Annotated in this window: 105 protein-coding genes, 1 tRNA gene, 3 pseudogenes and 2 riboswitches (1 of these 111 cut by a window edge); of the genes and pseudogenes, 66 read left to right on the top strand and 43 right to left on the bottom strand. The window is 62.2% G+C overall.

The window, feature by feature from the left end:
* Positions 1-23 precede the first annotated feature (23 nt).
* Both ACZ9EJ_RS19425 and ACZ9EJ_RS19420 read right to left on the bottom strand, forming a co-directional pair.
* The gene (locus ACZ9EJ_RS19425; RefSeq protein WP_007765628.1) at positions 24-260 is read right to left on the bottom strand and encodes an Lrp/AsnC ligand binding domain-containing protein; all 237 of its coding nucleotides are present in this window, start codon (positions 258-260) and stop codon (positions 24-26) included.
* A gap of 53 nt (positions 261-313) precedes the next feature.
* On the bottom strand, positions 314-1252 hold the full coding sequence (locus ACZ9EJ_RS19420) for a LysR family transcriptional regulator (RefSeq protein WP_046634758.1): 939 nt from the start codon (positions 1250-1252) through the stop codon (positions 314-316).
* A 98-nt stretch (positions 1253-1350) separates the two neighbouring features.
* On the opposite strand from ACZ9EJ_RS19420, the gene ACZ9EJ_RS19415 reads away from it, so the two are divergent.
* From ACZ9EJ_RS19415 to ACZ9EJ_RS19405, 3 genes are read left to right on the top strand one after another with little or no spacing between them, the layout of a single operon-like run.
* Entirely contained in the window at positions 1351-2634 is a 1284-nt protein-coding gene (locus ACZ9EJ_RS19415) for an NAD(P)/FAD-dependent oxidoreductase (protein ID WP_046641837.1), read from the top strand.
* A 56-nt stretch (positions 2635-2690) separates the two neighbouring features.
* Positions 2691-4232, top strand: a complete 1542-nt coding sequence (gene amaB, locus ACZ9EJ_RS19410) for an L-piperidine-6-carboxylate dehydrogenase (protein ID WP_046634754.1) — start codon at positions 2691-2693, stop codon at positions 4230-4232.
* A gap of 3 nt (positions 4233-4235) precedes the next feature.
* Entirely contained in the window at positions 4236-5234 is a 999-nt protein-coding gene (locus tag ACZ9EJ_RS19405) for a P1 family peptidase (protein ID WP_046641836.1), read from the top strand.
* On the opposite strand, the gene cobD is transcribed toward ACZ9EJ_RS19405, so the two are convergent.
* On the bottom strand, positions 5227-6249 hold the full coding sequence (cobD, locus tag ACZ9EJ_RS19400) for a threonine-phosphate decarboxylase CobD (RefSeq protein ID WP_251090771.1): 1023 nt from the start codon (positions 6247-6249) through the stop codon (positions 5227-5229). The two genes, ACZ9EJ_RS19405 and cobD, sit on opposite strands and share 8 nt — an antisense overlap.
* A 4-nt stretch (positions 6250-6253) precedes the next feature.
* Here cobD and cbiB point away from each other — a divergent pair, with 4 nt between their 5' ends.
* Positions 6254-7219 (top strand): adenosylcobinamide-phosphate synthase CbiB, encoded by a 966-nt coding sequence (gene cbiB / locus ACZ9EJ_RS19395; RefSeq protein ID WP_046641834.1) that lies wholly within the window; start codon positions 6254-6256, stop codon positions 7217-7219.
* Here the strand turns inward: cbiB and ACZ9EJ_RS19390 are convergent.
* Genes ACZ9EJ_RS19390 through ACZ9EJ_RS19375 form a run of 4 tightly spaced genes read right to left on the bottom strand, consistent with a single transcriptional unit; the run spans position 7203 to position 10241 of the window.
* On the bottom strand, positions 7203-8672 hold the full coding sequence (locus ACZ9EJ_RS19390; RefSeq protein ID WP_046641833.1) for a cobyric acid synthase: 1470 nt from the start codon (positions 8670-8672) through the stop codon (positions 7203-7205). The genes cbiB and ACZ9EJ_RS19390 overlap by 17 nt on opposite strands.
* Before the next feature lie 3 nt (positions 8673-8675).
* Positions 8676-9290, bottom strand: a complete 615-nt coding sequence (gene cobO / locus ACZ9EJ_RS19385) for a cob(I)yrinic acid a,c-diamide adenosyltransferase (protein WP_046641832.1) — start codon at positions 9288-9290, stop codon at positions 8676-8678.
* Positions 9287-10051 carry a CbtA family protein gene (locus tag ACZ9EJ_RS19380; RefSeq protein ID WP_046641831.1) on the bottom strand — a complete coding sequence of 255 codons (765 nt, stop codon included), beginning with the start codon at positions 10049-10051 and terminating at the stop codon, positions 9287-9289. The genes cobO and ACZ9EJ_RS19380 overlap by 4 nt, the downstream gene beginning before the upstream one ends.
* A 13-nt stretch (positions 10052-10064) precedes the next feature.
* Complete coding sequence (locus ACZ9EJ_RS19375; RefSeq protein WP_046634740.1) at positions 10065-10241, bottom strand: CbtB domain-containing protein; 177 nt, start codon at positions 10239-10241, stop codon at positions 10065-10067.
* Between the two features lie 37 nt (positions 10242-10278).
* A riboswitch (cobalamin riboswitch) is annotated at positions 10279-10492 on the bottom strand.
* Positions 10493-10551: 59 nt separating this feature from the next.
* A riboswitch (cobalamin riboswitch) is annotated at positions 10552-10760 on the top strand.
* 105 nt (positions 10761-10865) lie between these two features.
* On the opposite strand from ACZ9EJ_RS19375, the gene ACZ9EJ_RS19370 reads away from it, so the two are divergent.
* From ACZ9EJ_RS19370 to ACZ9EJ_RS19340, 7 genes are read left to right on the top strand one after another with little or no spacing between them, the layout of a single operon-like run.
* Complete coding sequence (locus tag ACZ9EJ_RS19370) at positions 10866-11276, top strand: DUF1636 family protein (protein WP_046641830.1); 411 nt, start codon at positions 10866-10868, stop codon at positions 11274-11276.
* A complete protein-coding gene (gene cobW / locus ACZ9EJ_RS19365; RefSeq protein WP_046641829.1) occupies positions 11273-12310 on the top strand; it encodes a cobalamin biosynthesis protein CobW in 1038 nt (345 codons plus the stop codon). The genes ACZ9EJ_RS19370 and cobW overlap by 4 nt, the downstream gene beginning before the upstream one ends.
* A gap of 16 nt (positions 12311-12326) precedes the next feature.
* Positions 12327-15836, top strand: coding sequence for a cobaltochelatase subunit CobN (gene cobN, locus ACZ9EJ_RS19360; RefSeq protein ID WP_251090769.1), 3510 nt, complete (start codon positions 12327-12329; stop codon positions 15834-15836).
* Positions 15833-17146: a precorrin-3B synthase gene (cobG, locus tag ACZ9EJ_RS19355; RefSeq protein WP_046641827.1), complete on the top strand. Its 1314-nt coding sequence runs from the start codon at positions 15833-15835 to the stop codon at positions 17144-17146. The genes cobN and cobG overlap by 4 nt, the downstream gene beginning before the upstream one ends.
* Complete coding sequence (locus ACZ9EJ_RS19350) at positions 17143-17772, top strand: precorrin-8X methylmutase (RefSeq protein ID WP_046641826.1); 630 nt, start codon at positions 17143-17145, stop codon at positions 17770-17772. Before cobG ends, ACZ9EJ_RS19350 begins: the two co-directional genes overlap by 4 nt.
* Positions 17769-18509 carry a precorrin-2 C(20)-methyltransferase gene (locus ACZ9EJ_RS19345; RefSeq protein WP_046634729.1) on the top strand — a complete coding sequence of 247 codons (741 nt, stop codon included), beginning with the start codon at positions 17769-17771 and terminating at the stop codon, positions 18507-18509. The genes ACZ9EJ_RS19350 and ACZ9EJ_RS19345 overlap by 4 nt, the downstream gene beginning before the upstream one ends.
* Entirely contained in the window at positions 18506-19273 is a 768-nt protein-coding gene (locus ACZ9EJ_RS19340) for a precorrin-3B C(17)-methyltransferase (protein WP_046641825.1), read from the top strand. The genes ACZ9EJ_RS19345 and ACZ9EJ_RS19340 overlap by 4 nt, the downstream gene beginning before the upstream one ends.
* On the opposite strand, the gene ACZ9EJ_RS19335 is transcribed toward ACZ9EJ_RS19340, so the two are convergent.
* Positions 19249-20004: a cobalt-precorrin-6A reductase gene (locus tag ACZ9EJ_RS19335; RefSeq protein WP_052764680.1), complete on the bottom strand. Its 756-nt coding sequence runs from the start codon at positions 20002-20004 to the stop codon at positions 19249-19251. The genes ACZ9EJ_RS19340 and ACZ9EJ_RS19335 overlap by 25 nt on opposite strands.
* Before the next feature lies 1 nt (position 20005).
* Here ACZ9EJ_RS19335 and cbiE point away from each other — a divergent pair, with 1 nt between their 5' ends.
* The 3 genes from cbiE to cobM are packed head-to-tail and all read left to right on the top strand — an operon-like array spanning position 20006 to position 22424.
* Entirely contained in the window at positions 20006-21259 is a 1254-nt protein-coding gene (gene cbiE / locus ACZ9EJ_RS19330; protein ID WP_080955821.1) for a precorrin-6y C5,15-methyltransferase (decarboxylating) subunit CbiE, read from the top strand.
* Positions 21256-21642 carry a cobalamin biosynthesis protein gene (locus ACZ9EJ_RS19325; RefSeq protein ID WP_046641855.1) on the top strand — a complete coding sequence of 129 codons (387 nt, stop codon included), beginning with the start codon at positions 21256-21258 and terminating at the stop codon, positions 21640-21642. The genes cbiE and ACZ9EJ_RS19325 overlap by 4 nt, the downstream gene beginning before the upstream one ends.
* A complete protein-coding gene (gene cobM / locus ACZ9EJ_RS19320) occupies positions 21639-22424 on the top strand; it encodes a precorrin-4 C(11)-methyltransferase (RefSeq protein ID WP_046641823.1) in 786 nt (261 codons plus the stop codon). The genes ACZ9EJ_RS19325 and cobM overlap by 4 nt, the downstream gene beginning before the upstream one ends.
* Here cobM and ACZ9EJ_RS19315 read toward each other — a convergent pair.
* Positions 22397-23509 carry a cobalt-precorrin-5B (C(1))-methyltransferase gene (locus tag ACZ9EJ_RS19315; RefSeq protein ID WP_046641822.1) on the bottom strand — a complete coding sequence of 371 codons (1113 nt, stop codon included), beginning with the start codon at positions 23507-23509 and terminating at the stop codon, positions 22397-22399. The genes cobM and ACZ9EJ_RS19315 overlap by 28 nt on opposite strands.
* A gap of 53 nt (positions 23510-23562) precedes the next feature.
* On the opposite strand from ACZ9EJ_RS19315, the gene cobA reads away from it, so the two are divergent.
* Positions 23563-24342 carry a uroporphyrinogen-III C-methyltransferase gene (cobA, locus tag ACZ9EJ_RS19310; RefSeq protein WP_046641821.1) on the top strand — a complete coding sequence of 260 codons (780 nt, stop codon included), beginning with the start codon at positions 23563-23565 and terminating at the stop codon, positions 24340-24342.
* Positions 24339-25652: a cobyrinate a,c-diamide synthase gene (locus ACZ9EJ_RS19305; RefSeq protein WP_046641820.1), complete on the top strand. Its 1314-nt coding sequence runs from the start codon at positions 24339-24341 to the stop codon at positions 25650-25652. Before cobA ends, ACZ9EJ_RS19305 begins: the two co-directional genes overlap by 4 nt.
* Here the strand turns inward: ACZ9EJ_RS19305 and ACZ9EJ_RS19300 are convergent.
* A complete protein-coding gene (locus tag ACZ9EJ_RS19300; RefSeq protein WP_046641819.1) occupies positions 25649-26041 on the bottom strand; it encodes an ACT domain-containing protein in 393 nt (130 codons plus the stop codon). The genes ACZ9EJ_RS19305 and ACZ9EJ_RS19300 overlap by 4 nt on opposite strands.
* A gap of 207 nt (positions 26042-26248) precedes the next feature.
* On the opposite strand from ACZ9EJ_RS19300, the gene kynU reads away from it, so the two are divergent.
* The 6 genes from kynU to ACZ9EJ_RS19270 all read left to right on the top strand — a co-directional run bounded on the left by kynU (position 26249) and on the right by ACZ9EJ_RS19270 (position 32846).
* Positions 26249-27442, top strand: a complete 1194-nt coding sequence (kynU, locus tag ACZ9EJ_RS19295) for a kynureninase (protein ID WP_046641818.1) — start codon at positions 26249-26251, stop codon at positions 27440-27442.
* Positions 27443-27446: 4 nt separating this feature from the next.
* A complete protein-coding gene (locus ACZ9EJ_RS19290; RefSeq protein ID WP_080955820.1) occupies positions 27447-27962 on the top strand; it encodes a MarR family winged helix-turn-helix transcriptional regulator in 516 nt (171 codons plus the stop codon).
* Between the two features lie 142 nt (positions 27963-28104).
* Complete coding sequence (locus ACZ9EJ_RS19285; RefSeq protein WP_046634711.1) at positions 28105-29253, top strand: ABC transporter substrate-binding protein; 1149 nt, start codon at positions 28105-28107, stop codon at positions 29251-29253.
* A 75-nt stretch (positions 29254-29328) separates the two neighbouring features.
* A complete protein-coding gene (locus ACZ9EJ_RS19280) occupies positions 29329-30363 on the top strand; it encodes a branched-chain amino acid ABC transporter permease (RefSeq protein WP_046641817.1) in 1035 nt (344 codons plus the stop codon).
* A gap of 3 nt (positions 30364-30366) precedes the next feature.
* On the top strand, positions 30367-32136 hold the full coding sequence (locus tag ACZ9EJ_RS19275) for a branched-chain amino acid ABC transporter ATP-binding protein/permease (RefSeq protein WP_046641815.1): 1770 nt from the start codon (positions 30367-30369) through the stop codon (positions 32134-32136).
* Positions 32133-32846 (top strand): ABC transporter ATP-binding protein, encoded by a 714-nt coding sequence (locus ACZ9EJ_RS19270; protein WP_046641814.1) that lies wholly within the window; start codon positions 32133-32135, stop codon positions 32844-32846. Before ACZ9EJ_RS19275 ends, ACZ9EJ_RS19270 begins: the two co-directional genes overlap by 4 nt.
* Before the next feature lie 27 nt (positions 32847-32873).
* Here ACZ9EJ_RS19270 and ACZ9EJ_RS19265 read toward each other — a convergent pair whose 3' ends face one another.
* Positions 32874-34526: a sulfatase-like hydrolase/transferase gene (locus ACZ9EJ_RS19265; protein ID WP_046641813.1), complete on the bottom strand. Its 1653-nt coding sequence runs from the start codon at positions 34524-34526 to the stop codon at positions 32874-32876.
* A 27-nt stretch (positions 34527-34553) separates the two neighbouring features.
* On the opposite strand from ACZ9EJ_RS19265, the gene ACZ9EJ_RS19260 reads away from it, so the two are divergent.
* Positions 34554-35480, top strand: a complete 927-nt coding sequence (locus tag ACZ9EJ_RS19260; protein ID WP_046641812.1) for a lysylphosphatidylglycerol synthase transmembrane domain-containing protein — start codon at positions 34554-34556, stop codon at positions 35478-35480.
* A gap of 4 nt (positions 35481-35484) precedes the next feature.
* Here ACZ9EJ_RS19260 and ACZ9EJ_RS19255 read toward each other — a convergent pair whose 3' ends face one another.
* Both ACZ9EJ_RS19255 and ACZ9EJ_RS19250 read right to left on the bottom strand, forming a co-directional pair.
* Complete coding sequence (locus ACZ9EJ_RS19255; RefSeq protein WP_046641853.1) at positions 35485-36234, bottom strand: FkbM family methyltransferase; 750 nt, start codon at positions 36232-36234, stop codon at positions 35485-35487.
* The gene (locus ACZ9EJ_RS19250) at positions 36221-37018 is read right to left on the bottom strand and encodes a CDP-alcohol phosphatidyltransferase family protein (RefSeq protein WP_052764678.1); all 798 of its coding nucleotides are present in this window, start codon (positions 37016-37018) and stop codon (positions 36221-36223) included. Before ACZ9EJ_RS19250 ends, ACZ9EJ_RS19255 begins: the two co-directional genes overlap by 14 nt.
* 219 nt (positions 37019-37237) lie before the next feature.
* On the opposite strand from ACZ9EJ_RS19250, the gene ACZ9EJ_RS19245 reads away from it, so the two are divergent.
* The 4 genes from ACZ9EJ_RS19245 to ACZ9EJ_RS19230 are packed head-to-tail and all read left to right on the top strand — an operon-like array spanning position 37238 to position 40472.
* Positions 37238-38239 carry a zinc-dependent alcohol dehydrogenase gene (locus ACZ9EJ_RS19245; RefSeq protein ID WP_251090765.1) on the top strand — a complete coding sequence of 334 codons (1002 nt, stop codon included), beginning with the start codon at positions 37238-37240 and terminating at the stop codon, positions 38237-38239.
* Between the two features lie 12 nt (positions 38240-38251).
* Positions 38252-38650 carry a 6-pyruvoyl trahydropterin synthase family protein gene (locus ACZ9EJ_RS19240; protein ID WP_046641810.1) on the top strand — a complete coding sequence of 133 codons (399 nt, stop codon included), beginning with the start codon at positions 38252-38254 and terminating at the stop codon, positions 38648-38650.
* Positions 38647-39690 carry a glycosyltransferase family 4 protein gene (locus ACZ9EJ_RS19235; protein ID WP_046641809.1) on the top strand — a complete coding sequence of 348 codons (1044 nt, stop codon included), beginning with the start codon at positions 38647-38649 and terminating at the stop codon, positions 39688-39690. Before ACZ9EJ_RS19240 ends, ACZ9EJ_RS19235 begins: the two co-directional genes overlap by 4 nt.
* Complete coding sequence (locus tag ACZ9EJ_RS19230) at positions 39687-40472, top strand: class I SAM-dependent methyltransferase (RefSeq protein WP_046641808.1); 786 nt, start codon at positions 39687-39689, stop codon at positions 40470-40472. Before ACZ9EJ_RS19235 ends, ACZ9EJ_RS19230 begins: the two co-directional genes overlap by 4 nt.
* On the opposite strand, the gene ACZ9EJ_RS19225 is transcribed toward ACZ9EJ_RS19230, so the two are convergent.
* The gene (locus ACZ9EJ_RS19225) at positions 40431-41258 is read right to left on the bottom strand and encodes a RibD family protein (RefSeq protein WP_046641851.1); all 828 of its coding nucleotides are present in this window, start codon (positions 41256-41258) and stop codon (positions 40431-40433) included. The two genes, ACZ9EJ_RS19230 and ACZ9EJ_RS19225, sit on opposite strands and share 42 nt — an antisense overlap.
* 327 nt (positions 41259-41585) lie before the next feature.
* Between ACZ9EJ_RS19225 and ACZ9EJ_RS19220 the strand changes: the two genes are divergently transcribed.
* Entirely contained in the window at positions 41586-42407 is an 822-nt protein-coding gene (locus tag ACZ9EJ_RS19220; RefSeq protein ID WP_046641807.1) for an SHOCT domain-containing protein, read from the top strand.
* Positions 42408-42429: 22 nt separating this feature from the next.
* Here ACZ9EJ_RS19220 and ACZ9EJ_RS19215 read toward each other — a convergent pair.
* Positions 42430-42519: transfer RNA gene (locus tag ACZ9EJ_RS19215), tRNA-Ser, on the bottom strand.
* Positions 42520-42841: 322 nt separating this feature from the next.
* On the opposite strand from ACZ9EJ_RS19215, the gene rplU reads away from it, so the two are divergent.
* The 4 genes from rplU to ACZ9EJ_RS19195 all read left to right on the top strand — a co-directional run bounded on the left by rplU (position 42842) and on the right by ACZ9EJ_RS19195 (position 44807).
* Positions 42842-43153 (top strand): 50S ribosomal protein L21, encoded by a 312-nt coding sequence (gene rplU / locus ACZ9EJ_RS19210; RefSeq protein WP_007757413.1) that lies wholly within the window; start codon positions 42842-42844, stop codon positions 43151-43153.
* Positions 43154-43185: 32 nt separating this feature from the next.
* Complete coding sequence (rpmA, locus tag ACZ9EJ_RS19205; RefSeq protein ID WP_046606682.1) at positions 43186-43455, top strand: 50S ribosomal protein L27; 270 nt, start codon at positions 43186-43188, stop codon at positions 43453-43455.
* A gap of 132 nt (positions 43456-43587) precedes the next feature.
* A complete protein-coding gene (locus ACZ9EJ_RS19200; protein WP_046641806.1) occupies positions 43588-44223 on the top strand; it encodes a GNAT family N-acetyltransferase in 636 nt (211 codons plus the stop codon).
* On the top strand, positions 44220-44807 hold the full coding sequence (locus tag ACZ9EJ_RS19195) for a GNAT family N-acetyltransferase (RefSeq protein ID WP_046641805.1): 588 nt from the start codon (positions 44220-44222) through the stop codon (positions 44805-44807). Before ACZ9EJ_RS19200 ends, ACZ9EJ_RS19195 begins: the two co-directional genes overlap by 4 nt.
* Before the next feature lie 45 nt (positions 44808-44852).
* On the opposite strand, the gene ACZ9EJ_RS19190 is transcribed toward ACZ9EJ_RS19195, so the two are convergent.
* Complete coding sequence (locus tag ACZ9EJ_RS19190; RefSeq protein ID WP_046641804.1) at positions 44853-45716, bottom strand: endonuclease/exonuclease/phosphatase family protein; 864 nt, start codon at positions 45714-45716, stop codon at positions 44853-44855.
* Between the two features lie 114 nt (positions 45717-45830).
* Between ACZ9EJ_RS19190 and obgE the strand changes: the two genes are divergently transcribed.
* From obgE to ACZ9EJ_RS19140, 10 genes are all read left to right on the top strand, one after another.
* Complete coding sequence (obgE, locus tag ACZ9EJ_RS19185; RefSeq protein ID WP_046634686.1) at positions 45831-46892, top strand: GTPase ObgE; 1062 nt, start codon at positions 45831-45833, stop codon at positions 46890-46892.
* Positions 46889-48067 (top strand): glutamate 5-kinase, encoded by a 1179-nt coding sequence (gene proB / locus ACZ9EJ_RS19180; protein WP_046634684.1) that lies wholly within the window; start codon positions 46889-46891, stop codon positions 48065-48067. Before obgE ends, proB begins: the two co-directional genes overlap by 4 nt.
* Positions 48060-49343 (top strand): glutamate-5-semialdehyde dehydrogenase, encoded by a 1284-nt coding sequence (locus tag ACZ9EJ_RS19175; RefSeq protein WP_046641803.1) that lies wholly within the window; start codon positions 48060-48062, stop codon positions 49341-49343. The genes proB and ACZ9EJ_RS19175 overlap by 8 nt, the downstream gene beginning before the upstream one ends.
* A 42-nt stretch (positions 49344-49385) precedes the next feature.
* Positions 49386-49982: a nicotinate-nucleotide adenylyltransferase gene (locus ACZ9EJ_RS19170; RefSeq protein WP_285230013.1), complete on the top strand. Its 597-nt coding sequence runs from the start codon at positions 49386-49388 to the stop codon at positions 49980-49982.
* A gap of 150 nt (positions 49983-50132) precedes the next feature.
* Positions 50133-50564 carry a ribosome silencing factor gene (gene rsfS, locus ACZ9EJ_RS19165; RefSeq protein ID WP_037086221.1) on the top strand — a complete coding sequence of 144 codons (432 nt, stop codon included), beginning with the start codon at positions 50133-50135 and terminating at the stop codon, positions 50562-50564.
* 107 nt (positions 50565-50671) lie between these two features.
* The gene (rlmH, locus tag ACZ9EJ_RS19160; protein ID WP_046641850.1) at positions 50672-51154 is read left to right on the top strand and encodes a 23S rRNA (pseudouridine(1915)-N(3))-methyltransferase RlmH; all 483 of its coding nucleotides are present in this window, start codon (positions 50672-50674) and stop codon (positions 51152-51154) included.
* 91 nt (positions 51155-51245) lie between these two features.
* Positions 51246-52661, top strand: a complete 1416-nt coding sequence (locus ACZ9EJ_RS19155) for a murein hydrolase activator EnvC family protein (RefSeq protein WP_052764677.1) — start codon at positions 51246-51248, stop codon at positions 52659-52661.
* A complete protein-coding gene (locus ACZ9EJ_RS19150; protein WP_046641802.1) occupies positions 52651-53985 on the top strand; it encodes a S41 family peptidase in 1335 nt (444 codons plus the stop codon). The genes ACZ9EJ_RS19155 and ACZ9EJ_RS19150 overlap by 11 nt, the downstream gene beginning before the upstream one ends.
* Before the next feature lie 86 nt (positions 53986-54071).
* A complete protein-coding gene (locus ACZ9EJ_RS19145) occupies positions 54072-55271 on the top strand; it encodes a divergent polysaccharide deacetylase family protein (RefSeq protein ID WP_046641801.1) in 1200 nt (399 codons plus the stop codon).
* Between the two features lie 16 nt (positions 55272-55287).
* Positions 55288-55833: an RNA pyrophosphohydrolase gene (locus tag ACZ9EJ_RS19140; RefSeq protein ID WP_046641800.1), complete on the top strand. Its 546-nt coding sequence runs from the start codon at positions 55288-55290 to the stop codon at positions 55831-55833.
* Positions 55834-55949: 116 nt separating this feature from the next.
* On the opposite strand, the gene bfr is transcribed toward ACZ9EJ_RS19140, so the two are convergent.
* From bfr to ACZ9EJ_RS19115, 5 genes and pseudogenes are all read right to left on the bottom strand, one after another.
* Positions 55950-56435 carry a bacterioferritin gene (gene bfr / locus ACZ9EJ_RS19135; RefSeq protein WP_113283845.1) on the bottom strand — a complete coding sequence of 162 codons (486 nt, stop codon included), beginning with the start codon at positions 56433-56435 and terminating at the stop codon, positions 55950-55952.
* Positions 56401-56804 (bottom strand): annotated as a pseudogene (locus ACZ9EJ_RS19130) ((2Fe-2S)-binding protein). The gene bfr and the pseudogene ACZ9EJ_RS19130 overlap by 35 nt, the downstream one beginning before the upstream one ends.
* Positions 56805-56861: 57 nt before the next feature.
* A pseudogene (locus tag ACZ9EJ_RS19125) lies at positions 56862-60315 on the bottom strand (error-prone DNA polymerase).
* Positions 60312-61733 (bottom strand): Y-family DNA polymerase, encoded by a 1422-nt coding sequence (locus tag ACZ9EJ_RS19120; RefSeq protein WP_046642617.1) that lies wholly within the window; start codon positions 61731-61733, stop codon positions 60312-60314. The pseudogene ACZ9EJ_RS19125 and the gene ACZ9EJ_RS19120 overlap by 4 nt, the downstream one beginning before the upstream one ends.
* Before the next feature lie 40 nt (positions 61734-61773).
* Complete coding sequence (locus tag ACZ9EJ_RS19115; RefSeq protein ID WP_046642616.1) at positions 61774-62712, bottom strand: ImuA family protein; 939 nt, start codon at positions 62710-62712, stop codon at positions 61774-61776.
* Between the two features lie 171 nt (positions 62713-62883).
* Here ACZ9EJ_RS19115 and ACZ9EJ_RS19110 point away from each other — a divergent pair, with 171 nt between their 5' ends.
* Positions 62884-63321, top strand: coding sequence for a metallopeptidase family protein (locus tag ACZ9EJ_RS19110; RefSeq protein WP_007764405.1), 438 nt, complete (start codon positions 62884-62886; stop codon positions 63319-63321).
* Positions 63322-63336: 15 nt separating this feature from the next.
* Here ACZ9EJ_RS19110 and ACZ9EJ_RS19105 read toward each other — a convergent pair whose 3' ends face one another.
* Both ACZ9EJ_RS19105 and ACZ9EJ_RS19100 read right to left on the bottom strand, forming a co-directional pair.
* Positions 63337-63543: a DUF1737 domain-containing protein gene (locus ACZ9EJ_RS19105; RefSeq protein ID WP_046634666.1), complete on the bottom strand. Its 207-nt coding sequence runs from the start codon at positions 63541-63543 to the stop codon at positions 63337-63339.
* Positions 63540-64442 (bottom strand): HpcH/HpaI aldolase/citrate lyase family protein, encoded by a 903-nt coding sequence (locus ACZ9EJ_RS19100; RefSeq protein ID WP_046642620.1) that lies wholly within the window; start codon positions 64440-64442, stop codon positions 63540-63542. Before ACZ9EJ_RS19100 ends, ACZ9EJ_RS19105 begins: the two co-directional genes overlap by 4 nt.
* A 108-nt stretch (positions 64443-64550) precedes the next feature.
* On the opposite strand from ACZ9EJ_RS19100, the gene ACZ9EJ_RS19095 reads away from it, so the two are divergent.
* The 5 genes from ACZ9EJ_RS19095 (at position 64551) to lpxE (ending at position 68081) form a co-directional block, all read left to right on the top strand.
* Positions 64551-64778, top strand: a complete 228-nt coding sequence (locus ACZ9EJ_RS19095) for a hypothetical protein (protein ID WP_037086236.1) — start codon at positions 64551-64553, stop codon at positions 64776-64778.
* A gap of 136 nt (positions 64779-64914) precedes the next feature.
* A complete protein-coding gene (leuD, locus tag ACZ9EJ_RS19090) occupies positions 64915-65520 on the top strand; it encodes a 3-isopropylmalate dehydratase small subunit (protein ID WP_046642615.1) in 606 nt (201 codons plus the stop codon).
* 16 nt (positions 65521-65536) lie between these two features.
* Entirely contained in the window at positions 65537-65926 is a 390-nt protein-coding gene (locus ACZ9EJ_RS19085) for a RidA family protein (RefSeq protein WP_046634662.1), read from the top strand.
* A gap of 109 nt (positions 65927-66035) precedes the next feature.
* On the top strand, positions 66036-67145 hold the full coding sequence (leuB, locus tag ACZ9EJ_RS19080) for a 3-isopropylmalate dehydrogenase (RefSeq protein ID WP_046642614.1): 1110 nt from the start codon (positions 66036-66038) through the stop codon (positions 67143-67145).
* A gap of 135 nt (positions 67146-67280) precedes the next feature.
* Positions 67281-68081: a lipid A 1-phosphatase LpxE gene (gene lpxE, locus ACZ9EJ_RS19075; protein ID WP_046642613.1), complete on the top strand. Its 801-nt coding sequence runs from the start codon at positions 67281-67283 to the stop codon at positions 68079-68081.
* Between the two features lie 163 nt (positions 68082-68244).
* On the opposite strand, the gene ACZ9EJ_RS19070 is transcribed toward lpxE, so the two are convergent.
* Positions 68245-69942: an MFS transporter gene (locus ACZ9EJ_RS19070; protein WP_046634658.1), complete on the bottom strand. Its 1698-nt coding sequence runs from the start codon at positions 69940-69942 to the stop codon at positions 68245-68247.
* Between the two features lie 116 nt (positions 69943-70058).
* On the opposite strand from ACZ9EJ_RS19070, the gene ACZ9EJ_RS19065 reads away from it, so the two are divergent.
* From ACZ9EJ_RS19065 to ACZ9EJ_RS19055, 3 genes are all read left to right on the top strand, one after another.
* Positions 70059-70337 carry a hypothetical protein gene (locus tag ACZ9EJ_RS19065; RefSeq protein ID WP_255743098.1) on the top strand — a complete coding sequence of 93 codons (279 nt, stop codon included), beginning with the start codon at positions 70059-70061 and terminating at the stop codon, positions 70335-70337.
* Between the two features lie 108 nt (positions 70338-70445).
* Positions 70446-71480 (top strand): aspartate-semialdehyde dehydrogenase, encoded by a 1035-nt coding sequence (locus tag ACZ9EJ_RS19060; protein WP_037086245.1) that lies wholly within the window; start codon positions 70446-70448, stop codon positions 71478-71480.
* A 203-nt stretch (positions 71481-71683) separates the two neighbouring features.
* The gene (locus tag ACZ9EJ_RS19055) at positions 71684-72496 is read left to right on the top strand and encodes a lytic murein transglycosylase (RefSeq protein WP_080954227.1); all 813 of its coding nucleotides are present in this window, start codon (positions 71684-71686) and stop codon (positions 72494-72496) included.
* Between the two features lie 33 nt (positions 72497-72529).
* On the opposite strand, the gene ACZ9EJ_RS19050 is transcribed toward ACZ9EJ_RS19055, so the two are convergent.
* Both ACZ9EJ_RS19050 and pdxY read right to left on the bottom strand, forming a co-directional pair.
* On the bottom strand, positions 72530-73204 hold the full coding sequence (locus ACZ9EJ_RS19050; RefSeq protein ID WP_046642578.1) for a carbonic anhydrase: 675 nt from the start codon (positions 73202-73204) through the stop codon (positions 72530-72532).
* A gap of 70 nt (positions 73205-73274) precedes the next feature.
* On the bottom strand, positions 73275-74147 hold the full coding sequence (gene pdxY / locus ACZ9EJ_RS19045; protein WP_046642577.1) for a pyridoxal kinase PdxY: 873 nt from the start codon (positions 74145-74147) through the stop codon (positions 73275-73277).
* Positions 74148-74320: 173 nt separating this feature from the next.
* On the opposite strand from pdxY, the gene ACZ9EJ_RS19040 reads away from it, so the two are divergent.
* Both ACZ9EJ_RS19040 and ACZ9EJ_RS19035 read left to right on the top strand, forming a co-directional pair.
* Positions 74321-79087 carry an NAD-glutamate dehydrogenase gene (locus tag ACZ9EJ_RS19040; RefSeq protein WP_046642575.1) on the top strand — a complete coding sequence of 1589 codons (4767 nt, stop codon included), beginning with the start codon at positions 74321-74323 and terminating at the stop codon, positions 79085-79087.
* Between the two features lie 34 nt (positions 79088-79121).
* Positions 79122-80504 carry an MFS transporter gene (locus ACZ9EJ_RS19035; protein ID WP_046642574.1) on the top strand — a complete coding sequence of 461 codons (1383 nt, stop codon included), beginning with the start codon at positions 79122-79124 and terminating at the stop codon, positions 80502-80504.
* Positions 80505-80706: 202 nt separating this feature from the next.
* On the opposite strand, the gene purH is transcribed toward ACZ9EJ_RS19035, so the two are convergent.
* The 4 genes from purH to htpX all read right to left on the bottom strand — a co-directional run bounded on the left by purH (position 80707) and on the right by htpX (position 86576).
* On the bottom strand, positions 80707-82323 hold the full coding sequence (purH, locus tag ACZ9EJ_RS19030) for a bifunctional phosphoribosylaminoimidazolecarboxamide formyltransferase/IMP cyclohydrolase (protein ID WP_046642601.1): 1617 nt from the start codon (positions 82321-82323) through the stop codon (positions 80707-80709).
* Positions 82324-82409: 86 nt separating this feature from the next.
* Positions 82410-84092 (bottom strand): heparinase II/III family protein, encoded by a 1683-nt coding sequence (locus ACZ9EJ_RS19025; protein ID WP_046642600.1) that lies wholly within the window; start codon positions 84090-84092, stop codon positions 82410-82412.
* 100 nt (positions 84093-84192) lie between these two features.
* Positions 84193-85611: an RsmB/NOP family class I SAM-dependent RNA methyltransferase gene (locus tag ACZ9EJ_RS19020; protein ID WP_251091243.1), complete on the bottom strand. Its 1419-nt coding sequence runs from the start codon at positions 85609-85611 to the stop codon at positions 84193-84195.
* Positions 85602-86576, bottom strand: a complete 975-nt coding sequence (htpX, locus tag ACZ9EJ_RS19015) for a zinc metalloprotease HtpX (RefSeq protein WP_046634787.1) — start codon at positions 86574-86576, stop codon at positions 85602-85604. Before htpX ends, ACZ9EJ_RS19020 begins: the two co-directional genes overlap by 10 nt.
* Positions 86577-86697: 121 nt before the next feature.
* Between htpX and ACZ9EJ_RS19010 the strand changes: the two genes are divergently transcribed.
* Both ACZ9EJ_RS19010 and ACZ9EJ_RS19005 read left to right on the top strand, forming a co-directional pair.
* Positions 86698-86916, top strand: coding sequence for a DUF1674 domain-containing protein (locus ACZ9EJ_RS19010; protein WP_046634644.1), 219 nt, complete (start codon positions 86698-86700; stop codon positions 86914-86916).
* A 49-nt stretch (positions 86917-86965) separates the two neighbouring features.
* Positions 86966-87412, top strand: coding sequence for a thermonuclease family protein (locus ACZ9EJ_RS19005; protein WP_046642598.1), 447 nt, complete (start codon positions 86966-86968; stop codon positions 87410-87412).
* Positions 87413-87626: 214 nt separating this feature from the next.
* On the opposite strand, the gene acs is transcribed toward ACZ9EJ_RS19005, so the two are convergent.
* The gene (acs, locus tag ACZ9EJ_RS19000) at positions 87627-89579 is read right to left on the bottom strand and encodes an acetate--CoA ligase (RefSeq protein ID WP_046642597.1); all 1953 of its coding nucleotides are present in this window, start codon (positions 89577-89579) and stop codon (positions 87627-87629) included.
* Between the two features lie 240 nt (positions 89580-89819).
* Between acs and ACZ9EJ_RS18995 the strand changes: the two genes are divergently transcribed.
* Positions 89820-90530 (top strand): DUF1013 domain-containing protein, encoded by a 711-nt coding sequence (locus ACZ9EJ_RS18995; protein ID WP_046634639.1) that lies wholly within the window; start codon positions 89820-89822, stop codon positions 90528-90530.
* Positions 90531-90586: 56 nt separating this feature from the next.
* On the opposite strand, the gene ACZ9EJ_RS18990 is transcribed toward ACZ9EJ_RS18995, so the two are convergent.
* The gene (locus ACZ9EJ_RS18990) at positions 90587-92518 is read right to left on the bottom strand and encodes a propionyl-CoA synthetase (protein WP_251091234.1); all 1932 of its coding nucleotides are present in this window, start codon (positions 92516-92518) and stop codon (positions 90587-90589) included.
* A gap of 105 nt (positions 92519-92623) precedes the next feature.
* Positions 92624-93283 (bottom strand): YggS family pyridoxal phosphate-dependent enzyme, encoded by a 660-nt coding sequence (locus tag ACZ9EJ_RS18985; RefSeq protein ID WP_046641921.1) that lies wholly within the window; start codon positions 93281-93283, stop codon positions 92624-92626.
* A 196-nt stretch (positions 93284-93479) separates the two neighbouring features.
* Here ACZ9EJ_RS18985 and leuS point away from each other — a divergent pair, with 196 nt between their 5' ends.
* Genes leuS through holA form a run of 3 tightly spaced genes read left to right on the top strand, consistent with a single transcriptional unit; the run spans position 93480 to position 97688 of the window.
* Entirely contained in the window at positions 93480-96110 is a 2631-nt protein-coding gene (gene leuS / locus ACZ9EJ_RS18980; protein WP_046641965.1) for a leucine--tRNA ligase, read from the top strand.
* Between the two features lie 40 nt (positions 96111-96150).
* Positions 96151-96669, top strand: a complete 519-nt coding sequence (locus ACZ9EJ_RS18975) for a lipoprotein (RefSeq protein ID WP_046641922.1) — start codon at positions 96151-96153, stop codon at positions 96667-96669.
* On the top strand, positions 96657-97688 hold the full coding sequence (holA, locus tag ACZ9EJ_RS18970) for a DNA polymerase III subunit delta (protein WP_046641923.1): 1032 nt from the start codon (positions 96657-96659) through the stop codon (positions 97686-97688). Before ACZ9EJ_RS18975 ends, holA begins: the two co-directional genes overlap by 13 nt.
* Positions 97689-97698: 10 nt before the next feature.
* On the opposite strand, the gene ACZ9EJ_RS18965 is transcribed toward holA, so the two are convergent.
* The 8 genes and pseudogenes from ACZ9EJ_RS18965 to hemE form a co-directional block, all read right to left on the bottom strand.
* Positions 97699-98580, bottom strand: a complete 882-nt coding sequence (locus tag ACZ9EJ_RS18965; protein WP_046641924.1) for a ParB/RepB/Spo0J family partition protein — start codon at positions 98578-98580, stop codon at positions 97699-97701.
* A 27-nt stretch (positions 98581-98607) separates the two neighbouring features.
* Positions 98608-99399 carry a ParA family protein gene (locus ACZ9EJ_RS18960; protein ID WP_046636085.1) on the bottom strand — a complete coding sequence of 264 codons (792 nt, stop codon included), beginning with the start codon at positions 99397-99399 and terminating at the stop codon, positions 98608-98610.
* 15 nt (positions 99400-99414) lie between these two features.
* Positions 99415-100032 (bottom strand): 16S rRNA (guanine(527)-N(7))-methyltransferase RsmG, encoded by a 618-nt coding sequence (rsmG, locus tag ACZ9EJ_RS18955; RefSeq protein WP_251091236.1) that lies wholly within the window; start codon positions 100030-100032, stop codon positions 99415-99417.
* Positions 100033-101915, bottom strand: a pseudogene (gene mnmG / locus ACZ9EJ_RS18950) (tRNA uridine-5-carboxymethylaminomethyl(34) synthesis enzyme MnmG).
* Positions 101916-101961: 46 nt separating this feature from the next.
* On the bottom strand, positions 101962-103266 hold the full coding sequence (gene mnmE, locus ACZ9EJ_RS18945; RefSeq protein WP_046641927.1) for a tRNA uridine-5-carboxymethylaminomethyl(34) synthesis GTPase MnmE: 1305 nt from the start codon (positions 103264-103266) through the stop codon (positions 101962-101964).
* A gap of 87 nt (positions 103267-103353) precedes the next feature.
* Positions 103354-104619 (bottom strand): transcription termination factor Rho, encoded by a 1266-nt coding sequence (rho, locus tag ACZ9EJ_RS18940; RefSeq protein ID WP_105404823.1) that lies wholly within the window; start codon positions 104617-104619, stop codon positions 103354-103356.
* A 193-nt stretch (positions 104620-104812) separates the two neighbouring features.
* On the bottom strand, positions 104813-105358 hold the full coding sequence (gene hemJ, locus ACZ9EJ_RS18935) for a protoporphyrinogen oxidase HemJ (protein WP_046641928.1): 546 nt from the start codon (positions 105356-105358) through the stop codon (positions 104813-104815).
* Positions 105355-106389, bottom strand: a complete 1035-nt coding sequence (hemE, locus tag ACZ9EJ_RS18930; RefSeq protein ID WP_046641929.1) for a uroporphyrinogen decarboxylase — start codon at positions 106387-106389, stop codon at positions 105355-105357. The genes hemJ and hemE overlap by 4 nt, the downstream gene beginning before the upstream one ends.
* Positions 106390-106793: 404 nt before the next feature.
* Between hemE and ACZ9EJ_RS18925 the strand changes: the two genes are divergently transcribed.
* From ACZ9EJ_RS18925 to dnaQ, 5 genes are read left to right on the top strand one after another with little or no spacing between them, the layout of a single operon-like run.
* Positions 106794-107615, top strand: a complete 822-nt coding sequence (locus ACZ9EJ_RS18925; RefSeq protein WP_046636096.1) for a pyruvate, water dikinase regulatory protein — start codon at positions 106794-106796, stop codon at positions 107613-107615.
* A 32-nt stretch (positions 107616-107647) separates the two neighbouring features.
* Positions 107648-108241: a Maf-like protein gene (locus tag ACZ9EJ_RS18920; RefSeq protein ID WP_046641930.1), complete on the top strand. Its 594-nt coding sequence runs from the start codon at positions 107648-107650 to the stop codon at positions 108239-108241.
* Positions 108234-109094 (top strand): shikimate dehydrogenase, encoded by an 861-nt coding sequence (locus ACZ9EJ_RS18915; RefSeq protein WP_046641931.1) that lies wholly within the window; start codon positions 108234-108236, stop codon positions 109092-109094. Before ACZ9EJ_RS18920 ends, ACZ9EJ_RS18915 begins: the two co-directional genes overlap by 8 nt.
* Positions 109091-109702: a dephospho-CoA kinase gene (coaE, locus tag ACZ9EJ_RS18910; RefSeq protein ID WP_046641932.1), complete on the top strand. Its 612-nt coding sequence runs from the start codon at positions 109091-109093 to the stop codon at positions 109700-109702. Before ACZ9EJ_RS18915 ends, coaE begins: the two co-directional genes overlap by 4 nt.
* On the top strand, positions 109695-110399 hold the full coding sequence (dnaQ, locus tag ACZ9EJ_RS18905; RefSeq protein WP_046641933.1) for a DNA polymerase III subunit epsilon: 705 nt from the start codon (positions 109695-109697) through the stop codon (positions 110397-110399). The genes coaE and dnaQ overlap by 8 nt, the downstream gene beginning before the upstream one ends.
* Positions 110400-110452: 53 nt before the next feature.
* On the opposite strand, the gene secB is transcribed toward dnaQ, so the two are convergent.
* Together secB and ACZ9EJ_RS18895 are read right to left on the bottom strand one after the other, a co-directional pair.
* Complete coding sequence (gene secB, locus ACZ9EJ_RS18900; protein ID WP_046636107.1) at positions 110453-110929, bottom strand: protein-export chaperone SecB; 477 nt, start codon at positions 110927-110929, stop codon at positions 110453-110455.
* A gap of 84 nt (positions 110930-111013) precedes the next feature.
* On the bottom strand, positions 111014-111529 hold the full coding sequence (locus ACZ9EJ_RS18895; protein WP_046641966.1) for an FxsA family protein: 516 nt from the start codon (positions 111527-111529) through the stop codon (positions 111014-111016).
* Between the two features lie 126 nt (positions 111530-111655).
* Between ACZ9EJ_RS18895 and ACZ9EJ_RS18890 the strand changes: the two genes are divergently transcribed.
* On the top strand, positions 111656-112354 hold the full coding sequence (locus tag ACZ9EJ_RS18890) for a Tim44/TimA family putative adaptor protein (RefSeq protein ID WP_046641967.1): 699 nt from the start codon (positions 111656-111658) through the stop codon (positions 112352-112354).
* Positions 112351-112914, top strand: partial view of a murein transglycosylase A gene (gene mltA, locus ACZ9EJ_RS18885; RefSeq protein ID WP_046641934.1) — the 5' portion only. The gene runs 555 nt beyond the window's last position; 564 of the gene's 1119 nt are visible here — the first part of the coding sequence; its start codon is at positions 112351-112353; its stop codon lies beyond the right edge, outside the window. Before ACZ9EJ_RS18890 ends, mltA begins: the two co-directional genes overlap by 4 nt.

Genomic DNA, 112914 nt, shown 5'->3' with positions numbered 1-112914 from the left:
CTGTGGCGGCTTTTTTATTGCGCTCAGAACGCAGTGAAGGTCATCGTCGTCAGCGAACGTTCGATGCCCGGGATCGACGCGATCTTCTCGTTCACGAAGCGGCCGATCTCGTCGTTGTCCTTGATATAGACCTTCAGTAGCAGGTCCCAGTCGCCGCTGGTCGAATAGAGTTCGGAAGCAAGCTCGGTCTTGTAGATGGCGTCGGCAACCTCGTAGGTCTTGCCGGGCTTGCAGCGGAGCTGGACGAAAATAGGTTTCATGGACGTCTTCCCGTCGGTCGGATCGCCTTGGCGATCATGATGGACATGTCCGACTATTGGCCGATGCCGCCGCCGTTCGCAAGCATATCCTGGCGATTCTCGTCGCGATGAATTTCGTCGGCAATCCAGTCCCGGAAGGCGGCAAGCGGTGGGTAGGTGGCCCGGTCGGGCGGATAGGCGAGATGATATTGGCCAGTCTCCATCCTCTCGGCGTCCACGGCCGGCACCAGCAGGCCCTGCTCCAGCTCCCGGCCGATCAGGAACCGCGGCAGCAGCGCGGCACCGAGGCCGGCGGTCGCCGCCTCGACCATGGTGATGAACTGATCGAAGAGCATGCCATGCAATGCATCGAAGACGATCCGATTCTTCGAGAACCACAATTCCCAGGCATCCGGCCGCGTATTGAGATGCAGCAGCGGCGCCCGAAGCACATCGGCCGGGGACTGAAGATCATGCCGCAGTTTGAATTCCGGACTGCAGGCCGGCACGACTTCCTCATCCATGAGAAAGGTAAGCGCCGCACCCGGCCAGCGGGCAGCGCCGAAATGAATGGCGGCATCCAGCGTGTCGAACCGGAAATCGAACGGTTCGAGCCGGGTGATCAGGTTCACGACCATGCCCGGATAGGCATCGAGAAAACGTCCGATTCGCGGCGTCAGCCAGCGCGTGCCGAAAAACGGCAGGATGGCGAGGTTGAGCGTGCCGCCGGAGGGATTGGCCCTGAGATTGAGCGAAGCATGCGAAATACGCCTGAGCGCTTCGCGCACCTCGCGGGCATAACCGTCGCCGGCAAGTGTCAGCCGGATCGTCTGCCGCTCGCGCAGGAACAAAGCCACCCCGAGCTGTTTTTCCAGCGCCGAGATCTGCCGGCTGACGGCGCTCTGGGTGAGGCCGAGCTCGTTTGCCGCTGCCGTGACGCTGCCGGTGCGGGCAGCCGCCTCGAAGGCGGAGAGCAGCGAGAATGACGGGAGAAAGCGCCGGGGCGGCAGCATGTCATTCCTCCAGCGAATGATCTGTTGAGAACATGTCGATATTCATCGATAACTGCTCCCTGTAAAGAGTTGGCGATCAACGCTCCCGGACAATCATCATGCTGAACGATCCCCGCTCTCACGGCCTCTGGGAAAAGACCGCCCCCGCCCCGCCGCTCACCGCGCGGCTGGAGGAGGCGATATCGGCCGATGTGGTGATTGTCGGCGGCGGTTACACAGGCCTTTCGGCAGCCCTGCATCTCGCAGAGGCAGGAACCAATGTCGTGCTGCTGGAAGCGGCGGAGATCGGTTTCGGCGGGGCCGGCCGCAATGTCGGCCTCATCAATGCCGGCATGTGGGTGATGCCCGACGATTTCCCGAAGGAACTCGGTCCCATCTACGGCGAACGCCTGCTCGATCTGCTCGGCAACGGCCCCGCCCTCGTCCGCGAACTGATCGAGAAACACGCCATCGCCTGCGAACTCGAAAAGAACGGCACGCTGCATTGCGCTGTCGGTCCCGAGGGGCTGAAAGAGCTGGAGGAACGCGCCAGGCAATGGCAGGCGCGGGGCGCGCCAGTGACGTTGCTCGATGCCGCCGAGACGGAAAGGCGTGTCGGTTCCGGTGCCTATGCCGGATCACTGCTCGACATGCGCGCCGGCACGCTGCAGCCACTCGCCTATGCCCGCGGCCTCGCCCACGCGGCGGTGAAGGCCGGTGCCAGGCTCCATACCGGCAGCGCGGTGACCGGCACCGATGAAGTCAACGGCCGGAACGTTGTCAGGACCGCCTCCGGCGAAGTGACCGCCGACTGGGTCATCGTCGCGACCGACGCCTACAGCACCGGCCCCTGGGAACAGGTGCGACGGGAACAGGTCTATCTGCCCTATTTCAACCTTGCCACCACGCCGCTCAGCGACAACCTGCGCCGCTCCATCCTTGCCGGGCGCGAGGGCTGCTGGGACACCAAGGACATCCTCTCCTCCTTCCGCATGGACCAGGCCGGCCGGCTTGTCTTCGGTTCGGTCGGCGCGTTGCGCGGCACCGGAACGGGGATCCACAAGAACTGGGCGCGGCGCTCGCTGAAGCGGCTTTTCCCACAGCTCGGAGATGTGGAATTCGAGGCCGAATGGTATGGCCAGATCGGCATGACCGACAATGCCCTGCCGCGTTTCCACAAATTCGGCAGCAACGTCCTCGGTTTTTCCGGTTACAATGGTCGCGGCATCGCGCCGGGCACGACATTCGGCAAACTGCTGGCACGCCATATCCTCGGCGAGGTTTCGGAAACCGACCTGCCGCTGCCGCTGACCGAGGTTCAGGAACCCGGCTTCCGCGCCATCAAGGAAGCCTATTATGAAGCGGGCGCCCAAGTCGCCCATTTCACCGGCGAACGGTTCTGATTGCGAAACCGCCACCGACTTGTAGATTGACGAAAATTACACATCCGGAGACTGACATGACGCTCGCCACTCTCGATCTCGCCGCTGAAGTGAAAACCATTCTGGGCGATCTCGGCGTAAAGGCCGAAAGTTATACGGGCGGCACGCTCGCCGTCCGTTCGCCCATCACAGGCAAAGAGATCGGCAAACTGCCGGAAGAAACCGCCGCAGGCGCCGCAAAGGCGATCGACGCTGCCCACGCGGCCTTCCTCGAATGGCGGCTGGTTCCGGCTCCGAAGCGCGGCGAACTGATTCGCCTGCTCGGCGAGGAACTGCGCGCAGCCAAGACCGCGCTCGGCCGGCTCGTCTCCATCGAAGTCGGCAAGGTCACCTCCGAAGGCCTCGGCGAAGTGCAGGAAATGATCGACATCTGCGATTTCGCCGTCGGCCTTTCCCGCCAGCTCTACGGCCTGACGATCGCCACCGAACGCTCCGAACACCGGATGATGGAAACCTGGCATCCGCTCGGCGCGATCGGCATCATTTCCGCCTTCAACTTCCCGGTCGCCGTCTGGTCCTGGAATGCGGCGCTCGCCATCGTCTGCGGCAATTCCACCGTCTGGAAGCCGTCGGAAAAGACGCCGCTCACCGCGCTTGCCACCCAGGCGATCTTCGAAAAGGCGCTCGCCCGTTTCGTCGCCGACGGCGGAAAGGCCCCGAAGAACCTCTCGACCCTGTTGATCGGCGGCCGCGATATCGGCGAAGTCCTGGTCGACCACGACAAGATCCCGCTGGTTTCCGCAACGGGCTCCACCGCGATGGGCCGCGCCGTCGGCCCGCGGCTTGCGTCGCGCTTTGCCCGCTCGCTGCTGGAACTCGGCGGCAACAACGCCGCGATCGTCGCCCCGACCGCCGATCTCGACCTGACGCTCCGCGGTGTCGCCTTCGCCGCCATGGGCACGGCCGGCCAGCGCTGCACCTCGCTTCGCCGCCTCTTCGTGCATGACAGCGTCTATGAAACGCTGGTGCCGCGCCTTGCCAAGGCCTACCAGTCCGTGACGATCGGCAGCCCGCTTGAAAACGGCAATCTCGTCGGCCCGCTGATCGACAAGACCGCCTATGACAAGATGCGAGATGCGCTGGAAGCCGCCAAGGCCGAAGGCGGCAAGGTGACCGGCGGCGAACGCGTTCACCAGGACGAAGCGGCCGACGCCTATTATGTCCGCCCGGCGATCGTCGAAATGCCGGCCCAGACGGGTCCGGTCAAGGACGAGACCTTTGCGCCGATCCTCTATGTGATGAAATATTCGAGCTTCGACGAGGCGCTGGCCCTCCACAACGACGTGCCGCAGGGGCTGTCCTCCTCGATCTTCACCAACGACATGCGCGAGGCGGAAACCTTCGTCTCCGCCCGCGGTTCGGATTGCGGCATCGCCAACGTCAATATCGGCCCATCGGGCGCCGAAATCGGCGGGGCGTTCGGCGGCGAGAAGGAAACCGGCGGCGGCCGCGAATCGGGCTCCGACGCATGGCGCGTCTATATGCGCCGCGCCACCAACACGCTGAACTATGGCCGCACCCTGCCGCTCGCGCAGGGCGTCAAGTTCGACATCGAATAACCGATGGCCGATACGCTCAATCTGTTGACCGATATCGAAGGCGTGGCCGTCGGCCATGCCACCGATCTTGCCTTGGGTTCGGGCGTCACGGCTATTGTCTTCGACGAACCGGCAATCGCCTCCGGCTCCGTGCTCGGCGGTGCGCCGGGCGGGCGGGATACCGCGCTCCTCGATCCGTCGATGACCGTGCAGACGGTCGATGCCTTCGTGCTGTCCGGCGGCTCCGCCTTTGGCCTCGATGCGGCTGGCGGCGTGCAATCGGGCCTGCGCGAAATCGGCCGCGGTTTCCAGGTCGGCAGCGTCCGCGTCCCGATCGTGCCGCAGGCGATCCTGATGGACCTGCTGAACGGCGGCAACAAGGACTGGGGTCTTCACTCGCCTTATCGCGAAATGGGTTATGAGTCGTTCAGGGCTGCCGCGAAGGGTGAGTTCGCGCTCGGAACCGTCGGAGCCGGAACGGGTGCCACGACGGCAACGTTCAAAGGCGGCATCGGCTCGGTAAGCGCCCGGACTTCGACAGGCCATACAGTCGCGGCACTGGTTGCCGCCAACGCACTGGGCTCGGCGACAATCGGCGAAGGCCCGCATTTCTGGGCGGCTCCCTTTGAAGAAGACAAGGAGTTCGGCGGGCTTGGGCTGCCTCCGACCTTCGACAATCGTATGCGCCTCAAGGGCCGCAACGTGACCTCGACGACGATTGGCGTGATCGTCACCGATGCCGTGCTCACCAAGGCGCAGGCGCACCGGCTTTCCATCCTTGCCCATGACGGCCTCGCCCGGGCGATCCTGCCTGCTCACCTGCCGTTCGACGGCGACACCATCTTTTCGGCGGCAACCGGTGCGAAACCTTTAAGCGACCCGTCGGATTTCATGGAACTCTGCCACCTGGCTACGCTGGTGACCGCGCGCGCCGTGGCCCGCGGCGTCTACGAGGCGGCGGCTTTGCCCGTTGCGAATGCCCAGATCGCCTGGCGCGACAAATTCACTTCGCCGGCTAAATAGCCCTTAGTGCTTCTTCGAGCCGCGGCCAGTCGCTGTCGCCGGGAAGGCCGATCCTGAGATCATCGGGCCGCTCCTCGAACCGGCGCACCAGAATGCCCTTTTCCCCGAGGTGCCGGAAAATCGCCTGCGCGCGCGGATCGCGGATGAAGCGGAACAGCGACGTTCCGCCCATGACGGGTATTCCGGCAGCACCGAGCAGAGCATCCAGCCGCGCCGCATCCTCTTTCAGCCTCAGCCGCATCGCCTGCTGCCACCTGACATCGCCGAGTGCTTCGTTCGCCACGTGTAATGCCGGACCGGACACTGCCCAAGGGCCGAGCCGGTTCTCGATGCGCGCGATCGTTTCCGGGTGCGACATCACGAAGCCGAGCCGCAAGCCGGCCATGCCGTAGAACTTGCCGAAGGACCGCAGCACCGCCAGCCCGCCGGCATCCACCGCGTCAGTGATGCTCGACGCTTCCGAGACGTCCATGAACGCTTCGTCCACGACCAGCAGCCCGCCTTTTGCGCGCGTGATTGCTGCGAGCGCCAAAAGGTCGGCGCGCGGGACGATACGGCCGGTGGGGTTGTTGGGATTGACGATGACGGCGAGGTCGGCTTCCGCCAACCGATCCAGATCGGCGGTTTCCATGACCTCGAAACCAGCCAACCGCGCCGCTCGGGCATGCTCCGCATAGGTGGGCGAAAGAACCGCAGCTTGGCCTTTCCTTGCGATCAGATCGGCGACCATCGGCAGCAGGATCTGAGTCCCCGGTCCCGCCGCGACATGTGCCGCCGACGGCACGCCGTAGGCAGCAGCGGCAAGGGCCTTCAGCCTTTCCGCCGATGCGACCTCAGGCAGTCGCGTGAAAGCATTGCCGGGAAGCGGCGAATGCGGATAGGAATGCGGGCTGATACCGGTGGAGAGATCGACCCAAGGCTCCGGCGCATGTGGAAACAGCGCCCGGGCACGGGAAAGATTGCCGCCGTGCTGTATCGGATCGCCAATCTCATCGCCAATTTCAGGGCCTGCCACCTTCATGTTCCTTCTCGCATTTTTCGCCCTGATCGTGGAGCGCATTTTCGGGTATCCGGACTGGCTGTTCCGGCGCATCGGTCATCCGGTCACCTGGATCGGCGCACTGATATCCCGGCTCGACCGCGATCTGAACCGCGAAAGCGACGACTTTTCGACGCGCAAGCGAAAGGGCGTGTTCGCGCTTTTGGCGCTTCTCGGCATCACCGTCCTGCTCGGCCTGGTGATCGAATACGACCTGAGAATGATCCCCCTCGGGCCGATCCTGCTGGTCCTGATCGCTGCGAGCCTGCCGGCGCAGAAGAGCCTTGAAACCCATGTCGAGGCCGTCGCGACGGCGCTGCGGGACGGAGGTTTGGAAGCCGGACGGAAGGCCGTGTCGAAAATCGTCGGGCGCGACCCGGAAAAGCTCGATGAAGCCGCCGTCTGCCGGGCGGCGATTGAGAGCCTGGCCGAGAATTTTTCGGACGGCGTCGTAGCGCCGGCCTTCTGGATGGGGATCGGCGGTCTTGCGGGTGGCGTCGGCTACAAGGCGGCCAATACCGCCGACAGCATGATCGGCCACAAATCGCCGCGCTACGAAGCCTTCGGCTGGGCGGCCGCGCGTTTCGACGACCTCATCAACCTGCCCGCCTCGCGCCTGAGCGCCCTTCTTTTCGTGGTCGCAGCAGGTTTCATCGATCGCGCCTCGCCGGGCAACGCGATCCGGGCCATCAGGCGGGATGCCCGCCATCACCGGTCGCCGAATGCCGGCTGGCCGGAAGCGGCGATGGCCGGCGCGCTCGGCATCGCACTCGCCGGGCCGCGCAGCTATGGCGGACAGATGATCGAGGCCCGGTTCATGGGCGAGGGCGGGCGTTCCGAGCTCACCTACGACGACATTCGCCGCGCGCTGAAACTCGCCCGGATCGCCGACGCGTTGTTGATCGGCCTTTTCGGCCTTCTGGCGTGGATCATCTGGCAAGTTTGAGCAGCCCATCGAGATCGAGATGCTTTTCCATATGGGCCGCCAGCCGGTCGAGCACCGCGTCCACGCCTGCCTCGTAATCAAGGCTGGATGCCGAGCTGCCAAGCCGCGTCAGCCATGCCGACCGCTGCCGGTCGTCCGAGAATAATCCGTGGAGATAGGTGCCCCAGACCCGGCCATCCGCCGATATCGCACCTTCCGGGTTTCCGCCGATTGTCGCAAAAGACCGCGTGCAATCGGCACCGGTGGTTCGCCCGATATGCATTTCATAACCGGACAGGGAGATTCCGTCGAAACTCGCGCCCGCAACGGCCTCCAGCCGTTTATCGCCCGCAAGAACCGTCTCGACATCCAGCAAGCCCAGCCCTTCGATTGCGCCGGGCGGTCCTTCCGTCCCTTCCGGATCGGCGATCGTTTTGCCGAGCATCTGGTAACCGCCACAGAGACCGAGCACTCGACCGCCACGACGGACATGTGCTGCAATATCCACGTCGAAACCCGCCGCCTTCATCGCCCGTAGGTCGGATATCGTCGCCTTCGAACCGACCAGCAGCACAAGATCACAATCGCCAGGGATGGCCTGTCCCGGCCGGACCCGGATCAGATCGACATCCGGCTCCGCTTCCAGCGGATCAAGATCATCGAAATTGGAGATATGCGGCAGGATCGGCACCGCGATCCTGATCTTCGCACCCGCCTTCCGCACCGAAGGCGCATTGAGGCCCAGCGCATCTTCCGCCGGCAGCCGGGCCGCATCGGCAAAATGCGGCAACAGCCCGACCGACTGCCAGCCGGTGAGTTCCCCGATCATCCGCATGCCGTCGGCGAACAATGCCGGATCGCCGCGAAACCGGTTGACGATAAAGCCCCGGATCATCGCCGCATCCTCGGGATCGAGCACCAGCCTGGTCCCGGCAAGGCTGGCGATCACCCCGCCGCGGTCGATATCGCCGATCAGGACCACCGGCACGTCGGCGGCCCGCGCAAAGCCCATATTGGCAATGTCATTCTGGCGCAGATTGATCTCGGAAGCGCTGCCGGCACCTTCGATCAGAACCAGATCGGCCTGATTGCGAAGAAGCCCAAAACTTTCCAGAACCCGCGGCATCAGCGTCCGTTTGAGCATCTGATACTCGGCAGCCTTGGCATTGCCTTCGACCCTGCCCTGCACCACCACCTGCGCGCCGACCTCGCTCTGCGGCTTCAGGAGCACGGGGTTCATATGGACGCTGAGCGGCACCCCGGCGGCGCGGGCCTGCAGCGCCTGCGCCCGGCCGATCTCGCCGCCATCCGCGGTGACCGCCGCATTGTTCGACATGTTCTGCGGCTTGAACGGCATGATCTTCAGGCCACGCAGCGTGAAAGCGCGGGCAAGCCCGGCCACGACCAGCGACTTGCCCACATCCGAGCCCGTTCCCTGAAACATCAGCGCCCGAGCTGGCTTGATCCCGGCCATCGCTTAAAACTCGATGCCGGCCTGGGCCTTCACGCCCGCCTTGAAGTGATGTTTGACCAGCGTCATCTCGGTGACCATGTCGGCGGCCTCGATCAGCGCCTGCTTGGCGTTTCGGCCGGTAACGACCACATGCAGGTCCGGCCGCCGCGCCTGGAGCGTCGCGACGATCTTGTCGAGATCGAGATAGTCATAACGAAGCGCGATGTTGAGTTCGTCGAGGATGACCAGTCCGATCGTCTCGTCCGCCATCAGCTCGAGCGCCTTTTCCCAGGCCTTCTCCGCCGCAGCAACGTCACGCTTCAGGTCCTGGGTTTCCCAGGTGAAACCTTCGCCCATCGTGTGCCAGACGACGCGGTCACCGAAGACGGCAAGCGCCGGCTGCTCCCCGGTCGACCAGGCGCCCTTGATGAACTGCACGACGCCGACGCGGCGGTTGTTGCCGAGCATGCGCAGCGCCAGGCCGAAGGCGGCGGTGGATTTGCCCTTGCCCGAGCCGGTATGGACGATGAGAAGACCCTTTTCCTGGGTCTTCTCGGCCACTTCCGCATCCTGAACCGCCTTGCGGTTCGCCATCTTGGCGCGATGGCGCTCGACGGACGCCTCGTCGATCTCCTTCACCGGGAAGCGAGCTTCGCCGGAGATCCGGCAGAAGCTTCCTCGCCGGCCCGGAATCTTTCGCGGACCACACCGGTAAGCGCGCCGAGCACGGCCCAGAACACCAGGTTGGTGGCATAGACGGCGTTGACGAAGCGGGCATGAAGATCCATCGGGACCGCCGTTTCATGGCTTGGCGGGAGCGGCGCGCCGACGAGATGCGGAGCGATCAGCAGCACGATAGCAAGTGCCGCGAACACGGCCGAGCGGGTATAGACGAGAAGGCCGAGGCCGATTGCCGTGCAGACAGCCGTCGAGAGCCACCAGATCTGGCGCGGTCCGAGCTCGGCAGCCGGCATGCCGGGCAGTTCCGGCGGCAGGCCGAGGCCGGGCGCGAGGATGACGGCGAGGAAGCCGGCAATGCCGAACATCAGGCCGCCGCGCCAGCCCTTGAAGCCCCCAAAGGCTTCCGAAGCGGCAACGAGGACAAGGGCGAAGCCGATAGCCGACAGCATGTCGGCGGCAGCAGTATAGATGAAACGTTCGAAGCCATCGGCAGGAGCCCAGGCTTCTTCGCTGTGGTGATGCTCGGCAGCAGGTGCCGCGGTGCCGGCAGCGGCAGGTGCCGCGTCATGGCTGTGGCCTGTCTCGGGCGCGGCATTTTCATACACTTCCGCCTGCAGGATCAGCGGCACGGTGGAGAAGCTCTGCATCACGGTGAGCAGCAATCCGGACAAAAGCCCGGCGATCACCGCCGTGAAGACGATGTTACGAAACAGCGACATTTGGGAGAACTCCTCAGTGGCAGGGGAAGGCGAGCGAGTGGCGCGTGTCATGCGCGGCATTGTGGACGACTTCCAGATGCGAGAAGCCGACAAAACCGACGATGAACAGGCCGAGCAGGGCCGTCATGCTGAGGGGAATGATCTTCGAAGCGGAAATGCCGACTGCGGTTGCAGCAGAATTCGTAACCATGGTCTCGTCCTTTCGCCCTCCACCCGAGGGCCGTTCACGTTCTTTGCCGCCTCTGGCAGGTCTCCTGGCTCGCGGATCGGACGCCTTTACCCGCCTTCCCGGATTTCTCCAGTGGCTTGACGGCCGAACGGCCGTTTTGGGCAAAGACTTTCCGCTTACAGTTGCGGGGGCAGCCGCGGGTTGGACGACAGAATTCGTCGCACCGCATTCCCTCTAAAACCCTTCCGGGCACCATAGGCTGGGCCACTATAGACGAATTCGGCGTCACGGCAATCGCCTTTGCGACGCATTGACATGGGTGTGCGACCGGGCTTAGGTGAAGGGAGATGGTCCCTTTCCGGCAACGGGGAGGGCTAAGAGAGAATGCGGTGCGATCCTTTCCTAAGGATCAATGCCGCGGCTGCCCCCGCAACTGTAGGCGGCGAGCCGTTTGCCGAGAGGCCACTGGAGAAATCCGGGAAGGCAGGCAAATGGCGGCGACCCGCGAGCCAGGAGACCTGCCGTCCGATAATTTTGCTTCACCGGGCGGGGTGCTCCGGGCGAAGTTTCTCGATCACCGCAGACGGTTTTGGCCTTCTGCTCCGCGCCCCGATTTTTCGACCCCGGCGGGAACGCGGCTGACCGATGAGTGACCACCGACCAGATGATCCGGCTATCGCCAGCCCGGCAGATGTGACGATTTTCGTCTGCACGAATTGCCGTGACGCCTCCGACGGCGAAATCCGGCCGGGTATCGCGCTGATCGCGGCACTGCGTGAAGCGGCCGCCGGCAAGCCGCTCGCCGTCAAGCCCGTCACCTGCCTTGCCAATTGCGAAAAGAGCCCGAGCGCCGCCTTCAACCACAAGAGCGGCTGGTCCTATGTCTTCGGGCATCTGTCGCTCGACAATGTCGAGGACATCGTTACCGGCGCGATGATGCTGGCCGAGGACGAGCGCGGTTTCCTTCCCCTTCGCGGCCGTCCCACCTGCCTGCGCGGCAAGGGCATGACGGCCCGTATTCCACCCTTTCATCATCACGAGGACATGCCATCATGAGCGTTTCGTTCGACCGCGTTCCCTGCACCGTCGTCACCGGGTTTCTGGGAGCCGGCAAGACCACGCTGATCCGAAACCTGATCGAGAACCTCAAGGGCAAGCGCTTGGCGATCATCGTCAACGAATTTGGCGATGTCGGCATCGATGGCGACGTGCTGAAAGGCTGCGGCATCGAAAGCTGCCCGGAAGACAACATCATCGAACTTGCCAACGGCTGCATCTGCTGCACGGTCGCCGACGATTTCGTGCCGGCAATCGACCGTATCCTGGCCATGGAGCCGCGCGTCGACCATATCCTCGTCGAAACCTCCGGCCTCGCCTTGCCGAAGCCGCTCGTCCAGGCCTTCCAGTGGCCGGACGTCAAGGCACGGGTGACGGTCGACGCGGTGATTGCCGTCGTGGATGGGCTGGCGCTCGCCGAAGGCCGCGTTGCCGACGACCACGAAGCGCTGGAAGCCCAGCGTCAGGCGGACGGCTCGATCGACCACGACGATCCGGTCGAGGAAGTGTTCGAGGACCAGGTGGCCTGCGCCGACATGATCGTGCTCACCAAGAGCGACCTTCTCGATGCCGCCGGCCTCGCGACCGCCAGGGACCGCGTCGCAGCACATCTACCGCGTGCCGTGAAAATCGTCTCGGCCGCCAATGGCGCCATCGACCCGGCCGTGCTGATCGGTCTCGGCCTTGCTGTTGAGGACGATATCGAAAACCGCAAGACCCACCATGATGACGAACTCGACCACGATCACGACGATTTCGACAGTTTCGTCGTCGATCTGGCCGCAGTGACCGATGCTGAAAGCCTGGCCACCCGCATCTCCGCGACGGCCGAAGCCGAAAACGTGCTGCGCATAAAAGGCTTCGTGGAAGTCGCGAACAAGCCGATGCGCCTGCAGGTTCAGGCGGTAGGATCGCGCGTGAACCATTATTTCGACCGCGCCTGGGCACCCGGCGAAGCGCGGGTAAGCCGCCTTGTCGTGATCGGCGAAAAAGGTATCGACCGCGCAGCGATCGAAAGGATGCTGGCCGCATAAGAGGCCCGAGGGAAGGATGCACATACTCGCCACCACATCGTCGTCTCTCGACGACCTGATCGAACCGGTCGACCTCAACCAGTCACCGGCCGACGTGGTGGTGCTGTCCTTTTCCGGCAGCGACCTGAACGGCATTGCGGCCGTGTGGAATAAGCCTGCAAGCGGCGGGAGCGATACCCCCCTCTGGCCTGCCGGCCATCTCCCCCTCAAGGGGGGAGATTGGCAAGATGCACCCGCCTTCCTCAAAAGCCAACGCCGGAGTGACGCGAGGCCTAGCCACGATTCGATCTCCCCCCCTGAGGGGGAGATGGCCGGCAGGCCAGAGGGGGGTGGCCCCTCCGACCACAACTCGGACAAGCTTAGTCCCCCCATTCCTCCAACTCTCCGCCTCACCAACCTCTCCGATCTCCGCCACCCCATGTCGGTGGACCTGTGGATCGAGAAGACGGCGGCGCATGCCAAAGTCATCCTCGTACGCATCCTCGGCGGCTATGACCGCTGGTCCTACGGCGTAGAGGAGCTTTCCCGATTGGCGCGCTCCAGGAAGATCATGCTGGCCCTGCTTCCGGGCGAATGCAGCATCCGCGACGAACGTCTCGCCGGGGCCTCGACGGTTTCGGAAAACCAGCTCGCCGGCATCCTGGCCTGCTTCCGCGAAGGGGGGCCGGACAATATGCGGCTCCTCGCAAAATTGCTGACGACCCTGGCCGAAGGTAGAACGGAACCTCTGCCTCCGGCAGCACCGATGCCGAAGGCCGGATACTACAAGCCGGGAAAGGGCATCGTCGCGGCCGATGACCTGCTGGCCAGCCTCGCATCGGATGCACCGCGCCTGCCGATCCTGTTCTACCGCTCCATGCTGCTGGCCAATGATGCCGCACCGATCGACGCACTGTTCGAAGCGCTAGCTAACCGTGGTTTCGCGCCGGTACCCATCTTTGTCTCCGGCCTGAAGGATGCCGACGCTGTCGCCTTCGTCGGACAGGCGATCTCGGACCTGAGAGCCGCGGCAATCCTTTCCACCACCGCCTTTGCCAGCGGCACGGACGAGAACGGCGAAACGATCTTCGACCGCACCGGCGTGCCGGTATTCCAGATCGTCATCGCCACCACACGGCGCGAAGGCTGGGCGGAAAACCGGCGCGGCCTCAACCCCGCCGACCTCGCCATGCACGTCGTCCTGCCGGAGCTCGACGGGCGCATCCTGGCCGGCGCGATCTCCTTCAAGGCGGGGGACAATTCCGCCAACCTCGTCAACCAGCCGGAACCGGACCGCGTTGAACAGGTCGCCGATCGGATCGCCGCTTTCCTGCGGCTGAAGGCGGCACCTCGTGCCGAGCGCAAGATCGTCATCCTGATGCCGGATTACCCGAGCGCGCCGGGACGCACCGGTTATGCCGTCGGCCTGGACGTGCCGCAGAGCGTACTCGGGATGCTGAACGAGCTATCAGTAGCCGGCTACAATGTTTCGGATATTCCAGAGACCCCGCGTGACCTTCTCGATGATCTGAGTGCAAAATCCGCTACCCATGTGCTCGCAGCCTACAGCTCCGTGCCTACGGCGGAGGCGGCTTGGGGCGCCCCTGAAACCGATGAAGACCTGGAAGACGGCGCTTTCCGTTTTCGCGCCGCAAGCTTCGGCAATGTCACTGTCGCACTCGCGCCCGATCGCGGCCGCAATGCCGACCGCCGAGCCGACTACCACAGCCCCGACCTGCCCCCGCGCCACGCCCTGATCGCCTTCGGCCAATGGATGCGCGAAACGCTGGACGCGCATGCGATCGTCCATGTCGGTGCGCACGGCACGCTCGAATGGCTGCCGGGAAAGACCGTGGCTTTGTCGAAGGACTGCTTCCCCGAGATCGTCACCGGCGGCCTGCCGGTCATCTATCCGTTCATCGTCTCCAATCCGGGCGAGGCGGCGGTCGCCAAAAGGCGGATTGCCGCCGTCACCATCGGCCATTTGCCGCCAGTTCTGGCCGGTGCCGGCCTTTCCGACGAACAGAAAAAGCTGGAACTGCTGGTCGACGAATATGCGCAGGCCGACGGGCTCGATCGCCGTCGCCGCGACCGGCTGGCCAAGCTGATCGTCGAGACCGCCCGCGATACCGGCCTGGCCGGAGAGGCCGGCGTTTCGAACGATGACGATCCGGATACCGCTCTCAGCCGCATCGACGCCTTTCTCTGTGATCTCAAGGACTTTTCGATCAAGGACGGTCAGCACATCTTCGGGCAGGTCGCGCCCGGCGACGACGACTTGCTTCGCGTTCAAAGCGCCGAAACCGAACGCCAGGCTTTGCTCGACGCGCTGGACGGAAGACACATCCATCCGGGTCCGTCCGGGGCGCCTGCGCGCGGCCGCCGCGACGTGATGCCGACCGGCCGCAACCTCTTCGCCAGCGACCCCCGTACCCTACCGACGCCGACTGCTTTCGAACTCGGCAAGCGCGCGGCCGACGAAATCCTGCGGCGTTATCTGCAGGACCACGGCGACTGGCCAAAAAGCCTCGTTTTCGATCTTTGGGGCAGCGCATCCCTGCGCAGCGGCGGCGAGGAAGTCGCCCAGGTCCTGGCGCTGATGGGCGCAAGACCTGTTCAGGATATGGCGACGGGCCGGATCACCGGTATCGAAGTCCTGCCGCCGGCAACGCTCGGCCGTCCGCGTGTCGACGTGAGCTTGAGGATTTCCGGCCTGTTCCGCGACATGTTTCCGGCTCTCATCGCCCTGCTCGATGCCGCGATGCGCGCCATCGCCGCCCGCGAGGAAGCGCCGGGCGACAACCCTCTTGCAGAAGAGGCCGTCAACCTCGGACACGTACCGCCCCGCATCTTCGGCTCCGCGCCCGGCACCTACGGGTCCGGCATCGAGGAAAAGCTTGCGGATGGCACCTGGGTGGAACGCGAGGAGCTCGGCCGCCTCTATCTCGATGCCACCAGCCATGCCTTTGGCGGCGCGGAAGGCGACGCCAGCCATGTGCCCGGCCAGTTCGCAAACCGCATCGGAACCGCCGATCTTCTCGTCCATACCGGCGACGATCCCGGCCGCGACCTGCTGGACGGCTCGGCCGATGTCGCCTTCATCGGAGGCTTTGCTGCGGCCGTCGCGGCACTCGGCGGCAAGGCGGATATCATCGCGCTCGACACGACCGATCCGCAAAAGCCCCGCGCCCGCTCGATCTCCGAAGCGGTGACCCGCGTGGTGCGCGCCCGCGCCGTCAATCCGCGTTTCATCGCCGGCCAGATGCGCCACGGCCCGCGCGGCGCCGCCGAACTGGTGGAGACGGTCGATCGGCTGATCGGCTTTGCCGAGACCACCCATGCCATTCCCCAGTCGCTGATCGAGGCGACCTACGACGCCTATCTCGGCGACGACAAGGTCCTCGACTTCCTGCTGGAACAGAACCCCGAAGGCGCCCGTTTCATGGCCGAGCGGTTCCGCTCGGCGCTTCGCCGCGGTCTCTGGCATCCCCGCCGCAACGCGGTCGATGCCGAGCTCGAAATGCTCACGCGGGAGAAGGTCGCATGACGGCACTCTCCCTCGACCGAAACACGCTGGACATGCGCCGAGGCGCCTGCCCCGCTTTGTCGGCCCCGATGATGACCGGCGACGGGCTTCTCGCCCGCGTGGCGCTGACCGAGGCGATCACGCCGGCACAACTCGCCGAACTCTGCCGGCTGGCACGGCGCCACGGCAACGGCATTCTCGATATCTCCGCGCGCGGCAACCTGCAAATCCGGGGATTGAGCGAGGCCTCGGCCCCACTTCTCGACGCCGAGGTCCGGGCCCTGAACCTGCCGCTTCGCGATGGCCTGGCCGTCGAAACCCCGCCTTTGGCCGGGATCGACAAGACCGAGATCGCCGACCCGCGACCGATAGCCGAGGCGATCCGCCGAGGTGCACGGGAGATTGTCGGCCTCGCGCCAAAGATGTCGGTGGTGGTTGACGGTGGCGGACAGCTCCGGCTTTCCGACCTACTGGCCGATATCCGGCTCGTTGCCGTTTCCAACGAGGAAGGCATGCGCTGGAAGCTGCTTCTGGGCGGCACCGAGGCAACCGGCCGCATTTTCAATGTTTTACGTGAAACAGATGCGATCTCCGCGACGCTGGAACTGCTTCGCAAACTCGCAGGGATGGGGATCAGGGCGCGAGGGCGCGACCTCGCGGCCGGACTGCCGAAGAACGACACCGTCATCCACCCTACCTCACCGTTCAACACGTTCCGCCTCGTCAACGATCTTGTCGCGGCGGGCATCGGCCCGGCCTTTGGCCAGGCGAATGCCGATAACCTGATCGTCTTTTGCGCCGAAGCCGAGCGGCTGGGAATACAATTCCTGAAACCCGCTCTCGACCATTCGCTCCTGTTTTTCGCCGCTCAAACCGCCTGCGAAGCGCTGACCGCCTTTGCCGGCGGCAACGGCTTCGTCACCTCGCCGAGCGATCCGCGTTCGGCCATAGCCGCCTGCTCCGGAAGCCCGGCCTGCAATTCCGCGGCCATCGCCACCCATGAACTCGCCGCCAAAGCAGCACGGGATTGCGGCGACCTGCTGGACGGTTCGTTCAAGCTGCACGTGACCGGCTGCCCCAAGGGCTGCGCCCATCCCGAACCCTCCGCGCTTGCACTTTGCGGAACCACCGCCGGCATTTCGCTGATCACGCAAGGAAAAGCGGCCGAAGAGCCCTTTGCCTCGGTCGCTTTTGCCGATACCAACAACTCCCTTCGCCGCATCGCCGATCTCGTCCGTAACGAGCGGCAGGCCGGTGAAAATTCCGCAGCCTGCCTCGCCCGTCTGGGACCGCGCCGGCTTGCTGCGGCCGTTATGTCAGGACGACCATGAACAGTTACGATTACATCCGCGAAGGCGACGCGATCTACGAAAAATCCTTCGCGATCATCCGCGAGGAAGCCGACCTCTCGCCCTTTTCGTCGGAGCAGGCGGACATCGCGGTGCGCATGATCCACGCCTGCGGGCTGGTCGAGGCGGCGCAGTATTTCCGGTTTTCCAAGGATTTCGTTGCCCAGGCACGCGGCGCGCTTCATGCCGGCAAGCCGATCTATTGCGACGCCGAAATGGTGGCGCACGGTATTACCCGCGCCCGCCTGCCGGCCCATAACCAGGTGATCTGCACGCTGCGCGACAGCCGCACGATCGAGCTTGCAAAGACCATCGGCAACACCCGCTCGGCCGCCGCCCTGGATCTCTGGGACGAGATGGGGGGCGCAGTCGTTGCGATCGGCAATGCCCCGACCGCGCTGTTCCGCCTGCTCGAAATGCTGGATGCCGGCGCGCCGCGTCCTGCCGCGATCATCGGCATGCCGGTCGGTTTCGTCGGCGCTGCGGAATCCAAGGAAGCGCTGATGGAAGCGACGCTCGGCATTCCCTATGCGATCGTGCGCGGCCGCATGGGCGGCTCGGCGATGACGGCTGCCTGCGTCAACGCGCTGGCGAGGGCCGGACTTTGAACGCCGCACTCCTCAAGGGCAAGCTCACGGGCGTCGGCACGGGACCCGGCGATCCCGAACTGCTGACGCTGAAGGCGGTACGCGCCATCAACGAAGCGGATGTGATCGCCTTCTTCTGCAAGAAAGGCTCGAGCGGCAACGGCCGCGCCATCGTCGAGGCGCATATCCGGCCGGGCACGCTCGAACTGCCGCTGGTCTATCCGGTCACGGTCGAGACCCATAAGGACGAGGCCGATTATCGCGGCCCGATCGCCGATTTCTTCGATCGCTCTGCGGAAGATATCGCCACGCTCCTCGATGCCGGCAAGAATGTCGCCGTGCTGAGCGAGGGCGATCCGCTTTTCTACGGATCCTACATGCATCTGCATGTGCGGCTGGCCAATCGCTACCAGGCGGAAGTCGTGGCAGGCGTCACCGCCATGTCCGGCTGCTGGTCTATGACCGGGATGCCGCTCGTCCAAGGCGACGATATTTTGAGCGTGCTGCCCGGCACACTGTCCGAAGAAAAGCTCGCGGAACGGCTCGGAAACACCGACGGCGCAGTGATCATGAAAGTCGGCCGCAACCTGCCGAAGATCCGGCGAGCGCTGGCCTCGGTCGGCAAGCTATCCGGCGCGCTCTACGTGGAGCGTGGCACCATGGCCAACGGGACCGCTCAAAAACTGGAAGAGCGCGACGAGAGCCCGGCGCCCTATTTCTCCATCGTCCTCGTGCCCGGCTGGAAGGCCCGGCCATGAAAACGGGTTCGCTGACCGTCGTTGGCCTCGGCCCCGGCAATCCGGACCAGATGACGCCGGAGGCTCTCTCGGCAGTTACGGCCGCAGAGGATTTTTTCGGCTATTTTCCGTATATCGACCGGCTGAACCTCCGGCCCGACCAACGCCGCCACGCCTCCGATAATCGCGAGGAACTGGCTCGCGCACGCGCCGCGCTCGAAATGGCGGCGGGCGGAGGCAAGATCTGTGTCGTCTCGGGCGGTGATCCCGGCGTGTTCGCCATGGCAGCCGCGGTTTGCGAGGCAATCGACGAAGGCCCAGCCGTTTGGCGCGAGATCGATTTTTCGGTCGTGCCGGGCATCACCGCGATGCTGGCCGTGGCGGCCAAGGCCGGCGCGCCGCTCGGCCATGATTTCTGCGCCATCTCGCTTTCGAACAATCTCAAGCCCTGGGATGTGATCGAGAAACGTCTGATCGCCGCAGCAACGGCCGGCTTCGTCATGGCCTTCTACAATCCAGTCAGCAAGGCCCGCCCGCATCAACTCGGCGAGGCCTTCGATATTCTGCGCGCCCATCTGCCCGGCACCGTGCCGGTGATCTTCGGCAGAGCGGCCGGCCGGCCGGATGAAGTCATCCGCATCGTGCCGCTTGCGGAAGCGACAGGCGATATGGCCGACATGGCGACCTGCGTGATCGTCGGCACCGCGGAAACGCGGGTGATCGAGCGGGAGAACCAGCGGCCGATCGTCTATTCCCCGCGTTATTTCAAAGGCGCTGGCGCATGATCGAGCCAGGCGAGCATTTCACCGACAGTTTCGACGGATGGTACATCCGGCAGGACCGGACGGCGGATCAGGATGACGTCGATACCGAGATCGCGCGCCGCGGCGATCTTCCCGTAGCTTGCCGGCCCGCCGCTATTCTTGGCAACGATCACCTCGATGCCATGGTCTTGCAGAAGCCTGGCTTCGTCCGCCTGCCCGAAGGGTCCGCGCGCCGTCAGATAGACCGCGTTCGGGACGGCAAGCGGCGGTTCGACCGGATCGACGCTGCGGACCAGATAGGTGTGGTGGGGCGCAGCCTCGAAGGGCAGAAGCTCCTGCCGTCCGAGCGTCAGAAACGCTTTTCGCGGGACCACTCCCAGGGCGTGGACCGCATCGGCAACGCTCTCAACTTCGATCCAGCGATCACCGGGCTGCCGCAGCCAGGGCGACCGACGCAGGGCGACAAGCGTTACACCGGACATCTCGGCAGCTTTGGCAGCGTTGCGGGAGATTTGGGCTGCGTAAGGATGCGTCGCATCGATGAGGATCGAGACACCTTTTTGCCGGAGGTAAGCGGCAAGCCCCTCGGCGCCGCCGAAACCGCCGACACGCACCGGCACGGGCTGCTCGGCCGGCGCGCGGGTGCGGCCGGCAAGCGACAGCTCGACGGTAAACCGTGGATCGCCGGCAAGCTGTCCGGCCAGCGCACGAGCTTCCGCCGTGCCGCCGAGAATGAGGATGGAGCGTTGCACGATGCCTCCTGAATCAGAGCGGAAACCTTTAAACCAAAGCCGCTGGCTGTCCATCGTCGGCATCGGCGAGGATGGGGTCGCGGGCCTCGGCGAAAATGCCCGCGCGGCAATCGCTTCTGCTGCCGTGGTCTTCGGCGGCAGGCGGCATCTGGAACTGGCAGCCTCCGTGATCTCCGGCGAAGCCCGGCCGTGGCCAACACCGTTTGACGCGGCGATGCGCGATGTCGTGGCGCTGCGTGGCCAGAAGGTCTGCGTGCTGGCATCCGGCGACCCCTTCTTCTTCGGCGTCGGCGTCACGCTATCCCGCCATGTCGCGCCTGAAGAATATACCGCCTACCCCGCCCCCTCGGCCTTTTCGCTGGCCGCCTCACGGCTTGGCTGGCCGCTTCAGGACATCGAAACGGTGTCCTTGCATGGTCGGCCACTCGAACTCATTCGGCCATCGCTTCATCCGGGTCGGCGGATCATCGCGCTCACATCCGATGAGAACGGGCCGGCGGCGCTGGCGGAGCTATTGTCCCGCACCGGTTTCGGGCCGTCTCGGATAACCGTCCTGGAATCTCTGGGCGGCGCGGCGGAACGTATCCGCTCGCAGCGAGCAGATGAGTTCGCGCTCCCGGATATCGATGTGCTGAATGTCGTCGCCATCGACGTTAAGGCCGAAGCCGGAGCCTTTATCCTTCCGCGCACTGTCGGGTTGGACGATACGTTGTTCGAACATGACGGGCAGATCACCAAGCGCGAAATCCGGGCGCTGACGCTCTCGGCACTGGCTCCGCACCGCGGCGAACTGCTGTGGGATATCGGCGCCGGATCGGGTTCGATCAGCATCGAATGGATGCTGGCCGATCCTTCCCTGAAAGCCATTGCGATCGAGGCCAATCCGCAGCGGGCAGCACGCATCGGGCGGAATGCTTTGGCATTCGGCGTGCCAGGCCTGCGCATCGTCGAAGGCGAAGCACCAGTAGCTTTGGCCAATCTGCCACAGCCGGATACGATCTTCATCGGCGGAGGTGGCAGCGAGCCCGGCGTTTTCGACACGGCCCTGGATGCGCTGAAGCCCGGCGGGCGGATGGTCGCCAATGCCGTGACGCTGGAAATGGAAGCGGTCCTTCTGGCAGCGCATGCGAAACTTGGCGGCGAACTGATCCGCATGGAGGTTTCGCGCGCAGCGCCGATCGGCGGCATGTCGGGCTGGAAACCGGCCATGCCGGTCACCCAATGGAGCTGGACGAAACCCGGAGTGAAGCCATGATTGCCGCCGGTCTCGGTTGTCGAAAGGGCACATCTGCGGAAGCGCTGCTTTCTGCGCTGGCCGCCGCCTGCGCCGAAGCGAATATTTCACGGGAATCCGTGTCCGTTTTGGCAACCGGCGAGATCAAGCGGCATGAGCCGGGAATGATCGAGCTTGCCGAACGACTGGGCCTGCCCTTGCACATTCTCGACGATGCGGCGCTGAAGCAGGCAGAAGGCCGCACCAAAACCGTTTCGAAACACAGCCTTGCGCAAACCGCCACGCCAAGCCTTTCCGAAGCGGCGGCATTGGCCGCTGCCGGCGAGGCTTCGGAACTGATTGTCGCGCGGCTGATCGCCGATGGCGCCACCTGCGCGCTGGCCCGCTCGAAGGACCATTCATGACCGTGCATTTCATCGGCGCCGGACCAGGCGCCGCCGACCTCATCACCGTGCGTGGCCGCGATATTCTCGCCCGCTCCCCGGTCTGCCTTTACGCCGGCTCGATCATGCCGAAGGAACTGCTCGACTATTGCCCGAGGGACGCTCGGATCGTCGATACCGGTTCTCTGTCACTGGACGATATCGAGGCGGAATACGTGTCGGCACATCGGGCCGGCAAGGATGTCGCGCGGCTGCATTCCGGCGATCTTTCCGTCTGGAGCGCGGTTGCCGAACAGATCCGCCGGCTGGAAAAGCACGGCATCGACTATACCCTCACTCCCGGCGTGCCCTCCTTCGCCGCCGCCGCTGCGGCTCTGAGACGGGAGCTGACCATTCCGGAAGTGGCGCAGAGCCTGGTGCTCACCCGCGTTTCCGGCCGCGCTTCGAAAATGCCGGATGGCGAGACGCTGGCGGCCTTCGGCGCGACCGGCGCCACGCTGGCGATCCACCTCGCCATCCATGCGCTCGACCGTATCGTCGCGGAACTGACACCATTTTATGGCGCCGATTGCCCGGTCGCGATCGTGGTGCGCGCCTCCTGGCCGGAAGAACGGATCATCCGCGGCACGCTTGCCAATATCGAGGCGAAGCTGGCCGCAGAGCCGGCCGAACGCACGGCGCTGATCTTCGTCGGCAAAGGCCTGGGCGCTGCCGATTTCGTCGAGAGCCAGCTTTACAATGCCGATTACGTCCGCCGCTTCCGGCCCGGCTGGCCTCAGACCGACACCAAGGATTCCGAATGATCGGACGGTGTAAACGCGGTCTGGCCGACCAGCCGGCCCTCGCGATCGTAAACCAGGATTTCCAGCGCGATCTCAGTATCCTTGAGCGCCTTGGCAGCGGTCTTCCAGGCGAGCGCGGCAATCCGGTCGCCCAAGGCCAGGCCGTTTTCACCCGCAAGCGCAAAGGCCTGGGATACCGTGTTGGCAGCAGCAATCTGCGCCGCAAGCTCATCGCTCGCTCCGGCTTCGCCCGCCAATTTCGCCAAAGCCTCGAGATCGGCCAGCCCACGCTTGGAATGAACGTCGAGCATGCCCTGCGCGAGCTTGGTCATCTTGGCGACGCCGCCGGCGATCGTGACCTTCGGCACCGGATGGTCACGCAGATATTTCAGCATGCCGCCGACGAAATCACCCATGTCGATCAGCGCGATCTCGTGCAATCCATGATGCGCCTGCACCGCCTTTTCGGACGTGTTGCCGGTGGCGCCGGCCACATGGGTGAGGCCGGCGGCGCGCGCGACATCGATGCCGCGCCAGATGGAATGAATCCAGGCCGAGCAGGAAAAGGGAATGACGATCCCCGTCGTGCCGAGGATGGAAATGCCCCCCAGGATACCCAGCCGGCCGTTCAGCGTCTTCTCGGCGATCTTCTCGCCATCGACGACGGAAATCTCGACCTCGAAATCCGCCTCTTTGCCGGCAACCTCGGCGATTGCCTGCGCGATCATCTTGCGCGGCACCGGATTGATCGCGGGTTCGCCGACGGGCAGAGGCAGGCCGGCACGGGTGACGGTGCCGACGCCTTCGCCGGCCTTGAAGGTGATGCCGCTGCCCGCCACGCCGCGCCGCACGGTGCTTTTGATCAGCGCGCCGTGCGTGACATCCGGATCATCGCCGGCATCCTTGACGATCCCGGCTCTCGCAAATCCCTCCCCGTTTTCTTCGACGGCGAGCGCGAAGGATGGCGTCTGCCCGCCGGGCAAAGTCACCTCGATCATATCGGGGAATTTTCCGGAAACGAGGGCAAGACAGGCCGCCTTGCTGGCCGCCGCCGCGCAGGTTCCCGTGGTCCAGCCACGACGCAGGTTCTTGCCATCCGCTTCCATGGCCGTTTCTATAGCCCGACCGGGGCCGAGCGTCACCGGTCAAAGGTCCGCATATGAATGAAAGCATCGAATCTATCGTCGCAGCACCCGTCTTCGAGCCCGGCCATGTCTGGCTTGCCGGCGCCGGCCCGGGCCACCCGCGTTACCTGACGCTGGAAGTCGCCGACGCGATCGGCAAGGCCGATGTGATCGTCCATGACGCGCTGGTCTCCGACGGCGTGCTGTCGCTCGCGAAAACCGCCGAGCTGATCTTCGTCGGAAAGCGCGGCGGCAAGCCCTCCGTCGCCCAGAACGATATTACCGGCCTGCTGATCGAACTCGCCCGCAAGGGCAAGCGCGTGCTGCGACTGAAGGGCGGCGATCCCTTCGTATTCGGGCGCGGCGGCGAGGAAGCGGAGGCGCTTGCCCGAGAAAACATCCCGTTCCGCATCCTGCCGGGCATGACCTCGGCGCTGGCGGCTCTCGCATCAGCCAACATCCCCGCGACAATGCGGGGAATGAGCCGCGCGATCACCCTTGCGACCGGCCATGCGGCGGGAAGCCCCGGCGACCTGGACTGGAAGGCACTGGCGAAAACCGGCGAGCCGATCGTCGTTTACATGGGCGTCAGCACGATCGGCACGATCGCCAGGCTGCTGATCGAAGGCGGGCTGTCGCCGGAAACGCCGGTCGCGGTGCTGATGGCGGCAACGACGCCGGACGAACGCTCGCTGACGGCGACGCTCGCAACCGTGGAAGTGGAAGTCGAGCGGCAGAAATTCGCAGCACCTGCTCTGATCGTCATCGGCCGGATCGTTTCCATGCAGGCCGTGCTGACGGGTGGCAAGCCATGACGGCCCGCGCGCTCATCATCGGTGCGCCGCGCTCCGGCTCCGGCAAGACCAGCGTCACGATCGGCCTGCTGCGCGCCTTCGCCCGCCGCGGCGTCAAGGTGCGCGGCATCAAGACCGGACCGGATTATATCGATCCCGGTTTCCACGAGGCTGCGACGCATCGGCCGGGCCTCAACCTCGACAGCTGGGCGATGGCCCCGGACCTGCTCCGGCATCTCGCGCGGGGTCCGGCGGAAGATGCGGAACTGGTTTTGATCGAAAGCGCCATGGGCCTGTTCGACGGCATCGTCAGCGAAGAGAACCGTTCGGGCGCGGCCTCCGACCTCGCCCGGCTGTTCCATCTGCCCGTGCTGCTGGTGCTCGATGTCTCCGGCCAGTCCCAGACCGCTGGCGCGATCGCTTACGGCTTTGCCCATTATGATCCGACCGTGAAAATCGCGGCCTGCGTCCTCAACCGGGCCGGCAGCGAGCGCCACAAGAAGCTCTGCGGCGATGCCATCCAGGCGGCCGGAATTCCCGTCGTCGGCACCGTCCTGCGCGATCCCTCGCTGGTTCTGCCCGAACGGCATCTCGGCCTCGTCCAGGCAAGCGAGCATCCGGAAATGGACGCACATATCGAGCGGCTGGCCGATGCCATGGAAGCCTCGCTCGACCTCGATGCGATCTATGCCGCTGCAAAGCCGTTCAATATTCCCAGCGGTTCGGCGGAAAAATCACTGCGGCCGCCGGGCCAGCGCATCGCTTTGGCGCAGGACGCCGCCTTCACCTTTCTCTACCCGCATCTGATGCGTGAATGGCGTTCCGCCGGTGCGCAGATCGTTCCCTTCTCGCCATTGAACGACGAGGCGCCACCGGCTGGCTGCGACGTCTGTTGGCTGCCGGGCGGGTACCCCGAACTGCACGCCGGACGGCTTGCGGCAGCCGAGAGTTTCAAGTCCGGCCTAGCCCGATTTGCGGAAACAAAACCCGTTCATGGCGAGTGCGGCGGCTATATGGTTCTCGGCGAGACGCTGGAGGATGCCGATGGCATGACGCACGCCATGACGGGGCTGCTCTCCCACCGTACCAGTTTCGCCAAACGCAAGATGAACCTCGGCTACCGCCAGGCGGAACTTGTCGAGGGTAGCCCGCTCGGCCGCAAGGGCGATACGATCCGCGGCCATGAATTCCACTATGCCGGTGTTGTTTCGCCGGGAACCGACCAGCCATTTGCAACGATCGCCGATGGTGGCGGCACGCCGATCGGTCCGACCGGCGGCAGGCGCGGCCTCGTCAGCGGCGCCTTTTTCCACGCGATTGCCCGCGGCTAACCGGCAGAAAGCAACCTGAGCGCGGTAACCGCCCGTTCCGCGTCCACCGCCGGCACGAAGATATGGTCGTGGTAATAGGCCGCGACGACATTGGCGCTGATGCCCTCTTTGGTCAGCGCTGCCGCCATCGCCGCGGTCATGCCGACCGCTTCCAAAGAGGAATGCACCATCATGGTGATGCAGCGAAGCGGTGCGCTTGAGGTTAGTTCCGCGCTGTCGGCAACATCTCTCGGCAGGATCAGCGTGAGGCCTTCCGTTTCCAAGAACATTCCGATGGGCTTCAGCGCCAGATAGTCGTGCAGGTTCTCGGACTGCACGGTCGCATAGACGAACTCGCCGTCGATAAGCACCGGCTCAAGGCTCGCAAGCAAGGTGGAAAGGTCGGTGATACGCTCATGAGCCCGCCAAAGATCGCCCGATGAATGAACCTCGGGCTGAGGTTACGGCGGCAATTCACCGCCCGCAAGACCGGATATCTCCTCCGAAACAATCCCATAAGCCGTAAATCCGTCTTGCGTGTCTCTCGCGAGCTTCTAGTCTGCGTTGCTTCGGGGCTAAGCCCCCTCAAACTCGGTTTCGAACAGCAAGGTGTTCCGGTGACGGATTTCGAAAAGACCCGCTCGCTCTTCTATCTGCCGGAAGGCGTGATCTATCTCGACGGCAATTCGCTCGGACCGCTACCGCTCGCCGCGAAAGAGCGTGTCGCCGGGCTGATGACCGACGAATGGGGCGAGCTGCTGATCAAGGGCTGGAACAAGGCCGGCTGGATGGCGATGCCGCGGCGGATCGGCGACCGGGTGGCCAAGCTGATCGGTGCCGAGGAAGGCACGGTCGTCATGGGCGATACGCTGTCGATCAAGGTCTACCAGGCGCTCGCTTCCGCGTTGGAATTGGTGCCGGAACGCAAGGTCGTGTTGTCCGACAGCGGCAATTTTCCGTCCGACCTCTACATGGCCCAAGGCCTGATCGGCTCGCTCGGCAAAGGTCTTGAGCTGAAGATCGTCGAGCCGGAAGGGGTCGAAGCCGCCATCGACGAAACCGTCGCCGTCGTCATGCTGACCGAAGTCGACTACCGCACCGGCCGGCTGCACGACATGAAGGCGCTGACCGAAAAGGCGCATGCCGCCGGCGCGATCACCGTCTGGGATCTTGCCCATACCGCCGGCGCCCTGCCCGTCGATCTTTCCGGTGCCGGCGCGGATTTCGCGGTCGGCTGCACCTACAAATATCTGAATGGCGGCCCCGGCGCGCCGGCCTTCATCTATGTCGCCCCGCGCCACGCGGACAAGGTGCGGCCCGCCTTGTCCGGCTGGCTGGGGCACGAACAGCCCTTCGCTTTCGATCTCGGTTATCGGCCGGGCGACGGCATCGACCGCATGCGGGTCGGCACGCCGCCGATCATCGGGCTTGCGGCGCTCGACGCGGCGCTTGATGCCTGGGAGGGCGTCGACATGGCGGACCTGCGGCGGCAGTCGATAAAACTCTGCGATCTGTTCGTCGCGGAAGTCGAAAAGCGCTGCCCGATGCTGAAGCTGGGCTCGCCCCGCGACGGGACGAAGCGCGGCAGCCAGATTTCCTTCCTGCACGAGGAGGGATACGCGATCATGCAGGCCCTGATCGCCCGCGGCGTGATCGGCGACTTCCGCGCTCCGAACGCCATTCGCTTCGGTTTTACACCTCTCTATATCGGCGAGGCCGAGGTATTGGGAGCGGTGGATATCCTCGAAGACATCATGACCAATCGCCTCTGGGACACGGTGGAATATAAGCAGAAGGCGGTGGTGACCTGATCGGATGACGGAAGAACGGCCCACGTCCCCCCGAAAGCTCTCCAGGGTCGTGCCCTACCGGCTCGCGCGCAGCAACGCGGAAATGATGAAGCTCGTCAGCCTGCTTTGCGAGGCCAACGGTTTCAAGCTGAACATCTGGCGCGTCATGTCCGCGATCGGCACCTATCAGTCGATCTCGCCGATGGAAATCGGCAAACTCACGACCATCGACAAGGCGATGGTGTCGCGCGCTATCCGCGAACTGGTCGATCGCGGTCTGATCGACCGACGCGCAGATGCACGGGATGCGCGATGGGCCCAGATCGAGCTGACGGCAGCAGGAACGGCCGTCTACGAAAAGATGGTGGCGGGCATCGACGCCCTCGAGAAACACATGTTCGGCGATCTGCCGCCCGAAAAGACAGCAGCATTCATGGACATGCTCGAACTGATCGAACGTCGCGCCAGGTTGGCCCGTGATATGGTGGAACTGAACGGGAAAGCCGGTTTGGCGCGGCTGTTGGGAAGCGATGCCGAATAGGGCTTGCGGATCCCGGCGCATTCGAACCGGCGTTCGTAAGCTTTACATAACCAATATCTGAATTGTTTACAAAGAAACAATCTCCCTGTAAACAAATGGCAGAGCGGGAGGAGATCGCCCGCTTTTGTCCTGGGAGGATCCTATGAAGAACCGGTTTTTTGCTGGCATGGCGCCTGTTGCCGCCCTGTCCTTGTCCCTATTTGCAAGCTCTGCCCTGGCTGACGTGACGATCGGCGTGACCATATCGTCGACCGGTCCGGGTGCGGCACTCGGCATTCCGCTGAAGAATTCCGTCGAATTGTGGCCGGCCGAAGTGGGCGGCGAAAAGCTGAAGGTCATCGTTCTCGATGATGCCGGCGACCCCTCGGTTGCCACCACCAATGCCCGCCGCTTCGTCAACGACGACAAGGTCGATGTCATCGTCGGCTCCGCGCTGACGCCCGCTTCGATCGCGGTCGCTGGCGTTGCGGGCGAAACCAGCACGCCGCATCTCTCCTGCTCGCCGGTTCCGCCGACCATTTCCAAAGGCAAGTGGACCTTTGTGATGCCGCAGGATGCCGGCCTGATCGCCAGGAACCTGTTTGCCAAGATGAAGGCCGATGGCGTCAAGACGGTCGGTTATATCGGCTTCTCCGATAGCTATGGCGACCTTTGGATGGGCCAGTTCAAGGGGATCGGCGAACAATACGGCCTGAAGGTCGTCGCCGAGGAGCGTTATGCCCGTCCCGACACTTCCGTTTCCGGCCAGGTGCTGAAACTCGTGGCCGCGCGTCCGGACGCGGTCTTCGTCGGCGCCTCCGGTACCGGTGCCGCATTGCCGCAGATCGGTCTGCGCGAACGTGGCTTCGCCGGCAAGATCTACCAGACCCATGGCGCCGTGACCTTTGACTTCCTGCGCATCGCCGGCAAGGCTGCCGACAACACGATCTTCGCCTCAGGCCCGGCCATGGCGCCGGAAGCCCTGCCCGATACCGCGGAAACCAAGGCGGAAGGCATGGCCTATGTCACGGCCTACGAAAAGAAGTTCGGTCCCGGCACCCGCACCCAGTTCGGCCCGCATATCAACGATGCCATGGCCATCCTGAAGAAGGCCATCCCGGTCGCGCTGAAGAAAGCAAAGCCCGGCACGCCGGAATTCCGCGCTGCTCTGCGTGACGCGATCGAAACCGGCGGCCCGTTCCCGGCAAGCCAGGGCGTCTTCAACTTCAAGGCCGACGATCACCTTGGCCTCGACGACCGCGCCGTGGTGCTGCTCACAGCCAAGAACGGCAAGTTCGAGATCACCAAGTAAGTCTGCGAACAAACGGGGCCCGGCGTCCGCGCCGGGCCTTTTTGCAGCGTCTTTTCTGTTATCGGGGGAAATTCCTTGGACGCGATGATTGCGACCTTCCTGATCCAGGATGGCGTCACCAATGGCGCAATCTATGCGCTTCTCGGTCTGGCGCTGGTCCTGCTCTTCTCGGTCACGCGGGTGATCTTCATTCCCCAGGGCGAGTTCGTCGCCTATGGCGCGCTGACGCTGGCGCTTCTCGACGGCGGGAAGGTGCCCGCCACCACCTCGCTTCTCGTCTGTTTCGGCGCGGTTGCCTTCCTGTTCGACCTCTGGAGCATGCGCCGCGGCACCGATGTCCGCACCTTTCTGCGCAGCCTCGCGCTCAACCTGGTGCTCCCCGGCGTGATCTACGGCATCACCATCGTGCTTGCGCCACTCGACCTCCCGTCCGTTGCGAAGGCCCTGCTCACCATACTGATCATCACGCCCATGGGCGTCTACGTGTACCGGATCGCCTACCGGCCGCTTGCCGATGCGTCCGTGCTCGTCCTGTTGATCGCCTCGGTTGGCGTGCATCTTGCCATGATGGGGCTTGGCCTCGTCTTCTTCGGAGCCGAGGGCCTGCGCGCCGAGCCGCTTGCCGACGACAACTACACGATCGGAGCCTTGATGGTGAGCGCCCAGAGCCTCTGCATCTACGGAGCGACGATTGCGATCATCGTCGGTCTCTACATGTTCTTCGAACGAACCCTGCTCGGCAAGGCGCTGCGCGCCACCGCCGTCAACCGGCTCGGTGCACGACTGGTCGGCGTCCGCACCCATCTGACCGGCGTCACCGCCTTCACGCTGGCGGCCGCCATCGGCGCCGTTTCCGGGGTACTGATCGGCCCGATCACCACGATCTACTACGATACCGGCTTCCTGATCGGCCTCAAGGGCTTCGTGGCGGCGATCATCGGCGGGCTTGCGAGCTTTCCGATCACCGCGATCGCCGCGATCGGCGTCGGCCTGGTCGAATCCTTCTCTTCCTTCTTCGCCAGCAGCTACAAGGAGGTCATCGTCTTCGGGCTCATCATTCCCGTTCTGATCTGGCTGTCGCTGAGCGGCGGCTTCCATGAGGAGGAGTGAGCAATGAAAATCGAGCGTTTGCTTCCCGGCCTCGCCGGCGTCGTTTTGCTGGCGATCATTCCCCTCCTGCCGGTACCGCCCTTCTGGCTGACGATCCTCAACAATATCGGCCTCGCCTCGCTGGTGACGATCGGCCTCGTGCTCCTGACCGGCGTCGGCGGTCTCACTTCGTTCGGCCAGGCGGCTTTCTGCGGTTTCGGCGCCTATACGACGGCCGTGCTGAGCACGAACTACGGCTTGTCGCCCTGGCTGACCCTGCCCTTGTCGCTGATCGTCGGCGCGGCGACCGCCCTGCCGCTCGGCCTCATCACCGTGCGCCTTTCCGGCCATTTCCTGCCGCTCGGCACCATCGCCTGGGGTCTGGCGCTTTATTATCTGTTCGGCAAGATCGACCTTCTCGGCCGTTACGACGGCATTTCCGGCATCCCGCCGATTGAATTCGCCGGCTATCGCTTCATGAGCGACGGGTCGATCTATTACCTTATCTGGTTTTTCGTGATTGCGGTCGCGATCGGCGCGAAAAATCTGCTCGACTCGCGGATCGGCCGGGGCATCCGGGCATTGCGTGGCGGCGGGCAGGCGGCAGAAGCCTTCGGCGTCAACATCGTGCGCGCCAAGCTCACCGTCTTCGTCTTTGCCGGCGTCGTCGCCGCACTTTCGGGCTGGCTCTACGCCCATATGCAGCGCTCGGTCAACCCGACGCCGTTCGGGCTCGGCATGGGCATAGAATATCTGCTGATGGCCGTGGTCGGCGGCTCCGGCCATGTCTGGGGGGCAATCTTCGGTGCCAGCATCGTGCTGATCATGAAGGACGTGCTGCAGCGTTTCCTGCCGGATCTGATCGGCACGACCGCCAATCTGGAAATGGTCGTTTTCGGCATCCTGTTGGTGGTTATCCTGCAGCTCGCCCGGGACGGCCTGTGGCCATTCGTATTGAAGCTCTTGCCGAAACGGCCCGGGCGGTCCTTCCCGACGTCCGACGACAGGCTTGCCAAACGCACGCTCGCGCCGGCCGGCTCGTCGCTGATCAAGGTGGAAAAAGCACGAAAAGCCTTCGGCGGGCTGGTCGCGGTCAACGATGTCAGTTTCGAAGTGCGCGCCGGCCAGGTCGTCGGCCTGATCGGCCCGAACGGTGCCGGCAAGAGCACGACCTTCAACCTCATCACCGGCCTCGCTTCATTGACCAGCGGGTCGGTTTTCTACGAAGGCCGGCCGATGACCGGCGACAGCCCGCGCGAAGTCGCCAAACACGGCATCGCCCGCACCTTCCAGCACGCAAAGATCCTGCCGGACATGTCGGTGCTGGAAAATGTTGCGCTCGGCGCGCATCTGCGCGGCTCGGCCGGCGTCTTCAGGAGTTTCCTGCGGCTGGAGCGCAGGCAGGAGGCGACACTGCTTGCCGAAGCCGCCGTCCAGCTCGAACGCGTCGGGCTCGGCGCCTATCGCGACCGGCCGGCCGGCGACCTGGCGCTCGGCCAGATCCGCATCCTCGAAATTGCCCGCGCCCTGTCCGCCGACCCGGCCGTGCTGCTGCTCGACGAACCCGCGGCGGGCCTGCGTCACGGTGAAAAGCAGGAGCTCGCCAACCTCCTGAAGAAGCTGCGCGAGGAGGGCGTAAGCGTGCTCCTCGTCGAACACGACATGGGCTTCGTCATGGGCCTCGTCGACCATCTCGTGGTGCTCGATTTCGGCACCCTGATCGCCGAAGGCAAGCCAGCGGACGTGCGCAAACATCCGGCGGTCGTCGCCGCCTATCTTGGGGGTGTCGCATGAGCGGAAACCTGCTCGAACTCTCCGACCTTCACGTCTCCTATGGCCGGGCCGAGGTGCTGCACGGCATATCGATGAGCATGAAGCCCGGCAGCATCGTCACGGTGATCGGCGCAAACGGCGCCGGCAAATCGACGCTGCTCAACGCCATCATGGGCATCGTCCCCTCCTCCGGCACGATCGTCTACGACGGCGCGCCCGTGCCGCGCTCGGTCGAAGGCCGCGTCGCCACCGGTCTTTGCCTCGTGCCGGAAAAGCGCGAACTGTTCTCCACCATGTCGGTCGAAGACAACATCGAACTCGGCGGCTTCCTGCGCAGCGCCGCCGAGCGCGCCGAGACGCGCGAGGACGTCTACGCCCGTTTCCCGCGCCTGGCCGAACGCCGCAAACAGCTGGCCGGAACGCTTTCCGGCGGCGAACGGCAGATGCTGGCGCTTGCCCGCGCCCTGATGAGCCGGCCGCGCCTGCTGCTGCTCGACGAACCGAGCCTCGGCCTCGCACCGAAGATCGTCATCGACATCCTCAACATCGTCTCGGAACTGAGGAAGACCGGCGTCTCGATCCTGCTCGTCGAGCAGAATGCCCGTGCCGCGCTCGAAATCGCCGACGAGGGTTACCTGGTCGAACTCGGCGAAGTCCGTCTTTCCGGCCCGGCAAGCGAAATGGCCGTCAATCCGGCACTGATGGAGAGCTATCTCGGCACCCATTCCTGATGAGATGGCTCGGCCCGACGCGGCGGATCAATCGAAACTCTCGACCAGCTTCCGGCGGAACTCGTCCATGCGATAGACCGGGGTGGACGGCTGCGGGAGCATGCCCTTCTGCCAGTTCCAGCCGTCGAGGCGTTTCAGGAGGTCCGGGTTGCCGGTAACGATATGCATGGGTACGTCGCGCGAGGCCCCTTCGCCGGTAACAATCGACGCCGGCTGGTGGTCGCCGAGCAAGATGAACAGCGTGTTCCTGCCGTAACGCGCCATGTAGGAGCCGAGCGTTTCGAGCGTGTAGTCGATCGCGGTGAGGTATTGCGCCCGCACCCGGTTGGGATCGGCCCAGACGACTGAAGGCGGATCGCCGCTTTCCGCCTGCGAGTTGAAGGCCGCGCCGTCCCCGACCTTATCCCAGGGGATCAGCGACGGGATGGGTGTCCACGGGGCGTGGCTGGAAATCAGCGCCATTTCCGCCATGACCGGTTTATGGCCTCGCTCGTCACGGGCCTGCCGCTCCAGCCTCTCGAACGCCTCGAGCGTGAACTGATCCGGCATCGTCACCCAATTGAATGGTTTTCCGCGATATCCGAGCCCCGCAGCCGCATGGATGCTGTCGTAGCCGAAATAACCGGCTTCCGACCAGTCGAGCGTGATCGCCGGCATGACCGCCGTGGTGCGCCAGCCGGAGGAACGAAAGAGATTGTTGAGACTCTTGCGCTCGCTGGTGATCAGCCGGTCGTAGCGGCCCTGATTGTCGACCCAGAGGCCGGAGAGCAGCGTCCCATGCGCCAGCCAGCTGATGCCGCCGACGGTCGGCGAGGTGAGCCAGCCGCTGCGTGCCTGCAGGCCCACGGCTCCGATCTCCTTCTCCACCGAGGCCAGCCGGCTGCCAACGCGCGCCGCATAACGCGGATCCTCGATCGCGCTGCGGCCATAGGATTCGATGAAGACCAGCACAACGTCCGTGCCGGCAAGCGCCGAGAAATGCGGGCCGGCGGAAACCGGATCCTGCCTCAGTTCCTCTTCGAACCGGGCGAGATCGGCAATCGACTGCTTCACCATGGTGACGCGGTTGACGAAATAGGATGCCGCATGTGCCTCGACGCCGAGACTGCGGCGATCGAGGGTTTGCACCACCAGCGCCACCAGTCCGATCAACAGGACAGCACCGCTGGCGCGAAGGGATATGCGCCGGGCTCCGCACGAAAGACCCCGGAAACCGCCGAGCAACCAATAGAGAACGGCCGCGACAATCAGCCAGGCCAGAAGACCCACGCAGATGATCCCCACCGCCTCCGTGACGCCGACGGCTCCGCTGAGAAGGTTCCAGCCGTCGGTGAGGATCTTGAGGTCGAGATAGGGATTGAACGGCCGCTGGAAAGCGGTGCCGGTACCGATGTCCGCGAGTTTCAGGAACAGCATCGCGGCCGCCAGCAATGTGACCGCCCACCGCAAAAGGGAAAAGCCTGAACCTGTCAGCACCGAAGCCAGCAACGCAACCGCCGCAACTTCCAGCGGAAATCTGAGTTCCGATACATCGGTAAAATGGGAGGGAACGGCCACAATGGCTGCAACGATCGCCAGCGCAATCGTGATCCTCGGAAAGGGCGATCCATTTGCCTTGCGCTTTGCGATATGCCCTATTCTGGCAGCGTCACTCTGGCGAAAAGGCCGAAACTCGTTCATGCGCTATTCCTGCAAAACCTTCGGCCTATGCGTTTTCTGAAGCTTATAGGCTTATCTGCGGCCTTCGCACTTCTCATTGCCGTGATCCTCCGCTTCGATCCGCAACGGATTGCCGCAAGCCTGGCGTCGGCCGATTCGACCTATATAAGCGCCGGCCTCATCCTCGTGCAGGTGCAGATCGTGCTCTCGGCGCTCCGCTGGCGGTTCACGGCAACCCGGCTTGGCCAGCACCTCGGTGTCGGGAAAGCGATAGGCGACTATTATCTGGGAACGCTGCTCAACCAGATCTTGCCGGGCGGAGTGGCAGGCGATGCCGTCCGCGCTGTCCGCAACCGGACTCATGATGATGGTGGCTGGAAGGTGCCGGCGCAGGCCGTGCTGTTCGAGCGGATCGCCGGACAGGGAGTATTTTTCGTCATCGCGACCTTCGGCGTGATGTTCTGGCCGCTTCTGGGCGGGGCAGCGATCCCGGAAGACCTGCGCCATCTTATCTCCGGTTTCGCGCTCGTCGCCGCCGGCTTCGCCGTCATGTTCCTACTGCTGCTCCGCTTCCCGCCGCGCCGCATTCAGCCTCTGCTCGCAGCACTGAAGATGGCACTGGCGCAGGTCTTCCTGCGGGACCGGGCCTGGATCGTCCAGACACTGTTCAGCCTCGTCATCGTCGCAAGCTATATCGCGATGTTCATGCTCGCCTCCGCGGCCGTCGGCGCACCCCTACCGGCACTCGCGGCTGTCACCGCTATTCCGCTCTGTCTGCTGATGATGCTGATCCCCGCCACGATTGCCGGCTGGGGCGCCAGGGAGGCCGCGGCAGCCGCCCTCTGGCCGCTTTTCGGTTATGCCGCTTCCGACGGCGTGGCCGCCAGCATTCTCTATGGCATTCTGGCGCTTGTCGGCGCCGCACCCGGCCTGGCATTCATCCTCGCGGCGCTTTTCAGCAGCCGGAACCGTTGAACCGTCAGGCCTCCAGGCGAGCATAGATGTCCCCGGAGGACGCCTGATCGGCAAGGCCCGCGATATCGGCCAGCATCGCATCGGCGGTTGTCCATTCGTCATGGACGAAACGATGCCGCTCCCCCTCGACACGGTTGAAGCGATAGGGAGCAAGTTGCCGCAGATGGCCGATCGCCTCCTCGGCGATTTCCATCGTCACCGGGATATATTCGAAGGCGATCAGCGGGATCGGATGATGCAGCCCGGCGATGATATCTGCCTCGGCACCCTCCACGTCGATCTTGCAGAAGACCGGTTGGCCATATTCCTCAATCAGAGAATCGAGCGTCGTCATCGCCACGCGCTCGACACGGTCCCAGGTGACGTTGCGGAAACCGGAGGTCTTTTCGACTTTCGAGATCCAGGACGAGGATATGCTGGTCACGGTCGGGTGGCGGCTGGAAATATGCAGGTCGACGCTGCCGGACTCCTTGCCGACCGCCTTGCGCAACAGCGTCAACTCTTCGCCGGCAAAGGATCTCGCGATGAAGTCCGCAAATACGGGCTGCGGCTCCAGCGCGACGATCCTGGCGCCGAGCGACAGAAGCGTCCGGCTGCGGCTGCCGGCATGCGCACCGATATCGAAGATGAGATCGCCCTTGCGGACGAGGCCGGCATAGAACCGTCTTAGCGAAGAACGTCGCCAGGGCTGGCCGTAATAGATCAGCAGCGAGCGTGTCAGGCCCAGGGAAGCGGAAAAATCAGGCCGCGGCATGATCATCGCTCCTGCTCGCGTTCACCAGGAATATCACATCGACGGCGAAGGAATAGGTGAGCGAGGCGAGGGCCGCCGCCGCAAGCAGCGTGGAGACCGGCGAGGTAACGACCGGAAACAACATCAGACAGAGCGCCACGCCCTGAACGACGCAGATCGCCTTGCGGCGCATCGAATGCGGCAGTTCGCCCTTAAGCGCCGGAATGACCGCCTGCGCGCCGACATAGGCGTAGCGCATCAGGCCGATCAGCAGGACCCAGAGTCCCGCCTTGCCGAGCAACACTGCCGCCAGCGACAGGAAGAGGATCAGCAGCGCGTCGATCTCCATGTCGAATCGCGCGCCGAACCGGGAAGACGTCCCCGCCTGCCGTGCGAGGAAGCCGTCGATACCATCCAGAAGAAGCGCGAAAGCGACTACGAAACCGAGCATCCATGAGGCGTCCCGATCGAAGTCCACGCCGAATTGCGGCGACGCCAGCACCATCCCGCCTAAAACCGACGTGAGGGCGGCACGGATTGTCGTCACAATATTGGCGGCGCCGAAACGCCCATGCTCATGCGCGCGCAGATTGCCGAGCGCTATGGCGGAAATCGCCGCATAGATGATGAAGGCGCAGCAGGCGGCGGCCGTATCGATGCCGAGCCAGTCGCCGAGGAAATGCATGGCCGCAACCATCGCGGCAGCGAGGGTCATGGTTACGGCATAGGCATCCAGGGAGAGCAGACGGTGAGCCCTGCGCGCCGCCTGGCGATCCAGCCGCCCGGCATTCATCCAGTCAGCCATCGGACGTGCCTTTCTCGTCCAAGGGATGATATGAAATAGTCATGACGCTCTCCTCACATGCACTACATGGAGAAGAATACGGCGGGCAGCAAAGGCCGGATCCGCCAAACCGCCGTCAAATAAACGTGATGGCCATATCGCCCTCTCGCCGGACGGCTCCCTTGCCGTCATCGTCGAAGCCTCTAGGTCTGGATTGTTATGGCGTGAAAGGTGTGAGGCGTGACAAGGCGTGAGACAGCTCCGCGTGCGGCGGTGCAGAAGGCGGGACGAGCCCTCTGGATCGAGGAGACGGGCCGTTGCGCGCTTCGGCAGGAGACGCTGCCGGCGGCCTGCGAGGGCGAGGTTGTCGTCCGAACGCTCTATAGCGGTATCAGCCGAGGCACCGAATCTCTCGTTTTTTCCGGACAGGTGCCGGAAAGCGAGTACCAGCGCATGCGTGCCCCGCACCAGGCCGGCCAATTCCCCTTCCCGGTGAAATACGGTTATGCCGCCGTTGGCGTGGTCGAAGAAGGGCCTGAACATCTCGTCGGCAAAACTATATTCTGCCTGCATCCCCATCAGGACCGTTTTCGGGTGCCCGTTTCCGCCGCCCATCCGCTAGCCGGCGGCTTGCCCCCGAAGCGCGCCGTGCTGGCGGCCAATATGGAGACAGCACTCAACATCACCTGGGACGCAGGCATCCAGCCGGGCGACCGCGTGGTCGTTTTCGGCGCCGGCGTCGTCGGCCTTCTCGTCGCCTACCTTGCCTCGCGGATCATCGGTACCGAAGTGGTGATTTCCGATATCGAGCCGGAGCGCGCCGGAACTGCCGAGGCTCTCGGTCTTCGATTTTCGTCTGCCGGCCATGTGCCCCATGATTGCGACGTGCTGGTCAATGCTTCCGCCTCGGCAGATGCCCTGGCGACGGCGCTCGATCATGCCGGTATCGAGGCGCGCATCGTCGAGGCCAGCTGGTACGGGGATAGACACGTGGAGATCCCTCTCGGCGGCGCTTTCCATGCCAAGCGGCTTTCCATCGTCAGCTCGCAGGTGGCCTCCCTGCCGCCCGGACGTCGCGCCCGCTGGGACACAAGGCGACGCATGGGCAAGGCGCTCCAGCTTCTCGCCGACGACCGGCTCGACCACCTGATTTCGGGCGAAACACCGTTCGAGACCATCGCCGCCGACTACGCCGCGATTATCGGTTCGGCCGCCACGCTCTGTCACCGCATCAAGTATTGAAGGAAATCCCTAATGTTCGCCGTCGAAGTCCGCGATCACATCATGATCGCGCATAGTCTCGCCCGCCCGGTTTTCGGCCCCGCCCAGGGCATGCACGGGGCAACCTTCGTGGTCGACGCCGCCTTCTTCACCGGCGATCTGGACGAGAACGGCCTTGCCGTGGATATCGGGCTTGCGACCGACGTGCTGAAGGAAGTGCTGGCGCCGCTCAACTACCAGAACCTCGACACGCTGGAGATTTTCGCCGGCAAGGTGACGACCACGGAGTTCCTCGCCAAGCACATATTCGACCGCATCGCCGATGCCGTCCGGAATGGACGGCTCGGTGAGGGCGGTAGCCGCATCCGCAAACTGCGGGTCATGCTGCACGAATCGCACACCGCCCGCGGCTGGTTCGAGGCAGAACTGTGAACCGCGGTCTGGTCTTCGCCTATCCGGGCGAACTGGAAACCCGCACCGGCGGCTACGGCTACGATCGCCGTGCGGTCGCAGCCCTGCGCGACCTCGGCTGGAATGTCGAACTGATCTCCCTCGGCGACGGCTTTCCAAATCCGAGCGCGAAACAGCTAGACGCTGCCGAACGGATGCTCTCCAGGCTCGCCGACGGTAGTCTTGTGCTGATCGACGGCCTGGCCTTCGGCGTGATGGACGTATGGGCGGGGCGCGAAGCAAAGCGCCTGAAGATCATGGCGCTCGTGCACCACCCGCTGGCACTGGAGACAGGGCTCGACCGCGAGCAGCAGCAGGCCACCGCCGCCCGGGAAAAGGCGGCTCTGGCGCACACCCGGGGCATTATCGTCACATCGCATGCCACCGCTGCCGAACTCGCCGCCAATTACGCCATTCCCGCGGAAAGGATCACGGTCGCCATCCCTGGCATGGATCCGGCACCGCTGGCTGCCGGCGGCGGCGATCCGCCCCTGATCCTCAGCATCGGCACGCTGACCCGCCGCAAAGGCCACGACATACTGATTTCTGCGCTCGAAAAGCTGCGCGATCTGCCGTGGACATGCCGCATCGTCGGCAGCAAGGTGCTAGACCCCGACGTCGCAGCGCAACTCGAACGCCAGGTCGCCCAATCCGGGCTCGGTCACCGCATCGAACTCGCCGGCCAGATCGACGACACACGTTCCGAATTCGCCAAGGCCGATATCTTTGCGCTGGCAAGCCGTTATGAAGGTTACGGCATGGTGTTCGCCGAGGCGCTCGCGCAAGGGCTGCCGATCGTCGGCTGTGCGGCAGGGGCCGTGCCGGACGTCGTGCCCAAAAGCGCCGGCTTTCTCGTGCCGCCGGACGACCCGAACGCCTTCGCAGGCGCTCTGCGACGGCTGCTGGAGGAGCCCGAGACGCGCATTTCCATGGCCGACGCCGCAGCGATTGCCGGGGCCGGGCTTCCGTCCTGGCGGGACACTGCCGTCGCCATCTCCGGTTTTCTGGAAACGGTTTCATGAGCGGCTTCGACAGGGACTGGCTGGCGCTGCGCGAGCCCGTGGATGTTCGCGCACGGGACGCGGACTTGCTGGCAGCGGCTATACAATCCCTCGAAAGCGCCTCCGCCCCAACCATCCTCGATATCGGCTGCGGCACCGGCTCGACCTTCCGCGCGATTTCCCCGCGGCTTCGAAAGCCGGCTCACTTTCGGCTTTTCGACCACGACCACCGGCTGCTGGACGAAGCCCGCCGCTTGCATGGGGATGCTGTCGAACTCGTCCAGGGGGATCTCAATGAGATTGGAGAGCTGCCGCTCACCGATATCACCCTCGTGACCGCATCTGCGCTCTTCGATCTCTGTTCGGAGCAGTTCATTCGCCGTTTCGTCGCCCATGTCGCGCAGAGGGGTGCCAGTCTCTACGCGGCGCTCAACTATGACGGCCGGATGCGCTGGTCGAAGCCGCATCCGCTGGACGAGGCGGTGCTTGCAAGCTTCAACGCCCATCAGCTGAGTGACAAGGGTTTTGGATTTTCGCTGGGGCCGCGGGCCTGGGAGACGCTGGCCGGTTGCCTCAGGGAGAGCGGCTACACGGTGACGACCGCCGAAAGCCCATGGACGATGGCTGCCGACCACCGGGAGCTGCAGCGTCTGTTCCTCGACGGCGTGGTGCGCGCGGTCCATGAATACGGCCAGCTCGACGAAAACGAAATCCGCGACTGGGCCGATTTCCGGCGGAAAATGATCGGCCGCGAAGGCAGCCTATGCCAGGTCGGCCATCAGGACATCCTCGCAATCCGCTGAGACGGCCACCTGCTGCGCTTCAATGCGGAAATTGCAGTCGAACACGATATCCGTGCCGATATTGTAGACCTGAACCTCCGGGCGGCGGGCTTCCGACAGCCGGTCGATGGGGGAAAGACGAATGCCGGCAGGACCCGAACCGATGATGATCGGCGCCACCGAGATATGCATCCGGTCGATCATCTGGGCATCGACGAAGCGGGAAATGGTGGTTGCGCCTCCTTCGACGAGCACCTTGGCGAGGCCGCGTTCCGCGAGCGCCGCGAGAATATCCCGCGGCGAGAGCCCCCCATCCGCCTGGCGCGGCAGCCGGATGATCCGGCGCCGGTCGTTGCGGAGCGGAATGTCGTCAGCCTGCAAAACGAGCACGGGCGTCCCCCCGTCATGCAGCATCTTGGCTCGCTCCGGCATGCGGCCATTGCAATCCACCACGACCCGCACGGGGCTTTTGCCGCTGACGGCACGAACCGAAAGACTGGGGTCGTCGGCAACGACCGTCCCGACCCCGACGACCACCGCATCCACCAGCGCCCGGCACCGGTGCAGATGGGCAATCCCGTCGCAGCCCGACACATCCTGGGCATCGCCGGTCGGCGTCGCGACGCGGCCGTCCAGAGACTGGCCGACCTGGGCCAGAACCAGAGGCTCGCCGCGGATCGCGATCGGGCTGTAGAGCGAAAGACCGGAACCATCGACATCGGCGGAGAGCGCCACCGGGCGCAAGGATCCTTCGCGAAGCGAAAGCAGATGCTGCCACAGCTCTTCGGTCATCCTCACTGATCGCATGTCCCGCCTCGTCTTCCGGCCGAAAAAGATGAATGCCGGCACCCGCAAAAGGTTCCTCGCCCGCTGCATTCTCCCGTAGCTGTAATACGCGCGGAAAATTTCACCAGATCAACATTCCGTCAACCACCAGACACCAGACGGAGAAAGTTCCGGCCGCTGTGGTACAGAAAAGGCAAGCGCGGTTGCCGACCTCCATCGCCGCGAGAAGCGCATGAAGTGCGGCAATGCCCCCGACGGTTTCGGATAGTCGCGATGCGATCTCCATGGGTATCCTCAAGGCCCTGCAAATGTCATAGATGAAGCCCGGCCAATCGAGTACAGCTTGTGATGAGAGATATCCAGGAACAGAGTATTATCGAAGGCCTGTCCCAGCGGCACGGGTTCAGCCCTGGCGTGGTCGAGCACCTTGCGATGGCCTTGATCGCCGGGCATGCCAGTCAGGCACAGTTCAACCACGTCGAGCTTGGCGGCATGGGGCAATGGTCGAGCGGCGGCATGATCATGATCGGTGACATGTTCAACAATGGGTTGAAGCACCGGGTGGATTTGCTTTGCGGGGAGATCGCCGCTTATATCCGCTCTGGAGAACTCTCCGGCCCGAAGGTAGATCGGCCGTATCAATCCCAGAGACAGGGAGACGGAAACAGCTTCTTTTACCAGTCGAGTTCGCATAGCAGTTCGTGGCCTCAACATCTTGGCCAGCCCTCATCGACCGGCGCGCAGAACAGTCTTCGCTACGCCTTCTTTCCGGCAAGCCGCCGCCTGGCCATCGATGTAAACGGGCAGATCACGGTATACGACACAAAAGACCATAGCATCGGCGGTTTTTCGCAGCAGCAGAGCGGCGACCAGTCGTTGACCTTCACCTCACAGCACGGGCTCGTGCGCGTATCGGAATTGGAAATCGTATCGCCCGCTGACAACATGCCGACGCCGAACCAAGAACAGGAAACGCCGTCAGGCCAGAGCCCGAGCGTCGCTGCTCCATCGATAGCGGTTCTGAGCCCAAATATTCACTCCCCGCCGGCTGGCGTCGATCCAGACGATATCATCAGCAAGATTGAACGACTTGCTGGTCTGCATTCTAAAGGAATACTTTCAGACGACGAATTCACGGCGAAAAAGACGGAGTTGCTTAAACGACTGTAACACTGGCAGCCCAGGATCGTCATGGCGGAGAGGGTGGGATTCGAACCCACGATACGGTTGCCCGTATGCCGCATTTCGAGTGCGGTGCTTTCGACCACTCAGCCACCTCTCCGCTTAAAGACGTGTGACGCGTTGGTCAGCGCGGGCGTTCTCATAGCGGGCAAACATGGGGCTGGCAAGGGGCGAATATCAAGTCTTTATATCCTTTCGTCTTGACAGTTTTTTGTCGCTCGCGTATGTCCGCTCGCGATCAGGCGTGGAAAAGTATCCATGCCTCTTTGTTTGTGTGGAGGTTGTTGGAACAGCCGCACGAATTCCACCGGCAGACAAGTTCTAAAGATCACCTCTTTCGAAACCCTGCTAGAGCCCGACTGATAAAAAGACGGCCGCCTTTTATGAAGGCAGAGCCGGAAACGAACATGAAAGGATAAAAAATGTTCGCAGTCATCAAGACCGGCGGTAAGCAGTACCGCGTGGCAGCCAACGACGTGCTCACCATCGAAAAGCTGGAAGCCGAAGCTGGTTCAGTTGTAGAATTCAACGAAATCCTGGTTGTCGGCGTTGGTGCCGATGCCAAGTTCGGCGCACCCTTCGTTGCGGGTGCGACGGTCAAGGCCGAAGTGGTCGAGCATAATCGCGGCAAGAAGGTTCTTTCCTTCAAGAAGCGTCGCCGTCAGAATTCCAAGCGGATTCGCGGTCATCGCCAGCATCACACGGTCGTCCGCATCACGGACATCTTGGCTTAACAACGGGTTTCGAAGGTTAAAGGAGAACTCCAATGGCACATAAAAAAGCTGGCGGTTCGTCGCGCAACGGTCGCGATTCGAATTCCAAGCGCCTTGGCGTGAAGAAGTTCGGCGGCGAAGCCGTCATTCCGGGCAACATCATCGTACGTCAGCGCGGCACGCAGTGGCATCCGGGCGCCAATGTCGGCATCGGCACCGATCACACCATTTTTGCGCTTACCGAAGGCAATGTGAATTACCGAACCAAGGCCAATGGTCGTGTGTTCGTGTCCGTAATGCCGAAAGCCGAAGCAGCAGAATAAAGCCGGCAAGCGTTTTAAGCAGCCGGTGTCACATCGACCCGGCTGAACGCTTCACAAGGTTCAGTCAGAAAAAAGGGAAGATGGGACACCACCATCTTCCCTTTTTCTTTACCCCCAACAGGAGGACTGAACATGCAAGGCGAATTACTAAGGGCGAGCCAATCCCGGCCGCCAGAGGAACGGTTAAGACCCGACCGGTCGAGAAGCGATTGCCCCGTCTTATTGTCGCAGAGCTTAGTTCTGCGCACACCCCACGAAGAAGACATCGACGCACTTGCCCATCTCGCCAACAATGCGAATATCGCGACCATGGTGTCGCGTATGCCGCATCCCTATACGGCTAAGGACGCAGCCGATTTCGTGCGACGCACGAAGGCCGGCGAGATTGGCAAATGCGTCTACGCCATCACGCGAGGCGACAATGGTGCCTTTCTCGGTTGCTGCGCGCTCGAACCGCAACAGGACGAGAGAACGCTCGAACTCGGCTATTGGCTGGGCGAACCCTATTGGAACAGGGGCTACGCCACGGAAGCAGCCCACGCCCTGATCGACATGGCCTTCCGGACCCGCAACAACATCGACCATATCGATGCCCGCTGCCGGGTGACCAACATCGCCTCCCGGCGCGTGATCCAGAAATGCGGCTTCCAGTTCCAGGGCACCGGCATGATCGATTGCCTGGCGCTTGGCGGCATGGTCGCCGTCGAGTGGTTCCGGCTCGACCGCAAGACCTGGATGTCCTTGAGAAGCTGGGGAGAACTGCGATGAACGCCGCCGTCCTCCAGAAGACGAGTTCGACCGCCACGATGCCCGGCCCCTGCCCGGTCATCACCACGGAAAGGCTGGTTCTTCGCCCGCACAAGATCACCGATGCGACGGCGATTGCCGAATCGCTCGGCGATTTCAAGGTCGCCCGCATGCTGGCGCGGGTGCCGCAGCCCTATGACCGCCAGGACGCGCTGGATTGGCTCGTCCCGCATGCGTCCGGCATCCTGCCGGACTGGACGCTGGCGATCACCACCGGCGACGACATCCATATCGGCATGGTCGGTCTGGAACCGAGACGCGGTCAATGGCGTCTCGGCTATTGGCTGAACCGGCTCTACTGGGATCGGGGTTACATGACCGAAGCGGTGGCCGCGACGCTGGAACGTTTCTTCCGGCGGATGCCGGAAGCGCAGGTCTTTTCCGGGGCCTTTGCGGACAATCTGGCCTCGCTGAACGTCCAGAAGAAGCTCGGCTTCACCATCGTCGATGCGAACCAGCTCTTCAGCCTGTCCCGCAACCGCCAGGTCCCGCATATCGAGACCATGCTTTTGCCCGAGGATTTCCGGCGGCCGGCCCGACCGTGACGCTCAGGTAACAATGACCCGGCGGAGGAAACTCCGCCGGGTCATTCACTCGACCTCGACCCAGACCGGGAAATGGTCGGAACCAGGCGCCTCGTTGTCGATCCAGGCGTTTTTCAGCCGCGGCACCAGCCCGGCATTCACGAAGCAATGATCGAGATGCATCCTTATCGGCCCGTCGCCCGGCGGCTTCGCCCAAGTATAGGTTTCCGGCGTCACCGATCCGAGGCGGTCCAGCACGTCGACGGGCTCGTTGGCGCGCAGGATGCGGCCGTAGTAACGGTCCCGCTGGCCAGCCATGGCGATATATTCCGTCGATTCCGGCTCCATGTTGAAATCGCCCATCAGCAGGAAATCCTCCGGCAGCGGCAGATCGGGGAACCCCTCTTCGGCGGCGCCGGTCAACGAGCCGCCCTCGGAGGTGAAATTCACCACCCGCTCCTTGAGATAGCGGATCTGGCCGAGCCGTTCATCGGGAGAAACATGATCGAGGTGGACGGAATAGACCCGAAGCGGCCCGCCGGGCGCGACGATGACCGCTTCCAGCGCTCCGCGCTGCAGGTTGAGCATCTCGACGGTGCGGCTGCGGGGCAGCAGAAGGTGGCGGGTGGAAAGGATCGGCCAGCGCGACAGGATCATGTTGCCGAACTGGAAACGACGCTCGATGCGGCGGCCATTCTCGACCGAGACGTCGAGCAGCAGGTCGCAAGGTGCGCCATAGACATGAAAATGGTCCGGAAACAGATCCGAAAAACGGGCGACGAGATCCACATGACCGTTCCTGGGGAAGCCGCGGGTCACTTCCTGAAGCGCGATCACATCCGCTCCATCGATACTCGCGGCTATGCGTTCGGGATCGAACACACCATCCATGCCGATCCCGTATTGAATGTTATAGCTGACGAACTTCATGATATTCTTTGACCTCCGCCCCAACCGACGATATCGAAACCCCTATCGACATGCACTGAGCGCCCTAACTGAAGCGACAGGCATCCCGACTAACACAAGACTGACGGCGACAAGATGAAATTTCTCGACGAGGCAAAAGTCTATATCCGCTCCGGCGACGGCGGCGCGGGCGCGGTCTCGTTCCGGCGGGAAAAGTTCGTCGAGTTCGGCGGACCTGATGGCGGTGACGGCGGGCGTGGCGGCGACGTGTGGGTGGAGGCGGTCAACGGCCTCAACACCCTGATCGATTTCCGCTTCCAGCAGCATTTCAAGGGCCAGACCGGCACCCACGGCATGGGCCGCAACCGCACCGGCGCCAATGGCGGCGAAGTGACGTTGAAAGTGCCTGTCGGCACCCAGATTTTCGAGGAAGACAACGAGACTCTGATCATCGACCTCACCCGCGAAGGCCAGAGGTTCCGGCTGGCCAAGGGTGGCAATGGCGGCTTCGGCAACACCCATTTCAAAAGCGCGACCAACCAGGCGCCGAACTGGGCCAATCCTGGCCTTGAAGGCGAGGAAAAGACGATCTGGCTGCGGCTGAAGCTGATCGCCGACGCCGGCCTCGTCGGAATGCCGAATGCCGGCAAGTCGACCTTCCTTGCCAGCGTCACCCGCGCCCGTCCGAAGATCGCCAACTACCCGTTCACGACGCTGCATCCCAATCTCGGCGTCGCCACCATCGACGGCCGCGAATTCGTACTCGCCGATATTCCCGGCCTGATCGAAGGCGCCCATGAGGGTGTCGGCATCGGCGATCGGTTCCTCGGCCATGTCGAGCGCACCCGCGTGCTCCTGCATCTGGTCTCCTCCGTCGAGGAAAAGGTCGGCCAGGCCTACAAGACCGTCAAACACGAACTTGAGGCCTATGGCGGCGGCCTGATCGACAAGCCGGTCATCGTGGCGCTGTCGCAGATCGACGTGCTCGATGACAAGGAACTGAAGAAGAAGGCGAAGGAACTGGAAAAGGCCTGCGGCCAGACGCCGTTCCTGATCTCCGCCGTCACCGGCAAGGGCATGACCGAGGTGCTGCGCGCCCTGCGCGACGTCATCGTCGAAGCGAGCGGCGTCAACGAAACCGCGCTGCCCGATCGCTCCACCCCCATTCAGGATCTCGATGAGGACGAGGACGCATGACGGCTGTCCGTAAACCGCTCGCCAGCCATCGCCGCATCGTCATCAAGATCGGCTCGGCGCTGCTCGTCGACCGCAAGACGGGCCTGAAGTCGCAGTGGCTTGATGCCATCTGCGCCGATATCGCCGCGTTGAAGGCGAGAGGCATCGACGTTCTGGTCGTTTCTTCCGGCGCGATCGCCATGGGCCGCACCGTGCTCGACCTGCCCTCCGGCGCGCTGAAGCTCGAGGAAAGCCAGGCGGCGGCAGCCGTCGGCCAGATCGCGCTTGCCCGCGCCTGGTCGGAAAGTCTTTCGCGCGACGGCATCGTGGCTGGCCAGATCCTGCTGACGCTGGGCGACACGGAAGAGCGCCGCCGTTACCTCAACGCCCGCGCCACGATCAACCAGCTCTTGAAGATCGGCGCGGTGCCGATCATCAACGAGAACGATACGGTCGCCACGACCGAAATCCGTTACGGCGACAACGATCGCCTCGCCGCCCGCGTCGCCACCATGACCAGCGCCGATCTCCTGGTTCTGCTCTCAGACATCGACGGCCTCTACACCGCCCCGCCGCATCTCGACCCGGACGCGAAATTCCTGGAAATCGTCCCGGCGATCACGCCGGAGATAGAAGCCATGGCCGGCGGCGCCGCATCCGAATTGTCGCGCGGCGGCATGCGCACCAAGATCGATGCCGGCAAGATTGCGACCGGTGCCGGCTGCGCCATGATCATCGCATCCGGCAAGACGGATCATCCGCTGCGTGCCATCGAGCAGGGCACCCGCTCCTCGTGGTTTGCACCCTCCGGCACTCCCGTGACCGCGCGAAAAACCTGGATCGCGGGACAGCTTCAGCCGGCCGGCGAACTTTTCGTCGACGAGGGCGCTGAAACCGCGCTCGGCACCGGCAAGAGCCTGCTGCCGGCCGGCGTGCGCCGCATCGACGGCCATTTCCATCGCGGCGACACGGTCGCGATCATCGGCATCGACGGGCGCGAGATCGCCCGCGGGCTGGTGAGCTACGATGCCGAGGAAGCCCGCCAGATCACCGGGCGCAAGTCCGGCGAGATCGAGGCGATCCTCGGTTATGCCGGCCGCGCCGCCATGGTCCATCGCGATGACCTTGTCATGACCGGGCCGGCGAAGCGGAAAGTAAAAAAAGAAGACCGCAAGGAGGATGCCGCCCATGCTTGATATGGTTGCGAAGACCGGCGACGTCGCCGCGGTGATGGGTGAGATCGGCCGCAATGCGAAGGCTGCGGCCCGCCAGCTTGCGACGGCCTCGACCGAAGCGAAGAACAAGGCGTTGAACGCCATGGCGGATGCGATCCTTGCCGACAAGGACAGGATCCTCGCCGCCAATGCTGCCGACCTGAAAGGCGTCGAAGGCAAAAAACTGCTGCCGTCGTTCATCGACCGGCTGACGCTCACCGAAAAGTCCATCGCCGGCATGGCACAGGCGCTGCGCGAGATCGCCGAGTTCAAGGATCCTGTCGGTGAAGTCATCGCCGCCTGGGACCGTCCGAACGGGCTGAAGATCGAACGCGTCCGTACCCCGCTTGGCGTCATCGGCGTGATCTATGAAAGCCGGCCGAACGTCACCGCCGATGCCGGCGCGCTCTGCCTCAAGGCCGGCAATGCCGTGATCCTGCGCGGTGGTTCGGATTCCGCGCAGTCGTCGGAGGCGATCCACGATTGCCTCGTGGCCGGTCTGAAGGCTGCCGGCCTTCCGGAACATGCGATCCAGATCGTGCCGACCACCGACCGCGCCGCCGTCGGCGCCATGCTGTCGGGCCTCGATGGCGCGATCGACGTGATCGTGCCGCGCGGCGGCAAGAGCCTCGTCGCGCGTGTCCAGAACGAGGCGCGCGTGCCGGTCTTCGCCCATCTCGAAGGCCTCTGCCATATCTATGTGGACTCCTCCGCGGACCTGGAGATGGCGAAGAAAATCGTTGTCAACGCCAAGATGCGCCGCACCGGCGTCTGCGGCGCGGCCGAGACCATGCTGGTCGACAGTGCCGGGATCGGCACGCATCTGATGCCGATCCTGGAAGCGCTGACGGAAGCCGGCTGTGAAATCCGCGCCTCGGCGACCGTCCTCAAGGTCTTTCCGGGCTTCAAGCCTGCGACGGAAGAGGATTGGCGCACCGAATATCTGGACGCGGTCATCTCGGTTGCGATCGTCGACGGTATTTCCGGCGCCATCCGCCACATCAACACCTATTCCTCCAACCACACGGAAGCTGTCATCGCCGAGGATCCGCAGGTCGTGTCGCGTTTCTTCAACGAACTCGATTCGGCGATCCTGCTGCACAATGCCTCCACCCAGTTCGCCGATGGCGGCGAGTTCGGCATGGGCGGCGAGATCGGCATTTCGACTGGCAAGATGCATGCGCGCGGCCCCGTCGGCGTCGAGCAGCTGACCTCTTTCAAATACCGGGTGCACGGCACCGGCCAGATCCGGCCCTGATCGCGCGTGACGGAAGAGACGATCGACCGCCGATATCTGGTCATGCCGCATGCCGAACGGGGCATGGCCGTCGGCCTGTTCGGCGGCTCGTTCAATCCACCCCATGAGGGCCATCTCCTGGTCGCCGAGATCGCGCTGAGGCGCCTCGGCCTCGACCAGCTGTGGTGGATGGTGACCCCCGGCAACCCGCTGAAAAGCCGCTCCGAACTTGCTTCGCTCGGCGACCGGCTGGCGATGAGCGAAAAGCTGATCGACGATCCGCGCATCAAGATCACCGCTTTCGAAAAGACGCTCGGCGGATCCTATACCGCCGATACGCTGGCCTTCGTGAAGGCCAAGAACCCGCTCGTGCATTTCGTCTGGGTGATGGGCGCCGACAGCCTGAAAACCTTCCACCACTGGCAGAAATGGCAGACGATCGCCTCGACTTTCCCGATCGCGGTCATCGACCGGCCAGGGGCGACCCTGTCGTTCCTGTCGTCGAAGATGGCCCGCACCTTCGATTACGCCCGTGTGGACGAGGATGACGCAGGGACGCTGTGGAAGCGGCGCGCACCGGCCTGGACCTTCATCCACGGCCCGCGTTCAGCCCTGAGCTCCACGGCGATCCGCGCCGCCAACGACCAGAAACCGGGCTAGCACCGGCCAAGCCGCTGCGACGAAAGGGGTCTACATCTTTCTATCACCTTTTCGGGCGCTCTCTTGAAAGATTAAGAATTCGATGCCACCTTAAATACAGCGGCCGAGCGTGAATCGGATTCGCTTTAAGTGCCTGTAGCTGTTACCCGGATGAAAGGACAAACCCTGACAACAGTACACGCCAAGGGCAGGACGGCCTCCGTTCTCCCGCAGAGCCTGGAACGTGGCGCCGATGCTGCTGCCCGTGCTCTCGAACTGGTCCTCGCAAGTCTCGAGGACTCCAAAGCTGAAGACATCGTCACCATCAACATTGCTGGAAAATCAGCGCTCGGGGACTACATGGTCGTTGTCTCCGGACGATCGAACCGGCATGTCATGGCCATCAGCGATCACCTGATTTCCGACCTGAAGGACGAGGGGCTTGGCAACGCCCGCGTCGAAGGGCAGGAGACGGGTGACTGGGTGCTCATTGACACCGGTGACATCATCGTTCACGTGTTCCGCCCTGAAATTCGCGCGTTCTACAACATCGAAAAGATGTGGGCGACGCCGGATATCGAGGAAGGCACATTGCTGCACTGACGGGTTCGGGCATGCCCTGAACCGTCGGACTGAGGTCGAAACCAGGCGGCTGGGTGTCAACTCGCCGCAAGATGGAATTTTCGGCCGCAAAATCAACGGATCAGGACATGCGAATAAGCCTTTTCGCCGTGGGACGGCTAAAGACCGGACCGGAGAAGGAACTTGCGTCCCGTTATCTCGACCGCTTCGCCAAGGCTGGCCCAGCGGTAGGCCTGGAATTGTCGAAACTGATCGAGATCCAGGAAAGCCGCGCGACGAATGCCGACACCCGCAAGCGCGAAGAAGCCGGCGCGCTTGAGAAGGTGCTTCCCGATGGCGCGGTTCTCATTCTTCTCGACGAACGCGGCAAGGCGCTCGACAGTGAGGCATTTGCCGGCACGATCGGTCGATATCGCGACAGCGGCAAACGCGACCTGATGCTGGCGATCGGTGGAGCCGACGGGCTCGATCCGGACTTGCGCGAACGGGCAGATATGGTGCTCAACCTCGGTTCGATGACCTGGCCGCACCAACTGGTCCGCATTCTGATCGCCGAACAGCTCTACCGCGCCGTCACCATCCTTTCGGGCCATCCCTATCACAGGGCTTAAACGATCGTTTACCTTCAAACACGATGTTGTTTGTGGCCTCGCCGGGCAAATCAGCTTAGGCTTTCTCGATCCGGCGGATAGCGGAGCGGGAATGCGGACAATCAGGATCACATCGTACCGGCGCGCGCTGCTTCTGAAGGCGGCTCTCGGTTTCGCGCTGGTCCCAACCCTCCAGATCTCCAATACCGCGCACGCCCAGAATGTGGCCTCGCCGACGGCGCCCCAGGCGGCACCGGCCACGGCAGTCGATCCCACGGCCGATCTGCAGCGCCGCCGCAACGAAACCCGCGGCGAGCTCGAAGTTCTGACCAAGAGCATGAAGATTTCGGGCGACAGGGCTGCCGCCATCGAAAAGACCATCGCCGATATCAGGAAGAACACCGCCGATGTCCGCCAGGCGCTGATCGATTCGGCGGCACGCCGCAGAGGCCTGGAAACCAAGATCCTCGACAGCGAGAAGAAGATCGCCGAACTAAAGCACAAGGAGGACGGTATTCGCACCTCCCTGCGCGGCCGCCGCGCGGTGCTGGCCGAAGTTCTCGCCGCCCTCCAGCGCATGGGCCGCAATCCGCCGCCTGCACTTCTGGTGACGCCCGATGATGCGCTCGCCTCCGTTCGCAGCGCGATCCTCCTCGGCGCCGTCGTTCCCGGCATGCGCCACGAGGCGGACAAGCTGGTTGCCGACCTTCAGTCCCTGGCCTCTCTGCAGGCCTTGGCGATGACCGAGAAGACCACAGTCTCCAGCACCATTGCCGCGAGCCTCGAAGAGGACCGCCGCATGGCCCTCCTGCTTGCAGAAAACGAAAAGTTGAACAAGCGCAACGCAGCCGATCTCGACGCCGAGCGCCGCCGCTCCGAGGAGCTTGCCGGTCGCGCCACCACGCTCGAAAACCTCATTCAGTCGTTCGAAGGTGAAATCGCCTCGGTGCGCGAGGCAATCGACCAGGCACGCGCCGAGGAAGAACGCCAGCGCATGATGTCGGACGCCGAGCGCGAAAGGGCAAAGCAGCTTGCCCAAAGCGGCGTGCCTGACAAAAACCGCATTGCGCCCGCATACGCGTTTTCAAGCCTCAGGCAGAAGCTGGAGCTTCCGGTCGCCGGAGATGTATTGCGGTGGTTCGGCGACGCCGACGGGACAGGGCACACGGCGAGAGGCATGACGGTTGCTTCGAACGCGGGTGCCGTGGTGACGGCGCCGGCTGACGGCCTGGTAGTTTTCGCCGGAGCCTTCCGGAGTTACGGACAGATGATCATCCTCAATGCCGGAGATGGATACCATCTGGTTCTGACCGGCATGGACGTTGTGAATGCACGGCAGGGCAAGTTCGTTTTCGCAGGCGAGCCCATTGCCGTGATGGGTGAGAAAAGAGTGGCAAGCGCAACCGCATTGGCGCTGGAAACAGATCGTCCAACGCTTTACATTGAATTCCGAAAAGATGGCACACCGGTCGATTCCAAGCCGTGGTGGACCTCGAAAGAAACTGGAAGGGCACGAAATGATTCGTAGGGCTTCTCTTGTCATCGTCGGTGCACTCTTGGGTGCGACCGCGATGAGCGTGATTTATTCGGCCGGTGTGCCGGCGCAGGCCGCCGGCCCTTCGACCTATCGGGAACTGTCGATCTTCGGCGACGTGTTCGAACGCGTGCGCGCCCAGTATGTGACGCCGCCGAATGAGGAAAAGCTCGTCGAGAACGCCATCAACGGCATGTTGACCTCGCTCGATCCCCATTCGAGCTTCATGAATGCCAAGGATGCCGAGGACATGCGCACGCAGACGCGTGGCGAGTTCGGCGGCCTCGGCATCGAAGTGACGATGGAAAACGAACTCGTCAAGGTCATCGCACCGATCGACGATACGCCCGCCTCCAAGGCCGGCATTCTGGCAGGCGACTTCATCTCCGAGATCGATGGCGCGCCGGTGCGCGGCCTGAAGCTCGAAGAAGCCGTCGAGAAGATGCGCGGCGGCGTCAATACCCCAATCAAGCTGACGATCATCCGTCAGGGCGCCGACAAGCCGCTCGACATCACCGTGGTACGCGACATCATCGCGGTCCGCGCCGTGAAGTCCCGTGTCGAAGGCGGCGATGTCGGTTATGTCCGCGTCATCTCCTTCACCGAGAAGACCTATGACGACCTCGAAAAGGCGATCAAGAAGATCAAGGCGGATGTCCCGGCCGACAAGCTGAAGGGCTATGTCCTCGACCTGCGCCTCAACCCGGGCGGTCTGCTCGATCAGGCGATCAATGTTTCCGACGCCTTCCTGGAACGTGGCGAAGTGGTTTCGACCCGCGGCCGCAATGCAGACGAAACCCGCCGCTTCAATGCCGGCCCAGGCGATCTGACCGACGGCAAGCCGGTCATCGTGCTTGTCAACGGCGGTTCGGCTTCCGCTTCGGAAATCGTCGCCGGTGCGCTCCAGGATCTGCGCCGCGCCACGGTTCTCGGCACGCGCTCCTTCGGCAAGGGTTCGGTCCAGACGATCATCCCGCTCGGCGATGCCGGCGCGCTGCGTCTGACCACCGCGCTCTATTACACGCCGTCGGGCAAGTCGATCCAGGGCACCGGCATCCAGCCGGACATTAAGGTCGAACAGCCGCTGCCGCCGGAACTGCAGGGCAAGGTCAGGGCTGAAGGCGAATCGAGCCTGCGCGGCCATATCCAGGGCGCGGCCGAAACCGACGAAGGTTCCGGTTCCGTCGCCTACGTGCCGCCGGAAGCCAAGGACGACCTCCAGCTCAACTATGCTCTCGACCTCTTCCGCGGCGCCAAGAAGGATCCGTCCTTCCCGCCGAGCCCGGATAAGGCCGCCGCCGCCACGATCAAGAAGTAAAGACATCATCGGGCCGGCCAGCGTGACGCTTTGAAACGTCCCGCTGGCCGGTTCTTCGTATCTGCAGAAGAAACGCGGAATAGACCTTGGGCACCGATCTCCATGCACCGCTCGGACAGAACCGGCCGGCCGCTCGGCGACGGAACCGAAGGTTTTCTCTTGCAATCGTTTTTGCGACGCTTGCAGTTGCCGGCGTGCTGGGGCTTTCGCTCTACGCCATGCGCGGCGATGATGCGCTGAAGCAGACGGCTTCCAGCGTTCCGCCCGCTTCCAAGCCCGAACAGGTCCAGCCTCTCACAAAATCCGGCCAGAGCGCAGCGCCGGAGCAATCCACGGGCATGCCCCGTTCCGATCCGAATTCCGGCGCCAATATCGAGCGGACGCTGACCGATGACGGGTCGGTGGTGACCAAATACACCCCCCGCCCGCGCGACGGCAGCGGACCCGTGATGATCGGCACGCAGCGGATCGGCCAGGATCCCCGCATGGCTGCCCAGCCAAACGACGCGCTTCTGGAGGATTCGCCCCATGGCCGGCTGCCGATTATCGGGCCTGGTGGGCAGCGGCCGATGGATCAGTATGCGCGGCCCTGGTCCGGCGCGCGCGGAACCCGCATCGCGATCGTCGTCGGCGGTCTAGGCCTCAGCCAGACGGGCACCCAGCGGGCGATCCGCGACCTGCCGCCGACGGTGACGCTCGCCTTTGCTGTCAGCGGCAACAGCCTGCAGCGCTGGATGCAGGAAGCCCGCCGCGCCGGCCACGAAATCCTGATCCAGGTGCCGTTCGAACCGTTCGATTACCCGGCAAACGATCCCGGCCCCGGAACCCTGCTGACCAAGATGGCACCGAAGGACAATCTCGGCCGCCTTCACCGGGCCATGGGCGAGATCACCAACTATACCGGCGTCATGAACTATCTCGGCGGCCGTTATCTCTCGGACGCCGGCGCGTTGGAGCCGGTCCTGCGCGATATTTCCAAGCGGGGACTGCTTTTCCTCGACGACGGGACATCCGCGCAGTCGAAGACGGCGATCCTTGCCAAGGCGATCGAACTGCCCCACGCCTTTGGCGATCTGACGCTTGACGGGCAGTTGCAGAAGGATGCCATCCTGAAGAAGCTTGACGAACTGGAGCGTATAGCCGGCCGCAAGGGCACGGCGATCGGCATCGCCTCGGCTTTCGACGAGAGCATCGATGCGATAAGGCAATGGAGCGAGGAAGTCTCGCAGCGCGGTATCGAGATTGTCGGCGTCTCGTCGCTTGCGAGCGAAAGCGTCGGACCGTAATCGATCGGAGTTATCCATGAGCAAGAAAGACAAACGTTCGGTCGTCGCCGAGGAGCTTCCCTATCGCCCCTGCGTCGGCATCATGGTTCTGAACCACGCGGGCCTCGTCTGGGCGGGCCGGCGCATAAGCCAGGGCAATAGCGAATATGACGGCTCGCCGCAGCTCTGGCAGATGCCGCAGGGCGGCATCGACAAGGGCGAGGACCCGCTTCCCGCCGCCTATCGCGAGCTCTACGAGGAAACGGGGATGCGCTCCGTCACCTTGCTCGCCGAGGCACAGGATTGGATCAATTACGATCTGCCCGCGCACCTGATCGGCATCGGGCTGAAGGGAAAGTATCGCGGCCAGACCCAGCGCTGGTTCGCCTTCCGCTTCGACGGCGACGAAAGCGAGATCGCCATCAACCCGCCGCCGGGCGGATACGCGCCGGAGTTCGATGCCTGGGAATGGAAGCCGATGGCGGACCTTCCCGGCCTGATCGTGCCCTTCAAGCGTGCTGTCTACGATCGGGTCGTCGCGGAGTTTACCCATCTGGCCAGAGTGGCGACCGAACGGCTCTGACCAGCGGGAGCGGGCATCCCATTCGGCCCGTTGCCATGCGAGACGGCTTCATGAACGCAATGAAAAACCCGGCAAAGCGGATGCTGCGCCGGGTTTTTATGTTCAGGTAAAGCCGATTATTCGGCGGAGTCGGCAGATTCCGCGTTCAGAAGGCCGTAACGCTCTTCGCCGATCTTCGCCAAGAGATCGAGTTGGGTTTCGAGGAAGTCGATATGGCCTTCCTCGTCCATCAGAAGCTCTTCGAAGAGCTTCATCGAGACGTAGTCGCCGGCCGCATGACAGATATCGCGGGAAGCCTTGTAGGCCGTGCGGGCATCATACTCGCCGGCAAGATCGGCCTCGAGGACTTCCTTGACGTTCTGGCCGATGCGCAAGGGGGCAACTGTCTGCAGGTTGGGGTGGCCTTCGAGGAAGATGATGCGATCGATGAGACGATCGGCATGCTGCATTTCCTCGATCGATTCCGCCCGTTCCTTTTTCGCGAGCTTCTTGAAGCCCCAGTCGTCCAGCAGGCGATAATGCAGCCAATACTGGTTGACTGCGCCCAACTCGAGAAAAAGTGCCTCGTTAAGCCGCTCGATGACCTTTGAGTCGCCTTTCAATGTCCGCTCTCCTGTTTTCCTCATGGAATTGTCTCAAGCGGGACATATATACGACCACCTCGTCTTCCGTCGAGTGGTGCGCGGCGTGATATTCTTCGGTTGTGCGGATGATCAGGTCGACAACGCCCGGGAAGCAGCCGCAGCAGCGGCCGCGTTTGGCCATGGCATGGTAGACCTTTGACGGTACGATGAGCTGCCAACAGTCTTCGTCAAGGAGCTGCGTGATGACGTCCTTGATTTCCCTGTCGGTGATGTAATTGCAACTGCAAACCAGCATTCTCGGTCGACCTGCCAAACATGACCTGTAACATCCTCTTTTTGCGAAAGCGGACAGGAGATGTCAAGAAAGAATCGACATATATGAGTCACTTCTTAAGGGAGGCTGTTGTAATCCCTTCTTCTACCTTCGTGTTATTACAGCAGCATTCAGTGGAAATTGCGGCCTTTCGGCATGACACTCCCTGGTCCGGTTCCGTAGGAATCGTGGGCTCCGGTTTCCTTCGCGCTCTCCCTGCCTGCCCCCTCCATTCCATTGGAGCGTCTTTTCTGCCGATGCTCGCCGCTGGACTGCAACACTTCATCGGAGCTGACCGACACGCCGAACCGCCTTGCTTCCTTCTGCAGCAGTCCCAGCATCGGGGTAATATCCTCGATATGCTCGACTACCGTATGGATGACGCCGCTCTGGCTTTGCAGTCTGCCATGGATCTTTACGAGGCGCGCGCCCATGACGACCGGGCGATATTTGTCGAATGTCTTTTTCCAGACGATTGCATTCGCGACACCGGTTTCGTCCTCCAAGGTCATGAAGATGACCCCCTTGGCAGAACCTGGCCGCTGCCGCACGAGAACGAGCCCACCGATCGTCACCGTCTGCCCGTTCGGAACCGTCAACAGATCGACACTGCGCTTGACGCCCATCTGCTTGAATTCTTCGCGAAGGAAGGAAACGGGATGCCCTTTCAACGAAAGCGACAGATATCGGTAGTCCTCGATCACCTCTTCGCCCGGCAGCATTCCGGGAAGCTTTGCTTTCGGCTCCGGCCGGAGATCCGCACCATCGGCGAGCTCGAACAAGGATCTATTCTTCGCCGAATTCCTTGCATCCAGTCCCCGAACCGCCCAAAGCGCGTCACGGCGCGGTAGCCTCATGCCTTTGAAGGAATCGGTAAAAGCATCCGCATCCGCAAGACGCTCGATATCCGATATGCTGAGCCCCGACCGAAGCCAGAGATCATGGATGGACGTATATCCTTCCCCGCGATTGGCGATGAGCTTGTCAAGCACGTCATCTTCGGAAAGACCTTTGACCCGGCGGAAACCCAGGCGCACGGCATATTTCGTCTTGATGACATCACGCATGGACTCGTGACGCCTGTCGATTGCGGTTCTATCGAACGGAGCCTCCTCAAGAGTGCAGTCCCATTGCGACCTGTTGACATCAACGGGAAGAATTTTCACCCCATGCTCACGCGCATCGCGAATAAGCTGTGCCGGCGCATAAAACCCCATCGGTTGCGAATTCAGCATCGCCGCGCAGAAAACGTCCGGGTAATAGGCTTTGATCCAGGACGAAACGTAGACGAGCAGGGCAAACGAAGCCGCGTGGCTCTCCGGGAACCCATATTCGGCAAATCCTTCGATCTGGCTGAAACAGCTTTCCGCAAATTCCCTGGTGTAAATTCCTTTCTTAAGTATCCCCCCTACAAAGTCGCGCCTAAATTCTTCGACACGTCCCGACCGTTTGAAAGTTGCCATCGACCGGCGAAGCTTGTCGGCCTTTTCAGGAGAAAAACCGGCCGCAGTAATGGCAATCTGCATTGCCTGCTCTTGGAAAAGCGGGACGCCAAGCGTCCTCTCCAATACGTCTTCAAGCTCGGGACTGGGATAATCGATAGGCTGATTTTTTCTGACAGCTTCCCGCCGCTTCAAATAGGGATGGACCATGTTTCCTTGAATAGGGCCTGGACGAACGATCGCGACTTCGACAACAAGATCATAAAATTCTCTTGGCCGAAGCCGTGGCAGCATGCTCATTTGAGCACGGCTCTCGATCTGGAACACCCCGATCGTATCAGCCCGGCAAATCATGTCGTAGACATCGTCCCGCTCGTCCTTTTGAAGCCCGTCTAGGGTCGCCTTATACTGGTAATGCACTTCCATGAGCTCGAACGCTCTCTTCAGGCAGGTCAGCATACCCAGGGCCAAAACGTCGATCTTCAGGAGCTTCAGCGTATCGAGATCATCCTTGTCCCATTCAATCATGTAACGGCCGGGCATTGCCGTCTTCATGATCGGGACGACTTCATCGAGACGGTCGCGCGTGATCAGAAAACCGCCGACATGCTGGGTGAGATGACGCGGAAACCCCATGAGCTCCTGGGCATGTGACATGACTTTTAATGTTGTGGCATCTTCCACATCAAGCCCAGCCGCTTTCGCATCCCGCTCCGAGAGAGCGTCTTCCGACCAACCCCAGACAAGGCTGGAAAGGGCGGCCTGTACATCCCCCGACAGGCCAAAAGCCTTGGCGACTTCACGCCCCGCCATCCGGGTCCGATAACTCGTGACTGCTGCTGTCAAGCCGGCATGGCGATAGCCGTAATGCTCATAGATATATTGGATGACCTCTTCGCGACGAGCATGTTCAAAATCGACATCGATATCCGGCGGTTCATTACGCTGTGTTGAAATGAACCGCGCGAAAAGTAATTTTGTCGTGGTTGGATCAACCTCGGTGATCCCCAGGCAGTAACAGACCGTTGAATTGGCCGCCGACCCGCGCCCCTGACACAGGATTTTCAATACATGCCGAGCATGCCAAACGATGTGACGAACCGTCAAAAAATAGGGTTCGTATTGCATTTCCTTGATGAGACCCAGCTCATACCCGATTTGATCTAAAACGGTCTCAGGAATCTTCTTCGGATATCTGCGTCTTGCCCCCTCCCACGTCAGTCGTTCCAGGGTTTCCGACATGGGTTTCGCCTGGCACAGTTTCATCCGGATAATTATGCTCCAGCTCTTCAAGAGAGAATTTGAGCTGGCCGGCGAATTTCCGGGTGTTCGCGATTGCATCCGGGTATGCATGAAAAAGCCGAGCCATCTCGGCCACCTGCTTGATGCAGCGTTCTCCATTCGGAGCCAGGCGAAAACCGGCCTCCTGAATTGTAACATGTTCTCGAATGGCCGTTATGACATCCGATAGCGACCGCCGTTCGGGAAGATGGAAGAGCGGCTGGTTGGTTGCAATCAATGGCAAGCTGTTTCGAGAGGCGATCTCGGCAAATGACGCAAAAACAAGCCTGTCCCGCCCATCATAGGTGGGAGACAAGGCAAGATAGACGTTCTTTTTGAACTTGCTTCGATAAGCCTTCAGTTTTTCGCTCAGGTCTGCCAGATAGGCGCCATCTTCAGCGCGGGAAAAATCCGGCACGACCGCAAGCCTCATCTCGTCGCACCATTCCAGGAAGTCCCATTCCTCAAGAATGCAGGAGCCTTTTTCGGTCCTCAGATTTCCCCGGCTCAGGAGCCGACAGAGATTAGCCCAGCCTTGACGGTTCTTCGGATAGGCTAGGACATCCGGCGTATCGTCCGAGAAGACAAGTCGGGCTCCGGGATGGAAAGCACAGGGCCAGACAGCATCTTCTTCATCCTCCTTTTTGCCCTGCTCCTGCTGCCGTTTATAAGTCTCCTTCATCTCACGGACTTGATTATGCGCCCGCACCACGCCTGCAACCGAATTGCGATCCACGATCCCAAGACCGGAAAGCCCCAGAATACTGGCGGTCAACACCATCTCCTCCGGTCTGGCTGCGCCTTCCAGGAAGGAAAAATTGCTTTTGGCGCCGATCTCGAAAAAAGCAGCAACGTCCGTCATGCGAAGATTCCATGGACGTGCCAGGTCGGCGGTTCATTCTTAGGGTTGTAGCGACCCTTTCTGAAAATCCAGAAGCGGCGGCCCACCTCGCTTTCGAGCCGGAAATAGTCGCGCTCCCCGGCGCTTTCCTTGTCGACCCACCATTCCGGCGAAATACGTTCCGGACCTTCTGCGCGGATTACCTTGTGGACGGTACAGCGCCAGCGGAAGCGCTGGGGAGGTCCGTCCGGCACTTCCGCCGCAAAGGCTTCCATGAGTTCGGGATGACGGAACAGCCGCAGGGGGCGATCGGCTTTCGGTGCAAAGGCAAAAACCTCCTCGGTCTTTTCCGGAGCGACTTGCACGGCAATGGCCGGAACGAAAATCTGGGCGCGTTCCGGCATATGGCTCTGGCGGAGTTCAGCCACTTGCAGACAGTCCGCCCCCAATCGCGCCGAGGCCCGATCGATGAAATCCGCCAGTGAAATTTTGCCCTCGTCCTCGCCGGTGAAATCGCCCTGATCCGTCCTGAACGGATCGTGCTGCAACACGTTGAGGCGCAAGAGTTCGAAACCGTATCCGGCATCAATACCGTCATAAATCGCGGTCAAACGCTCGGCAAACAGTGCGGAGATACGGCACGGATCGCGGAGCGGTCGTGATGCGCCGGCGGCGATGCGGAAAACCCGGCCATCGACCCGGAACAGGACGAGTTCGAAAACCAAGCCGCCTACGCCGCGCGCTTCCAGCCCCGGCTTTAGGGAACTGGCGATCTGGCCGGTCAATTGAAGGATATGGTCTTCCGCCTGGATCGGCTCGGCAAGTTTTCGCTCAGCGGAAAGTGCCGCCACCGGCCGGCGAGGCGAAATGGCCTCCTCGTTCACACCCAAGGCCTGATCCAGGCGAAGCAGAAGCTGTTTTCCGAAGCGGCGGGCGAGCGGTGCACGCGGCAGCGGCAGCAGGTCGCCGATCCGCTTCAGCCCGAGCTTGTAGAGCGAGGCGATCGTTGCGCCGTCAATCCTCAGGGCATTGACCGGCAGCGGCGCCAGAACCTCTCCCATCGGCCCCTCGGCAATCACCCCGCCCCGGCCGAAGCGACAGGCGGCCCAGGAAAGGCCGGGTGAGGAAGAAATCGCTCCCCTGACATCGAAGCCCATGTGGAGAAGCTGGCCGAGCACCTCCTTGAGCAAGACGTGTTCGCCGCCGAAGAGATGTGCGCAGCCGGTAATATCCAAAAAGAGACCATCGCGTCCGTCCAGCGCCACCAGCGGGGTATAACGGTCGCACCAGTCCGCAATCGCTTCGAGCAGAGCACGGTCGGCCGCCTCGTCCTCATCCACCACGTCGATCTTCGGGAACATCGCGCGCGCTTCCGCCAGACCCTGTCCGCGTTTAAGGCCGAGCCGCTCGGAAACCTCGTCCAGCGCCGTGAGCCGCATCGCGTTTTCGCGCCGCCCCGCACAGAGGATCGGCGGGTGCTCAGGACGCTCTTTCAAGCGCCACGACATCCCCCAGAGCCGGCGCGCGATCCTGTCGGTCGCCAGATGCGGGAAGACGAGCGCCAGGATGCGCTGGCGGGTTGCGGAAAGAAAAAGCCTCTCCTGTGTCTTGGCCAAGGGAAAATTGACGGTCATGGGGGTTCCACTCCAGAAGTAAGGACAGCGGAGCCGGGTTACGGCTCTTCTCCAGGGTGAGTTTGAAAACAGGATGACCGATGCTGCCGCCAAGCAGGGATCCATCCGCAAGATGCCGGTGAGCCGCCGGCGCCGGTTCGACAAGGAAGCGGAAGGAAGCGCTGCTCGCTTCCTCCTCCCCCGCATGCCGCACTAGAAAGAGCGGCCGGCCCGCGGCCTTTGCCCTGAGACCCAGCCTGCGGCTTTCGGTGAGGCCGAAATGCCTGGGGTTTCCCCGGATCTCGAGAATGGTGGCGACAACAGCCCCGCTGGCCACCGCGGTCTCCGCAAGCCACAGGGCATCGTCCAGCTTGCGCGGCGAGGCGTAAAGAACATCCCGCGGGCTCAATCCGAACTGTTTGAGGCCGACGGAATAGGGGATACCGGCTTCCTGCGTGGAGACGACATCGCCGATCCAGAGAACCGGCGCCTCGCTCGGTTGTCTCGCTTTGAGATGAGATGCCAGCGAGAGAGCAAAGCCGCTTGCGGCCCCGGCATCTCCCATCAGCAGCGAGCGGATTTCCGTGATGCCGTCGAGCGGCAGACCGCCTTCCAATGCGGTGTCCATCTGCGTTATGCCGAATGGCAGACGGGGTGGGTTTTTCTTGGATGTCCTGCCCTCCGGATCGGCAGCCGAGTCCGCCTGTTCCGCCGCGGCAAGCGCCGGCAGAGATTTTCCTTCCAGTCTGGCGATCTGTTCGCGCAGGGCAAAAAGCGCCTCCTGCGCCGTGGCGTGCTCTGCCATGGTGTCAGCTCCATCCGTAATGTTCTCTTTATGTTCCTATGGATTCCAGAGCTGCCTATAAGAGTCAACAACCAAATCCTGGGAATCTTTTCCTGGGATCCTAGGCCGATGATTCTTCACTCGAAAAATATCGCGGGAGGTACTATATGGGCCTGATAAGAAGGAGAGCCTATGGCCCGCATCGACCAGACCGACGATTGGCAGGATCGCCACGCGCCGACGATCAGCACATTCGAGTCGTTGGCGATCGAGGCCTATGGTCACTTACCGGAGGAATTCCGGGCTCTCACCGTCAACCTGACGATCGAGATCGAGGATTTTCCGGACGACGACGTTTTCGAGGACATGGCGCTCGAGACGCCTTTCGACCTGCTCGGCCTTTTCGAAGGCCGCGGCATTTCCGAGCGGTTCAACATGGAAACGGGCGAATTGCCGAACCGCATCCGGCTTTACCGCCGGCCGATCCTCGATTACTGGGCGGAAAACGAGGAAACCCTGGGCGATATCATCACCCATGTGCTGATCCACGAGATCGGCCACCATTTCGGCCTCAGCGACGACGACATGGAGCGCATCGAGGCCAGCGCCGAGGAAGCCGCCCAGCGCTGATCCTCTGACTGGAGCCTATTGCTCGCCGAGCTTCATCTCGGGATCGTATTCCTTGCCGTGAACGGTTTTTGTCACTGCCTGGCCGCACTGCATCTCGCCGGTCGTGGCGTTGAAGGCATAGGTCGGTGAGCCGGACAGTTCCCAGCCCTTGTTCAGCGCCGCCGTCACCTTGTGGCAGAAGGAGGAATCGTCGGGACCGGTGAGGAAGCGATACAGTTTCATGGCGTTTTCTTTCTTTCAGCGATGATCCGGGCCGTGGCGGCAAGTCTTTCGGCCTCCACCAGATGCAGCCTTTCGACCATCTTGCCGTTCAGGTTGATGATGTTGAGATGTTGCGCTCCCGGTTCCGCAAAGGCGGCAATTACCGCCTCCGCCTCTTCCACGGCACGGGGGTCGGGTCCGAAATGCCGGTTGGCGGGTTCGATCTGGGCCGGATGGATCAGCATCTTGCCGGAAAAGCCCATGGCGCGGCCCTGGGCACATTCCGCTTCGAAGGCTTCCGCATCGCTGAAGTCGTTAAAGACGCTGTCGATCACCTCGATGCCATGGGCGCGGCCGGCGAGCACGATCTGCATCAGCCACGGCACCAGATAGGCCCGGCCGGGCTGCGGCAGCACGCCGGTTTCCTTGCGCAGGTCGTTGAGGCCGACCACGAAACACTGGAGCCGTTCGTCGACAGGAGCAATCGCCGGCGCATTCAGGACGCCCTTCGGCGTTTCGATCATCGCCCATATCGCAAGACTGTCCGGAACCCCGGCCTCGGAAAGGATATCCGCCACCGCCTGGATCTGCGACATGTGCTCGACCTTGGGGATCAGCACCACGTCGGGGCAAACCTCGGTGACGAGATCCATGTCCGCCTTGCCGAACTCGGTTTCGAGCGGGTTGATGCGGATGATCGCTTCCTTGCCCTTGAGCGGATTTTCCCTAAACAGCCGGCGCAGGTTGTCGCGGGCCTCGCCCTTCTTTTCCGGCGCAACCGAATCTTCCAGGTCGAAGATCACCGCGTCGCAATCCAGCCCATGCACCTTTTCCAACGCCCTCGTATTGCCGGCCGGCACACTCAGGATCGAGCGGCGAAGAGGAACGGAGGAATAATTGATATCGGTCAAGGCGGTCATCGGCGCTTTGTGCCAATCTTTTTGATCTGCGGCAATACCGCGCTGCGCAAAAGCCCTTGCAAGAAAGGGCGCAAGGCCCCACATTCCTCGATGAGAAAGGTATATACCATGCAAAATATTCGCGTATTCTTCGTCATCGTTTCGGCCATTGCCGTGCTCGCCATGGCAGCGCTTCTGACGGCTTCGCTGACCGTCGCATTCGCGGGCATCCTCGCGGTTCTGTCCATCGGACGCGCGCTTTCGGCCCGGCTGAAGCCGGTTCCTGTGCGAGCCAAGACGAACAAGCGCGAAATGCGTGTCTGGAACGACGGGCGCGGCACGATCATCGACCTTTGATCGCGCCGAAGCGGTAAAGAGACGAATGCGCCGGTTTCCGGCGCCTCGGCGTACCGGTTCACGCCAAACAGGCCTTCAAATCCGCGTCGATTTGCTTTATGGCAGCTTCCGCAGATAAGTCCACTGGAGGCAGATCATGGAAAAGTTCACCAAGCTCACCGGCGTTGCAGCGCCGCTTCCGGTCATCAATATCGACACGGACATGATCATTCCGAAGGATTACCTCAAGACCATCAAGCGTACCGGTCTTGGCAAGGGTCTCTTCTCAGAAGCCCGCTACAGGGACGACGGTTCTGAAAATCCCGATTTCGTGCTGAACAAGCCGGCCTATCGCAACGCCAAGATCCTGGTTGCGGGGGACAATTTCGGCTGCGGTTCCTCGCGCGAACACGCGCCGTGGGCGCTTCTCGATTTCGGCATCCGCTGCGTCATTTCGACGAGCTTCGCCGACATTTTCTACAATAACTGTTTCAAGAACGGCATCCTGCCGATCGTCGTTTCCCCGGAAGATCTTGAAAAGCTGATGGACGATGCCGAACGCGGCTCGAACGCCATCCTCTCGATCGACCTGGAAGCCCAGGAAATCACCGGTCCGGATGGCGGCTCGATCCATTTCGACATCGATCCCGGTCGTCGCCACATCATGCTCGAAGGCCTCGACGACATTGCCTCGACGCTGAAGAGCGATGCCGCGATCAGCACTTTCGAGAACAATAACCGAGCCGCCCGCCCCTGGCTCTGATTTCCGGAGCATCCTGATGGTCAAGCGGATTTCCTCCGGATCGCCCTTCGAAGCGCGGATCGGCTATTCGCGCGCCGTGGTGGACCGCGACATGGTCTATGTCTCCGGCACCACCGGCTACGACTATGCCCGGATGGAAATGCCCGCAGACGCTGCCGCCCAGACGCGCAACACGCTCGGCACGATCGAAAAGGCGCTGAAAGAGGCCGGCAGCGGCCTTAAGGACGTCGTCCGGGTGCGCTACTACCTCACCGACATGGCGGATTACGATGCCATCGTTCAGGTTCTCGGCGAGACCTTCTCCGAGATCCGGCCGGCGGCGACCATGGTCGTCTGCGGTCTGACCACGCCGGAAATGAAGATCGAGATCGAAGTGACTGCCCGTATCGGCGCCGGCAGTCCCTAAAACCTTTCCAGCCTCGTCCTTTGGCAGGCTCGGACGAGGTTTTGCCAAGCGCGGAGATCCCGCGCGGGAGGACACGAGCCTGCGAAACCCGCAAGGATACGAAAACGATATGGCAAAGAACCTCTTCCTCCTTCCCGGCGACGGCATCGGCCCCGAGGCCATGGGCGAAGTCCGCAAGATCATCGCTCACATGAACAGCGCCATGAAGGCCGATTTCGTCCTCGACGAAGGTCTGGTCGGCGGCTGCGCCTACGATGCGCATGGCGCCGCCATTTCCGAAGAGGACATGGCCAAGGCGATGGCAGCAGACGCGGTTCTCTTCGGCGCCGTCGGCGGCCCGAAATGGGACCACGTTGCTTATGAGGTGCGTCCGGAAGCCGGCCTCTTGCGCCTGCGCAAGGACATGGAACTGTTCGCCAACCTGCGTCCCGCCATCTGCTACCCGGCGCTTGCCTCGGCCTCCTCCCTGAAGCCGGAACTGGTCGAAGGCCTCGACATCCTGATCGTCCGCGAGCTCACCGGCGGTGTCTATTTCGGCGAGCCGAAGGAAATCATCGACCTCGGCAACGGCCAGAAGCGCGGTATCGATACCCAGGTCTACGACACCTACGAGATCGAGCGCATCGCCGGCGTCGCCTTCGAGCTTGCCCGCACCCGCAAGAATGCCGTCTGCTCCATGGAAAAGCGCAACGTCATGAAGTCGGGCGTGCTCTGGAACCAGGTCGTTACCGCCACCCACAAGGAAAAATATTCCGACGTCAAGCTGGAGCACATGCTGGCCGATGCGGGTGGCATGCAGCTCGTCCGCGCTCCAAAGCAGTTCGACGTCATCGTCACCGACAACCTGTTTGGCGACATGCTCTCCGACGTCGCGGCCATGCTGACCGGCTCGCTCGGCATGCTGCCCTCCGCGTCGCTCGGCGCACCCGATGCCAAGACCGGCAAGCGCAAGGCGCTTTACGAGCCGGTGCACGGTTCGGCGCCTGACATCGCCGGCACCGGCGTTGCCAACCCGATTGCCATGATCGCCTCGTTCGCGATGTGCCTGCGTTACTCCTTCAACATGGTCACGGAAGCCGACAACCTCGAAAAGGCGATCGCCAACGTGCTCGATCAGGGCATCCGCACCGGCGACATCATGGCCGAAGGCGCCCGCAAGGTCGGCACCGCCGAAATGGGCGATGCGATCCTCAGGGAATTCGTAAGCCTTTCCGCCTGATACACTGATCGGTGTCTTTCCGTCGCACGACGGAAAGACACCTCGACATTTGGCGTTCGGCATCCTGCTACCCATATCGCGAAATCTATGGGAAGAAGCGGCGCGGGATCGCTCCCGCGTCACGGATGAAGGCCGATGAAACGGACAATCGAAAAACTGAGACATCGGCGGTATCGCCATCCGTCCGGGCCGCCGTCGCCGCGCTGGCTGTCTTATGCGCTGGTCACGATCAACCTGATCCTGATCGCCTTTTTCCTGCTCGATGCGCCGGTCGGCTCCTATGCCGCCCATACGCCCAACGTGCTGCTGCCGATCGGCAAGGCGATCACCGATTTCGGCACGTCCGGCTGGATTCTTTTTGCGGCCGCGATCCTCTTTTTCGAAGCCCTCGCCGTCATCCGGCTCGCACCCCGCCTGAGGGCCCGCTTCCAGGCGATGCTGGTCAGCCATGTCGCGGCTTACATCTTTGTGGCCGTTGCCGGCTCAGGCCTTCTCGTCAACCTGGTGAAGCGTATCATCGGCCGCGCCCGCCCCGTCCTTTACGAGCAGTGGGGCTTTCACGGCCTGAGCCCCTTTTCCGGCTCCCGTTTCGAAAGCTTCCCTTCCGGTCACGCAACCACGGTCGGCGCGTTCCTGATGGCACTGGCGCTGCTCGCGCCGCGCTACCGCCTGTTCTTTCTGATCATGAGCCTCTGGCTCGGTTTTTCGCGTGTCATCGTCGGAGCCCATTATCCGAGCGACGTGATTGCCGGCCTCTCCTTCGGCGCCTGGTTCTCGGTGATCATGGCGATCGTCTTTTCCCGCTACGGGCTGCTCTTCCGGCAGGAGCCTGACGGCTGGCCGGTTCTGCGCCGGTCGGTTCCCCTGCTGATACGCCCCGACTGGACGAGCACGCCCTTGCCCCCGCGTGGCATGCCGCCGAAGCGGAGAGACTAAATACTCAAGGCGTGTCGCGCAAAACGGCAAGGATTCCGGAGCATCATTAAGCCGAAGCGTAGGTGCCGGATCAAAGATACTGGCTCGAATTCCATAAGAACCTTCAAAAGTAAAAGGGCCCGGCACATTGTACCGGGCCCCTTTTTTATCTGCTGATCTTGCCTCAGTGAGCGAGATCAACGTCCCGTTTCTCGCGGACGAACAGCAGGCCGATTACGACCGTCAAAAGTGCAAAGATGACGGGATACCAGAGTCCTGCGAAAATATCGCCGGTAGAGGCGACGATCGCGAAGGAAGTGGCCGGCAGGAGGCCGCCGAACCAGCCGTTACCGATGTGGTAAGGCAGGGACATGGCCGTATAGCGAATGCGGGTCGGGAAGAACTCGACCAGGGCAGCAGCGATCGGGCCGTATACTATGGTGACGTAGATCACCATGATCGTCAGGATCGCGATGACCGTCAACGACTGACCGTTAGCCAAGGCGGAGAAAAAGCCGCTGACCTTGACCTTGCCCGGGTCGTTTGCCGCCGGATAGCCAGCCGCAACCATAGCCGGGCCGAGCGCTGCATTGAAGGCTGGGGCATCGGTGAAGGATATCGGTGCTCCGCCATTGACGACGAGCTGGGCCGGAGAGCCCGCAGGCGCGTCCACCAGCGTGTAGCGGAAAGCCTGAGTTGACATGGTGCGGCGCATCACATCGCAAGGCGTCGTGAAGGTGCGGATGCCGACCGGGTCGAACAGGGAACCGCAGGTGGCGGGATCGGCCCTGACTTCAGCCTTCACGGCTTCGATCGCCTTGGAATAGGTCGGGTTGGCCGCCGTTGTCAGGGCGCTGAACAAAGGGAAGTAAGTTGCTGCCGCGAGAAGGCAGCCCGCCAGGATCACCGGCTTCCTTCCGATCCGGTCAGAAAGAGAGCCAAACACCAGGAAGAAGGGTGTTGCGATGATCAACGCCCAGGCGATCAGCACGTTGGCCGTCAGAAGGTCGATCTTCAGCACAGTCTGCAGGAAGAACAGGGCGTAGAACTGGCCCGTGTACCAGACGACCGCCTGGCCGACCACGAGGCCGAACAACGCGATCAGCACGATCTTGCCATTGCCCCAGTTACCGAAAGCTTCCGACAGTGGCGCCTTGGACTGAGTGCCTTCCTCCTTCATTTTCTTGAAGAGCGGTGATTCATTCATCTGCAGACGAATGTAGATCGAGATGATGAGCAGGATGATCGACAGGAGGAAGGGAATACGCCATCCGCCCTGGAGACCGAAGAAGATCGTCTGCGTGGTCTGGAATGCTTCCTCACCGAGATTGATGCGCAAGGTCACAATGACGAAAAGCGACAGCAGCAGACCCATCGTGGCCGTGGTCTGAATCCAGGCCGTGTAGAAACCTCGCCTGTTGCGGGGCGAATGTTCGGCGACATAGACCACCGCGCCGCCATATTCACCGCCGAGCGCCAAACCCTGAGCCATGCGCAGTGCGACGAGAATGATGGGTGCGGCGACACCGATCTGGTCGTAGCTCGGCAGAAGGCCGACCGCGAAGGTCGACAGGCCCATGATCAGGATGGTGAGAAGGAAGGTGTATTTACGTCCGACGAGATCGCCGAGACGACCGAAGACCAAGGCGCCAAAGGGGCGGACCAGGAAGCCGGCGGCAAAGGTCAGCAGCGCGAAGATCGCCTGCGTTGCCGGCGGGAACTGCGAGAAGAACTGCTTGCCGATGATCGCAGCCAGCGTTCCGTACAAATAGAAATCGTACCATTCGAAGACGGTGCCGAGCGAAGAGGCGATAATCACCTTCCGCTCCTCGGCCGTCATCGGTTTGGTCCTGGTGCCAATCGCTGTTGCGACATTTGCCATTGTGGTCCTCCCTCAAAGGTGAAACTCGCGTGCCGGCTCCGAGCCCGTTCCCTCCAGGGCCTGGATATGGCGACGCATTGTCACAGATTGACAGAATTCAAGGGCTAAGGAGAGCGATGCTTTGGGATTATGACTTTCGTCTAATATCGCGCCTGCCGTGCACAGCGGATGCTGCGGCGCGGCATAAGGGCAATGCCGTGCATAACCTGCGTCAGCCGTCGCTTGACTCGTTGCGAAAATCTTTTAAACAACTTCGCGAACGGGAAGACACCCACATGCGCGCCTGCGAATTCCGTATCGCTGCCTCAGCACTGCCGGCCATCCAGGCTGCGCAGCGGGCGTGTTTTGCCGCTTTCTCCAAAACCAAGGCCAAAACGACGACGAAAACCGTCTGACGTCTCTGGCCGCCGCTCTCTCCCCGGATGGCCGGGGACAAGGAATTCCGCGAGTTGATCGCGGCTTCCCCCTCACCAAATCGAGGAGAGACAGAAAGAGAGCAAAAAATGGGTTTCAAGATCGCAGTCGCCGGGGCAACCGGCAATGTCGGCAGGGAAATGCTGTCGATCCTTTCCGAGCGCGGCTTCCCGGTCGACGAAGTCGTGGCGCTGGCGTCCGCCCGTAGCCAGGGAACCGAAGTTTCGTTCGGCGACCGGACGCTGAAGGTTTCCAACCTGGAAAACTACGATTTTTCCGACACCGACATCTGCCTGATGTCGGCAGGCGGCGAGGTTTCCAAGAAGTGGTCGCCGAAGATCGGCGCCCAGGGCTGCGTCGTCATCGACAACTCTTCCGCCTGGCGTTACGATCAGGACGTTCCGCTGATCGTTCCGGAAGTGAACCCCGATGCGATCTCCGGCTTTACCAAGCGCAACATCATCGCCAATCCGAATTGCTCGACGGCCCAGCTCGTCGTCGCTCTGAAGCCGTTGCACGACTTCGCCAAGATCAAGCGCGTCGTCGTCTCGACCTACCAGTCGGTCTCCGGCGCCGGCAAGGAAGGCATGGACGAGCTCTTCACCCAGACCCGCGCCGTCTTCGTCGCCGATCCGGTCGAATCCAAGAAGTTCACCAAGCGCATCGCCTTCAACGTCATCCCGCATATCGATAGCTTCATGGAAGACGGCTATACGAAGGAAGAGTGGAAGGTTCTCGCCGAAACCAAGAAGATGCTCGACCCGAAGATCAAGGTGACCTGCACCGCCGTGCGCGTTCCGGTCTTCATCGGCCATTCGGAATCGGTCAATATCGAGTTCGAAAACGAGATCAGCGCGGACCAGGCCCGCGATATCCTGCGCGAAGCTCCGGGCTGCCTCGTCATCGACAAGCATGAAAACGGGGGCTACATCACGCCTTACGAATGCGCCGGAGAGGATGCCACCTATATTTCCCGTATCCGCGAGGATGCGACAGTGGAAAACGGCCTCAATATCTGGGTCGTTTCCGACAATCTGCGCAAGGGTGCCGCGCTCAACGCCATCCAGATCGCCGAATTGCTCGTCAATCGCGGCCTGATCAAGCCGCGCAAGGCCGCTGCCTGATAAATAATAAATTTATTAAGCATGTTCGGATAGAAACCCCGTCAGAAATGGCGGGGTTTTTCTTTCGAATCACCCATATCACGAACTATTCATGAACGGGTGAGTTGCGATTGTCTGCAACCATCGCCATAAGGCCGAAACAATGCACATTATCCGGACGCTTCCGACTTAAGCGATCCGGCTCTCGGGACGGGTTTGACCGCATGAAGAAGATTTTGCTGGCAGGATTGATCGCAACCGGTTTGATGACCGCTAGTCCGGCGTTTGCCGCGCTCCAATGCGGCAACGATTCATCCGGCTTCGCCCGCTGGGTCGAAGAGTTCAAGCGGGTTGCACCATCGAGCGGCGTCAGCCCTGCCGTCGTCGAAAAGGCTTTTTCGGCCGTCTCCTACAACCGCGCGACCATCAGCGCCGATCGCGGCCAGAAAAGCTTCAAGCTCTCCTTCGAAGACTTCATGAAGAAACGCGGCGGAGCCGCCATCATCTCCCGCGGCAAGGGCATGAAATCGGGCAACGCTTCGCTGTTTGCGCAGATCGAACGCCGCTACGGCGTGCCGGCCGGCCCGATCATCGCCATCTGGGGCATGGAAACCGGTTTCGGCAGCTTCATGGGTGATCAGCACACGCTTTCCGCGGTCGCCACGCTCGCTTACGATTGCCGCCGCTCCGCCTATTTCACCGAGCAGCTTTATGCGGCCCTTCAGCTCGTCGGCCGCGGCGATCTGAGCGTCACCGCCCGCGGCGCCGCCCATGGCGAGATCGGCCAGACCCAGTTCCTGCCGCTGAACGTCGTCCGTTACGGCGCCGATGGCGACGGGGACGGTCATATCGACATGGTCCGTTCGCGCGCCGATGCGCTCGCCTCGACCGCCAACTTCCTGAAAGGCCATGGCTGGAGGCCGGGTGCCGGTTACCAGCCGGGCCAGCCGAACTTCGTTGCCATCCAGGGCTGGAACGCCGCAACCGTCTACCAGCAGGCGATCGCCTATATGGGCGCCCAGATCGACGGCCAGTAAGCCTGACCTCGACAAGCCGCTACAGCTGAAAGATCAGGCCGACGTCTGTTCGGCCTGCTCCGCCGGTTCGGTAAGATCCGGACGGACGAAATCGCCCTTGCTGTCCATGATCCAGAGCTCGCCGGTCGAAATGTCGAACCAGGCGCCATGAATGCCGAGTTTCCCCTCTTCGCCGAGTTTGCGAACAAAGGGAAACGTCTGCAGATTGGCGATGGAATTGCGGATCGAGACCCGCTCCAGTGCCGTCTGGCGTTCGGCCTGCGTCATGAATTCGTTGTTCTGGATCTGCTCGGCGGCGGATTTCACCAGTCCCATCCACTTGCCGATGAAATCGCCCGGCGACAGCGGCTCCATGGACGGGTCGAGGGCAGCCTTGATGCCGCCGCAACGGCCGTGGCCCATCACCACGATATTGTCGATCTCCAGCACCTGGACCGCATATTCGAGCGCTGCCGAGGTGGCGTGAAACTGGCTGTCGGGCTCGTAGGGCGGCACCATGTTGGCGACGTTGCGCACGACAAAAAGCTCGCCCGGCCCGCAATCGAAAATGGTCTCCGGCGCAGAGCGGGAGTCACAACAGGCAATCAGCAGCGTGTGGGGCTTCTGCCCCTTGTCCGCCAGCACGCGGTAACGTTCGCGTTCGTCACTATAGCGACCGCTCATGAAGTTGCGGTAGCCCGCCAGAAGTCTGTCAGGAAAATCCGTCATGGAGCAACGATTATAGCGCCGCCGAGCGAAGATCAACGCCCATTGTGCATCTGCGAACTCCGCAGGCCGATTACCGCTTGGTCCGCTGCAAGGGATGCACGAGCCGGCGCATCTGGACCATCGCCATGGGTGTAGAGAGGCTAGACGCGTCGGTCTCCAGCGTCAGCTCGTCGCCGCCGCGCTTGGCCGTGCGCGCAAGGATCTCGAAAACGCTCGCCGTTGCCAGCTGCAGCGCCTTCTCCTCGTCCATGCCGGCCAGGATACGCCCGAGGAACAGCGCTCCCAGAAGATCGCCGAGCCCGTTCGGCGGGTTGTCGATCAGCCGGTGTTCGGCAAGCAGCGCATGTTTGCCGGTCAGGTAGAGATTGCCGGTACCACCCGCCATCATCGGCACGGCCGAGGTCACCAGGATGCGCGGCGGCCCGAGCGCGATCGCGGCATCCATGATGTCGTTGTTGGTTTCGAGCGGTGCGCCGGAAAGCCAGGCAAGCTCGTAACGGTTCGGGGTAGCGATCGTCGCAAGCGGAATGAGTTCGTCGCGGATCGCTTCTGCTGTCGGCTGCGGGATATAGAGCCCGCCGAGATCGCCCATGACAGGATCGCAGACATAGAGAAGGCCCGGGTTCTTCTCCTTCAGCGCCCTTATCAGCCGGGCCACCGAACGCGGCTGGGCGGCATTGCCGAAATAGCCGGTCAGCACCGCCTTCACTTCTCCCAACCATGGCGCACGAATAAGATCGTCTATAGCCTTGTCGAAATCTGATTCGGGAAAGGTCAGCCGTGTGGAAGGCCCATGACCGGGATGCCAGGGAAGGACGACGGTCGGCATTGCCCAGACGGGAAATCCCAGCGTCTCGAGCGCGAAGACGGCGGCGCGATTGCCGACCGAGCCGCGTACGACATGGCTGGAGATGACGAGGACGGCACTGCGGGTATCCTGCATGAGATTGACTTCCGGCTACGATGGCCTGTTGATCGTTTCTTCGTCGCCGCATGTCAACAAGGCTTCACGGAAGAATGAAACGTGTAGTGTTGACTGACATGGATCAGCCACGTTGCTGCACGATGACACAAATCTAATTATTCCGTCCGGGGACGGAAAAAGGGGAGAGGGACATGGCCGTCAGGCAGAATCCGAAACGGGAAAGACAGATCGAAAGCGCGCGCAAGATCGCCGCTGCGAGCAAGGGGCCGCATCTCGACCCGCTCATCCTGTTCGGCCGGGCCAGCACTGACGACCTGGAAAGCTATACACCGGACATGCTGGCGCTTTCCGCCAAACATGCGGCCGAACGGCTGATGGCCTGGACGCGGGTGCGGGCCGACATCACGGTCGAACCGGTCGCCGGCGTCGAGCCGGACGGTATTCCGGTCTCGGTACTGACCATCGTCGATCGCAACATGCCCTTCCTGTTCGATTCGGTCATGGGCGAGGTGACCGCGACCCACCGCGACCTCACCATGGCCGTCCATCCGATCCTGGTCGTCGAGCCTGGCAAGGAACCGGTCCTGCGCTCCAACGAGCAGCCCAGCAACGCGGCTCATCATGTGAGCCTTATCCAGATCCACCTTTCGCCGCTCAACGAAGAACAGGCGGCTTCGCTGACCGAGCGCATCCGCTACATCCTCGACCAGGTGCATCTGTCGATCACCGACTGGGGCTCCATGCTGGAAGTCCTCGACGGCGCCGCCAAGCAGCTCGAAAATTCGACAAGCCGCCGCAAGGCCGACCGAGACGAGGCACTCGCCTTCCTGGACTGGCTGCGCGACGACAACTTCACCTTCCTCGGCATGCGCGAATACGTCTATTCCGGCAAAGGCGCCAACGCCAAGGTCGAACGCGGCAAGGGCCGCGGTCTCGGCATTCTCTCCGATCCGGATGTGCTGGTCCTGCGCCAGGGCAAGGACGCGGTGACGACCACACCGGAAATCCTCGAATTCCTCGACGGGCCGGATTTCCTCATCGTCACCAAGGCGAACGTAAAGTCCGTCGTCCACCGCCGCGCCTATATGGACTATGTCGGCGTCAAGCGCTTCGACGAGAAGGGCGAAGTGGTCGGCGAGCTGCGCGTCGTCGGCCTGTTCACGGCAACCGCCTATACCCATTCCGTTCGCGATATCCCGCTTCTGCGCGCCAAGGCGGGCCGGATCGAGGAGCATTTCAGCTTCGATCCCGACAGCCATTCCGGCCGCATGCTGGAAAACACGCTCGAATCCTATCCGCGCGACGACCTCTTCCAGATCGATGTCGATCTGCTGGCCCGCTTCTGCGAGCAGATCATGGAACTGAGCGAGCGTCCCCGCGTCCGGGTCCTGCCGCGCATCGACCATTTCGACCGTTTCGTCTCGGTGATCGTCTACGTGCCGCGTGAGGACTACAATTCCCTCGTCCGCGAGAAGGTCGGCGACTACCTGACCAAGGTCTATGACGGTCACGTCTCCGCCTATTACCCGGCTTTCCCGGAGGGAGGCGTCGCCCGCGTCCACATGATCATCGGCCGGCGCGGCGGCAAGACACCGAGGATCGCGCAGGGCAAGCTTGAGGAAGCCATCCGGCTGATTGCCACGCCCTGGGAGGATCGCTTCGCGGCGCTCGCGGAGGAGGGGCCGCGGCTCTCCGTCACCCAGGCCTTCCAGGAAGCCTTCTCGCCCGAGGAAACCTTCGCCGACCTGCCCGACATCGCCGCCTGCGCCGCCGGCGAGACGATCCGCATCGCCTTCTATCGCCGCCCCGGCGCCGCCGCCGGTACCGTATCGCTGAAGATCTTCCACAGGGACCGGCACCTGTCGCTCTCCCGCCGCGTCCCGCTTCTCGAAAACCTTGGCTTCCACGCCGTCAGCGAGCAGACGTTCGAGATCGAGGTCGGACCGGAAAACGACCGCAGCCAAGTCGTCCTCCACGACATGGAACTGCAGCTGGGCGACGGGCGCGAGGTCGACCTGTCCCGCGAAGGCTTGGCTCTGGAAGAGGCCTTCCTCTCCGCCTTCGAAGGCCTGATCGACAATGACGCCTTCAGCCGGCTGGTTCTGCTGGCTGGCCTCTCCGCCCGCGAAGTGACGGTGCTGCGCGCCTATTCCCGTTATCTGCGCCAGACGGGCATCGTTTATTCGCAGGCCTATATCGCCGATACGCTGGTGAAATACCCGGCCATATCCGCCGCTATCTTCCGCCTCTTCCGCGACGGCTTCGACCCGAAGATTGCCGAAAAGGCCCGTGTCAAGAAACTCACCGACCACCACGCCGAGATCGAGGAAGCGCTCGGCAACGTGCCCAACCTCGACGAGGACCGCACGCTTCGCCGTTTCGTCAATGCCGTCGACGCGACGCTCCGGACCAACTATTTCCAGCGCGACGCCAATGGCGCCCCGCACCGGATGTTCGCCTTCAAGCTCGATCCCAAGCTGCTCGACGGCCTGCCGGAACCCCGCCCCTTCCGCGAAATCTTCGTCTACGGCACCGAGGTCGAAGGCGTGCACCTGCGCTTCGGCAAGGTCGCCCGCGGCGGCCTGCGCTGGTCGGATCGCGGCGAAGACTACCGCACCGAAATCCTCGGCCTCGTGAAGGCGCAACAGGTCAAGAACGCCGTGATCGTACCGGTCGGCGCCAAGGGCGGCTTCTTCCCGAAAATGCTGCCCCCGGCGAGCTCCCGCGACGCCTTTTTCAATGCCGGCAAGGAGGCCTACAAGACCTTCATCCGCACGCTTCTGTCGATCACCGACAATATCGTCGGCGCAGACATCGTCGGGCCGCCGGACACGATCCGCATCGATGGCGACGACCCCTATTTCGTGGTTGCCGCCGACAAGGGCACCGCGACCTTCTCCGACACCGCCAACGGCCTGGCACAGGAAGCCGGCTTCTGGCTGGACGACGCCTTCGCGTCGGGCGGCTCGGCCGGTTACGACCACAAGAAGATGGGCATCACCGCCCGCGGCGCCTGGGAGGCCGTGAAGCGGCATTTCCGCGAGAAGGATATCGACATCCAGACCACGCCGTTCACGGTCGCCGGCGTCGGCGACATGTCCGGCGACGTCTTCGGCAACGGCATGCTGCTGTCGCGCAAGATCCGCCTCATCGCTGCCTTCGACCACCGCGATATCGTCATCGATCCTGATCCGGATATCGAAAAGTCCTTCGCCGAGCGAGAACGCATGTTCGCCCTGCCGCGTTCGAGCTGGCAGGATTACGACAAATCGACCCTTTCCGAAGGCGCGATGATCATTTCGCGCTCGGAAAAGTCGGTCAAGCTCACCAGGCAGGCAGCGGCCGCGATCGGTATCGACAAGACGACCGCAACCCCCTTCGAGATCATGACCGCGATCCTGAAGAGCCCGGTCGACCTTCTCTGGTTCGGCGGGATCGGCACCTATATCAAGGCGGCCTCCGAGACAGACGCGGAAGTCGGCGACCGCGCCAATGACCCGATCCGCATCACCGCGGCTGAAGTGCGCGCCAGCGTCATCGGCGAAGGCGCCAATCTCGGCATGACCCAGAAGGGCCGCATCGCCTATTCCCTGAATGGCGGCCGCTGCAATTCCGACGCGATCGACAATTCGGCGGGCGTCAATTCCTCAGACGTCGAGGTCAACATCAAGATCGCCCTCAATCCCGCCATGCAGGACGGCCGCCTTACCCGCGACAAGCGCAACCAGCTTCTCGCCTCGATGACCGAGGAAGTCGGTCACCTCGTGCTGCGCAACAACTACCTGCAGCCGCTGTCGATCTCGCTCACCGAACGCAAGGGCACCGGCAACCGGGAAGAGCTGTCGCGGCTGATGTCGGTCATGGAGTCGCAAGGCCAGCTCAACCGCAAGGTCGAAACCCTGCCCGACGATGCCGAACTCGCCGAGCGTTATGCCTCCGGCAGGCCGCTGACCCGGCCGGAAATCGGCGTGCTGCTCTCCTATTCGAAGATCGTCCTCTTCGACGCCTTGATCGAAAGCGAACTGCCGGACGATCCGTATTTCTCGGCTGTCCTGAAGGCCTATTTCCCGGCCAAGATGCAGAAGGCTTATGCCGCGGACATCCAGTCCCACCGCCTGCACCGCGAAATCGTCGCCACGGCGCTCGCCAACGAGGCGATCAACCGCGGTGGGCCCGGTTTCGTGCAGCAGATGAGCGACATGACCGGTGCCACGGCGGCGAATGTCGTGAAGGCCGCCTTCCTCGCCCGCGACGGCTTCGAGCTCCCCAAGCTCTGGGCCGAGATCGACGCGCTGGACGGAAAAATCCCCGGCCAGGTGCAGAACGATCTCTACGCCCGCACCACCGGGACCTTTGCGGAAGCAACCCGCCTCATCCTGCAGACACAGGTCGGCAGCGGCGACATGGACGGTGCGATGAGCCGGCTCAAGGCCGCGATCAAGGGGCTGCGCTCTTCGCTCGCGGGCGGGGATTTCGTGGAAACCGCAGCCCGTTCAGCAGAGCTCGAAGCAAAGGGCATCCCAGCCTCGCTTGCCCGGGAAATCCTGTTGCTGTCGACCCTGGTCCTGGTGCCGGAAATCATGCTGATTGCCGACCGCACCGGCGAAACCATGGCCCGCGCCACCGAGAGCTATTTCACTGTTACCGAAACCTTCCGGGTCAACCGCCTGATCGGCGCAGGAGATCGGATCACCACCTCGGAACATTACGAGAGCCTGGCGCTTTCACGCAGCCTGCAGCAGCTTGCCTCGGCGCGCCGCGATATCGTCATCGCCGCGCTGACCGCCCATCCGAAGGAGAAAAAGCCTCTGGAAGCCTGGGTCGGCGGCGACCGGGTCCGGGTGAACCGTATCGGCGCCGAACTGGTGACCTTGAGCGAAAGCGGCGAGCTGACGCTTCCCAAGATCACCGTCGCAGCCGGTCTCCTGAGCGACCTTGCGCATGGGCGGGCTATGTAGGACAACGGACCGAACTGGCTGATCCGGGGGAAAAATGGCCGTTACTGATGTGGACGATGCGCCGGCAAGAACGAGCCGGCGCGGCATCTGGGGCTGGATGTTCTTCGATTGGGCCGCCCAGCCGTTTTTCACCGTCGTCACCACCTTCATCTTCGGCCCCTATTTCGTCGCCCGGCTGACCGAGGATCCGGTATCCGCGCAGGCGGCGTGGAGCAACATGGCGACTGTCTCGTCGCTGGTCATCGCCGTCTTCTCCCCGATCCTCGGCTCGATCGCCGACCAGGCAGGCCCTCGAAAACCGTGGATCGCCTTTTTTGCGATGATCAAGATCGCCTGCGTCTCGGCCCTCTGGTTTGCGGCACCCGGCTCACCGATCATCTGGCCGATGATCTTCATGATCTTCGCATCGATAGCCGCGGAATTTTCGACCGTCTTCAACGATTCCATGATGCCGCGGCTGGTCTCCAAGCAGGATGTCGGCCGGGTTTCGAACGTCGCCTGGGGGCTCGGTTATCTCGGCGGCATGATCGTGCTGATCGCCGTCGTGGCGCTGCTTGCAGCCAATCCAGAGAGCGGCAAAACCCTGATTGGCATTCCCCCGCTTTTCGGCCTCGACCCGCATCTCGGCGAGGACGCGCGCATCACCGGTCCAATCTCCGCCCTCTGGTATTTCCTGTTCATCCTGCCGATGTTCTTCTTCACGCCCGATGCAAAGAAGGGCCTGCCGCTCGCCAACGCGGTCCGCTCCGGTATCCGCGAGCTCGGCGGCACGCTACGGGACCTGAGGCAGCGTACAGGCATCGCGAAATTCCTGGTCGCCCGCATGCTTTACCAGGACGGCGTCAACGGCCTGCTGATCCTCGGCGGCACGTTCGCGGCGGGCATGTTCGGCTGGGCGACGATCGAGATCGGCATCTACGGGATCATCCTGAACGTCGTGGCGATCTTCGGCTGCATCGTCGCCGGCTGGCTCGACCGCCTGCTCGGCTCGAAGATCGTCGTGATCATCAGCTTGGTGCTGCTTGTCGTCGCCACCCTCGGCATCATTTCCACCGGCCCGGGCTTCGTCTTCTTTGGCCTTCTGCCTCTTTCGGCAGAGGATAGCGGCGGCCTGTTCGGCACGGCTGCGGAAAAAGCCTATATCCTGTTCGGACTGCTGATCGGCATCGCCTTCGGGCCCGTCCAGGCCTCGTCCAGATCCTATCTCGCCCGCAGCGTCAGCCTCTCGGAGACCGGCCGCTATTTCGGCATCTACGCGCTGTCCGGCCGAGCGACCAGCTTCCTCGCCACCCTGTTCTTCTCCCTCATGACCTATGCCAGCGGCTCCGTCCGGCTCGGCATGGCGACGCTGCTGATCTTCCTCGTGGCGGGGCTGTTGCTGCTGTTTGCGACGCCTTATCCGGCGAACAGGAAGTAGAGACGGATAGCTATTCGGCTGGGAGGTGGATCCTCGGGTCAAGCCCGAGGATGACGGAGCGCGTGGGATTGCCTGGTGAAAGCAAGAAACCTAGCGGTCCATCAAACGTCTCTTTGGGCAGCCTTGAAACACCTTCACCGCCGTCATCCTCGGGCTTGACCCGAGGATCCACGCCACGCCCTCACAGCATGACATCCGGCAATCAGTGCCGGAAATGCCGCATTCCCGTGAACACCATGGCCACACCATGCTCGTCCGCCGCCGCAATCACCTCGTCGTCGCGCATCGAGCCACCCGGCTGGATGACCGCCGTGGCGCCAGCGGCAATCGCGGAAAGCAGGCCGTCAGCGAAGGGGAAGAAGGCTTCCGAGGCAACGGCGGAACCCTTGGTCATCGGCTCGGCCCAGCCCATGGCCTTGGCCGCCTCTTCCGCCTTGATGCCGGCGATGCGGGCGGAATCGATGCGGCTCATCTGGCCGGCACCGATGCCGGCCGTCTGGCCATTCTTGGCGTAGACGACCGCGTTGGACTTCACGTGCTTGGCAACCTTGAAGGCGAACTTCATGTCTTCGAGCTCGGTCGGCGTCGGCGCGCGCTTGGTGACGACGCGCAGGTCGATATCCTCGACCATGCCGTTGTCGCGGGTCTGGACCAGCAGGCCGCCCGAAACGGTCTTCGCCGTCAGGCCGCGCGAGCGCGGGTCCGGCAGGCCGCCGGTCACCAGCAGGCGCAGGTTCTTCTTGGCGGCGATGATCGCCTGGGCCTCGTCGGACACTTCCGGGGCGATGATCACTTCCGTGAACAGCTTGACGATCTCTTCGGCCGTCTCCGCATCGAGAAGCTGGTTGACCGCGATGATGCCGCCGAAGGCCGAGGTGGAATCGCAGGCCAGAGCTCGCAGATAGGCTTGCCTGAGGCTCGGGCCGGTCGCCACGCCGCAAGGGTTGGCATGCTTGATGATCGCGCAGGCCGGTGCCTTTTCCGGCGAGAATTCGGCGATCAGCTCGAAAGCGCCGTCGGTGTCGTTGATATTGTTGTAGGAGAGCTGCTTGCCCTGCAGGAGCTTGGCGGTCGCCACGCCGGGTCGGTTTTCGCCGGTCACGTAAAAGCCGGCGCTCTGGTGCGGGTTCTCGCCGTAGCGCATCTCTTCCTTCAGCACCCCGCCGATCGTCCGGTAGCGCGGGATCTCGATGTCAAGCGCTTCCGCGAACCAGTTGGAGATCGCCGTGTCATAGGCCGCCGTGCGGGCATAGGCCTTGGCTGCCAGCTTCTGGCGGAAGGCATAGACCGTCTGCCCGTCATTCGAACGCAGCGCCTCGATCAAAGCCGGGTAGTCGGAAGGATCGGTGACGGTGGTCACATAGGCATGGTTCTTGGCGGATGCGCGGATCATCGCCGGGCCGCCGATATCGATATTCTCGACCGTCGTCGGGTAGTCGCCGCCGGCGGCGCGCACTTCCTCGAACGGGTAGAGATTGATGACGGCAAGATCGATACCCTCGATGCCGTGTTCCTTCATCGCCGCTGCATGTTCCGCATCGTCGCGGATCGCCAGCAGGCCGCCATGCACCATCGGATGCAGCGTCTTCACCCGGCCGTCCATGATTTCCGGAAAACCCGTCACCTCGGACACGTCGGTGACCGCCAATCCCGCCGCGGCGATCGCCTTGTGCGTACCGCCGGTCGACAGGAGCTTCACGCCCTGCTCGGTGAGGGCCTTGGCAAGCTCGATGATACCGGTCTTGTCGGAGACCGAGAGCAGCGCGGTGCGGATCCTGATGCGGTCGGGAGCGGGGATTTTCTTGGAAACGACGGCCATCGGTCTCTCCTGGAAAGGCGCCGCGGAACCCGGCGCGAAGGTAAGATGGCCGCCCGTTAGCACAGCTTAGCAGAAGAAGAAACGCCCTATTCGCCGCGTCTCAGCATCCAGCGTATTTCCGATGTCTCCGGCGGAGAAAACTCGATGACGAGCTGCTGGCTCGGCCGCACGCCGGAAACGTCGGCGAAGAAGATGTCCTCGTCGATCATCACCTGCAGCCCCGGTGCCGCAAAGATCCAGGTCTCACCGTCCGGCGCGCGCATGCTGACGCTTTCCTCGTCCCGCCGCGAAAGCGTGATGACCGGGTGGATGTGGAAGCGGGCCACCGCCAGGAAAGGCCCGTTATCCGCAGCCTCGCCCTCCGGCAGGTAAAGCCGGTCGTGACCCTTGATCTTGTTACCCTTCACATTGAGGCCGATCTCGCGCTCGTGAAAGTAACCGAACTGGTGGACATAGCCGTCGTGGCTGGCTCGCAGCCAGTCATTGCCGTGCATGTCGTCCCAGCGCTCGACCTCCACCTCCGACACGCCGCCGAGCAGCATGGAGCCCGCGAAGCGGGACCTAATGATGCGGCTGGACGAGGTCTCGTTAAGCGTTACTGTCGAATGGGCGGGCGTCGAGCGCGACATGTGCCGGTAGTTGCGGCCCGCATATTTGGGCGAACCGCAGTTGACGATGAAACGATGCCGGCCGGCCGACATCTCGAAGGAAAGGCAGCCTGCATGCGCTCCGCGGGAAAGCCCGGGGGAGAGCGGCCGGCCGGTATCGACGATCAGCGTCGTGCCATCCGCCGACAGGCGGTGATAGTTCATGTGCGGCAGCGCCTTGAACGGCTTGCCTGCCGTCTCGTCATAACGCAGCACCGACATCAGTTCGCTTGCGGGCGTCGAACTGGCGCCGTTGAAGAGCGCCAGATCGCCGTCCTGGTGCCGGAAGAAGCGAAGCGCCGGATACATGCGGTCGATCGTCGGAATGAGCTTCGACGGCAGGTCGTGGCCGAGATTGATATAGGTCTGGCGCAGCGGCAGAAGATCGATCAGCAGGTCGAGCACCGCGCGCGGATTGCGCGATACGTGCCCGCCGTCGGCAAGGATCTGCCGTTCAAGCTCCCGATCGAGCCGGCCGCCCTCACGACGGACATAGGCGGCCCGCGTCGGCATCGAGATCGAGGCCATGGCGAGCGCGATCCGCAGTCTCAGCCGCGTATCGCCCTCCGGCGTGCAGCCGGCTATCTTCCTCAGATACCGGACCTGATAGGCGAGGCTTTTCATGAAACGGCGGTAGAAGCCGGCCTCGGCGCCCTGCAAAACTACGGTTGAGTGCGAGAGCCAGGCGATCACCCGTTCTGCCGCCACATGCGCTTCCCAGGCAATGCCCTTCGGGCTTCGGCCATAAAGCACGATCCAGTCGGCAACCACCTGCCGGGCGCTGGCGCAGGCCACTTCTGTCTTGTTGGTGCGGATATGGCGAAGCCAGGCGAACGAATGCAGCCGCTCAGCTGCCGCCCGCGACGGAAGCTCGACGGAGAACGGCGACTGGCCATAGGTTTCGAGGATCCGTCCCGCGAGCGGGAACCGGCCTTCAAGGATCTCTTCCGCCACGAACGGATCGAGCGCCCGCAGGTCCGTCGGCGCAACGATCAGCCGGTCCGGCACCTGCATGGAAAACGAGGTCACGGCCAGGCGGAATCCGGCGGACCGCCGGCAAAGGCGTCGCCAGATTTCCCGCAAGCCGAAGGACAGGAGCCTCCGGCGATCCGCGAGCCGCATCTTCAATCTGGAATACTCCGCAGGAATCAGCCTCCGCCCCGCCGGCGGGAATCAACTATTAGATTATTCGAAAGTATCAGTCCGTATGGTGAAGAAAGCCTTACCGGACTTGGAGCACGCTCGCGAAGAAGCCATCCATGCCGCCCACAAAATTTTCGCTGGCGGGCAGCATGGCCGGCGTGGTGCGGAATTCGCCGAGCGGCGAGATCGCGCCTTCCAGCCCCGGCCAGTCCTCCGGGTTGACGGCCAGGCGTTTCAATTCGGGATGGTCCTTGAGCACACGCACGACCAGTTCCTCCCCCTCCGCCGAATCAAGCGAGCAGTTGGAGAAAACGATGATGCCGCCCGGTTTCACCAGCGTGACGGCGTGGCGCAGCATCTTTTCCTGGAGAGCCGCAAGCTTGGTCACATCCTCCGGACCCTTGGTCCAGAGCACGTCCGGATGCCGGCGCGTCGTGCCGGTCGAGGAACAGGGCGCATCGAGCAGCACGCCGTCCAGCAACTCTGCCGGCTTGAATTCGAAAAGGTCGCCGCCGACCAGTTCCGCCTCGTAACCGAGCCGCCCGAGATTTTCCTTGAGCCGCGCCAGCCGGTTGCCGGATTGCTCGACGGCGATCACCTCGGCACCGGCCGCAATCAGCTGCGCCGTCTTGCCGCCAGGGGCCGCACAGAGATCGGCCACCTTCTTGCCCTTGAGATCGCCGAACAGTTTTGCGGGAATGCTGGCCGCAACGTCCTGCACCCACCAGACGCCCTCATCGAACCCTTCGAGGGCGGAAACCGCACCATCGAAGGCCGCCAGGCGAATACTGCCGGTCGGCAGAACCGTGCCGCCGAGCTTTTCCGCCCAGGCAGCTGGATCGGATTTGACCGTCAGGTCGATGGCTGCCGGAACAAGCTGCGCTTCGGCGATACGATCCGCCTCCGCCTCGCCGTAGAGGGCGACCAGCCGCTTGCGGAACCACGCCGGCACCGGCGAAATCGTAGCGGTCGCGGCAAGGATCTCGTCCTTTTCCCGGTCCATCCGGCGCAGGACCGCGTTCACCAGCTTGGCGAAACGGCGATTGCGCGGATCGCGATTGGCCTGTTCGACCGCAAGGTCGACGGCCGCATGCGGCGGTACGTCGAGATGCAGGATCTGCGCAGCAGCAATCACCAGCACGTGGTGAAGCGCCCGCGCACCTTCCGGCAGCGGCGTATCGATCAGCGAAGTGATCGCCGCCTCGATGCGCGGCAGATGCCGGAGTGCGGTATTGAGAATGGCGCGCGTCAGCGCCCGGTCGGCATCACTGAGCGCCCGATAGGCCGGATTGCCGTGGACGAGGTCGAGCATACCGTCGAGCGAGATCTTGCGATCGATGACCGCCGCCAGCAACTTGGCGGCCGTGATCCGAACCTCGAGGCCCGCCTTGAAGGGGCCGCTTTCCCGCTCCGAGTGAGCCGGTTTCCTGCGCTGTTCCGCTGGTTTGCCCGATGGCTTGTATGGCTTCTTGTTCTTCTTGTCTTCGTTCAAGACCAGGGACCTTTGCGCGGTTCATCCGAGCCGCGGCCCCAACCGGTATTCGGAACGGAGCGCGCGGTGCGCTGCGGTCTATCAGCCTGGAACCCGGCCGTCGAGGCATTGCCCCGATTGCCATTGGAGAACTCCCCGGCCATCTGCTGCAGGGCGGCGATACGGTTCCCGGTGTCCGGGTGGGTCGAGAACAGGTTGTCCATCCGCTCGCCCGACAGCGGATTGATGATGAACATATGCGCCGTCGCCGGATTGCGCTCGGCGTCGTAGTTCGGGATCTGATGGGCCGCGCCGGCAATCTTGGCAAGCGCGGAGGCAAGCCAGAGCGGATTGCCGCAGATCTCGGCGCCACGACGGTCGGCCGAATATTCGCGCGTCCGACTGATCGCCATCTGCACCAGCATCGCCGCGAACGGGGCGACGATCATCGCCACGATCACGCCGATGAAACCGAGCGGATTGTTGTTCTCGCGATTGCCGCCGAAGAAGAAGGCGAAATTGCCGAGCATCGAGATCGCGCCAGCAAGCGTCGCGGTGATCGTCATGGTCAGCGTGTCGCGGTTCTGGATATGCGCGAGCTCATGCGCCATCACGCCCGCCACTTCCTCATGCGTCAGCCGCTGCATCAGCCCGGTAGAGGCGGCAACGGCGGCGTTCTGCGGATTACGGCCGGTCGCAAAGGCGTTCGGCTGCGGATTGTCATAGACATAGACCTTCGGCATCGGCAGGCCGGCATTGGCCGAAAGGTCGCGGATCATGTTGTAGAATTCCGGCGCGCTGCGCGCATCGACCTCCTGCGCATGATAGGCCGACAGAACCATCTTGTCGGAATTCCAGTAGGAAAACAGGTTCATGCCGGCAGCGATCACCAGCGCGATCATCATGCCGCCCGTGCCGCCGATCAGAAAGCCGATCCCCATGAACAGGGCCGTCATGAAGGCCAGAAGCATGGCGGTGCGCATTACATTCATCGTCATCTCTCCCGTTGCCGATCGCCTCAAGGCAGTTAAAGGGTTTTCCCTTGGGCGCGGACGCCCTATGATGTGGTCAATTAAACCAGAATTTTCAATAATCGACCCGGCAAAGCTCAAGATGCAAAGCGCAGATAACGACAACTCGGAAACCGTCCCGGAAGAAGCTGCTCCAAAGAAGCCCCTATCCCCGGCCGCCCAGCGCGCCCTGAAGGAAGCCGAGGAACGCCGTCAGGCGGCAGCCAAGGCCGAAATGCCCGAAGAATTCGGCGGCCGCGGCGGCGCCGACCCCGCCCGCTTCGGCGACTGGGAGATCAACGGCCGCGCGATCGATTTCTAAGTAAATATTCCTATTGACTTCCGCTTTGGATCGGAATTTATTCCTTTCCATGATCAAGTCGCTTCTCATTGTCACTGGCATCGTCGCGGTGTTCGCCGCCGAGGTGGAAGCGCGTGACGAGATTTCCGGGCCGGTCGCGGCGGAGATCCTGCGGGTCATCGACGGCGATACGCTGCTGGTCGAAGCGCAGCCCTGGCCGCAGCAGAAGATGGAAGTTTATGTGCGTATTCGCGGGATCGATGCGCCGGAGCTGAAATCGAAATGCGAGCGGCTTCGGGAGGCAGGCCTTGACGCCCGACGTGCGCTCGAAGCGCTGACTGCCCAATCACGCAAAATTCAGCTCACCCATATTTCCGGCGACAAATATTTCGGCCGCATTGTCGCGGACGTTGTGCTCTCCGATGGTCGCAACGCCCGGGATGACCTGCTTCTCGCCGGTCTCGTGCAAAGCTACGATGGCGGGCGCAAGCCGCGGCAGGTCTGTGACACGAACTGAAGAGGGCGCAGAGTTCGCGAGCGATCTTCAAGATGATCGCATGCCTCAATCTTCACTCGGCGTCATCCTCGGCCCTGAGCCGAGGATCTGCTGAGTCTCGATAAATACCGTTGTAGATGCTCGGGACAGGCCCGAGCATGACGAAACCTCGTTTAGCGACCTGCGTCAGTAATCCGAAAGGCCGCCCGGTTTCCCGAGCGGCCCTTGGGTTCGATCAGCCCGCCTTGTTCTGGCGGTTGGCGATCAGGTCGTCCACCACGCCCGGATCCGCGAGCGTCGAGATGTCGCCAAGCGAGCCGAAATCGTCCTCGGCGATCTTGCGCAGGATGCGGCGCATGATCTTGCCCGACCGGGTTTTCGGCAGGCCGGGTGCGAACTGGATCTTGTCGGGCGCCGCGATCGGGCCGATTTCCTGGCGGACGTGCTTCACCAGTTCCTGGCGCAACGCGTCGTTGCCCTCGTGACCGGACATCAGGGTCACGTAGCAATAGATGCCCTGGCCCTTGATGTTGTGCGGATAACCGACGACCGCCGCTTCCGACACGAGATGGTGCGAGACGAGCGCCGATTCCACCTCCGCCGTGCCGAGCCGGTGGCCGGAAACGTTCAGCACGTCGTCGACGCGGCCCGTAATCCAGTAATAGCCGTCCTCGTCGCGCCGGCAGCCGTCACCGGTGAAATATTTGCCCTTGTAGGTGGAGAAATAGGTCTGGATAAAGCGCTCGTGGTCGCCATAGACCGTGCGCATCATGCCCGGCCAGGCGTCGCTGATGCAGAGATTGCCGTCGGCGGCTCCTTCCAGCACCTTGCCTTCGTTATCGACCAGCTCGGGCTTGACGCCGAAGAACGGCTTGGTGGCCGAACCCGGCTTCAGGTCGGTGGCGCCCGGCAGCGGCGTGATCATGTGGCCGCCAGTTTCCGTCTGCCACCAGGTGTCGACGACCGGGCAGCGCTTGTCGCCGACCACGTTGTAATACCATTCCCAGGCTTCCGGATTGATCGGCTCGCCGACCGTGCCGAGCAGGCGCAGGCTTTCGCGCGAGGAGCGCTTCACGAACTCGTCGCCGGCGCCCATCAGCGAGCGGATCGCCGTCGGTGCCGTATAGAAAATGTTGACCTTGTGCTTGTCGATGATTTCCCAGAAACGGCCCTGGTCCGGGAAGTTCGGCACACCTTCGAACATCAGCGAGGTGGCGCAGTTCGCCAGCGGCCCGTAGACGATGTAGGAATGGCCGGTGACCCAGCCCACATCCGCCGTGCACCAGTAGATGTCGCCGTCATGGTAGTCGAACGTGTATTCGTGGGTCATCGCCGCGAAGACGAGATAACCGCCGGTCGTGTGCAGAACGCCCTTCGGCTTGCCGGTGGAACCCGACGTGTAGAGAATGAACAGCGGATCCTCCGCCTTCATCTTCACCGGCTCGCAATGTCCCTTCACGGTAGCAATTTCCTGGTGGTACCAGACGTCACGCCCTGGCGCCCAGCCGGTCTTGCCGCCGGTACGGCGCACCACCACGACCTTGTTGACGATCACGTGCTGGCGGGCAGCGATATGGATCGCCGTATCGGTATTGTCCTTGAGCGGCACCGGCTTGCCGCCGCGCACGCCCTCGTCGCAGGTGATCACGAATGTCGACTGGCAGTCGATGATGCGGCCGGCCAGCGCCTCCGGCGAGAACCCGCCGAACACGACCGAATGCACCGCGCCGATACGGGCGCAGGCGAGCATCGCATAGGCCGCTTCCGGGATCATCGGCATGTAGATGGTGACGCGGTCACCCTTCTTGACACCATGCTTCTTCAGGACGTTCGCCAGCCGGCAGACCTGATCGTAGAGCTGGTTATAGGTGATCTTCTTGTCGATATAGGGATTGTCGCCTTCCCAGATCAGCGCGGTGCGCTCCCCATGGGTCTTCAGGTGGCGGTCGATGCAATTGTAGGAAACGTTGGTCAGGCCGTCCTCGAACCACTTGATCGAGACCTTGCCCTTGAAGGAGGTGTTCTTGACTTTGGTATAGGGCTTGAACCAGTCGATGCGCTTGCCGTGCTTGCCCCAGAACTTGTCCGGATCCTCGACGCTCTCCTCGTACCACTTTTCGTATTTGTCCTTGTCGATGAGCGCTGTTGCTTTGGCAGACTTGAGGACCGGGTAGACTTTTTCGGACATGAACACCTCCCTGAATTGGCACGCATGACGACGCATCGAGCCGTCAGCGATATGTGCCGCATTCATAACAGGTGAGGCAAGGGCGGCAATTAGACAAACGGTTCATCCGGGCGGCAACGATCTTGCTTCAAAGATTTGCAATTCCGTCCCAATTCGATTATAGGGCGGTAAATTCCCGGAAATTGTGGTTGATACCCACGGCCCGCGACACCGGCGCGGACGGACAGAGGACCTATACCCATGGCTCAACAATTGCTCATGCCGAAGGCGACCGCTGTATGGCTGGTCGACAATACCGCACTTTCCTTCGATCAGATCGCCAATTTCTGCAAGCTCCACCCGCTCGAGGTGAAGGCGATTGCGGATGGCGAAGCGGCACAGGGCATCAAGGGCCTGGACCCGATCGCCACCGGCCAGCTTTCGCGCGATGAAATCGAGCGCGGCGAAAAGGACGTCAACTACAAGCTGAAACTTTCCGAGCCGAAGGTTCGTGTGCCCGAATCGAAGCGCCGCGGCCCGCGCTACACGCCGGTCTCCAAGCGCCAGGATCGCCCGAACGCGATTCTCTGGCTGGTTCGCAACCATCCGGAACTGAAAGACGCACAGATTTCCCGCCTCGTCGGCACCACCAAGTCGACGATCGAACAGATCCGCGAGCGCACCCACTGGAACTCGACCAACCTGACGCCGATGGACCCGGTAACGCTCGGCCTCTGCAGCCAGATCGATCTCGACCTCGAAGTCGAACGCGCTTCCAAGGGCCGTCCGCTGCCGACCGCCGCCGAACTCGGCGCTTCCCTGCAGCCGGCGGCTGAAACCGAAAATCTCGGCTTCAGCTATCGCAACGAGCGCGAGGAAGAGAAGGAAATCGACGCCGACGCCGTTTTCGCCAAGCTCTCGTCCCTCAAGTCGACACGCCGCGACGACGACGAGGAAGACGAACGTTTCTGATCGAACCATATCGATTGCATGAAAAAGCCCCGGAGACGATCCGGGGCTTTTTTCGTTCAGGCGCTCTGTTTCAGGCCGCTGCCCTCTCGGGCATAACCGTTCGCCTTCAGGATCGCGGTGATCTCGTCCAGCACCGTCGCATCCTCGATCGTCGCCGGCATTTTCCACGGCATGTCGTCGGCGATCTTCTGCATGGTGCCGCGCAATATCTTGCCCGATCGAGTCTTCGGCAGCTTGTGAACCACCATCACCGTCTTGAACGCCGCGACCGGCCCGATCTCGTTGCGCACGAGTTCGGCCACTTCTTTCGCGATATCGGCCGTTTCCCGTGAAACATGGTTTTTCAGCACCACGAAGCCGCAGGGGATCTGCCCCTTGGTGGCATCATGGACGCCGATCACCGCGCATTCGGCGACGTCCGGATGTTTGGAGCAGACCTCCTCCATCGCCCCTGTCGAAAGACGGTGCCCGGCGCAGTTGATGATGTCGTCGGTGCGCGCCATCACGAAGATATAGCCCTCCTCGTCCATCACCCCGGCATCGGCTGTCTTGTAATACCCCGGGAACTCGTCGAGGCAGGCCTCGCGGAACCGCTGGTCTGCTTTCCAGAAGCTAACCAGGCAGCCGGGCGGCAGCGGCAGCTTGATGACGATATTGCCGAGCGTGCCGCGCGGCACCGGATGGCCCGCATCGTCCAGCACGTCCAGCGCATAACCCGGCATCGGCCGTGTCGGTGAACCGTGTTTGACCGGCATCAACCCGAGCCCGACCGTGTTGGCGGCTACCGGCCAGCCCGTCTCAGTCTGCCACCAGTGGTCGATGACGGGGATCTTCAGCTTCTGCTCGGCCCATTTCAGCGTTTCCGAATCGGCCCGCTCGCCGGCAAGGAACAAGGCCCGCATACCGGTGAGATCGTATTTCTCGACCAGCTCGCCGTCCGGATCGTCGCGGCGGATCGCCCGGAAAGCCGTCGGCGCGGTGAACAGCACTTTCACGTCGTGATCGGCAACGACCCGCCAGAACGTGCCTGCATCCGGCGTGCCGACCGGCTTGCCCTCGAAGATCACGCTGGTATTGCCGGTCAGCAGCGGTCCATAGACGATATAGGAATGGCCGACGACCCAGCCGATATCGGATGCCGTCCAGAACACCTCCCCCGGCTTGACGCCGAAGATGTTCTCCATGCTCCAGGCGAGCGCCACCATGTGCCCGCCATTGTCGCGCACCACCCCCTTCGGCTGGCCCGTCGTACCCGACGTGTAGAGGATATAGAGCGGGTCGGTCGCCTTGACCGGCACGCATGAAACATCCCTGCCCCGCGCCTGTTCGACGGTCTTGGCGAAATCCAGCTCTCCCCGCTCCGGCCGCAACGCCGCCTGGAGCTGCTCGCGCTGCAGGATAAGGCAATGTTCCGGTTTCACGCGGGCAAGCTCGATCGCCTGGTCGAGCAGCGGCTTGTAGGCGACGATGCGGCCAGGCTCGAGACCGCAGCTTGCGCTGATCACCAGTTTCGCTTCCGAATCGTTCAGCCGCGCCGCAAGCTCCTGCGCCGCAAAACCGCCGAACACCACCGAATGGACGGCGCCGAGCCGGGCGCAGGCGAGCATCGAGAAGATCGCCTCCGGCACCATCGGCATGTAGATGACGACGCGGTCGCCCTTGCCGATGCCGAGGTCGAGCAGAACCGCAGCAATCGCCTTTACCTCGTCGAGAACCTCGGCATAGGTGAAAGTCTGCTGTTTTCCCGTCATGGCGCTGTCGTGGATGAAGGCCCGCTGCCCGCCCCGTCCGGCCGCCACGTGCCGGTCTAGACAGTTGTAGCAGGTATTGGTCTCGCCGCCGGTAAACCAGCGCCCATAGACGCCCTGGTCACCGTTGAAGACCTTCTCCGGTTCCTTGAACCAGTGGATGGCGTTAGAGGCGCTTTTCCAGAATCCTTCCGGATCCTTTTGCCAGCCTTCATACACGTCGAAATAGCGGCTTTGCATCTGCACCTCCCGTCACATGAGCACAGCCCGGAATAACCAATCTAGGGTGCTCGGGAGGTGCCGGGAAGCCCGACGAAAGCGCTAGGCGCTTGGCAAAAGCCTATTTCAGCGCGATCCGAAGATGGCCGAGCCGACCCGGACGCTGGTCGCACCGAATTCGACAGCCGTCTCGAAATCCCCGGACATGCCCATGGAGAGCTTTTCGACACCGCATTCCTTGGCGAGCTTGGCAAGCAGGGCGAAATGCGGCCCCGGATTTTCCTCGGCCGGCGGAATGCACATCAGCCCCTCGACCGAAAGCCCGAGTTCCTTGCGGCAAAGTTCCACGAAGGCAACAGTCTCTTTCGGCTCGATACCCGCCTTCTGCGGCTCCAGCCCGGTATTCACCTGCACATATAGTTTTGGCGCCTTGCCCTGTTTCCTGATCTCGTCGGCAAGCGCGCGGGCGATCTTTTCCCGATCCACAGTCTCGATGACATCGAACAGCGCCACCGCATCGGCGGCCTTGTTGGATTGCAGCGGCCCGATCAGGTGCAGTTCGATATCCGGCGTCTCGGCCTTGAGCTCCGGCCATTTGCCCTGGCTTTCCTGCACGCGGTTCTCGCCGAACACGCGCTGCCCGGCCGCAATCACCGGGCGGATGTCTTCCGCATCGAACGTCTTCGAAACCGCGACAAGCGTCACCGACCCTGCAGGTCGCTTAGACAGGCGCTCTGCCTTCCCGATCCGTGCCTTCACATCCTGCAGCCGTTCTTCGACGCTCATGACCCCATGCCTTCCACTTTACTGAAGCCTTCCGCTTTTCTTGCAAGCTCAGCGCTTAGCCCTCATATAAGGCTCTGCCAAGGGCGTTTCGCCCTAAACTTGGCCTTTCCCGACCCTGTAAAACTTGACGCTTGCAGGGTTTCATGGTGAAGGTCTCGCCCGACTCTTGATCCTGTTTTCCCGGAATATCATTGAAATGGCGACTGAACGTTATAATCCGCGCGATGCCGAGCCCCGTTGGCAGCAGACCTGGAACGATGCCAAGGTCTTCGAGACCGACAACAGCGATCCGCGCGAGAAATACTACGTTCTGGAGATGTTTCCCTATCCGTCGGGCCGCATCCACATGGGCCATGTGCGCAATTACGCCATGGGCGACGTGGTGGCCCGCTACAAGCGCGCCCGCGGTTTCAACGTCCTTCACCCGATGGGCTGGGACGCTTTCGGCATGCCGGCTGAAAACGCCGCCCGCGACAACAAGGTGCATCCGAAGACCTGGACCTACCAGAACATCGAATCGATGAAGGCGCAGCTGAAGGCCATGGGCCTGTCGCTCGACTGGTCACGCGAGTTCGCCACCTGTGATGTGGAATATTACCAGCAGCAGCAGCACCTTTTCCTCGACATGATGGAAAAGGGCCTGGTCTACCGCAAGCAATCCAAGGTCAACTGGGACCCTGTCGACCAGACGGTCCTGGCCAACGAACAGGTCATCGACGGCCGCGGCTGGCGCTCAGGTGCCTTGGTAGAGCAGCGCGACCTGGTACAGTGGTTCTTCAAGATCACCGATTTCAGCCAGGATCTGCTGGACTCGCTCGATACGCTTGATCAGTGGCCTGAAAAGGTCCGGCTGATGCAGAAGAACTGGATCGGCCGCTCCGAAGGCCTGACGGTTCGTTGGGAAATCGTGAGTTCGACGGCACCCGCCGGCGAGAGCGAAGTCGTGGTCTACACGACCCGTCCCGACACGCTGTTCGGTGCGTCTTTTCTGGCGATTGCCGCCGACCATCCGCTGGCCAAGGCCGCTGCTGCACTGAATCCGGCTATCGAAGCTTTCGCCGAGGAATGCCGCCATCACGGAACCTCCCTCGCAGCGCTGGAAACGGCCGAGAAGAAGGGCATCGACACCGGCATCCGCGTTAGGCACCCGCTCGACCCCTCCTGGGAGCTGCCGGTCTATGTCGCCAATTTCGTGCTGATGGATTACGGCACCGGCGCCATCTTCGGCTGCCCGTCCGGGGACCAGCGAGACTTGGATTTCGCCCGCAAATACGGCCTGCCCGTCGTTCCGGTCGTCATGCCGAAGGATGGCGATGCCGCGACCTTTACCGTCGGCGACACCGCTTATGTCGATGACGGCGTGATGATCAACTCGCGTTTCCTGGACGGCAAGACGACGGACGAAGCTTTCGCGATCGTAGCAGACCGCCTGTCGGAAACGATGGTCGGCAACATGCCGCAGGGTGAGCGCAAGGTGAACTTTCGCCTGCGCGACTGGGGCATTTCCCGCCAGCGCTACTGGGGCTGCCCGATCCCGGTTATCCATTGTGATGACTGCGGCGTCGTGCCGGTGCCGAAGGCAGACCTGCCGGTAAAACTGCCGGACGACGTGACCTTCGACCTGCCCGGCAACCCGCTCGACCGCCATCCGACCTGGCGCCACGTCGCCTGCCCACAATGCGGCAAGGATGCTCGCCGTGAGACGGACACGATGGATACGTTCGTCGATTCGAGCTGGTATTTCACCCGCTTCACCGCGCCCTGGGAAAAGGATCCGACCGATCCGGCCGTCGCCAACCGATGGCTGCCGGTCGACCAGTATATCGGCGGCATCGAGCATGCGATCCTGCACCTGCTCTATTCCCGTTTCTTTACCCGCGCCATGCGCGAAACCGGCCATGTCGAGGTCAAGGAGCCCTTCAAGGGCCTCTTCACGCAGGGTATGGTGGTGCACGAAACCTATCGTCGTGGCACCGGCCCGAACGGTGAATGGGTCGCACCGGCCGATATCCGCATCGAGGAAGTTGACGGCAAACGCCGCGCCACCATGCTGAAGGGCGGCGAGGAAGTCACGATCGGCTCGATCGAGAAGATGTCGAAATCGAAGAAGAACGTCGTCGATCCGGACGATATCATCGCCTCCTACGGTGCCGATACCGCTCGCTTCTTCGTACTGTCCGACTCTCCGCCGGACCGCGACGTCATCTGGTCGGAAGCCGGTGTCGAAGGCGCCTATCGCTTCACCCAGCGCCTGTGGCGCCTGATTTCGGAAGCCTCCGATAACCTGGTCGGCGTCGATCCGGTGCCGGCTAAGGACGGAGAAGCCCTGGCGATCTCGCAGCTCGCCCACAAGACGCTGAAGGCGGTTCAGGGTGACTACGACAAGCTCTCCTTCAACAAGGCCGTGGCGCGCATCTATGAGCTCGTGAACGCACTTGCAGCGCCGCTCGCCCGGGTCGCAGCCGGCGAGGGCGATACCGCCTATCGGGCTGCCGTCCGCAACGCCTCGGAGATCCTGATCCAGCTTGTCGCCCCCATGACGCCGCATCTGGCCGAAGAATGCTGGGCAACGCTCGGCAACAGGGAACTGCTCTCCCTGGCTGCCTGGCCGCAATATGACGAAACACTGGTCGTCGAGAACGAGGTCACACTGCCGGTGCAAATCAACGGCAAGAAGCGCGGCGAATTGACAATCGCGCGCGACGCGGATCAAAGTGCGGTCGAAGCTGCGGTTCTGGCGCTGGATGCGGTCAAGGCGGCACTGGAAGGCCGAGCGCCGAAGAAAGTAATCGTCGTCCCACAGAGGATCGTAAACATTGTCGTTTGACCGCTCTCTTCGTCGTTTTGGGTTCGTATCCAGCCTGGTAATGCTGACAGTGCTCGCCGGCTGCCAGGTTCGCCCGCTTTATTCCGAGGCTTCCGGCACCGGCGAGCGCCTTGCCGCCGTCGGCTTTGAGCAACCCCACACCCGCCTCGACCAAGTTGTCCGCAACCATCTGGTCTTCCTGACCTCCGGCGGTGCCGGCGAATCCACCCGTCCTGCTTACGACGTGAAGCTGGCCACCAAGAGCACGGCCTCGAGCATCATTGACGACGAGGACGACGAGGACGACGACAACGTCTCTCCGACCGGCGTACCGGTCCCAGGCCGCGTCCAGGTGGAAGGTACCTATACGATTACCCGTGTCAGCGACGGGCAGGTGCTGAAGTCTGGCAAACGCCAGGTTGTCGCGCTCATCGACATTTCGGGCCAGGGCTATGCTGGCCTCCGCGCCGTTCGCGACGCCGAAAACCGCGCTGCAAGAGAACTTGCCGAGTTCATCCGCGCCGAGATCGCGATTGCGCTTTCGCGCGAACCTCAGCCGCAGACGGTATGGCAGAAGTAAAATCCCACGAATTCGATCGGTTTGCTGATAAGAGCGCGGGACTCTACAAGATCTTCGTGATCTACGGCCCGGATCGCGGCCTCGTTTCCGAACGTGCGGCCCTGATCGCAGGCAAGACCGGCATTTCCCAGGATGATCCGTTCGCCATGCTCAAGCTCGACGTTTCGGACCTGCAGGGCGACCCGGGACGGCTTATCGATGAAGTGAACTCAATGGGCCTTTTCGGCGGCTCGAAGCTCGTCTGGCTGCGTGGCGCTGCCAATGAAAAGCCGCTTCTGGACGCGATGCAGGTTTTGGCTGACGGCCCGGCTCCCGCCAACATCCTGATAGTCGAAGCGGGCGACCTCAAGAAGGGGAGCGGGCTGCGCAAGATCGCTGAGCCCTCCCGATCCATCGCTGTCATTCCCTGCTACGCGGACGATATCAAGGCCTTGAACAGCCTCATCGATTCGGAACTGGGGAGCGAAGGCCTCAGGATCAGCCCCAACGCCCGCCAGCGGCTCCTGGAGCTGCTTGGGGGGGACCGTGTGGCCTCCCGTAACGAGATTCGCAAGCTCGCGCTTTACTGCCGTGGCACGGGCATGGTCGAAGAGGCGCAGATCGATGAAATCATCGGCGATGCGAGCGCAGTTTCAGCCGATGAGGCGGTCGACGCGATCCTCGGCGGCGACTTGCCCGGCCTTCACCGTGCCATTCAGAAGATCGTCTCGTCGAAGACCCCGGTTTTTCTCGTCCTGCAATCCTGCCTGAAACAGTTCCAGCTGCTGGATCTGATGAAGGCGGAGATGGAAGAGAAAAAGCTCCAGACCGCGCAGGTCATGATGACGCTCGGCAGGCATATTCACTTCAAGCGGAAACCGATCATGGAAAAAGCGCTGAGGACCTGGAGTTCGCCAGCGCTTGCACGTGAAACGGAACGATTGCAGGCCGCCGTTCTGATGTCGCGGCAGAGGCAGACCCTCGAACCCAATATTGCCTTCCACACGCTAATGGCGACAGCTATTCAGTCAAGCCGCTGAATAGACTGGGTTATCTACGCTCGAGTAGACGACATATCTCTTCGAGCTGCTCAAGCGTCCGGTAACCGATCCTGATCTGACCGCCACCGTTCTTGTGATTGATCTTCACCTCCAGACCAAGAGAGTCGGAGAGGGTACGCTCCAGCGCCAGGGTATCGGAATCCTTTTGTTCCGCTTTCGAAACGTTTACCGGCTCCGATTGCGCCTTGATGTCGTTTTGAGCCAGCTTCTCGGCATCGCGGACCGACATCCCCTTGGCGACGATCGTACGTGCCAGCGAAACCGGATCTGATGTCGTGATGAGGGCGCGGGCGTGACCGGCAGAAAGGCTTCCCCCCGCCAGCATCTCCCGAACCGGCTCGGGCAGCTTCAACAGACGGAGGCTATTGGCCACATGGCTTCGGCTTTTGCCGATGATTTCACCAAGATCGTTCTGCGTATAACCATGCTCGGCAATAAGTTGATCATAACCCAGCGCCTCTTCCAGAGGGTTGAGATCCGAGCGCTGTACGTTTTCAACGATGGCAATCTCAAGCGCCGTGCGGTCATCCACATCGCGAACGATAACAGGAATTTCGACCAGGCCGGCAAGCTGGGCCGCACGCCAGCGTCGTTCGCCGGCAATGATTTCAAACTGATCGGCGCCGCGCGGCCGGACGACGACCGGTTGCACGATACCATGCTGACGAATGGAGCTCGCGAGATCCTGGAGCTCGCCTTCATCAAAGCTCCGGCGCGGGTTCTTCGGATTGCGCGACACATGCTCGATCGGCACCATGCGATCCGGGTTGACGCTACGGGCACCACTGTTGACGGGCGCCGGCTGGTCCATTTCACCGATAAGAGCTGCAAGACCGCGCCCGAGGCGCCGTTTTGAGAGATCGTCGTTCATTCTCACTACTCACTTGTCTGCAAAGTGTCAGGCGGCCTTGCGCCTACGTTCCCGCTGGATGACTTCAGAAGCCAATTGCAAATAAGCCTGGCTGCCGGCGCATTTCAAGTCGTAAAGGATGGCCGGCTTCCCGTAGGAGGGCGCTTCCGAAACGCGAACATTGCGCGGGATCAACGTATGGTAGACCTTTTCGCCGAGATGCGTCCGGACATCGTTGACGACCTGCTGGGCAAGATTGTTTCTTGCATCGAACATCGTCAGGACGATCCCCTGGATGTCGAGCGAAGGATTGACGCTGCGACGCACCTGATCGACGGTCTCCAGCAACTGGCTCAAGCCCTCCAGGGCGAAAAATTCGCACTGCAGAGGTACCAGAATGGAATGAGCGGCCGCCATGGCATTCATCGTCAGCAGGTTGAACGATGGAGGGCAGTCCAGCAGAATGTAGGAATAAGCCAAGGCGTCATCGCTATTCAAAGCATTTCGAAGCTTGAACGCCCGATCGGAAGCCTGCGAGATTTCCATCTCGAAACCGAGCAGATCCATCGTCGAAGGGACGATGTGAAGGTTCGGAACAGCCGTTGCCAGCGCGGTTTCCGCGATGGAGTTATAACCCATCAGCAGGTCGTAGGAGGAGATCTTGCGGTCGCGGCGCTCGATACCCAGCCCGGTGCTGGCATTGCCTTGCGGATCGAGGTCCACGATCAGCACACTCTCACCGATGGCAGCGAGCGCCGTCGCCAGGTTGATCGCCGTCGTCGTCTTGCCGACGCCGCCTTTTTGGTTGGCAATCGTGATAACCCGATTTCTTTCAAACATGCAGCACCTGAAAATCTAGGGTTCTTTGTGCCGCAAATTGCTTATCTCGAGGATAACTGAATCCGGCTCGACGGCACTCTGATGTTTTATCAGATCGAACACCCAACGACCACGGGCTTTCTCGACTTCCGTCGCGTAATCCCGGCCTTTATGAAAAAAAGCTCTTGTTTCTTTGCCGATCATCCACGCCGATGTGTAGGAAAGAAGCGGATCAAGCTCTGCAAGAGCCCTGGCCGAGATGCGGTCGCAATCTGGAAGAGCCTTCGGAGCCGATTCGATTCGCAGTGGATGAACAGAGCCTCTGGCGCCCGTCTCGCTCAGCGCCACTCGAAGAAACGCTGCCTTTTTCTGATTGCTCTCAACCAGATGAACCCACCCTTCTTGCACCTCGGCCAGAAAGATTGCGGTTATGACACCTGGAAAGCCACCGCCAGAACCTAGGTCGAGCCATTTATAAGGCTGAGGCGCGAGTTGGAAGATTTGAGCGCTGTCGGCGATATGGCGTCGCCACAATTCATCCAGCGTCGATGGCGCCACAAGATTGATAGCCTTTGCCCATTTCTGGAAAAGCGCAGAGAAATGTTCGAGCTTTTCTTGCGTTTCACGTGAAACACTCTTGCCGTTCAGAAGCATTTACTGGACTCGCTTGAGGCGATGTGGTGCGGCTTCCTCTTTCCGAAGAAGCGCCAGGATAAGAGCAAGGGCGGCGGGCGTCATGCCGTCAACCTTGCCCGCCTGTGCGAGGTTCGCCGGATTCGCCGCAGTCAGCTTCAGTTTAAGTTCATTGGAAAGCCCGGGGAGTCCTTTGAAATCAAAGCCTTGCGGGATAACGCGGGCCTCGTCCCGATGAGTGGCGTGAATATCGGCGGCCTGGCGATTCATGTAAACCGCGTAGGAGGCTTCGATCTTCAAGGCTTCCCCAACCTGAGGCGACAACTGTGCCAGCTCCGGCCATATGGGGGTGAGGCCAGCCAGTGTCTGGTCGGGATAAGCCAGCAACTCATACGCCCCGTTCGGCGCTGCCCGTCCCTGTTGAGCTTCAGGCCATGATCATTGGCCTCATTGGGTGTCAGATTACGGGACCGCAGTAATTCCCGGCCTGAATCCAGCGCCCGCGTATAGGCACGCAGCTTCGCCGACCGCGCTGGTCCGACACAGCCCAGTTCGATCGCCTTCTCGGTCAGCCGAACATCCGCATTGTCGGCCCTGAGCGACAGCCGGTATTCGGCGCGGGACGTAAACATGCGATAGGGTTCAGTCACTCCGCGAGACGTGAGATCGTCGATCATGACGCCGATATAGGATTCGGCGCGGCTGAAATGGTAGGCGGCACCGCCGGACGCCTTTCGCGCAGCATTCAATCCGGCAACCAGGCCCTGTGCCGCGGCTTCCTCGTAACCGGTAGTGCCGTTGATCTGGCCGGCAAGGAAAAGGCCTGGAATCTTCTTCACTTCCAGAGCCGCGGTCAGTTCGCGGGGATCCACATGGTCATATTCAATCGCATAGCCGGGCTGCATGATCGCCACTGCCTCAAGACCCGGGATCGTGCGGATGAACGCTTCCTGGACCTCTGCGGGGAGGGAGGTTGAAATACCATTCGGATAGACCGTCGGATCGTCCAGGCCTTCCGGTTCCAGAAAGATCTGATGCCCGTCGCGCTCGCCGAAACGGACGATCTTGTCCTCGATCGAAGGGCAGTAACGCGGACCTACTCCTTCGATCTGGCCCGAGTACATGGCTGATCGGTGGATATTGTCTGAAATGATTTTGTGCGTCGCATTCGTTGTGCGCGTGACACCGCAAGCGATCTGCCGGATGGTGATCTTATCGGTCATGAAGGAGAAAGGAACCGGATCCTCGTCGGCCTCCTGCAGGCCGACTCGGGTCCAGTCGATCGTATTTCCATCCAACCGCGCCGGCGTACCGGTTTTCAGCCGACCCAGCCGCAAGCCAAATCGCGCCAAGGTCTCGGACAGTCCCAAGGAGGGAGCTTCACCGACACGACCCGCGGGAATTTTCTGGTCACCGATATGAATCAGGCCGCGAAGAAAAGTGCCGGTCGTCAGGACAACTGTTCCGCATCCGAATCGACGACCGTCTTTCAGTTCAACGGTGCCCACCCGGCCGCCCTTGATCTCGATATCGAAAGCGTCACCCTCGATCACGGTAAGATTGGGGTGATCGAGAATCTCACGCTGCATCGCCAACCGGTAAAGCTTGCGATCGGCTTGGGTCCTCGGCCCGCGTACCGCAGGGCCTTTTTTGCGGTTGAGGAGCCGGAACTGAATACCCGAGGCATCCGCGACGCGGCCCATCAAACCGTCAAAGGCATCAACCTCACGCACGAGATGACCCTTGCCGAGGCCGCCGATCGCGGGGTTGCAGGACATCACGCCGATGGTCTGCCGGTTATGGGTTATCAGCGCAGTGCTGGCACCCATGCGCGCCGAGGCACTCGCTGCCTCGCAGCCAGCATGACCCCCGCCTATGACGATGACGTCGAATGTCTTTTCCATTTGCCTACCTTATGAAACAGCGCGGCCGCGCGCTGTTTCACGTGAATCACTTACCGATGCAGAACTGCGAAAAAATCACATCAAGGAGCTGTTCCACATCGACCCGACCGGTAATGCGGCCCAGCGACGACGCTGCAGCCCGGAGGCTCTCGGCCCGAAGATCGAGCTCTCGGCCGTTTAGCGCTTCTTCGATAAAAATGGAAGCCTCTTTCAGGTACTGCAGGTGTCGCTGCCGATTGGGAACCAGCGATCCGGACCAGGTTTGCCGGAGGTTTTCCAGGATCAGGAAACGAAGCTCATCCAGCCCTTCCCCTGTTTCGCTGGAAATATTCAAATCATAGGCGGGCGACGGGCGGCGTATGTCCGCCTTGGTTCCAACGCGCAGGACATCCCTGTCCACCTTGTCGAGAATTTGTTTCGAGCCCGAATCGATCTCTTCGAGCTGCAGGACAAGGTCCGCCTGTTCGATCGCTATGCGTGCTCTCCGAACACCTTCCTGCTCAACGCGATCTTCGCTCTCACGAAGACCCGCCGTATCGAAGAACCGTACCAGATAACCATCCATGTCCACGTCGACATGCAGAATGTCCCTGGTGGTGCCTGCAATCTCCGTAACGATCGCAACGTCGCGTTTCGCCAATGCGTTGAGCAGGCTGGATTTGCCGGCATTGGGAGGGCCTGCGATGACCACTTTGTATCCGTCGCGAATGATCTCACCGGCCTTCGCCGAAGCGATATGCTCCTCGAGTTCGAGATAGAGATCGCCCACCTCCGTCCAGACCCGGTCCGAAACCGACCCTGGGACATCATCCTCATCCGCGAAGTCAAGTTCCGCTTCGATCAAGGCTCGCGCACGGGTCAATCTCTCGGCCCATCCCATATAGAGCGCCGATTGCCCGCCGAAGCCTTGCTCGACCGCCAACCGCCGTTGCATCTCGGTCTCAGAAGCAATGAGATCCGCAAGGCCCTCGACCTCCACCAGATCCAGCTTCCCGTTCTCGAACGCTCGGCGGGAAAACTCGCCGGCCTCGGCGAGACGTAGCCCGATTAACTCCAGTTCCCGATAGACGGCCGAAACAACGGCACGGCTGCCATGCAGGTGCATTTCAACGCAATCTTCCCCGGTAAAGGAATTCGGACCCGGAAAGGCCAGGACCAGAGCCTGATCGATTATCGGACCGTTGCGGCTCCGAATCGTTCTCAATGCAGCCTTCCTGCCAACCGGCAACTCCCCGGCCAAGACGCGGGCGGCGTCGAATGCCAGGCTCCCGCTTATCCGGACGACCGCAACACCCGCGGGGAGGGCACCGCTGGAAAGGGCATAGATCGTATCGTTGACTGCCTGGATCATGGAATCAATCTATCAGAGACGCCTCTAAACTGAAAAGCGCCCGGCACAGCCGAGCGCTCCAGTATCCGCCGTGAATCCGGCTAAGGATTAGGTATTCATCGAGTCGAAGAAATCGCCGTTGGTCTTCGTCTGCTTCAGCTTGTCGATCAGGAACTCGATCGCGTCCGTCGTCCCCATCGGGGCAAGGATACGGCGAAGCACGAAGATCTTCTGGAGATCCTGGCGCGGCACCAGCAGGTCTTCCTTACGCGTACCGGACTTGAGGATGTCCATCGACGGGAAGATGCGTTTGTCGGCGACCTTGCGGTCGAGAACGATTTCCGAGTTGCCGGTGCCCTTGAACTCTTCGAAGATGACTTCGTCCATGCGGCTGCCGGTATCGATCAGCGCGGTCGCAATGATCGTCAACGAACCGCCTTCCTCGATGTTACGGGCGGCACCGAAGAAGCGCTTCGGGCGTTGCAGGGCGTTGGCGTCCACGCCGCCCGTCAGTACCTTGCCGGAGGAGGGCACGACGGTGTTATAGGCGCGGCCGAGGCGGGTGATGGAATCGAGCAGGATGACGACGTCGCGGCCGTGCTCGACCAGGCGCTTTGCTTTCTCGATCACCATTTCGGCGACCTGCACGTGGCGCACGGCCGGTTCGTCGAAGGTGGAGGAAACGACCTCGCCCTTGACCGAGCGCTGCATGTCCGTGACTTCTTCCGGACGTTCGTCGATCAGCAGGACGATCAGATAACATTCCGGATGGTTGGCTGTGATCGAGTGAGCGATGTTCTGCAGGAGAACTGTCTTACCGGTACGTGGCGGAGCGACGATCAGGCCGCGTTGGCCCTTGCCGAGCGGTGCCACCAGGTCGATCACTCGGGCCGAGAGATCCTTGGAGGTCGGAACTTCCAGTTCCATCTTGAACCGCTCGTTCGGGTAAAGCGGCGTCAGGTTGTCGAAGTGGACCTTGTGACGGATCTTTTCCGGGTCGTCGAAATTGATCGTGTTGACCTTGAGAAGGGCGAAGTAACGCTCGCCTTCCTTCGGACCGCGGATCGGGCCCTCGACCGTATCGCCGGTCTTCAGCGAGAAGCGGCGGATCTGGGAGGGGGAGATATAGATATCATCGGGACCGGGCAGATAGTTTGCGTTCGCGGAACGCAGAAAACCAAACCCGTCCTGCAAGACCTCGACCACGCCTTCGCCGATGATTTCGACGTCCTGGCTCGCCAGAACCTTGAGGATCGCGAACATCAGCTCCTGCTTGCGCATCGTGCTGGCGTTCTCGACCTCCAGTGATTCGGCGAAGGTCAGCAAATCGGTAGGGGATTTGCTTTTGAGTTCTTGAAGCTTCATTTCAGCCATGAAGGGGGGGACCATATTGAGAATTTCGGGGGATGTAGGCGTGTCGGTGAAATTCGCTACCGCGGAAGATGAACCGGGGACGACGGGAAATTACACGCATGCCACGAGATGAGATGGCGACGAAAATAGCGATTCACGTGGAACGCCGCAAGAGGCAAGACCGAAATCTTGCCAAAGAAAGATCAAGCCGGCATCAGAACGGTTTCACGATCACCAGAATAACGATGCCGATCATCAGAATGGTCGGGACTTCATTCATCATGCGCCAGTAACGCGGCGTTCTTCGCGAACCGTCGACCGCGAAGTTACGCACCGCACGGCTGAACAGCACATGCACCATTGTGAGCAGCACGACAAGCCCGATCTTCGCATGCAGCCATCCGCCGCGAAATTCGTAGACGTCCCAGGCGAGAAAAAGACCGAGAACCCAAGTGATCATCATCGCCGGGTTCATGATGATCTTCAGCAGCCGCTGCTCCATCATCTTGAAGGTTTCAGACTGCGCCGAGCCCGGTTCCGCGTCGCTGTGATAGATGAACAGCCGCGGCATGTAGAGCAATCCGGCCATCCAGGACATCACCGCGATGACATGGAAAGCCTTGATGTAGAGAAGAAAATCATCCGGCTGGGCCAGATAGACTGCAACCAGGATGGCGCCGAATACGGCAAGCGCGACCACGGCCCGCAATGCCGATCGCCGCCCGGCCGTCCTGCCGGTCTGCCGCTCTTCTGCGCTCACGTTGCGGCTCCCCGCACACGCTCGATCAGCTTGGTTACGTGATCGGGATTGGCCTCTGGCGTGATGCCATGGCCGAGATTGAAGATCAGCGGCCCTTGCCCGAGTTTCTCAAGGATGGCGTCGATGCCGTCTTCGAGCGACTTGCCACCGGCGACGACCCGCATCGGATCGAGATTGCCCTGTACCGGGCCATCCTTCTGCAGCTCGGCAGCAAACGACAACGGCACCGACCAGTCGAGGCCGATCGCATCCGCCCTGGTCTTCTGGCGATAGGCTTTCAGGTTCAGCCCGGCGCCCTTGGCGAAGGCGATGATCTTTGCCTGGGGCCGCTGGCTGCGAACGATCTCGATCATCCGGGCAACGGGTTTCACGGCATAGGCTTCGAATTCCTTTTCGCCAAGCACACCCGCCCAGGAATCGAAGATCTGCACGGCATCTGCGCCAGCATCGATCTGAGCGATCAGATATTCGGCGGAGATCTCGGCAAGCACGGACAGCAGCCTCTCGAAGGCTTCCGGATGCCGATAGGCAAACAGCCGGGCAGGGGCCTGGTCGGGCGTCCCGTGGCCGGCAATCATGTAGGTGGCAACCGTCCAGGGCGCACCACAGAAACCAAGCAGGGTTGTTTCCTCAGGCAATTCCCGCCTCAACCGACGAACCGTTTCGATGACCGGAGCAAGATGGGCAAGAACCCCTTCGCCTTTCAGTGCCGAAATGCCGGCGGCGTCGATCGGATCCATCCGCGGGCCTTCGCCCTGCACGAACCGTACGTTCCGATGAAGGGCATCCGGAATGACGAGGATATCGGAAAACAGGATTGCCGCATCGAAGCCGTAGCGCCGGATCGGCTGCAAGGTTACCTCGACAGCCAGATCCGGCGTGTAACAGAGATCGAGAAAGCTTCCCGCTGTCGCCCGCGTCTCCCGGTATTCCGGCAGATAACGTCCTGCCTGTCTCATCAGCCAGACAGGCGGTGGACTGACGGTCTTGCCTTCCAGCACCTCGATGATCTTCCGGTATGCGCCGGTCAATGGGTTCTCCCTAAAAATATAAGAAATGAATCTTACTAGGTTTCTATTTCTTAGAGTCGGTGAGTAGCAAGGATTAAAGTCAAATCACAGCCGACGCGACGATCCGCCGCTTTGTCTCCGTTCACGGAACAGAAAATCGCCCACGAGGCGCGCTTCTTGGGACGGTCTGGATTTCACAAGCTATTTCAGGGGGATGGTGGCAGGCGAGATTAGGCGCTATCTGTGGATAAGCTGGGGAGGGAAGACAGCCAGGATGGCCCTGTCCCCAGAACGCACAAGCCAGTCTGATCCGCATCCGCGAGATATGCGAATGTGGAAAACCGGGCGGTTTTCCCGAGGCCGGGTCGGGGCCTGGGCGAACCTGATGGTCTCTCCCGAGTTATCAACAAAGGATTAAGTTTAGCGTGGAGAACAGAAAAAACTTCTTCCATCTGCACCTGATATCTGACTCCACGGGCGAGACTCTCATCTCCGCTGGCCGTGCCGCCTCGGCGCAGTTCCAGTCTTCGCTGGCGGTGGAACATGTCTACCCGCTGATCCGCAACCGCAAACAGTTGCTCGCGGTGCTCGAGGCGCTCGATCGCGAACCGGGCATCGTCCTCTATACGATTGTCGATCAGGAACTGGCCGGGCTCATCGATCAGCGCTGCCGGGACATGGGCCTTCCCTGCGTCAACGTGCTGGAACCGGTCATGGCGACATTCCAGGCCTATCTCGGTGCGCCGTCCCGCCGCCGGGTTGGCGCCCAGCACGCGCTCAATGCGGATTATTTCAAGCGTATCGAAGCGCTCAATTTCACCATGGATCACGACGACGGCCAGATGCCGGAGGACTACGACGAGGCGGATGTCGTGCTGATCGGCATCAGCCGCACCTCTAAAACCCCGACCAGCATCTACCTCGCCAATCGCGGCATCAAGACCGCCAACATACCGATCGTTCCGGGCGTAGAGCTGCCGGATAGCCTCTATCGCGCAACCCACCCTCTGATCGTCGGCCTGGTCGCCACCACTGATCGGATCAGCCAGGTGCGTGAAAACCGCGAACTCGGCGTCACCCAGGGTTTCGACCGGCGCCATTATACGGACCGCGCCACGATCAACGAGGAACTGAAATATGCCCGTGCACTCTGTGCCCGCCAGAACTGGCCGGTGATCGACGTGACGCGCCGGTCGATCGAGGAGACGGCGGCTGCAATCGTTGCGCTGCGCCCGAAGCTGCGTTAAGCGAATCCGCGCATCGCTTCTGGGAGATTTCCGTGACAGTGCCCCTCGTACTTGCCTCCTCCAGCCCCTTCCGCCGGATGCTGATGGAAAATGCCGGCCTCGCTTTTGAAAGCCGTGCAGCGGAGATCGACGAGCGGAAGATCGAAGCAGGCCTGGAAGGCGCGAGCCCCGACCAGGTGGCGCTGACGCTTGCCAAGGCAAAGGCGCTCGAAGTCACCGGACATTTTCCAGGCGCTCTGGTGATCGGCTCGGACCAGACCATGTCGCTTGGAAGCCGCGTCTATCACAAGCCGAAGACCCTCGCCGAAGCGAAAGAGAACCTGCTTTCCCTTTCGAACAAGACCCACCGCCTGAACAGCGCGATCGCTTTTGCGCGCGATGGTGAAATCGTCTGGGAACATGTCGCCCATGCCGACCTGACCGTCCGGGGTTTAAGCGAAACCTTCGTGGATCGCTATCTGTCGCGGGTGGGGGAAAAGGTCTACGGCAGCGTCGGAGCCTATCAGCTGGAAGGGGAGGGTATCCAGTTGTTCTCCAGGATCGAAGGCGACTATTTCACCATCCTCGGCCTGCCGATGCTTCCGCTCCTCGAAAAACTTCGTGACCTGGGAGCGATCGATGGCTGATTCACGTGAAACATTTTTAGTTAATGCTTTCGTAACCGGCTGGCCGGTGAAACATTCCCGTTCCCCATTGATCCATGGTTATTGGCTGGAGAAGTTCGAGATTGCCGGGACCTACAGGCCGGAGGCCGTGACGGAAGCGGACTTCCCCGCCTTCATCCAAGCGCTGAAGGACGGCAGTTCCGGCTTTCGCGGCGGTAATGTCACCATCCCCCACAAGGAGCTCGCCTTCAGGCTGGCCGACCGGCCGGACGATCTGGCGGAAGAGCTTGGTGCGTCGAACACGCTCTGGATGGAAAACGGCCTTTTGCATGCCACCAATACCGACGGCCACGGGTTCACCGCCAATCTCGACGACCGCCATCCGGGCTGGGACAAGATCGATCGCGCTGTTATTTTGGGAGCCGGCGGCGCGAGCCGCGCCGTCATCCAGGCGATACGGGATCGCGGCGTCGGCGAGGTCAATGTGGTCAACCGGACAGTTTCACGCGCCGAGGAACTCGCCGATCGGTTCGGCCATAAAGTCCACGCCCATCCTGTCGGAGCACTGCGCGAGGTCATGTCCGGCGCAGGCCTTTTTGTGAACACGACGTCGCTCGGCATGGACGGCAGCGAAGCGCCGAAGATCGATTTCTCGGTCCTGGTGTCCGGCGCGGTCGTCACCGATATCGTCTATGTCCCGTTGAAAACGCCGCTGCTCATCCAGGCCGAGGAGCAAGGTTTTCCAATCGTCGACGGGCTCGGCATGCTGCTGCACCAGGCTGTGCCCGGTTTCGAAAAATGGTTCGGCCGTCGTCCAGCCGTCGATAAAACTCTCCGCGACCTCGTCATCGCCGATATGGGAAGCCACGGATGATCGTCATCGGCCTCACCGGCTCCATCGGAATGGGAAAATCCACGACCGCGAAAATGTTCGCGGAAGAGGGCGTCCCGGTGAATGACGCCGATGCCGTCGTCCATGATCTCTATCGTACCGATGCGGTGGCGCCCGTCGGCGAGGCGTTTCCCGGTGCCGTCAAGGACGGTGTCATTGATCGGCAGGAACTGTCCCGCCAGCTTTCGGGGTCACCGGAGAAATTTCCGGTCCTCGAAGCGATCGTCCATCCGCTGGTCCGCCGGCGCGAAATCGATTTCCTGGCCCGCCATCGGGAAGCCGGCACCGATCTTGTGCTTCTCGATATCCCGCTTCTCTTCGAAGTGAAGGGAGAGGATCGCGTCGATGTCATCGTCGTCGTTACCTGTGATCCACAGATACAGCGCGACAGGGTGCTTGCGCGTCCGGGCATGACGGAGGAAAAATTGGCGATGATTCTCTCCCGCCAGATGCCCGATGCGGAAAAACGCAAAAGAGCCGATTTCCTCATCGACACCGGCCTCGGACTGGAAGCGGCGAGGGAGCAGGTGCGCGAGATCATAGCGTCCCTGAGAGCCCGAAAGATGAGCGAGAACATTCCACATGCGTGAAATCATCTTCGATACGGAAACCACCGGCCTCGAATCGAAAGTCGACCGGGTGATCGAAATCGGCGGCATTGAGCTGATCAACAATTTCCCGACCGGCCGGACGCTCCATCTTTATATCAATCCGGGCGACCGCAAGGTTCATCCGGATGCGCTCGCCGTGCACGGCATTACCGACGAGTTCCTGAAGGACAAGCCAAGCTTCGCGGATGTCGCGCAGCAGATCATCGAGTTCTTCGATGGCGCCAAGTGGATCGCCCATAATGCGACCTTCGACATGGGCTTCATGAATGCGGAATTCGGCCGTCTCGGCCTGCCGCCCGTGATGTCCGACCAGGTCATCGACACCCTGGCCATGGCCCGCCGCAAACATCCGATGGGTCCGAATTCACTCGATGCGCTCTGCCGTCGTTACGGCATCGACAACGCTCACCGCACCAAGCACGGCGCGCTGCTCGACTCCGAACTGCTCGCCGAAGTCTATATCGAGATGACCGGCGGCCGCCAGACCGCGCTCGGCCTGATGGGCAACGAGCGATCTGCGACGGTGGTCGAGACCGAGGAAGTGGTGATCGAGGTTGCTGGTCGCCCCCGGCCTCTTAGCCCCCGACTGACCGAAGCCGAGCTGGAGGCTCATGCCGCAATGGTCGCGTCGCTGAAGGACAAGGCGGTCTGGCTGAAATACGGAACGGTCGAATAAAAAAGCCCGGGTCGCGAAACCCAGGCTCTTTTCTCAAATCGGAAAATCCGATCTTAGCTGTCAAGCACCTGAACCTTGGAACGGGCCTGTTCCTCGGCCATGCGCTGCGTGAACATCTGCGCGAAATCGATCGGATCGATCATCAGCGGAGGGAAGCCGCCGTTGCGGGTCACGTCGGCAATGATCTGGCGGGCGAAGGGGAACAGGAGGCGCGGGCATTCGATGAACAGCAGCGGCAGCATGTGCTCCTGCGGGAAACCGGTGATGCGGAAGACGCCGCCATACACCAGCTCGGCCGCGAAGACGACCTTGTCACCATCCTTGGCTTCGGCATTCAGCGTCAGGATGACGTCGAAATCGGCCTCGGAAAGCGGATTGGCGTTGACGTTGACATTGATGTTGATCGCCGGGGCCTTGTCGCGCGCCTGCAGAGAACGCGGAGCGCCCGGGTTCTCGAAGGAGAGATCCTTGGTATACTGCGCCAGGATGTTGAGGGACGGCGTTTCGGCCTGGTTGTTATCGTCTGCCATTGGATTTCCTCGAGGCTTTGGAGCGTTGAGGCCCTCTAACATTTCGCTTGGGGGCTTACAACCCTGGCCAATCCGCTGGACCTCTCAAGGTTCCTTGCTTTTGGGACCGGCCCAGGGCGAGGAGGGATCGGGATCGCGATGGTAATCCTGCTCGTCGAGATCGACCACCGGCCCGGTTTTTTTGGCTTCCGGCGAAGGCCTCGGGCTTTCGTAGCGATAGCTTTCGCTGCGCGGCGAACGGACGACGACGATGCGGCGGCCAACCAGCGACCAGATCAGGCTACGCACGAAGGGAATGAACAGCGCCAGCCCGATGATGTCGGTCAGGAAGCCGGGCAGCAGCAGCAAAATGCCGGCGACGACGATCATCGCGCCGTCGATCAAAGCGCGACCGGGCGCGCGGCCGTCGCGGCTCTCGGTCGAAATCTTCCTCAGGATCTGGGTGCCCTGGCTGCGCAGCAGAAAGGCTCCGAGCACTGCGGTACCGACCACCAGGCCGAGCGTTGCCCAGAGGCCGAGTGCTTTGCCGACGAGCACGAAGCCCGCGATTTCGGCGAGCGGCCAGCCGATCAAAATGAGCGGCACGAGAAAGAAGCGCATGATATTCCCTGTGTCGTGATATTCGGTTGCGCGCAAAGCGCTAACGTCTTCGCCATTTGAATGATAGGCGTATGCAGACTATATGAGAAACTGCACCGAATATTTAAACGCCAAATGCGGGTTAAGATGGGCTCCAACGACTTTATAACACTCTTTTTCCTTGTCGCAGCGGTTCTGATCTTCCTGCAACTGCGCAGTGTGCTCGGACGCCGGACGGGAAGCGAGAAGCCGCCGTTCGATCCTTACAGCCCCCGCGACGTCGCGAAAAACCCGGGTGGCGACGATGGCAAGGTCGTGACCCTGCCGCGGCGGGATGCGACGGATGACGAGCAGCGTTATGCGGATGTTGACGCTGTCGCCAAGCCCGATACGCCGCTCAACGCCGCACTGCGCGAAGTGGTCAAGTCCGATCCCTCATTCCGCCCTCGCGAATTCCTGAATGGTGCGCGCATGGCATACGAGATGATCGTCATGGCCTTTGCGGATGGCGACCGGAAGACGCTGAAGGGCCTTCTGTCCAAGGAGGTATTCGACGGTTTCGATGCGGCGATCACCGACCGGGAATCCCGCGGCGAAGTGGTGAAGTCCACATTCGTCGGTATCGACAAGGCGGATATCACCCATGCCGCGGTCAAGGATGCCGAGGAACAGATCACCGTCCGGATCGTCAGCCAGCTCATTTCCGCCACCTATGACAAGGCCGGGGCGCTGATCGACGGCGACCAGGAAACCGTGGCGGAAGTCACCGACATCTGGACCTTCGCCCGCGACATCCGCTCCCGCGATCCGAACTGGAGACTGGTCGCCACCGAATCCGAACAATGACCTTGAGCTCTGCGGATTATACTCTTCGGCCGGTATCCTTCTCCGATCTTTCGGGGTGGGGCGATGACGATCCGACCGTCCTGTTTGCCGGCATGCGCGCGTCGCTGGAGCATATTCGCAAGGTCAAGCCCTATCGAACCGGCGCCCTCGGCCTGACGGCTGAAGAACTCGCCACCCTCATCGAAGCCGCCCGGGACATCCCGGGCGATCCCGTTTCCGCCCGGGCCTTTTTCGAAACCCATTGCACGCCCTTCCTGATTGCCCGCAACGATGGCCGGCGCGGTTTCGTTACCGCCTTCTACGAACCGGAGATCGAGGTCTCGGAAACGCGGGACGATGTCTGGGTCCATCCCTTCTATTATCGCCCCGACGATCTCGTTGATCTCGACGACAGCAACAGGACAACCGGATTGGACTCCGGCTACATGTTCGGTCGGCAGACACCCGACGGGATCGTGCCCTATCCGGATCGCGGCGAGATCGATCGCGGCTTCCTCGAAGGCCGAGGCCTGGAGATCGCCTATGCGAAGTCCAAGGTCGATGTCTTCTTCATCCATGTC

The organism is Neorhizobium sp. USDA 3394 (assembly GCF_056280385.1).
The sequence above is the reverse complement of the archived record's forward strand: the minus strand, read 5'-3'. Positions and strand labels throughout refer to the sequence as shown.

Coding starts and splice junctions, on each gene's coding strand:
- ACZ9EJ_RS19065 (WP_255743098.1), top strand. CDS start 70,059: ATGCTTTGGGATTATGACTTTCGTCTAATATCGCGCCTGCCGTGCACA.
- ACZ9EJ_RS19095 (WP_037086236.1), top strand. CDS start 64,551: ATGCAAAATATTCGCGTATTCTTCGTCATCGTTTCGGCCATTGCCGTG.
- ACZ9EJ_RS19035 (WP_046642574.1), top strand. CDS start 79,122: ATGGCCGTTACTGATGTGGACGATGCGCCGGCAAGAACGAGCCGGCGC.
- ACZ9EJ_RS19375 (WP_046634740.1), bottom strand. CDS start 10,241: ATGGTTACGAATTCTGCTGCAACCGCAGTCGGCATTTCCGCTTCGAAG.
- amaB (WP_046634754.1), top strand. CDS start 2,691: ATGACGCTCGCCACTCTCGATCTCGCCGCTGAAGTGAAAACCATTCTG.
- ACZ9EJ_RS19220 (WP_046641807.1), top strand. CDS start 41,586: ATGAGAGATATCCAGGAACAGAGTATTATCGAAGGCCTGTCCCAGCGG.
- ACZ9EJ_RS19340 (WP_046641825.1), top strand. CDS start 18,506: ATGAAAACGGGTTCGCTGACCGTCGTTGGCCTCGGCCCCGGCAATCCG.
- ACZ9EJ_RS19005 (WP_046642598.1), top strand. CDS start 86,966: ATGATCAAGTCGCTTCTCATTGTCACTGGCATCGTCGCGGTGTTCGCC.
- dnaQ (WP_046641933.1), top strand. CDS start 109,695: ATGCGTGAAATCATCTTCGATACGGAAACCACCGGCCTCGAATCGAAA.
- ACZ9EJ_RS19260 (WP_046641812.1), top strand. CDS start 34,554: ATGCGTTTTCTGAAGCTTATAGGCTTATCTGCGGCCTTCGCACTTCTC.
- ACZ9EJ_RS18990 (WP_251091234.1), bottom strand. CDS start 92,518: ATGCAAAGCCGCTATTTCGACGTGTATGAAGGCTGGCAAAAGGATCCG.
- ACZ9EJ_RS19190 (WP_046641804.1), bottom strand. CDS start 45,716: ATGAAGTTCGTCAGCTATAACATTCAATACGGGATCGGCATGGATGGT.
- ACZ9EJ_RS19200 (WP_046641806.1), top strand. CDS start 43,588: ATGCAAGGCGAATTACTAAGGGCGAGCCAATCCCGGCCGCCAGAGGAA.
- rplU (WP_007757413.1), top strand. CDS start 42,842: ATGTTCGCAGTCATCAAGACCGGCGGTAAGCAGTACCGCGTGGCAGCC.
- pdxY (WP_046642577.1), bottom strand. CDS start 74,147: ATGCAGGATACCCGCAGTGCCGTCCTCGTCATCTCCAGCCATGTCGTA.
- ACZ9EJ_RS18895 (WP_046641966.1), bottom strand. CDS start 111,529: ATGCGCTTCTTTCTCGTGCCGCTCATTTTGATCGGCTGGCCGCTCGCC.
- ACZ9EJ_RS19040 (WP_046642575.1), top strand. CDS start 74,321: ATGGCCGTCAGGCAGAATCCGAAACGGGAAAGACAGATCGAAAGCGCG.
- ACZ9EJ_RS19155 (WP_052764677.1), top strand. CDS start 51,246: ATGCGGACAATCAGGATCACATCGTACCGGCGCGCGCTGCTTCTGAAG.
- cobW (WP_046641829.1), top strand. CDS start 11,273: ATGAGCGTTTCGTTCGACCGCGTTCCCTGCACCGTCGTCACCGGGTTT.
- ACZ9EJ_RS19070 (WP_046634658.1), bottom strand. CDS start 69,942: ATGGCAAATGTCGCAACAGCGATTGGCACCAGGACCAAACCGATGACG.
- ACZ9EJ_RS19195 (WP_046641805.1), top strand. CDS start 44,220: ATGAACGCCGCCGTCCTCCAGAAGACGAGTTCGACCGCCACGATGCCC.
- mnmE (WP_046641927.1), bottom strand. CDS start 103,266: ATGATCCAGGCAGTCAACGATACGATCTATGCCCTTTCCAGCGGTGCC.
- proB (WP_046634684.1), top strand. CDS start 46,889: ATGACGGCTGTCCGTAAACCGCTCGCCAGCCATCGCCGCATCGTCATC.
- ACZ9EJ_RS19110 (WP_007764405.1), top strand. CDS start 62,884: ATGGCCCGCATCGACCAGACCGACGATTGGCAGGATCGCCACGCGCCG.
- cobG (WP_046641827.1), top strand. CDS start 15,833: ATGACGGCACTCTCCCTCGACCGAAACACGCTGGACATGCGCCGAGGC.
- ACZ9EJ_RS19115 (WP_046642616.1), bottom strand. CDS start 62,712: ATGGCAGAGCACGCCACGGCGCAGGAGGCGCTTTTTGCCCTGCGCGAA.
- ACZ9EJ_RS19225 (WP_046641851.1), bottom strand. CDS start 41,258: ATGCGATCAGTGAGGATGACCGAAGAGCTGTGGCAGCATCTGCTTTCG.
- ACZ9EJ_RS19370 (WP_046641830.1), top strand. CDS start 10,866: ATGAGTGACCACCGACCAGATGATCCGGCTATCGCCAGCCCGGCAGAT.
- ACZ9EJ_RS18975 (WP_046641922.1), top strand. CDS start 96,151: ATGCTGACAGTGCTCGCCGGCTGCCAGGTTCGCCCGCTTTATTCCGAG.
- ACZ9EJ_RS19380 (WP_046641831.1), bottom strand. CDS start 10,051: ATGTCGCTGTTTCGTAACATCGTCTTCACGGCGGTGATCGCCGGGCTT.
- ACZ9EJ_RS19050 (WP_046642578.1), bottom strand. CDS start 73,204: ATGACGGATTTTCCTGACAGACTTCTGGCGGGCTACCGCAACTTCATG.
- leuB (WP_046642614.1), top strand. CDS start 66,036: ATGGCAAAGAACCTCTTCCTCCTTCCCGGCGACGGCATCGGCCCCGAG.
- ACZ9EJ_RS19290 (WP_080955820.1), top strand. CDS start 27,447: ATGACGGAAGAACGGCCCACGTCCCCCCGAAAGCTCTCCAGGGTCGTG.
- ACZ9EJ_RS18985 (WP_046641921.1), bottom strand. CDS start 93,283: ATGAGCGTCGAAGAACGGCTGCAGGATGTGAAGGCACGGATCGGGAAG.
- lpxE (WP_046642613.1), top strand. CDS start 67,281: ATGAAACGGACAATCGAAAAACTGAGACATCGGCGGTATCGCCATCCG.
- leuS (WP_046641965.1), top strand. CDS start 93,480: ATGGCGACTGAACGTTATAATCCGCGCGATGCCGAGCCCCGTTGGCAG.
- ACZ9EJ_RS19305 (WP_046641820.1), top strand. CDS start 24,339: ATGACGGCCCGCGCGCTCATCATCGGTGCGCCGCGCTCCGGCTCCGGC.
- ACZ9EJ_RS18965 (WP_046641924.1), bottom strand. CDS start 98,580: ATGAACGACGATCTCTCAAAACGGCGCCTCGGGCGCGGTCTTGCAGCT.
- htpX (WP_046634787.1), bottom strand. CDS start 86,576: ATGAATGTAATGCGCACCGCCATGCTTCTGGCCTTCATGACGGCCCTG.
- ACZ9EJ_RS19060 (WP_037086245.1), top strand. CDS start 70,446: ATGGGTTTCAAGATCGCAGTCGCCGGGGCAACCGGCAATGTCGGCAGG.
- cbiB (WP_046641834.1), top strand. CDS start 6,254: ATGTTCCTTCTCGCATTTTTCGCCCTGATCGTGGAGCGCATTTTCGGG.
- ACZ9EJ_RS19425 (WP_007765628.1), bottom strand. CDS start 260: ATGAAACCTATTTTCGTCCAGCTCCGCTGCAAGCCCGGCAAGACCTAC.
- ACZ9EJ_RS19105 (WP_046634666.1), bottom strand. CDS start 63,543: ATGAAACTGTATCGCTTCCTCACCGGTCCCGACGATTCCTCCTTCTGC.
- cobN (WP_251090769.1), top strand. CDS start 12,327: ATGCACATACTCGCCACCACATCGTCGTCTCTCGACGACCTGATCGAA.
- purH (WP_046642601.1), bottom strand. CDS start 82,323: ATGGCCGTCGTTTCCAAGAAAATCCCCGCTCCCGACCGCATCAGGATC.
- secB (WP_046636107.1), bottom strand. CDS start 110,929: ATGGCAGACGATAACAACCAGGCCGAAACGCCGTCCCTCAACATCCTG.
- ACZ9EJ_RS19100 (WP_046642620.1), bottom strand. CDS start 64,442: ATGACCGCCTTGACCGATATCAATTATTCCTCCGTTCCTCTTCGCCGC.
- ACZ9EJ_RS19230 (WP_046641808.1), top strand. CDS start 39,687: ATGAGCGGCTTCGACAGGGACTGGCTGGCGCTGCGCGAGCCCGTGGAT.
- ACZ9EJ_RS19085 (WP_046634662.1), top strand. CDS start 65,537: ATGGTCAAGCGGATTTCCTCCGGATCGCCCTTCGAAGCGCGGATCGGC.
- rsmG (WP_251091236.1), bottom strand. CDS start 100,032: ATGCTTCTGAACGGCAAGAGTGTTTCACGTGAAACGCAAGAAAAGCTC.
- ACZ9EJ_RS19315 (WP_046641822.1), bottom strand. CDS start 23,509: ATGGAAGCGGATGGCAAGAACCTGCGTCGTGGCTGGACCACGGGAACC.
- cobM (WP_046641823.1), top strand. CDS start 21,639: ATGACCGTGCATTTCATCGGCGCCGGACCAGGCGCCGCCGACCTCATC.
- cobA (WP_046641821.1), top strand. CDS start 23,563: ATGAATGAAAGCATCGAATCTATCGTCGCAGCACCCGTCTTCGAGCCC.
- ACZ9EJ_RS19405 (WP_046641836.1), top strand. CDS start 4,236: ATGGCCGATACGCTCAATCTGTTGACCGATATCGAAGGCGTGGCCGTC.
- ACZ9EJ_RS19350 (WP_046641826.1), top strand. CDS start 17,143: ATGAACAGTTACGATTACATCCGCGAAGGCGACGCGATCTACGAAAAA.
- rlmH (WP_046641850.1), top strand. CDS start 50,672: ATGCGAATAAGCCTTTTCGCCGTGGGACGGCTAAAGACCGGACCGGAG.
- holA (WP_046641923.1), top strand. CDS start 96,657: ATGGCAGAAGTAAAATCCCACGAATTCGATCGGTTTGCTGATAAGAGC.
- coaE (WP_046641932.1), top strand. CDS start 109,091: ATGATCGTCATCGGCCTCACCGGCTCCATCGGAATGGGAAAATCCACG.
- leuD (WP_046642615.1), top strand. CDS start 64,915: ATGGAAAAGTTCACCAAGCTCACCGGCGTTGCAGCGCCGCTTCCGGTC.
- ACZ9EJ_RS19415 (WP_046641837.1), top strand. CDS start 1,351: ATGCTGAACGATCCCCGCTCTCACGGCCTCTGGGAAAAGACCGCCCCC.
- rpmA (WP_046606682.1), top strand. CDS start 43,186: ATGGCACATAAAAAAGCTGGCGGTTCGTCGCGCAACGGTCGCGATTCG.
- ACZ9EJ_RS18995 (WP_046634639.1), top strand. CDS start 89,820: ATGGCTCAACAATTGCTCATGCCGAAGGCGACCGCTGTATGGCTGGTC.
- ACZ9EJ_RS19285 (WP_046634711.1), top strand. CDS start 28,105: ATGAAGAACCGGTTTTTTGCTGGCATGGCGCCTGTTGCCGCCCTGTCC.
- cbiE (WP_080955821.1), top strand. CDS start 20,006: ATGCCTCCTGAATCAGAGCGGAAACCTTTAAACCAAAGCCGCTGGCTG.
- ACZ9EJ_RS18915 (WP_046641931.1), top strand. CDS start 108,234: ATGGCTGATTCACGTGAAACATTTTTAGTTAATGCTTTCGTAACCGGC.
- ACZ9EJ_RS19265 (WP_046641813.1), bottom strand. CDS start 34,526: ATGAACGAGTTTCGGCCTTTTCGCCAGAGTGACGCTGCCAGAATAGGG.
- ACZ9EJ_RS19250 (WP_052764678.1), bottom strand. CDS start 37,018: ATGGCTGACTGGATGAATGCCGGGCGGCTGGATCGCCAGGCGGCGCGC.
- ACZ9EJ_RS19325 (WP_046641855.1), top strand. CDS start 21,256: ATGATTGCCGCCGGTCTCGGTTGTCGAAAGGGCACATCTGCGGAAGCG.
- ACZ9EJ_RS19275 (WP_046641815.1), top strand. CDS start 30,367: ATGAAAATCGAGCGTTTGCTTCCCGGCCTCGCCGGCGTCGTTTTGCTG.
- ACZ9EJ_RS19140 (WP_046641800.1), top strand. CDS start 55,288: ATGAGCAAGAAAGACAAACGTTCGGTCGTCGCCGAGGAGCTTCCCTAT.
- rsfS (WP_037086221.1), top strand. CDS start 50,133: ATGAAAGGACAAACCCTGACAACAGTACACGCCAAGGGCAGGACGGCC.
- ACZ9EJ_RS19025 (WP_046642600.1), bottom strand. CDS start 84,092: ATGCGGCTCGCGGATCGCCGGAGGCTCCTGTCCTTCGGCTTGCGGGAA.
- ACZ9EJ_RS19010 (WP_046634644.1), top strand. CDS start 86,698: ATGCAAAGCGCAGATAACGACAACTCGGAAACCGTCCCGGAAGAAGCT.
- ACZ9EJ_RS19270 (WP_046641814.1), top strand. CDS start 32,133: ATGAGCGGAAACCTGCTCGAACTCTCCGACCTTCACGTCTCCTATGGC.
- ACZ9EJ_RS19420 (WP_046634758.1), bottom strand. CDS start 1,252: ATGCTGCCGCCCCGGCGCTTTCTCCCGTCATTCTCGCTGCTCTCCGCC.
- ACZ9EJ_RS19240 (WP_046641810.1), top strand. CDS start 38,252: ATGTTCGCCGTCGAAGTCCGCGATCACATCATGATCGCGCATAGTCTC.
- ACZ9EJ_RS18960 (WP_046636085.1), bottom strand. CDS start 99,399: ATGTTTGAAAGAAATCGGGTTATCACGATTGCCAACCAAAAAGGCGGC.
- ACZ9EJ_RS18890 (WP_046641967.1), top strand. CDS start 111,656: ATGGGCTCCAACGACTTTATAACACTCTTTTTCCTTGTCGCAGCGGTT.
- ACZ9EJ_RS19120 (WP_046642617.1), bottom strand. CDS start 61,733: ATGCGGCTCACGGCGCTGGACGAGGTTTCCGAGCGGCTCGGCCTTAAA.
- ACZ9EJ_RS19150 (WP_046641802.1), top strand. CDS start 52,651: ATGATTCGTAGGGCTTCTCTTGTCATCGTCGGTGCACTCTTGGGTGCG.
- ACZ9EJ_RS19390 (WP_046641833.1), bottom strand. CDS start 8,672: ATGGCCGGGATCAAGCCAGCTCGGGCGCTGATGTTTCAGGGAACGGGC.
- ACZ9EJ_RS19170 (WP_285230013.1), top strand. CDS start 49,386: ATGCCGCATGCCGAACGGGGCATGGCCGTCGGCCTGTTCGGCGGCTCG.
- obgE (WP_046634686.1), top strand. CDS start 45,831: ATGAAATTTCTCGACGAGGCAAAAGTCTATATCCGCTCCGGCGACGGC.
- ACZ9EJ_RS19055 (WP_080954227.1), top strand. CDS start 71,684: ATGAAGAAGATTTTGCTGGCAGGATTGATCGCAACCGGTTTGATGACC.
- ACZ9EJ_RS19175 (WP_046641803.1), top strand. CDS start 48,060: ATGCTTGATATGGTTGCGAAGACCGGCGACGTCGCCGCGGTGATGGGT.
- acs (WP_046642597.1), bottom strand. CDS start 89,579: ATGTCCGAAAAAGTCTACCCGGTCCTCAAGTCTGCCAAAGCAACAGCG.
- rho (WP_105404823.1), bottom strand. CDS start 104,619: ATGGCTGAAATGAAGCTTCAAGAACTCAAAAGCAAATCCCCTACCGAT.
- ACZ9EJ_RS19255 (WP_046641853.1), bottom strand. CDS start 36,234: ATGCCGCGGCCTGATTTTTCCGCTTCCCTGGGCCTGACACGCTCGCTG.